Annotated in this window: 92 protein-coding genes and 4 tRNA genes (2 of these 96 running past the window's edge); 48 read left to right on the top strand and 48 right to left on the bottom strand. The window is 52.5% G+C overall.

The window, feature by feature from the left end; translation table 11 throughout:
- The 3 genes from AC6I7T_RS13370 to AC6I7T_RS13380 form a co-directional block, all read left to right on the top strand.
- Positions 1-329 carry the 3' portion of a hypothetical protein gene (locus AC6I7T_RS13370; protein ID WP_497793960.1) on the top strand. Its footprint begins 190 nt before the window's first position, so only the last 329 of its 519 coding nucleotides appear in the window; the start codon falls outside the window, past its left edge; its stop codon occupies positions 327-329.
- 197 nt (positions 330-526) lie between these two features.
- Complete coding sequence (locus AC6I7T_RS13375; protein WP_497793961.1) at positions 527-1,264, top strand: hypothetical protein; 738 nt, start codon at positions 527-529, stop codon at positions 1,262-1,264.
- A gap of 233 nt (positions 1,265-1,497) precedes the next feature.
- Positions 1,498-1,794, top strand: coding sequence for a hypothetical protein (locus AC6I7T_RS13380; RefSeq protein ID WP_497793962.1), 297 nt, complete (start codon positions 1,498-1,500; stop codon positions 1,792-1,794).
- A 302-nt stretch (positions 1,795-2,096) separates the two neighbouring features.
- Here the strand turns inward: AC6I7T_RS13380 and AC6I7T_RS13385 are convergent, their stop codons facing one another.
- From AC6I7T_RS13385 to AC6I7T_RS13480, 20 genes are all read right to left on the bottom strand, one after another.
- On the bottom strand, positions 2,097-2,522 hold the full coding sequence (locus AC6I7T_RS13385; RefSeq protein WP_497793963.1) for a hypothetical protein: 426 nt from the start codon (positions 2,520-2,522) through the stop codon (positions 2,097-2,099).
- The gene (locus AC6I7T_RS13390) at positions 2,519-4,555 is read right to left on the bottom strand and encodes a type IV secretory system conjugative DNA transfer family protein (RefSeq protein ID WP_497793965.1); all 2,037 of its coding nucleotides are present in this window, start codon (positions 4,553-4,555) and stop codon (positions 2,519-2,521) included. Before AC6I7T_RS13390 ends, AC6I7T_RS13385 begins: the two co-directional genes overlap by 4 nt.
- Before the next feature lie 16 nt (positions 4,556-4,571).
- On the bottom strand, positions 4,572-4,889 hold the full coding sequence (locus AC6I7T_RS13395) for a hypothetical protein (RefSeq protein ID WP_497793967.1): 318 nt from the start codon (positions 4,887-4,889) through the stop codon (positions 4,572-4,574).
- A 274-nt stretch (positions 4,890-5,163) separates the two neighbouring features.
- Positions 5,164-6,204 carry a hypothetical protein gene (locus AC6I7T_RS13400; protein WP_497793969.1) on the bottom strand — a complete coding sequence of 347 codons (1,041 nt, stop codon included), beginning with the start codon at positions 6,202-6,204 and terminating at the stop codon, positions 5,164-5,166.
- A 2-nt stretch (positions 6,205-6,206) separates the two neighbouring features.
- A complete protein-coding gene (locus AC6I7T_RS13405; RefSeq protein ID WP_497793971.1) occupies positions 6,207-7,256 on the bottom strand; it encodes a hypothetical protein in 1,050 nt (349 codons plus the stop codon).
- Positions 7,253-7,507 carry a hypothetical protein gene (locus tag AC6I7T_RS13410; RefSeq protein ID WP_497793973.1) on the bottom strand — a complete coding sequence of 85 codons (255 nt, stop codon included), beginning with the start codon at positions 7,505-7,507 and terminating at the stop codon, positions 7,253-7,255. Before AC6I7T_RS13410 ends, AC6I7T_RS13405 begins: the two co-directional genes overlap by 4 nt.
- Positions 7,508-7,509: 2 nt before the next feature.
- A complete protein-coding gene (locus AC6I7T_RS13415; RefSeq protein ID WP_497793974.1) occupies positions 7,510-7,812 on the bottom strand; it encodes a hypothetical protein in 303 nt (100 codons plus the stop codon).
- Between the two features lie 366 nt (positions 7,813-8,178).
- Positions 8,179-9,735 carry a glycosyl hydrolase family 28-related protein gene (locus AC6I7T_RS13420; protein WP_497793976.1) on the bottom strand — a complete coding sequence of 519 codons (1,557 nt, stop codon included), beginning with the start codon at positions 9,733-9,735 and terminating at the stop codon, positions 8,179-8,181.
- Positions 9,736-10,054: 319 nt separating this feature from the next.
- Positions 10,055-10,462 (bottom strand): single-stranded DNA-binding protein, encoded by a 408-nt coding sequence (locus AC6I7T_RS13425; protein WP_497793977.1) that lies wholly within the window; start codon positions 10,460-10,462, stop codon positions 10,055-10,057.
- Between the two features lie 759 nt (positions 10,463-11,221).
- Entirely contained in the window at positions 11,222-11,614 is a 393-nt protein-coding gene (locus AC6I7T_RS13430; protein WP_497793979.1) for a hypothetical protein, read from the bottom strand.
- A gap of 3 nt (positions 11,615-11,617) precedes the next feature.
- The gene (locus tag AC6I7T_RS13435) at positions 11,618-12,301 is read right to left on the bottom strand and encodes a VirB8/TrbF family protein (protein ID WP_497793980.1); all 684 of its coding nucleotides are present in this window, start codon (positions 12,299-12,301) and stop codon (positions 11,618-11,620) included.
- 3 nt (positions 12,302-12,304) lie between these two features.
- Positions 12,305-13,126: a type IV secretion system protein gene (locus tag AC6I7T_RS13440; protein ID WP_497793982.1), complete on the bottom strand. Its 822-nt coding sequence runs from the start codon at positions 13,124-13,126 to the stop codon at positions 12,305-12,307.
- Positions 13,127-13,129: 3 nt separating this feature from the next.
- On the bottom strand, positions 13,130-13,957 hold the full coding sequence (locus AC6I7T_RS13445) for a TrbJ/VirB5 family protein (RefSeq protein WP_497793984.1): 828 nt from the start codon (positions 13,955-13,957) through the stop codon (positions 13,130-13,132).
- A gap of 28 nt (positions 13,958-13,985) precedes the next feature.
- Entirely contained in the window at positions 13,986-14,177 is a 192-nt protein-coding gene (locus AC6I7T_RS13450) for a hypothetical protein (RefSeq protein WP_497793986.1), read from the bottom strand.
- Positions 14,177-15,409 carry a TraB/TrbI/VirB10 family type IV secretion system protein gene (locus AC6I7T_RS13455; protein WP_497793987.1) on the bottom strand — a complete coding sequence of 411 codons (1,233 nt, stop codon included), beginning with the start codon at positions 15,407-15,409 and terminating at the stop codon, positions 14,177-14,179. Before AC6I7T_RS13455 ends, AC6I7T_RS13450 begins: the two co-directional genes overlap by 1 nt.
- A gap of 8 nt (positions 15,410-15,417) precedes the next feature.
- The gene (locus AC6I7T_RS13460) at positions 15,418-16,170 is read right to left on the bottom strand and encodes a TrbG/VirB9 family P-type conjugative transfer protein (RefSeq protein ID WP_497793989.1); all 753 of its coding nucleotides are present in this window, start codon (positions 16,168-16,170) and stop codon (positions 15,418-15,420) included.
- Positions 16,167-18,641, bottom strand: coding sequence for a VirB4 family type IV secretion system protein (locus AC6I7T_RS13465; RefSeq protein ID WP_497793990.1), 2,475 nt, complete (start codon positions 18,639-18,641; stop codon positions 16,167-16,169). The genes AC6I7T_RS13460 and AC6I7T_RS13465 overlap by 4 nt, the downstream gene beginning before the upstream one ends.
- Complete coding sequence (locus AC6I7T_RS13470) at positions 18,628-18,939, bottom strand: VirB3 family type IV secretion system protein (protein ID WP_497793991.1); 312 nt, start codon at positions 18,937-18,939, stop codon at positions 18,628-18,630. The genes AC6I7T_RS13465 and AC6I7T_RS13470 overlap by 14 nt, the downstream gene beginning before the upstream one ends.
- Positions 18,940-18,993: 54 nt before the next feature.
- Positions 18,994-19,338 carry a TrbC/VirB2 family type IV secretion system protein gene (locus AC6I7T_RS13475; protein WP_497793992.1) on the bottom strand — a complete coding sequence of 115 codons (345 nt, stop codon included), beginning with the start codon at positions 19,336-19,338 and terminating at the stop codon, positions 18,994-18,996.
- Positions 19,339-19,644: 306 nt separating this feature from the next.
- A complete protein-coding gene (locus AC6I7T_RS13480) occupies positions 19,645-20,361 on the bottom strand; it encodes a DNA methyltransferase (protein WP_497793994.1) in 717 nt (238 codons plus the stop codon).
- Between the two features lie 934 nt (positions 20,362-21,295).
- On the opposite strand from AC6I7T_RS13480, the gene AC6I7T_RS13485 reads away from it, so the two are divergent.
- Complete coding sequence (locus AC6I7T_RS13485; protein WP_497793996.1) at positions 21,296-22,174, top strand: hypothetical protein; 879 nt, start codon at positions 21,296-21,298, stop codon at positions 22,172-22,174.
- A 286-nt stretch (positions 22,175-22,460) separates the two neighbouring features.
- On the opposite strand, the gene AC6I7T_RS13490 is transcribed toward AC6I7T_RS13485, so the two are convergent.
- Positions 22,461-23,474 carry an RES domain-containing protein gene (locus tag AC6I7T_RS13490; RefSeq protein WP_497793997.1) on the bottom strand — a complete coding sequence of 338 codons (1,014 nt, stop codon included), beginning with the start codon at positions 23,472-23,474 and terminating at the stop codon, positions 22,461-22,463.
- A 349-nt stretch (positions 23,475-23,823) separates the two neighbouring features.
- Here AC6I7T_RS13490 and AC6I7T_RS13495 point away from each other — a divergent pair, with 349 nt between their 5' ends.
- Both AC6I7T_RS13495 and AC6I7T_RS13500 read left to right on the top strand, forming a co-directional pair.
- Positions 23,824-24,084 carry a helix-turn-helix domain-containing protein gene (locus AC6I7T_RS13495; RefSeq protein WP_497793998.1) on the top strand — a complete coding sequence of 87 codons (261 nt, stop codon included), beginning with the start codon at positions 23,824-23,826 and terminating at the stop codon, positions 24,082-24,084.
- The gene (locus AC6I7T_RS13500; protein WP_497794000.1) at positions 24,081-25,256 is read left to right on the top strand and encodes a tyrosine-type recombinase/integrase; all 1,176 of its coding nucleotides are present in this window, start codon (positions 24,081-24,083) and stop codon (positions 25,254-25,256) included. Before AC6I7T_RS13495 ends, AC6I7T_RS13500 begins: the two co-directional genes overlap by 4 nt.
- A 76-nt stretch (positions 25,257-25,332) precedes the next feature.
- Here the strand turns inward: AC6I7T_RS13500 and AC6I7T_RS13505 are convergent.
- A tRNA-Ala gene (locus tag AC6I7T_RS13505) sits at positions 25,333-25,408 on the bottom strand.
- 157 nt (positions 25,409-25,565) lie between these two features.
- Between AC6I7T_RS13505 and AC6I7T_RS13510 the strand changes: the two genes are divergently transcribed.
- The 8 genes from AC6I7T_RS13510 (at position 25,566) to AC6I7T_RS13545 (ending at position 35,027) form a co-directional block, all read left to right on the top strand.
- Positions 25,566-26,234: a hypothetical protein gene (locus tag AC6I7T_RS13510; RefSeq protein WP_497794002.1), complete on the top strand. Its 669-nt coding sequence runs from the start codon at positions 25,566-25,568 to the stop codon at positions 26,232-26,234.
- Positions 26,235-26,485: 251 nt separating this feature from the next.
- Positions 26,486-27,187: a sigma-70 family RNA polymerase sigma factor gene (locus AC6I7T_RS13515; RefSeq protein WP_497794003.1), complete on the top strand. Its 702-nt coding sequence runs from the start codon at positions 26,486-26,488 to the stop codon at positions 27,185-27,187.
- Complete coding sequence (locus tag AC6I7T_RS13520) at positions 27,184-27,867, top strand: anti-sigma factor family protein (protein ID WP_497794004.1); 684 nt, start codon at positions 27,184-27,186, stop codon at positions 27,865-27,867. The genes AC6I7T_RS13515 and AC6I7T_RS13520 overlap by 4 nt, the downstream gene beginning before the upstream one ends.
- A gap of 311 nt (positions 27,868-28,178) precedes the next feature.
- Positions 28,179-29,975, top strand: a complete 1,797-nt coding sequence (locus AC6I7T_RS13525; RefSeq protein ID WP_497794006.1) for a tetratricopeptide repeat protein — start codon at positions 28,179-28,181, stop codon at positions 29,973-29,975.
- 152 nt (positions 29,976-30,127) lie between these two features.
- Positions 30,128-30,907, top strand: coding sequence for a ribonuclease III (rnc, locus tag AC6I7T_RS13530; RefSeq protein ID WP_497794007.1), 780 nt, complete (start codon positions 30,128-30,130; stop codon positions 30,905-30,907).
- Positions 30,904-31,737, top strand: coding sequence for a signal peptidase I (gene lepB, locus AC6I7T_RS13535; protein WP_497794009.1), 834 nt, complete (start codon positions 30,904-30,906; stop codon positions 31,735-31,737). Before rnc ends, lepB (AC6I7T_RS13535) begins: the two co-directional genes overlap by 4 nt.
- Positions 31,738-31,755: 18 nt before the next feature.
- Complete coding sequence (gene lepB / locus AC6I7T_RS13540) at positions 31,756-32,556, top strand: signal peptidase I (protein WP_497794011.1); 801 nt, start codon at positions 31,756-31,758, stop codon at positions 32,554-32,556.
- A 2-nt stretch (positions 32,557-32,558) separates the two neighbouring features.
- The gene (locus tag AC6I7T_RS13545) at positions 32,559-35,027 is read left to right on the top strand and encodes an AsmA family protein (protein ID WP_497794013.1); all 2,469 of its coding nucleotides are present in this window, start codon (positions 32,559-32,561) and stop codon (positions 35,025-35,027) included.
- A gap of 116 nt (positions 35,028-35,143) precedes the next feature.
- Here the strand turns inward: AC6I7T_RS13545 and AC6I7T_RS13550 are convergent, their stop codons facing one another.
- The 3 genes from AC6I7T_RS13550 to AC6I7T_RS13560 all read right to left on the bottom strand — a co-directional run bounded on the left by AC6I7T_RS13550 (position 35,144) and on the right by AC6I7T_RS13560 (position 41,416).
- Complete coding sequence (locus AC6I7T_RS13550) at positions 35,144-37,636, bottom strand: beta-galactosidase (protein ID WP_497794014.1); 2,493 nt, start codon at positions 37,634-37,636, stop codon at positions 35,144-35,146.
- Between the two features lie 181 nt (positions 37,637-37,817).
- The gene (locus AC6I7T_RS13555; protein ID WP_497794015.1) at positions 37,818-38,447 is read right to left on the bottom strand and encodes a response regulator; all 630 of its coding nucleotides are present in this window, start codon (positions 38,445-38,447) and stop codon (positions 37,818-37,820) included.
- On the bottom strand, positions 38,444-41,416 hold the full coding sequence (locus AC6I7T_RS13560; protein ID WP_497794016.1) for a sensor histidine kinase: 2,973 nt from the start codon (positions 41,414-41,416) through the stop codon (positions 38,444-38,446). Before AC6I7T_RS13560 ends, AC6I7T_RS13555 begins: the two co-directional genes overlap by 4 nt.
- A 337-nt stretch (positions 41,417-41,753) precedes the next feature.
- On the opposite strand from AC6I7T_RS13560, the gene AC6I7T_RS13565 reads away from it, so the two are divergent.
- The gene (locus AC6I7T_RS13565; protein WP_497794017.1) at positions 41,754-45,035 is read left to right on the top strand and encodes a TonB-dependent receptor; all 3,282 of its coding nucleotides are present in this window, start codon (positions 41,754-41,756) and stop codon (positions 45,033-45,035) included.
- A gap of 102 nt (positions 45,036-45,137) precedes the next feature.
- On the opposite strand, the gene AC6I7T_RS13570 is transcribed toward AC6I7T_RS13565, so the two are convergent.
- Both AC6I7T_RS13570 and rlmB read right to left on the bottom strand, forming a co-directional pair.
- Entirely contained in the window at positions 45,138-47,018 is a 1,881-nt protein-coding gene (locus AC6I7T_RS13570; protein ID WP_497794018.1) for a M1 aminopeptidase family protein, read from the bottom strand.
- Positions 47,018-47,809 (bottom strand): 23S rRNA (guanosine(2251)-2'-O)-methyltransferase RlmB, encoded by a 792-nt coding sequence (gene rlmB, locus AC6I7T_RS13575; RefSeq protein WP_497794019.1) that lies wholly within the window; start codon positions 47,807-47,809, stop codon positions 47,018-47,020. The genes AC6I7T_RS13570 and rlmB overlap by 1 nt, the downstream gene beginning before the upstream one ends.
- Before the next feature lie 98 nt (positions 47,810-47,907).
- Between rlmB and AC6I7T_RS13580 the strand changes: the two genes are divergently transcribed.
- The 5 genes from AC6I7T_RS13580 to AC6I7T_RS13600 all read left to right on the top strand — a co-directional run bounded on the left by AC6I7T_RS13580 (position 47,908) and on the right by AC6I7T_RS13600 (position 52,580).
- Positions 47,908-48,555 carry an RNA polymerase sigma factor gene (locus AC6I7T_RS13580; RefSeq protein WP_497794020.1) on the top strand — a complete coding sequence of 216 codons (648 nt, stop codon included), beginning with the start codon at positions 47,908-47,910 and terminating at the stop codon, positions 48,553-48,555.
- Positions 48,552-48,926: a hypothetical protein gene (locus tag AC6I7T_RS13585; protein WP_497794021.1), complete on the top strand. Its 375-nt coding sequence runs from the start codon at positions 48,552-48,554 to the stop codon at positions 48,924-48,926. The genes AC6I7T_RS13580 and AC6I7T_RS13585 overlap by 4 nt, the downstream gene beginning before the upstream one ends.
- A gap of 54 nt (positions 48,927-48,980) precedes the next feature.
- On the top strand, positions 48,981-49,526 hold the full coding sequence (locus AC6I7T_RS13590; RefSeq protein ID WP_497794022.1) for a zinc ribbon domain-containing protein: 546 nt from the start codon (positions 48,981-48,983) through the stop codon (positions 49,524-49,526).
- A 57-nt stretch (positions 49,527-49,583) separates the two neighbouring features.
- Positions 49,584-50,420: a LytR/AlgR family response regulator transcription factor gene (locus tag AC6I7T_RS13595; RefSeq protein WP_497794604.1), complete on the top strand. Its 837-nt coding sequence runs from the start codon at positions 49,584-49,586 to the stop codon at positions 50,418-50,420.
- A 471-nt stretch (positions 50,421-50,891) separates the two neighbouring features.
- Positions 50,892-52,580: a methyl-accepting chemotaxis protein gene (locus AC6I7T_RS13600; protein ID WP_497794023.1), complete on the top strand. Its 1,689-nt coding sequence runs from the start codon at positions 50,892-50,894 to the stop codon at positions 52,578-52,580.
- Positions 52,581-52,653: 73 nt separating this feature from the next.
- Here the strand turns inward: AC6I7T_RS13600 and AC6I7T_RS13605 are convergent, their stop codons facing one another.
- Positions 52,654-53,757 (bottom strand): DUF4932 domain-containing protein, encoded by a 1,104-nt coding sequence (locus tag AC6I7T_RS13605; protein WP_497794024.1) that lies wholly within the window; start codon positions 53,755-53,757, stop codon positions 52,654-52,656.
- A gap of 253 nt (positions 53,758-54,010) precedes the next feature.
- Between AC6I7T_RS13605 and AC6I7T_RS13610 the strand changes: the two genes are divergently transcribed.
- Positions 54,011-55,246: a GGDEF domain-containing protein gene (locus AC6I7T_RS13610; RefSeq protein WP_497794025.1), complete on the top strand. Its 1,236-nt coding sequence runs from the start codon at positions 54,011-54,013 to the stop codon at positions 55,244-55,246.
- On the opposite strand, the gene AC6I7T_RS13615 is transcribed toward AC6I7T_RS13610, so the two are convergent.
- From AC6I7T_RS13615 to purS, 3 genes are all read right to left on the bottom strand, one after another.
- Positions 55,243-56,022: a ferredoxin--NADP reductase gene (locus AC6I7T_RS13615; RefSeq protein WP_497794026.1), complete on the bottom strand. Its 780-nt coding sequence runs from the start codon at positions 56,020-56,022 to the stop codon at positions 55,243-55,245. The genes AC6I7T_RS13610 and AC6I7T_RS13615 overlap by 4 nt on opposite strands.
- A gap of 77 nt (positions 56,023-56,099) precedes the next feature.
- The gene (gene glmS / locus AC6I7T_RS13620) at positions 56,100-57,983 is read right to left on the bottom strand and encodes a glutamine--fructose-6-phosphate transaminase (isomerizing) (RefSeq protein ID WP_497794605.1); all 1,884 of its coding nucleotides are present in this window, start codon (positions 57,981-57,983) and stop codon (positions 56,100-56,102) included.
- A gap of 275 nt (positions 57,984-58,258) precedes the next feature.
- A complete protein-coding gene (purS, locus tag AC6I7T_RS13625) occupies positions 58,259-58,504 on the bottom strand; it encodes a phosphoribosylformylglycinamidine synthase subunit PurS (RefSeq protein WP_497794027.1) in 246 nt (81 codons plus the stop codon).
- 88 nt (positions 58,505-58,592) lie between these two features.
- Here purS and AC6I7T_RS13630 point away from each other — a divergent pair, with 88 nt between their 5' ends.
- A complete protein-coding gene (locus tag AC6I7T_RS13630) occupies positions 58,593-59,153 on the top strand; it encodes an inorganic diphosphatase (protein WP_497794028.1) in 561 nt (186 codons plus the stop codon).
- Between the two features lie 9 nt (positions 59,154-59,162).
- Here the strand turns inward: AC6I7T_RS13630 and AC6I7T_RS13635 are convergent, their stop codons facing one another.
- Positions 59,163-60,512, bottom strand: coding sequence for an APC family permease (locus AC6I7T_RS13635; protein ID WP_497794029.1), 1,350 nt, complete (start codon positions 60,510-60,512; stop codon positions 59,163-59,165).
- A 156-nt stretch (positions 60,513-60,668) separates the two neighbouring features.
- Positions 60,669-61,676, bottom strand: a complete 1,008-nt coding sequence (locus AC6I7T_RS13640; protein WP_497794030.1) for a hypothetical protein — start codon at positions 61,674-61,676, stop codon at positions 60,669-60,671.
- A 199-nt stretch (positions 61,677-61,875) separates the two neighbouring features.
- On the opposite strand from AC6I7T_RS13640, the gene AC6I7T_RS13645 reads away from it, so the two are divergent.
- The 9 genes from AC6I7T_RS13645 to AC6I7T_RS13685 all read left to right on the top strand — a co-directional run bounded on the left by AC6I7T_RS13645 (position 61,876) and on the right by AC6I7T_RS13685 (position 71,919).
- Positions 61,876-61,968: transfer RNA gene (locus AC6I7T_RS13645), tRNA-Ser, on the top strand.
- A 265-nt stretch (positions 61,969-62,233) separates the two neighbouring features.
- A complete protein-coding gene (locus AC6I7T_RS13650) occupies positions 62,234-62,932 on the top strand; it encodes a vWA domain-containing protein (RefSeq protein WP_497794031.1) in 699 nt (232 codons plus the stop codon).
- Positions 62,933-62,934: 2 nt separating this feature from the next.
- Positions 62,935-63,711, top strand: a complete 777-nt coding sequence (locus AC6I7T_RS13655) for a PP2C family serine/threonine-protein phosphatase (protein WP_497794032.1) — start codon at positions 62,935-62,937, stop codon at positions 63,709-63,711.
- A complete protein-coding gene (locus tag AC6I7T_RS13660) occupies positions 63,708-65,945 on the top strand; it encodes a protein kinase domain-containing protein (protein WP_497794034.1) in 2,238 nt (745 codons plus the stop codon). Before AC6I7T_RS13655 ends, AC6I7T_RS13660 begins: the two co-directional genes overlap by 4 nt.
- A gap of 368 nt (positions 65,946-66,313) precedes the next feature.
- The gene (locus AC6I7T_RS13665) at positions 66,314-66,955 is read left to right on the top strand and encodes an IS630 family transposase (protein WP_497788089.1); all 642 of its coding nucleotides are present in this window, start codon (positions 66,314-66,316) and stop codon (positions 66,953-66,955) included.
- 373 nt (positions 66,956-67,328) lie between these two features.
- On the top strand, positions 67,329-68,465 hold the full coding sequence (hemE, locus tag AC6I7T_RS13670) for a uroporphyrinogen decarboxylase (protein ID WP_497794035.1): 1,137 nt from the start codon (positions 67,329-67,331) through the stop codon (positions 68,463-68,465).
- Positions 68,458-69,381, top strand: coding sequence for a ferrochelatase (gene hemH, locus AC6I7T_RS13675; RefSeq protein ID WP_497794036.1), 924 nt, complete (start codon positions 68,458-68,460; stop codon positions 69,379-69,381). The genes hemE and hemH overlap by 8 nt, the downstream gene beginning before the upstream one ends.
- Positions 69,382-69,722: 341 nt before the next feature.
- Positions 69,723-71,324: a GH39 family glycosyl hydrolase gene (locus tag AC6I7T_RS13680; protein WP_497794037.1), complete on the top strand. Its 1,602-nt coding sequence runs from the start codon at positions 69,723-69,725 to the stop codon at positions 71,322-71,324.
- Positions 71,325-71,382: 58 nt separating this feature from the next.
- The gene (locus tag AC6I7T_RS13685) at positions 71,383-71,919 is read left to right on the top strand and encodes a flavin reductase family protein (RefSeq protein WP_497794038.1); all 537 of its coding nucleotides are present in this window, start codon (positions 71,383-71,385) and stop codon (positions 71,917-71,919) included.
- A 57-nt stretch (positions 71,920-71,976) separates the two neighbouring features.
- Here the strand turns inward: AC6I7T_RS13685 and AC6I7T_RS13690 are convergent, their stop codons facing one another.
- The gene (locus tag AC6I7T_RS13690; protein ID WP_497794039.1) at positions 71,977-72,171 is read right to left on the bottom strand and encodes a hypothetical protein; all 195 of its coding nucleotides are present in this window, start codon (positions 72,169-72,171) and stop codon (positions 71,977-71,979) included.
- A 154-nt stretch (positions 72,172-72,325) separates the two neighbouring features.
- Here AC6I7T_RS13690 and AC6I7T_RS13695 point away from each other — a divergent pair, with 154 nt between their 5' ends.
- The 3 genes from AC6I7T_RS13695 (at position 72,326) to AC6I7T_RS13705 (ending at position 76,258) form a co-directional block, all read left to right on the top strand.
- Entirely contained in the window at positions 72,326-74,512 is a 2,187-nt protein-coding gene (locus AC6I7T_RS13695; RefSeq protein ID WP_497794040.1) for a choice-of-anchor Z repeating domain-containing protein, read from the top strand.
- Between the two features lie 142 nt (positions 74,513-74,654).
- Positions 74,655-75,413 (top strand): MBL fold metallo-hydrolase, encoded by a 759-nt coding sequence (locus tag AC6I7T_RS13700; RefSeq protein WP_497794041.1) that lies wholly within the window; start codon positions 74,655-74,657, stop codon positions 75,411-75,413.
- A gap of 47 nt (positions 75,414-75,460) precedes the next feature.
- Positions 75,461-76,258, top strand: coding sequence for a hypothetical protein (locus AC6I7T_RS13705; protein WP_497794042.1), 798 nt, complete (start codon positions 75,461-75,463; stop codon positions 76,256-76,258).
- A gap of 94 nt (positions 76,259-76,352) precedes the next feature.
- Here the strand turns inward: AC6I7T_RS13705 and AC6I7T_RS13710 are convergent, their stop codons facing one another.
- The 4 genes from AC6I7T_RS13710 to AC6I7T_RS13725 form a co-directional block, all read right to left on the bottom strand.
- On the bottom strand, positions 76,353-76,994 hold the full coding sequence (locus AC6I7T_RS13710; protein WP_497794043.1) for a DUF2238 domain-containing protein: 642 nt from the start codon (positions 76,992-76,994) through the stop codon (positions 76,353-76,355).
- A gap of 152 nt (positions 76,995-77,146) precedes the next feature.
- Positions 77,147-79,549 (bottom strand): ABC transporter permease, encoded by a 2,403-nt coding sequence (locus tag AC6I7T_RS13715; RefSeq protein WP_497794044.1) that lies wholly within the window; start codon positions 79,547-79,549, stop codon positions 77,147-77,149.
- A gap of 364 nt (positions 79,550-79,913) precedes the next feature.
- Complete coding sequence (locus tag AC6I7T_RS13720; RefSeq protein ID WP_497794045.1) at positions 79,914-80,774, bottom strand: hypothetical protein; 861 nt, start codon at positions 80,772-80,774, stop codon at positions 79,914-79,916.
- 545 nt (positions 80,775-81,319) lie between these two features.
- On the bottom strand, positions 81,320-82,972 hold the full coding sequence (locus tag AC6I7T_RS13725; RefSeq protein ID WP_497794046.1) for a rhamnogalacturonidase: 1,653 nt from the start codon (positions 82,970-82,972) through the stop codon (positions 81,320-81,322).
- A 248-nt stretch (positions 82,973-83,220) separates the two neighbouring features.
- Between AC6I7T_RS13725 and argG the strand changes: the two genes are divergently transcribed.
- From argG to AC6I7T_RS13740, 3 genes are all read left to right on the top strand, one after another.
- Positions 83,221-84,567 carry an argininosuccinate synthase gene (gene argG, locus AC6I7T_RS13730; protein ID WP_497794047.1) on the top strand — a complete coding sequence of 449 codons (1,347 nt, stop codon included), beginning with the start codon at positions 83,221-83,223 and terminating at the stop codon, positions 84,565-84,567.
- Positions 84,568-84,691: 124 nt separating this feature from the next.
- Entirely contained in the window at positions 84,692-84,946 is a 255-nt protein-coding gene (locus tag AC6I7T_RS13735) for a hypothetical protein (RefSeq protein ID WP_497794048.1), read from the top strand.
- Positions 84,946-86,133 carry a glutathionylspermidine synthase family protein gene (locus AC6I7T_RS13740; protein ID WP_497794049.1) on the top strand — a complete coding sequence of 396 codons (1,188 nt, stop codon included), beginning with the start codon at positions 84,946-84,948 and terminating at the stop codon, positions 86,131-86,133. Before AC6I7T_RS13735 ends, AC6I7T_RS13740 begins: the two co-directional genes overlap by 1 nt.
- Positions 86,134-86,655: 522 nt before the next feature.
- Here the strand turns inward: AC6I7T_RS13740 and AC6I7T_RS13745 are convergent.
- The gene (locus tag AC6I7T_RS13745; protein ID WP_497794050.1) at positions 86,656-89,013 is read right to left on the bottom strand and encodes an OPT family oligopeptide transporter; all 2,358 of its coding nucleotides are present in this window, start codon (positions 89,011-89,013) and stop codon (positions 86,656-86,658) included.
- A gap of 333 nt (positions 89,014-89,346) precedes the next feature.
- Between AC6I7T_RS13745 and AC6I7T_RS13750 the strand changes: the two genes are divergently transcribed.
- Both AC6I7T_RS13750 and AC6I7T_RS13755 read left to right on the top strand, forming a co-directional pair.
- Positions 89,347-90,147: a ComF family protein gene (locus tag AC6I7T_RS13750; RefSeq protein ID WP_497794051.1), complete on the top strand. Its 801-nt coding sequence runs from the start codon at positions 89,347-89,349 to the stop codon at positions 90,145-90,147.
- A gap of 76 nt (positions 90,148-90,223) precedes the next feature.
- Positions 90,224-90,838, top strand: coding sequence for an HNH endonuclease (locus AC6I7T_RS13755; protein ID WP_497794052.1), 615 nt, complete (start codon positions 90,224-90,226; stop codon positions 90,836-90,838).
- 254 nt (positions 90,839-91,092) lie between these two features.
- Here AC6I7T_RS13755 and AC6I7T_RS13760 read toward each other — a convergent pair whose 3' ends face one another.
- Positions 91,093-91,995 carry a hypothetical protein gene (locus AC6I7T_RS13760; protein WP_497794053.1) on the bottom strand — a complete coding sequence of 301 codons (903 nt, stop codon included), beginning with the start codon at positions 91,993-91,995 and terminating at the stop codon, positions 91,093-91,095.
- Between the two features lie 186 nt (positions 91,996-92,181).
- Between AC6I7T_RS13760 and AC6I7T_RS13765 the strand changes: the two genes are divergently transcribed.
- Both AC6I7T_RS13765 and AC6I7T_RS13770 read left to right on the top strand, forming a co-directional pair.
- Positions 92,182-94,332, top strand: coding sequence for a dipeptidyl-peptidase 5 (locus tag AC6I7T_RS13765; RefSeq protein ID WP_497794054.1), 2,151 nt, complete (start codon positions 92,182-92,184; stop codon positions 94,330-94,332).
- A 5-nt stretch (positions 94,333-94,337) separates the two neighbouring features.
- Complete coding sequence (locus AC6I7T_RS13770; RefSeq protein ID WP_497794055.1) at positions 94,338-94,898, top strand: regulatory protein RecX; 561 nt, start codon at positions 94,338-94,340, stop codon at positions 94,896-94,898.
- Positions 94,899-95,083: 185 nt separating this feature from the next.
- On the opposite strand, the gene AC6I7T_RS13775 is transcribed toward AC6I7T_RS13770, so the two are convergent.
- The 3 genes from AC6I7T_RS13775 to AC6I7T_RS13785 all read right to left on the bottom strand — a co-directional run bounded on the left by AC6I7T_RS13775 (position 95,084) and on the right by AC6I7T_RS13785 (position 101,281).
- On the bottom strand, positions 95,084-98,452 hold the full coding sequence (locus tag AC6I7T_RS13775) for a TonB-dependent receptor (protein ID WP_497794056.1): 3,369 nt from the start codon (positions 98,450-98,452) through the stop codon (positions 95,084-95,086).
- Between the two features lie 453 nt (positions 98,453-98,905).
- Entirely contained in the window at positions 98,906-99,547 is a 642-nt protein-coding gene (locus AC6I7T_RS13780) for an IS630 family transposase (protein ID WP_497788089.1), read from the bottom strand.
- A 594-nt stretch (positions 99,548-100,141) separates the two neighbouring features.
- Positions 100,142-101,281 carry a hypothetical protein gene (locus AC6I7T_RS13785; RefSeq protein WP_497794057.1) on the bottom strand — a complete coding sequence of 380 codons (1,140 nt, stop codon included), beginning with the start codon at positions 101,279-101,281 and terminating at the stop codon, positions 100,142-100,144.
- 180 nt (positions 101,282-101,461) lie between these two features.
- Here AC6I7T_RS13785 and alaS point away from each other — a divergent pair, with 180 nt between their 5' ends.
- From alaS to AC6I7T_RS13820, 7 genes are all read left to right on the top strand, one after another.
- Positions 101,462-104,155 carry an alanine--tRNA ligase gene (gene alaS / locus AC6I7T_RS13790; protein ID WP_497794058.1) on the top strand — a complete coding sequence of 898 codons (2,694 nt, stop codon included), beginning with the start codon at positions 101,462-101,464 and terminating at the stop codon, positions 104,153-104,155.
- A 168-nt stretch (positions 104,156-104,323) separates the two neighbouring features.
- Positions 104,324-106,696, top strand: a complete 2,373-nt coding sequence (locus AC6I7T_RS13795) for an N-acetylmuramoyl-L-alanine amidase (protein WP_497794059.1) — start codon at positions 104,324-104,326, stop codon at positions 106,694-106,696.
- A 96-nt stretch (positions 106,697-106,792) separates the two neighbouring features.
- The gene (locus tag AC6I7T_RS13800; RefSeq protein ID WP_497794060.1) at positions 106,793-107,944 is read left to right on the top strand and encodes a DUF6599 family protein; all 1,152 of its coding nucleotides are present in this window, start codon (positions 106,793-106,795) and stop codon (positions 107,942-107,944) included.
- A gap of 414 nt (positions 107,945-108,358) precedes the next feature.
- A tRNA-Thr gene (locus AC6I7T_RS13805) sits at positions 108,359-108,434 on the top strand.
- Positions 108,435-108,651: 217 nt separating this feature from the next.
- Positions 108,652-109,590 carry a helix-turn-helix domain-containing protein gene (locus AC6I7T_RS13810; RefSeq protein WP_497794061.1) on the top strand — a complete coding sequence of 313 codons (939 nt, stop codon included), beginning with the start codon at positions 108,652-108,654 and terminating at the stop codon, positions 109,588-109,590.
- Positions 109,591-109,824: 234 nt separating this feature from the next.
- Entirely contained in the window at positions 109,825-111,042 is a 1,218-nt protein-coding gene (locus AC6I7T_RS13815) for an MFS transporter (RefSeq protein ID WP_497794063.1), read from the top strand.
- Positions 111,043-111,122: 80 nt separating this feature from the next.
- A complete protein-coding gene (locus tag AC6I7T_RS13820; RefSeq protein WP_497794064.1) occupies positions 111,123-112,742 on the top strand; it encodes a rhamnogalacturonan acetylesterase in 1,620 nt (539 codons plus the stop codon).
- A 28-nt stretch (positions 112,743-112,770) separates the two neighbouring features.
- Here the strand turns inward: AC6I7T_RS13820 and AC6I7T_RS13825 are convergent, their stop codons facing one another.
- The 5 genes from AC6I7T_RS13825 to AC6I7T_RS13845 form a co-directional block, all read right to left on the bottom strand.
- Complete coding sequence (locus AC6I7T_RS13825) at positions 112,771-113,211, bottom strand: nucleoside triphosphate pyrophosphohydrolase family protein (RefSeq protein WP_497794065.1); 441 nt, start codon at positions 113,209-113,211, stop codon at positions 112,771-112,773.
- 222 nt (positions 113,212-113,433) lie between these two features.
- Positions 113,434-113,510, bottom strand: a tRNA-Arg gene (locus AC6I7T_RS13830).
- 36 nt (positions 113,511-113,546) lie between these two features.
- Positions 113,547-114,098: a hypothetical protein gene (locus AC6I7T_RS13835; RefSeq protein WP_497794066.1), complete on the bottom strand. Its 552-nt coding sequence runs from the start codon at positions 114,096-114,098 to the stop codon at positions 113,547-113,549.
- Complete coding sequence (locus AC6I7T_RS13840) at positions 114,098-115,126, bottom strand: YheT family hydrolase (RefSeq protein WP_497794067.1); 1,029 nt, start codon at positions 115,124-115,126, stop codon at positions 114,098-114,100. The genes AC6I7T_RS13835 and AC6I7T_RS13840 overlap by 1 nt, the downstream gene beginning before the upstream one ends.
- Positions 115,123-115,343 carry the 3' end of a DUF72 domain-containing protein gene (locus AC6I7T_RS13845; protein WP_497794068.1) on the bottom strand. 526 nt of this gene lie beyond the right edge of the window, so only the last 221 of its 747 coding nucleotides appear in the window; its start codon lies off the right edge, out of view; its stop codon occupies positions 115,123-115,125. Before AC6I7T_RS13845 ends, AC6I7T_RS13840 begins: the two co-directional genes overlap by 4 nt.

A 115,343-nucleotide genomic window follows, 5' to 3' on the forward strand; every position in this document is an offset into this window, starting at 1 on the left:
ATTTCGACGGAGATGGACTTGCTGACTATGCCATCTTGGTCGTTCAGATCAAAACCAAGAAGCAAGGTATTGCGGTGTTCCTCAGCTCACGACATCAAGTCGTGATTCTCGGGGCAGGTGTGCCCGTACAGTACGGGGCGGAACGCAGCGATAACTTGAATTTCGACAGATGGCGCGTGACTGGGACCAACCCTTTCGATAAATCTAGTTCAATCGAAGTACCTCCCAGCTTCCACGGTGACGCGATATTTGTCGAGAAATTGGAAAGCGCGAGCGGCATGTTCTATTGGAAATTGGGGCAGTTCATGTGGCTCCAGCAAGGGGATTGAGGTCAGATCTACCTCTATGACACACTTCGCCGCTTGTGCAAAGAGCATTGTTTTTCCACGATCTCGTTTGACCGGCAAAGAACGTGACTCCGAATCAGGAAACGACTACTTCGGAGCGAGATACTACACAGGCTTGATGGGAAGATTCCTAAGCCCAGACGATGGAACGGGAGAGCGGCTCCAAAAACCCTCAGAGTTTGAACCGATATTCTTACGTTTTTAATAATCCATTGATCCTGGTAGATCCCACAGGATATTCAACGCACACGGCTGTAAATGGAGATGTATTAGCTGTCTATGCAGACGGGGATTTCAACGTCTACAAGCATGGCGACATAGATGCCCGAGGGGATTGGGATGGATCAAAGCTTGATGCTACTGATCCACAAACAACCCCAACCGGAAGGACACAACACTGGGATGAATTTGCCAAAATCGGCAAGGACGGCAGGGGCATCGACGGAACAGCCGCTCGGAATGCACACATACACTTTGGCGTGAACATAGATCAACAAATCAGAGAGTTCAACGCAATTGCAGACGCAGAGGATCTTATTGAAGTAGCAATTCAATCTCGAAATGGCGGTTCTCTGGACATAAAGACAACCTCACCGTTAGCTAATTACGGGCACGCAACAGGTTATCTACTTAATGGGTATTATGTCACGATGGAGTCCGCAGGAAACTACTTGGCAAGACTAAATGCTATGACGTCAGCTCGGGCGGGTAAACACATTTCTCCCGAGTTTGCGCAGAAGCTGTTTGGAGCATATCAAGCAGGCGGCGGTGGACTTAAGGGTCTTTGGGCAGTACAAAAAACGTACAAAACCGGAAATGCTGCGCCTGGAACCCAGGCGCCTTATTGGGGCGAGACGGAATATTCGGGGCGGATGCAACAAAAAGGAATCACTGAAGGGGCAAGGATGCGCAGATGAAAAGCTCCTTCAGGACCGTTCTGATATTTGTAATGGCACTTCTGCTTTGCTGGCTTGTGCTACTGCCGCTTGGAAGGACGGGATTCCACAACTGGATTGCTTCCAGCAGCTTTGGCCAGATAACGATAACGCTTGCGAATGGCTCGAAACTGTACGTTGTTCGAGAATCATGGGGACGCCACACCGACGAAATCTCAATCCGCCGGGATTCTGATGGTTGCAGAGCGAGTGATATGAAAACTGATTATGTTGACGTTGAACAGAACGGAGACGTACTGGTTTATCTCGTGACGGGAAATGGCTTGTTGATCTATAGCGATCCCCCTCCTAATACAATTCGCGAGCCTTCGACCCCTTGGTCTTCAAATAGACCGACAATTCTTGCCACAAAACAGCCAACATGGATCGAAATGGTACAACATCCAGAGCAGAACAACGTCGTTACGGTGCATGTTCCCCTGAACGAGATGTGCTTGATCAATTTATTTCGCTATGAGAACAGCCTTCGTGACAGACCGAAAGAGCCGTAGACACTACGATTCAAGGCTATGCATGCGTGAGATTTTCATTTTGAGATCACGGAGGCGGTTACAGTGCCCAAGGGGACTCTTACAATGCTTATCGGCACTTGCACATATCAGTACTCTTTTCGTGAGTGTTTTATACCGACAAAGAATTTGATCAAGAATCCGGCTCAGATCGAACGGCAGGAAAGCTCTTAAAAAAGCGATTCGAACCCTCAGCAAAAGGCTTGCGGCACTTGAAGGGGAAATTGCTGAGGATCGGAACTCATGTGGTTTTACAAGTAAGACAGAGAGTGAAATCATGAGCTTTAGACTACAGATCCAGGCATACCAAGAAGTGCTATCGAGAACACGATGGCCTGATCTGCGGTGAGCATCTTGCGCTCGACCAGGTCACTCATCTTGAAGTTCCTGGAGGTAAGCTTGCGAATCGTCATCAACGGGTGTGGATGCACTATCGGCGGAATGGCAGCAGCGAGACGGCTTCCATCTGGAAGACGAAGGTTCATGATTGGAGAATCAGCGTCGAGCTTCTTGCCGAATCTATTCGCGATCACCTCCAGAGCTGTCTGGAGCGTTCCCTCTTCAAACCGAAGTTCCGGACACAACTGAATGCGGCCATCCTGTTCCTTCCACACCGGGCCGTCAGGATTCACCATGATCTCCGATATGTCTTCTGCTTCGAGCAAAGGCGCAATGGGTTTGAGAAATGGAATAATCACTTCGAAGCTCATGAGGTTATTCTCCGTGGATCAAAACCAATCTTTTCCTGATCAAACCAGGTCATGTTCTTGGGCAGGAAATCTGGCTTCAGATAGCAGTAGGTCGGTGGCAGAGGGCTGATGCCGTCGAAGGCGACTACAACTGATTGAGCATTCTTGAGATCGAAGAAGACCTTCTCTTCAAACAGTGGCTCCTTATGCTTCTGATATTGCTTCGAAGCAGAAACGGAACCTTTACTCGATGAGGTGCGCCCCGAGAGCCAGCCTACATTGGCATTCGTGCTGGACTCGGAAACGGTGTAGCTGATGCGTGTGCGGTCCGCCTTACCGCATAGTTCAGATGCATAGCGGGCAGTTTCAGGATCGGAAGTTGTCAGAAAGATCTTCGTCCGGAACGCCTGCAGCAGAGTCTTCACACCTTCATTCGGTTGCGCTTCGACCAGACTGGAAACGCTTTGAGATGAAACAATCGGAATACAGAGAGGCTGTCTCGATAAGGAAAGGAAGCGCTCATCTCCGGTGGGGTTATCGCCACCCACAGTCGCGAAGTTCTGATACTCATCACAAATGAAGACTGTTGCGCGAAAATGTCTCTCAGGCTCCTGATCCATCTTCGGGATACGTAGCAACACGGCCCGCTGATAATCAATCTTCATCATAGTACCGATGATCCTGGCAAGTGCAGGGTTCAGAGCTACCGGGAAATTGAGCCCCACGACAGAACCCATTTCAATCAGATCATCGAATGGCAGCAGTACTCTCCCTTTCGGGTCTGAAGAACACGGCTTTCCCTCATAGAGTTCCTTGGGTGGACAGAAGACGCGGCGCACATCCGGATCGGTCTCGAAAAGCGAGAGAAAGACGATCACGCCCTGCACAATCGATGTCTTGACCTCGGAGCGGAAGAATTTCCAATGCTCCCAGTACCAATACTCGACGCTATCGAAGCGGTCACGCTCTTCCTGATGGTATGGCTTACGTGTATAGACATAGAATTCGGCAGATGTCTTCCGAATCAACAGCCGCTCCAGTTGCTGAGTCCACACGGCGAGGTACTGACCAGCATCTTCGCGCCATTCGAATCCAAGAGAAGACAGGAGCGATTCGTATTGGCGATAGTCCTCTTTTTCTAGGCCGACGTATTGAACCTGGCTGAAACGCGATCCGACCTCGATCAGCATCTCTTCAAGTTTTCCGGCACTGGCTACGGTGCGGAAAATATCTGCCATCGTGAGATATCCATCGCGGATGCGATGCAGCATGATCACATACCTGACCAAATCTGTGTAGGATTGCTGCCAAAACGGCTCCTTCCCGCGTCCCCAGATGGAAGTAATGATAGAAGCTATATTGAATGCCTGGGCATATGGATCGAGAGAATTATTTAACGGGTTGTAGCGGATGTCGCCATAGAGCGAGACCTCGATATAGTCCTGATCCCTGCCGCACCATTTCAAAATGCGCTCCACTTGGCGGCAGAGATCACCTTTCACTTCCAACACGATTCCAGAGAGTTTTCGAAAGGGATCCTTCGCGCAGTAGGCAAATAGCTGCTGCATTGCCGGGAGGATAAGTCCGTGAGTCTTGAAGGAACCGATGGCGCCAAAGCAGGCGATACCGGTATAGAGTCCCTTCTCCGGAATCTCCAGCCAGTTCGGAAAGGCGCTAGGGTTTGGAACTAGTTGATGGTGGAGTTCCCCAACGATCAGAGATAAAGAATTGCGCGTCCGCGGATCGGGATATGGAGGCAGCATGCCTGCAGTCAGTTCCATATCCTTTCTATATAGGTGGACGTACATCAGCGAAAACAACATAGAGAGGATCAGGAATGGAACTGTATAGAGAAACAGATCGTGACTCCAAACCAGCCCATTAAAGATCTGCGGACGTTCCAGAGCAATCAACCGCAGCAGCGGATCAGAGTCATTGATCGGATAGCTAGCGTTGAGAACTATACCGAAAGCTAAGCTAAACCCCAGCGATAAGAGAAAACGATATTCGACCGGCGGACGAATCAACTTTTGCAGCAGTGTAGAGTGGAGCATTGGCTCAAAGCCTCCTTCACGAATGAACAGATGTGGCACCAAAGGATGATTCCGATTTCGGGCCCGTATCTGCTGCAGACTTGCTCGATGGTGGAGCAGATTTTGATCCGGCGGTAGTCCGAGTAGGCGCTGCTGCGGGATGGGCTTTGTATTTCTGGAAGTCTTCTTCCTGCGCAATGGCGAAGCGCAGGAGCTCATTGACGACATACTGAGTTTCATTGTTCGACCACTCCGCCATAAGCGCGATATCATCGGCGATTGCCTGGTCGATGGTGGATTGAAGCTTGGCGCGTGGTACTTTGCTTGCGCCGTGGACTAGTTTCATTCTGTTCATACCATCTCCTGTGCGTAGTCTTGCGATCCTTGATCTCTCTGCATCGAATCGAGTCAAGATCATGCACCGATCCTGATAAGATCCGCTGAACATCTTGTTGGGATCAGGACAGTATCAGGTCGAGATACTTTCTCAATCCTTCACAGTGCCGAGGCGGGAGCGACCAGCGCGGCGGAGCCGACGCGGCAGCCACGAAGTGGCGGGGTCGCTCCCGCCTCGGCCACACACTTCTCCCTAACCCCATACAGTTGCGCATCTAGTTGTCATTGCATGGTTAAGCTTCTGTCTCATGTGTCTCCTCGCGTGGTTGCTGTAGTGTCCCTTTACCTTCCTCCTCTACACGGCTACGCCGCAATGCAGATACCGGATAGCTGTACGGAAGAATTACTGTCGAGAACCTCACGCGCATGGAGGTCTGAAGAAACCGCTGCCGGATTTTCTCTTCCGTAGTGACGCCTAGCTTCCATGCCGCGTAGATTGCCTGGTGTTCCAGCGTGGAGTAGATCCCCTCCCCATCGCGCATGATCGTCAGGTCCTCGGCAGATACTCCGCGCCCGCCTGCTTCCGATTGCTGGCGGACTACGAGGAACCGCAGGAAGTGATTGACTCCCAGAGGCGTCAGGGGAGTGACACCGTGGACCCAATTGTCGGGAAGGAATCGCTGGAAGGCTGCTCTGGCACGAGCAGAGTTACTCTCCGAATCGGCGATGAAAATCAATTCGAATTGCACGAGAGCGACAAACAAAGGTTGATATTGTCTGAGATACCGTTCGAAACGAGTAGCGGTCATCTGCCCTTCGTCAAAGAAGGTGAAGCTTGGGGTACCTGTCTTCGAAAGAAGTATTGGGAACCCATCAGGGAAGTACATCAGGCGTCCGGCATAGCTTCTGGGCAAAAGCTCAGAGCGGACGCCACACTGAGTTGTGAAGAAATCCACCTTACTGGTTTCGGTTTCGAGCACATGCACATCGAGGTGAGCGAGCAGGAAATCGAGGATCATCAGCCGGGATTTGATGTAGAGGTCGCCCTTGATCCGCCGGTTCTGCGAGTCAGGACGGCCCAGCGCTTCATAGACCGGCTTGGCTACCAGATGATAAACATGCCGTCCCTGACCGCATTCGATGATTCGCACGTGTTGCAGACGGAGAGCTTTTTCGAGAAACCGGGAAGCCGCTGCTCCACTGTTATTCCGGATGAACTGACTGAATTGCCGCCGAAGGAAATAACCTGTGTGCACGGCAACCAAGTAGAGGAAGGAGGCTTCACGCTCCAGATAGCCGACCGCCTCCAGCGAAGAAATCGGATCATAGTCCACGGCTATAACTCCAGAATCTTTTCCATCAGGTGATGGTCATGCTCAATTTGTGCTGTCAGGGTGGCGCGATCGGAGGCAGACGCATATGCCCGGAAGCCTGCCTGCGCCTTGGCGCGCAGGTGACCGGGCCGGTATGCGGCGGTCAAAACTTCGATGTCTTCGTGACCGGTACGCGAGCCCTGGTCGATCTCCTGTTCCGGCTCACGAGGCAGGTCATATTCAATTCTCGCGTCCGGGATCTGGATTTTTCCATCAACAAAAGGCAGCTCAAACTTCCCGGCTATCTCCTGCTTAATCTCAGCCATCTCGCGTTTGGGATCGGCCTTGCGTGCCTGATAGATCGCCTTCTGCACCTCGGCTTTCAGCTCGAAGTCGAGCTTGACGCGTAGATTACTGCCACCGCTCTTTTCGATTCTCTCTGCTTCCTTCCGATAGGCACGATAGATTTGCGAGTCATGTTCCGCCTCGCGCGGCTTGACGAGACCGGCATATAGTCTCTGGTCTTTCGGCAAATCGCCTTCGTCGAGAAGCAGTCGTCGGCCTTCCTTGGTTAGGGTGACGACCTCAACACGCTCAATCGTGCGCCTGCGTCCATCGCGGCGCAGATTAACATGTGCCGTTTCGACAAGACCTTTATCCCGCAAATAGCGCAGATCATTTTCCAGAGGGCGGGCCTTACCGTTGTACAGCACTTCGCGAAGATCCGATGTGCGGACAACGCGGAAGCGGCCCGCCTCGCGGAGAATCTGTCTCTCCTCGGGCCGCAATTGTGGACCGGTATCAGGAGAGACCGTTCGTGCCGGACGCCGTGGGTCGGGCGAAGGCACGGGACGGCGACGGTCATGCGTAATGTCCCTGGCTTGTTCCGTACTCTTGGATTTCCGCGGAGGCCGCGTCCAGTGGTAATCCGCGACACGCTCGACCAGAGATTTCAGGCGATGAAGAATAGGATTGTCGGGAAGCTTGCGTATGACCGTGTGTTCATCACTTCCTCCGGCATTCACATCTTCACTGCGACGTCGCGGCAGATCGTCAGGAATATCCAGCTTCATTCCTTCCCTCCACTCATCTCGCGATCCGAAGGAGCAGGCGAGAGATCGATAACTAGCTGAGTCGGCTTGGCGTTAGTGCCAGAACGAACTGCCTCCTCATCCACCTTTGGCTTCTGACCTACGACACGACGAACGTCGTAGTCGTCCGGCTTGGTGAAACGGTTCACCTGCTTCTCTGCTGCTTCGCGCAGCTTGCGGACTCGCGTAACGAGATCGGATGTCCGCTCCAGATACTGTTCTTCGCCCTGCATGACTACTCCTCCTCTTTGCCAAAGCGGGCAAGGATTTCCTCCGACAATTCATTTTGCCCGGTCTGTATTTCCTGATCGAGATGTCTGAGTTTGCGGCCTGTATCGCGCAGGAAGAACTTCCGTTCAATCCAGATAGTCAGTCCGAGGATGTTAACGAAGAGCAAAACGCAATAAAGCGCGATGCTCTTCAAATAGATGTGAAGAATAAGACTGCGCCAGGGAGTGAGGAAGCGCAGTTCGTTACTCAGCCAGAAGCCGAGTGCCAGGAAGATAAGCGTAGCTACAAAGACCGCGTTCGCGATCATCGGTATTCTTTCCTGTGCTCTTAAAGAGAATTCCCAGAAAGGTAAATGAAATGGATAGTTATCCTCGCCTTCTCTACAGGAGTGTGCGGCGTCTCCAATTGAGCACATGTGCTGTAATGCATGCATACATCGAGTCATCGCAGCATTGGGTCCACCTACAATAAATACAAGCCGACTGTAACGGAGATGTCCAGTCGGCTTTCAATTCAACTCGGACGTTTTTCTTCTGCAACGAAAGAGCAAAAGTACGAGTCCAAACAGACAAACCAGAAACCATCTAACAAGTGAATTCTACTCAACATTAATAGGCTTAAGTATTTAAACTTATCTCCGACTCTTCTCAGTTCGTATATTTCGAATAGAGGTTTAGACGGCCTTAACGATGATATTTGCAGTACCGTCGGGATTCAGGCGTTCGACACGCCCCACAGCCATTCGATATTGATCGAATGTAGGGTTTGCTAGCGCCTGACCGGAAATAAAATCAGCGTCTTGTTTAGGGATAATATAGTCTCCAACTTCAGCACCTCTGACATTTACTGGAACGCGACCGGCAAATGCTACGCGATCTACTTTCTGACGAGCCGCTTCCAGATTCATTGACCACTCATGGTCCTTTTCGCTACCAGCAATACTACAAGTAGGACCCCACACGTCTCCGCCAACATATGCGGGATCCGTAGATTTCACAACGAAAGAAATAGCTTGAGACCACCGATTGGTTAACTTCCCACTGGAGTCGATTCCACAGATATCCCCTTTGGCAATATTAAAGTCTCCACTTTTCACCATGTATTCCGCATAATCAGAACCACTGGCGTTGATACTGCCGGCAGCACTAATTGACCTAGAGGTTGTATTACAGGCAGCAATTTGTAGTTTGGCATCAGACCCATTCCAAGTTGTTATGGACGTATCCCCACCACCAGCAGTTTGAAAGAATATGCCAGAAACATTCTGAACTCGTAGGGCATTGGCACTGGAATTGGCATTAATGTCGACTTGATAGGATGGAGTGTTCTGTCCAAAACCAATTGCATTGCTCTCATAATTGAGTGGGGTGAAAGAATTATTTTCAAAAACACCTGTTACTGTCGCAGAATTTGCTATTGAAATCGGAGAACTGCTTACCCCTAAAAAATTATTGCAGAAATTGAATTGAGTGCCAGATCCGACAACATTGATTGCAGCAACTGTCATGGCCTCCATATCACAGTAATTAACACCCACGGTCCTGTTGTCGTTACCATCGATGTAAACACCATTGCTACAATCTTCCAGTACACATTGTGACACCTGGGTTGTTAGACATTCTTTTAAGAATATTGCTCCATTACCTCGACAACTATGGATGCTATTATTGCTAATCCATGTTGAAGTTACGGCATTCTCTGAGTCTAGTCCCTCTAAATGTATTCCATCGAATCGGTTAGTTGTAATTTCGTTGAATTGAAAGAACGAATAGCCAAGACGTTGAATTCCAATTCCATGGCCAAAACTATTTGCGATTCTGCAATTTGTGATTCGCATATAGCTTCCGGCATACCATTTAATTAATGATCCAATATTGTCAAATGATGTCTCCAGGTTATCAGTGGAACCATCCCAATTCCCCAGAATCTGAAGATTGCGAAGTTCACAGCCGTTACCGCCACCCCAGGCAATATTGCCATTTCCACTATTAATAAATAGAGAAGCATTAGAGTTGGAGCCTGATAGTAGGATTGTTGCAGAATATCGGCTTTCTCCAAAAATACATTTCCCTTGAATATTAATACCTCCTTGCACGCTATACGTACCCGCAGGGATATAAACTGAGTTCGACGCAGACAATGCATTGTTTAAGGCTGCTGTATCGTCGGTGATTCCGTCACCTACGGCCCCATAGTCTTGGATACTTACGAAATAATTTGTTGTGGACATAGCGCTCCTCCTCTGGAATAGGAATTTCAATAACTCGATGATATCTGGATCACCCTTACGATAAAGATAGAATTCTAATATGCACAGACAGGGTGCATATGAAACAGGTTTTTGTTGCTACAAATGCAATTGGTAACCTTCTCTCTCTAAACCAGCCGTTTCCGAATCCCCTGATTCAGCACATAGAGTGAGTACCTCATAGGATTCCTGCGTGAGCGCTTCTACGTCTTGCAGCTCAACTTTTATCGAGGAGACAATGGAATCTGACCGGTTTTTCGAAGCGTGTAATCACAGGGCACCTCCTGGGGAGGACCGCCGCTCACGCGGCGTCCTCCTCTGTGATCGGCTCAGCATCGAGGTTCTCGCCCGCTTTGGGCTGCGCCAGCTTTTTGACGATGCTGGCGCGTACCTCCCAACCGCGACGCTTAACCGTTGTCTTCTTCTTGCCGCTGCTCACTTCGGAATCGAACTCAGAGCTGCGCAGTTCGCCTTCCACCTCCACGTAATCGCCTTTCTTCAGGCTCTTCGCGTAGTCGGCAGGTTTGCCAAAGGCGACGATGCGGTGCCACTCGGTATGGTTCACCCATTCTCTCGACTGCTTGTCTTTGTAGCCGGACTTGGTTGCGAGCGACAGAACCACGAAGGTCCGCTGCTGTCTGGTTGCGAAGGTCTGAGCGTCCTTACCGAGGAAGCCCTTCAGAGTGATCTTGTTTTCGTAGAGTGCCATTGTTTTTCTCCTGGTTTGTATTTGCCCGGATGTCACTCGGGACACTCTTGCGCGAAGCGACGCGAGGGGCCCTGCTCCCAAGGCCGAAGGCGTGTCTTTCTGTGGAGGCTCCGAAGAAAAATTTCGTCTGTTCTTTGGGCGGGATTTTTCTTTGGAAACCCAGACCCGAAGGGCGACCGAAGGGAGAAGCAGAAGGCCGAGTGCCGCAGAATCGGGGTCCCCAGACCGTGGTCTTTGCGGTCTGGGGTGATGTGGCGCAGGATTAGCACCGAAGCGAGTGACCGAGTGATAGCTGGGTAAATACGGGGAGAAATGGCTCTCTACGGAAACTCCCCTCTGAAGGTCATACCCGTACAAGGACGCAATCGTAACCAGACAGCAGCGGATCTTACGCTGTCGATCCTTGGATCTGGCTAGCGGCAGGCAGTCATTGGGTGAACCATACGTTCCGGGTGGCACCGCACCGTCGGCTTTCTCCTGCTGTGCGGAGAACCTTGGCTCAGGCGGCAAAGTGGAGGTGGAAGGCGAACTGCACTGTTCTGACTCCGAATCGGCGGCAAGGAGAAGACTTCCTCCGATCTTCGGTTGGGAGGTAGACGCCAGCATCTTCTGAACGTGCAGCCATCTCCTCATGAGAGCCTCCGTCCCGAGACGATCTCGTGGACTGCCGCAATACGTTCTCCGATCCACTGCATCACTGGAACCGCCATGGAATTGCCCAGGGCTCGCTGGTTCGACTCGGCATCTGGAGGAAAGTTCTCACGCTTTGTCTCCGAATCTCGCTTCCCGTTTGCTGCGGCAGAGAGTCTCAAGCGATGAAAGGATATGAGCCATACTTGTATTGCGGCCGTACAGGACCATATCCACGTAGCGAACAGGAGCAAGATCTCCTGCCCGATCCACAAGCAGGATCGGAAGAGATACCCCCTCCGACAGAAACCGGTGAACCAGCCTTCCTGCCGGATCACCTTGCTGCATATGAATCACGACACCGCAGACTAGTGCTGTGTCTTTCCCGCGCGCAAGATCGAGCGCATCTTTGCCGGACTGCACAGCGACGACGTCGTAGGGATGAAGGCGCAGAGCATACGCTGTTGCCGACAGCATGTCCCGGTCGGGACAGTAGAGAAGTATGGGACGCTTTGCATGCATGGATTAACTCCCGAATGCCTGATCTTCGTGAACGTAAGTGATGACAAGTCCCAGCGGATTTGTCAGGAGCATCTGATTGGGGACCTCGTCGCGGAAGCTGTAAACGATGTTGGCGATCCAGCGCTCACGTCTCTCTTCCTGCTGATCCCCTGGCGTGCGAAACACCTTCTGGAATTCGATATGAGCGCGATAGGGAGCCTGTCGCAGGTCTTCGAGCACCACGGCCTTGATCTCGATCTCCACATTGGGCGAGCCAGGATCCAGTAAAAAGCTCTCAAGTGTCTTTTGCTTGTTGACACGCGAGAGCGTGATGCCCTGCAGTTCATCAGAGAAGAAGTTCAAGGATTCGGCAAAATCTCGCTGCAGAGTGCCGTGGTTGCGTCCGTAGTAGAGCGTTGCCCAGCGGGCCAAGTAATATTTGCTGACACGCTCTATGGGAATCTTCGAGAAGTCGGCATAGCTTACAACCTGCCCACGGCCCGCATCGCTGACAGAGATGATCAGGGGCTTCAGACGCAATGCCGCAGTCTCCGCCCGGTAAAAGAGAATCAGCAGAGCAATCGAGACGACGGACAAGACAAGGATTGAGATCTTGAGATAAGTATTCGTAACAACCGGCTCAGCATATAGCTCCAGAAACTTTTGTCCGGCTTCGGTAATTGGCATTGAGGTGTTCTGGTCGGTCATGGTTTATCTCCCTTTGAGATCGACCCAGGTTCCTGTCCGGCCACTGAGGATCGAGGCTGTAAGCTCCGGTATTTTGTGCAATCCATATCCGCAGACAAACAACGTTATGAGTAGGGCCGGGAGCAGAGTGATGATGTTCGAAAGGCTGATAGTGCCTATCACCTTGAACATTCCAATCAGGACCTTCGAGAAAATGAAAATGAAGGCAGAGGCTACAACCTGATAGAAGCTGAAACCGATAAAGGCTTTCAGCCAGCCCCAGAACAGCCAATCGAGTTTCGGCACAATGAACCAGGGAATGAAAATCGGGCCGAGGAGCACGCAAACAGCAGCGCCCACATAGCCGTAAGCAATGACAGCGAAGACGAAGGCTTGCATAATCGCCAGGGCAAGATAGGCGATGAAATAGACCGTCTCCTCCTGCAAGCTGAATATGCCGGGAGGCGAGCCAAGCTGTTCTTCTGCACCTGTAATGGCATCGACGATCTGCTGCGCGTTGTCAGCCTGAATCTGCGATGAAAGATGGACCGCTTCCTGGGTGATGAGCTCGCTGAAGCTTAAATCGACGCCGGGGATCGGAGAGGAGTAATAGGTCAGCATTCCGAGACCGAAAGAGATCATCAGCATCAGATCAGCGAAGTTGGCGAAGTGAAATCCGCCGTGTCCTTGTGAAGCAGACAGGGCGGACTTTACTCCGAACCAGACAAGCAAAATCAAAACCAGCCCACGAAAGATATCGAGACCAGTGGCCTGGATGGCATGACTATTGGCAGTCAGCAAGTCCGTTATTGCCTGCGAAAGAAAGGTGAGAGGATTCTGTTGCACAGATTACCTCCCACTCGGACTAAGGGGAATGGACTGGATGGCATTCGTAATGCCTCCAGTCACCTGCTGAATAACATTTGGGAAATTCTGCTGAAAGTAGATCGCCTGATTGATCAGCCGGTTGCGCTCGTCGAGTCTCTCCTTGGCATCAAGCGCCTGCTGCGCAGCAGCGGCGGAAAGGATCTGGTTCGTATCCTGCTGCGAATGAATCTGGAGCAACGTCGCAGTGTTGATCTTACCGAGCAGAGCATTTTCGGTCTGTTGATTGGGATTGGTCGAATATGTATCCGACTCTAGGTTCGCCAGCTTCTGAGCGAAGGCCTGCGAATCGGAACGAATGGCTCCCAGGGTCGAGAGGGTAGCTGTAACAGTAGCTTGGCCTAATTCGGAACTGGAATATTGATTCTTGATGGCTGCCTGGGTATTGGCATCCTGCGCGGACAAGGCACTGTCGGGGTAGCTCTGGACCTGAATCACTGCATTGTTATAAGCACGCGAGGCGTTCGCAGCAGACCCGAGATCAAGCGCATCCACCCAGGCTTGAGTGTTGCCATAGGTATTCGGCGTCGAGTAGTTGTTCCATTGCGAGAACTCTGACCTGTAGCGTGCCGCGAGATCCTGCGGCATTTTCGACATCTGGTAGGCGAGGTTATAAGCAGCGATCACCTGATCGCGTGTCTGAATGGCAGTCGTGTACATCTGCTGTAATTCGTGATATTCACGAACGGCATTTGCATAGTTCGTCGAATCAAACACCGCCCACTGCGCATGCGCCGAAGGCGCGAGCAGGGCGAGCACAAGTACGGTAGAAAAGAACAGCCCTTTCTGCACAAAACCTCCGTTTGGTAAGCACCGCGCGTCAGCGCAGGTGCGAATTGTCTTTCGTCACGATCTGCCCGGCGGCAGTGCGTACACGATCACGATTTGCTGCCGAAAATGCAGCCGTGTTCTGTACGCCGTAGTGATAAGGCGATGGCTTCGGCGGCGGCGAAGGGGAGGCGCAGCCAACCATGAGCAAGCCGCATAGAAGAGCACAACTGCGCGCATGCATCACATCACCCCCGGCATGTCGTGGTTTTCATAAGCGGGCAGCAACAGGTCCTGTGTCAGATACACCTTGACGCGATGCCCCTCGCGAATCGTGTTTGTGGAAGGGATATTGATGAAGCGATCAAGGATGTTGGAGCTCGATTGCGACAGGCTCGATGCCACGCCCTGGCGATAGGCGTCCGAGCCGCTCTCGTTGTATCCACTGTTGGTGGTCGATTCCGCAGCTCCCGCAATGATTCCCAGCGCAATCGATGCGCCGAAGATCTGCAGATAATGGTTGTTGACCTTGTCTTTCAATCCCGTTGCGCCTGCCTGATCGAGACCGTGAAACTGGTCAAGATCGACGGTATAGCTGTCCGGCATAAGCAAGCGATGGAAGGTGACGGCAAGGCGCTTTTGGCCGAAGCCGGAGACCTTCTGCACGTCGCCCAGGATGAAGGTGCCCTCCGGGATCAGCACATGCTGGCGGTCCTGGCTGTAAACCGGGTTGGTCACCATCACCTTCACCGGCCCGGCGAACCCTCCATCGAGACGGTTGACCAGGGCAGTATCGATGGTTGTGCCTTCAAAGAGCACATAGGGCTGGCCATGAGCCGCGTTGATGTTGACCTCTGCCGTCCGCTTTTGGCCGTTATTGGCAACAGCGATCTGCGCAGCAGGAGCATGCTGCGGCAAGTCCGCAGGACGTGCTGTTGTTACCTCCGCCGCAGAATCGTCTGTCACAGATTGCCGGGAAGCATTGGAACTTGCAGAGGAGAAGGAGACGAGATTCGAAGCAAAGCGAGACCGAAAGGCCAGATCCCGCTCTGCATCTGCTACTGGATCGCGCTTCGGCTCAGGGGCGGGTGACTGCGTAGCAGGAGCCGAGCCACTGGCCGATAGCAGCGATACGCTATTGCCAGCCGTTGCATCGCTATTCTTCTGCCGCTGAGCAGCCTGTTGAGCTTCTCTCTGCTCTGCATTCAGGTTCTGCTCAAGTTCGGCAATCTTGCGTGCATTGGCGTCGGATGCGACTGTTGCAGCCCCACTCGCGGGAGGAGGCACATTAACAGCTCTGGGGTGGTTCTTCGAGAAGAGCACGGCCAGGAGAATGATCATGGCAAGACCTGCGATGACATACCCTTGTGCCTGCTTCGGGACCACGCCTTCGGGCAGGTTGCGCCGGTCGCGAATCGCGGGATTCGATGCCGTGGCTTTTCCTTCTACTTGTTGAGTCGCTTTTTCTTCCGGCATCGGCTCACCTATTGCCCTTTCCGCTCGAAGGTGAGCCGATGTTTGCCGATTTCGAGATAACCTTTGTCTACGATCTTCGGGATGACATAGGTCGAGTCCTTCAACTGATAATTGATGAGATCAGGCTTTCCATCCTTCACTTCGTAGACAGAAAACTTCTCCGATGCCGTTGACTTGATGTAGGTGAAGCGGTCGTCGTGATAGATCGCCTCTACATCGAAGGGGCTCTCATTGTGGAAGCTGTAATCGAATTTCAGCGCTTGTGTGGGATAGTCGGCATGGAACTGTTCAATGGCGGCAGCGGCGCGGTTTTGCGCGAGTTGCGCCTGGGCATGCGCAGCGTCCACTTCGCTGGCCAGGACGAGTTTTGCCGTCCCGGTCGCGGCGGCAAACGAGGATGAGTCGGACGGCTCGATTACGACCTTGAGGTCGGGATCGGCTGTCTCGACTTCATCGAGCGTAAAGGAGTAGACAGTTCCTTTATCGGTGATCAGGTTAACGTTGGAGTGGATGCCTTCCTTTGCCGGATGCAGAAAGCAGTAATTGCCGACAGTGTCGATAATCCAGAAGTCTTTATCGCCTGTAGCAACTTCCAGAATCTTCTCTGTAGACGGCAACTGGATCAGCGTGGTGTAGCGCATCTTTGCGCGCACACTCACGATGTCGTTGGCGTGATATTTGACGATGCGGGCCGATTGCTGACCGTGAGCCACGGTCGCAACCAGGCCGAGCACCAGCGGCAAGATGGGGGAGCGGTTCATTGTGTCACCTCATGAAATGCGGGGTTGGGATAGTCCTGGGCCAGATGCAGGAGCCCCTGCTCAGGCCCGTAGCGAGCGAAATATTCCCGGCGACGGATGTTGTCGCGGGGCGTATTGGTAGCCATCCAGTAGCTCAGTGGATCAACTTCAAGGCGCAGTTTCTTGGCATACTGAGGCTGTTTGAATAGCAGGTCACGTTTGGGAACCAACGACTCCAGCAGATCGAGATCCGTGTCGTTTAGCTGGAATGTTTCGGCATATAACTTCCGGTCGATGCCCGGATTGGCGAGAAATAGCCTGGTCGGACAAGACTCGTTGACCAGTTGCAGCATCTCTGAATTGGCCAGCTCCATCATTGACTGCGTGGCCAGAATCATGGCTGCGTGGAGCTTGCGCCACGTCTTCTCCGCGCGGGTAACCCAATCGCGGATGATCCGTCTCTTAAAAAAGATCCAGGCTTCATCGATGAGAAAAACCTTGAAGGTCGACAAGTTTCCGGGCTTTTCGATCTCGGAAGCCGCACGTTGCAGGAGATAGAACAGCATCGGCTCCAGAACATCCGGGTACGTGTCCCAACCATCGAAATTGAAGGTCTGGAAACGCGAGAACCTGAGCGTATCTTCGACGTTGTCGAAGAGATAGCCGAACTGTCCTGCTTGCGTCCATCGATGCAGACGTTCGCCCAATGGCCCGAGGATCGATGCGAAATTCGATAGCGTGCGAATTTCCGCCGGGAGTTTATAGGCCCGCTCAATCGCGGCAAATAATGCTTTCTCATCCTCCGTTGTCAGTTCGTAACGGCCACCAGCCTCGATCAGTACCCGCAGAAACAGATAGAGAAAATTCACGTTCTCGTGCGAAGGCTCAAGAGAGAAGGGATTGATGCTGAAGCCTGGATTCTTCAGGCCGACATTGAGATACGTTCCGCCAAAGGCTCGCGTCAGCATTTCATAGCTGGCGCCGAGATCGAAGATGAACGTCAGCGGGCTGTACTTCTGAAGCGATTGAACGATGAAATTTGCGGTAAACGACTTACCGGAGCCGGTTGCGCCGAGCAGCAACGTATGTGCTACATCCCCGTAGTGCAGGTTCAGGAAGTAGGGCGTGCCGTGCGTCGATTCAAAGACTGCCAGATACTCTTTATCGAGCTGGGGGTTCCACTTTAAACCGGCATCGACGTTAAACAGAAACGAAAGGTCGACATAGTTCGAATTCAATGCCCACTGCCTGCGAAGATTGAACTGTCTGTTCCCCGGCACTGTGGCAAAGAATGCATTCAGCAGGTTGTAGCGTTCCTCGTACAGGAGGCCGTCATGTTGCGTAAAGAGTTTCTGGAGTTCGGTGACGCCATGTTCAACCTTTGTGGGTTCCTCGTCATAGATCACGACGGAGAGCGTGAACTCACCGAAGGATTTGCCCTCCATGCCCAACACGGTAAGCGCAGCGCCCAATTCGGCAACCGCAGCTTCTTTCGAATCGTCTACCAGCTCATCACGCGGGCCGGTGTTCTGCCGGTCCTGCAAATTGGAAACGAAACTGGTCTTTGAGTTGTGGTGATGTCTGCGCCGTTTGGCGATTTCCTTGCGCGCTCTCAGGTTATCGACTGGATGCCATTCTGTAACAACGTGGAAGTTCGCCTGAATATCGAACAGCCCTTGCAACAGCAAGGGTCGCGTCTCGAAGGGAAGCTCTTTCAACGTCAGGACACGCACATAGTCGTCATCCAGACGCAGATAGCCGCGATGGGCTTCGAGCTCCGAATCGCACACCTGCCAGTCAAGATGACGGCTTCCGCGCAATTTGCTATCGCGGATCTTGGAGGGGCAGAAGTTTACGAGGCGCCGCAGGATGCGGAATGCCTCCTCTGCCCCTAGCAGCTCGACCTTCGTGAGGTCGCTGAGCTGCCCAATCACACTCTGTATCTTCTGTTGCAACCGTATACGATCGCGCTCGATCTGCTCATAGAGCAGCGTGCGTTCCCTGTTCCCCGCGAAAAGCGCGCGCAAGTCCCGCAGGGACGAGCCTGGCTGCTTTGGCAACTGTGACAGAGCGTGCAGCAACCCGGCTTTCTGGTAGTGGCCGTCGATCATGACAACCCAGAAGATTTCTATGCTGTACAGCCTGTCTGCTTTGGACTCAAGGAATGAGGTGCGCTGTTCGACTGCGGCTCGGACAAGCGGATTCGTATACTCGGCGTGAGGAATTGCAGGCCGGTTGTGCTTAAACAAAATCTGATAGAGCCGTGTGCGCCCGTCTAAAGAACGGAAAGCAGCTTCGAGCCGCTTCACGGCATAGTCCCGTCCAGCGTGATCGAGGCTTTCGTAATCGATGCCACCGATCTTGAAGACTGCTCCGAGATCGCCCGACTTGGTTAGGAAGGCTCGTTCGTCCCAGAAACCGTACAGATTGATCTGCGCGGGAAATGAGCCTGCTTCCTTCCAGTCCTTCGTGATGTTGCTAACCTTGAACATCGTGTTTCCTTATAGTGATTTCCGCCGGCTCCCACTTCAGCGGGTCATACCGTCTACGGAACTTTCCCGAGTTGAAGAGCACGCGCAGAATCTCGACATCGTGCTTCGTGGCAATACGCGCGGCAATGACACCGATGACAAACAGCGCTATGCCACCCACCAGCGAGTGCATCACAGAGAACACAGCGCCACCGGAGATGAGCGCGACAAAGAACAACCTGCGCTCCGCGCCGAGGATAGTCAGCGGGCGGTTCATCGCCTTGAAAGCCTTGTTCTGTCGTGAATCGCCCGCAGCCATCGCGGCACCTCCTTTCAGTCTTTTGTTCGTTAAGTACTTACAAGTACGGCCTGGCTACGACGTCCCCAAGCCGGGAAAAAGCCAGGACATGAAGTTCACCGCACCAATTGCCATGCCAACGCCGAAGATGATTCCAGCGAGTACGCGTTTGGATTGACCCTCGCCATAGGCAAACATCAGGCCACCGACAACGATGGCGACCAGAGAAAGCCCGGTAGCGATGGTGCCGGTGAAGGCAGTCCGGAGGACGGTCACCGCGTTGTCCCATGGATCGCTGCCCGTGCTCTGCGCGTATGCAGGCAGGGCCGCAAGAAACATAAGAGACAAGATCCTCAGCTTCCGGACGTGTTCGAACCAGTGCCGGAAACGTAGGGATCGAATGGAAATGGAGAGTTGCATGCGCTCCTTTCATCTGCTGTTCCGGCGAGTGGAAGCTCCCGGTTACAACGTCATGGAGCGAAGGTAAAGCTGCTTTTCAGGGGGGACTGATGCTGTTCTTGCAGGTCGTAGTGCAATTTTGTCATCACAGAGAAGAGACAATCTGTGGCTGAGTTTTCACAGTGGTTCTATCGCGCCGCGCAGGCGCAAAGCATGGCATTCCAACCATGTCAGGAAAGGGGTTGCGGGCACGACGCGGGTCAAGGTAGCGAAAACTACCATTCAGGAGCATGCTCGCCTTGATGCGCGGCGGGCACGCACAGAAAATTAGAGAGGGTTGGAATGCCTACGAAACGAGAGCCGCTTCGCAGCGACCCTCGCTCTTACACGCTCCATTCGCTCCTGGGCTGTGTAGTAATAGTTTCTGTCCAGCTCAATTCCGATATACTTACGGCCTGTCAGAAATGCAGCAGCACAGGTGCTGGCGCTCCCACAAAATGCATCAAGAACAATGTCTCCAGCCAACGAATACGTGCGAATCACCGGAACTAGAGACATCACTGCTTTCTGCGTGGGATGAAGCTTGTTTCCTGTATAACGAAGCCGTTGCACATCTGACAGTGGACTTCCCATCATGGATGGACGGCCTTTCGCCAGCAGATATGCCTGCTCATGCTGGTACTTGAGAAAATCCGTTGCCCTGGTTGTATACGATTTGCGAAAGATCATATGTCCAACTGGACGAAACCCAGCTTCGCGCCATGCTTCGAGAAACTTTTCTGCCCGTGGCCAGCCGTAGAAGCAAAGCATCAGGCGATTGTCCTTCAGTACCCGGAATGCCGCTTTCATTGCAGGCTTGAGCCAGTTGGCATTCGTATCGTTTTGTAAGCTACGTCCAGTCCGGTCGCGAAAGTTCACCAGGTATGGAGGATCGGTCAGAATGAAGTCGACACTCTCTGCAGACATCTGACGCATGATTTCTATGCAGTCGCCGTGAAGAATTGTGTCGGTAAAGTTACTCTGCTGCTGGATAGTAGTTGTCATCGCTCGAATCTCCTTTGGCCCCGAAGTCTCTGAAGTCGCTCGGGACACACCGGGCGAAGCCATGCGAGGGTTCCGCCTCCTAAGACAAGCGGGTGCTTTTTCGGAAGGTTCGGAAAATCTTTTTGCGTACTCTGCACAAAAGATTTTTTGAAAGCCGAAATCCGGAGGGCGTTCGCTTAGGCGAACGAAGCAGAGCACGCGCAGACGCAAGGCGGCGGAAATGACCCGAAGCAGTGTCCGAGCGACGCGCAGAGAGAAGGGACCAATGTTGAGAAGTGGCTTTGCTTATACAGCAGTTGACAGCGCGCTTTAGATTGTCTGACGTTCACCTATTGACATTCAGGGATAGATGACGTCTGCGTTTGTGGGTACGTATCTTCGATGACCGAGAGTGCCGCATGCCCTGGAAGCTATGGGACAGATCCACAATCTTTGGTGCCTAAAGAATAGCTGACTTAGTGACCTCCTGCCGCATAAACTCAGATGCAATGAGATAGAGAAACTGCAACGGTTGACCACTCACGAACTGTTGGACACAAGACCCGACCTTCCCACTCACGATTTTGTCGTAGTGATGAGGGCGGTAGCGGGTAAATCGTGCCAAGATAAAACATCATGGCATAGATGGATAATATCTCTGGGAGAATGAACGAATGCTCCGCAGTCGGCGCCAGATAGACGTAGTGCCGTCGATAGAGCTTCGTTGTAGCAACCGTCGTCCAAATTAGCCAATTTATGGGCTCAATCACCGAAGCGGGGCTGTCGGTTGGGGAGCTTTTGGATATGGATTTGAGCCACTTGCTCAAAGCGTAGCAGCGGACATCATTGAAAAGCGTCGTTGCAGACGACAGCTCGAAAAAGCCCTGCGAGTCTGGTCTCATTCAATAGTCTTTGAGAAATCTCCTCCCCACGTCCTAATTTCCGGACGTGGTTCATGACGTTTTCAGCGACAATGGGAGCGGAGGGGACCTTGAACAACAATCACAGCTATGAAGAGATTCGTGGAGCGGCACTAGATTTGCTGGCAGATCGAGAAAAAAGCAATTATGACATCAGCCAATACCAACATCTGATGATTGGAGTGGCCGAAGTTTTCTTGCGCAGAGAGCAGTTGCAGCCCCAGCAGAACCACTTCATGGGTGGCACGAATGCGAGCCTTTCCGATGTCGACAAGGAAATCTTTCTCGAAGTGTTCTGGGGTCTCTTTCGAGAAGGCGTCATCACCCTTGGGATGAACCAATCTAATCGAGAGTTCCCGTTTTTCAGAGTCAGCGCTTTCGGTAAACGTATCTTGGCGAACCAAGACACGTACTTCTTTCACGATGTATCCGGTTATGAGGCGCTGATTCAGAAAGAGGTGCCACAGATCGACGCTGTAACTATCGTCTATCTCAAGGAAGCAATGCAGGCATTTCGCGCGGGCGCGATCCTGGCTTCAACCGTCATGTTGGGGGTTGCGACAGAGCATACCTTTTTGCTGTTGCTCGAAACAGCAGCCGCTAATACAGCTTGGGGCACGAAATTCGCGAAGGCGAACAGCGAACGCATGATTCTTCCGAAGATCAATCGCTTCAAGGCTGTGCTGGATGGCAATCTAGCAGAGTTGACCGCACCGATTCGCGAAGACTTGGACACTCACTTCACCGGGATACTTTCGATCATTCGCAACTTTCGGAATCAGTCGGGACATCCATCCGGTGAGATCATCAGTCGCGAGCAGTGCTATGTGCTTTTGCAACTCTTTGTGCCGTACGCAAAGAAGCTGTATCAGCTAAAGGAGTTTTTCGTCGTGACCCCTTTGAAGGGAGACTAGTCGTCCGGGCGAGAATACAAGAGCTATAGCAAACGACCAGAATTTGGGAGCCGAGATGAAGGCATATCTGGATGCGGAGCTTCGCAAGCTAGCAATCCGGCCCCCCATCGGATCATAGACTGATTCACGCACAATGGAGATGTAAGCAAGACAACCGGCCAATAAGCTGAGCCATGCCGCCCGGGGAATCGCCGGCGAGTGCCAGCATGCGGTGTCGGTCATTTGCGCGTAGGCAAACATGTAACCAATGGCTACTACAGCTCTAGTTAGATCCTCCTCTCAGATATCAGAGAATCGGAGCTTTGGGAAGAGACTCCAGTGTCTTCTTAAGCGAGCTATAGTCCATCAATCCCCACACGAGAGGCTCCGTTAATTCGAAAGCTTTCTTAAGCCGCTGGCTATACCCGGTCTGTGGGCCTGCGTCGTGCGTTGCAGGAAAGACGTAGTTCGCACTCTCATTCACCGCATCGGAGCTGGGTATGAAGAGAGTCGAAAAGTAACGAATGCCATCACACTCATTTTCGCTCATGATCCATTGCAGGATCATTTGCGGGATGATGTATTCGTGAACGAACGGAGAACCATCGTGCCGAGCTTTTATGGAGGAGGCAGCGATTAGAGGCCAGCATGTTGCATAGTCAATGACGAACTGTTCTAGGCGAGGATTTGCGCCCATGGAACGCATAGAACTGCCAAAGGCAACTTGCGCCAGCGCCGATGGTCGAAACCCGAAATCGAGAATCTTGATCGTATTGAGGATGCCGAACTCCGCCACCGAAACGTCAGGCACATCGGACCATTTGATTCGGCATTCTTGTCGACAAAGCTCTATTGAGCCGCCCAGGTACAGACATGGAAATCCTGGAATACCATAACGGTGTTGACCGACTCTATGGCGAGACTCAAACGGAGCATGAAAGAGATGCTCTTTCGAGATGCACTTTCCATCAGTATTTCTCATCCGGTAGAGTCTTCCCACTTTACTGGGGCCAACGTCGCGCGTGATCAGCATTTGCAAGCGTGGATAAACAAAAGTGATCGCTTGCAGAACTTCTCCGTATGCAGTGCTGGGCCTGCCACCTAGATAAACTTGGATCGCATTTTCAATCCAGTCGGAGATATGGCGAATGTCACTCTCTGCCGCCTGAATGCGTGCACAGAGGTGACAGCGGGGGTCTAAGGCTTTGACTGCCAGGATATAAGCCTCAAAGAGACCATGGAGATAGCGTTTCAAATCTTCATCGTCTCGCTCACGCGGGAGCTGCATCGCCGTACTTTCAAAGAATTGCTGGATATCCATCGCAGAGATTTTAGCAATTTGATGTCCCGCCAAGTTAGTCGAAACAGATTCAAAACATGGACCAGGATGCCGCTGTTCTGGTGTCCCAAGCACAATTGAAGGCAACGATCGAGAGTACCACAGGGTCTGCTAATTTCATTCTCGACCTGCGGTGGCATGATTCTGGGGAAAACCTCCTTTGCTCTGGAATCCGGCGTTCGTGAACGGCCACTGTCTCATTTTCTATGAAAAAAATGCACTACGTTCTCCATCTGTGTCATCAGTGAGTCCAGGAATCCCAGGCTAAAGTTGCCTCTATCCCAGGCAGAGATCATCGATCTCGCCTGGCACGTTCGGATGGAGGTCAACCTTGCATCCTGCCACATCTATTTCCGCGAACACTTTCGAGCCCTTTGTCGATGCAGGACGCGCTGCACTGTTTCTGTCCATGCCAAGAACGACTCTGTTGGGTCTGGCCAGAGCAGGCAAGATTCCGGCACACGGCATACCGGGCAAAGGCCGCAAAAAGAGCTGGAGATTCAGGATTTCCGAACTCGATCTCTGGATGCAGACAGAGGTAACATCGGGTAGCGATCAGGGCCTTTCACCAGAAAGGAAGAACTTTCGATGAAAAGGCCAAGATATCAAATTGGGTCCCTTTACCTGGAACCTCGCAAGAATGGCCCCGACGTTTGGGTCTACCGATGGCGTGAAGCCGATGGAGCAGGCAAGCGGAAACTGCGGAAGGAAATCGTGGGCACCGTTCGCGAACTTCCGGCACAGGCCGATGCGCAACGCGCAGCGGAGAAGCTTCGCATCAACATCAACCGCCAGGCGCTTTCGCAAGGTAGACCCGCTCCGACGATTGCCGGACTTGTCGAGCACTATCGAACAACCGAACTGCCCATGGATACGCATGAGGACAAAACAAAAGGCACAAAGATGGGATACATCAGTGCTCTAAAAAACCACATCGTGCCGCGCTGGGGCAGCTATCCACTTCAGCGTGTAACAGCTATTGAGGTTGAAGACTGGTTCAAGACTCTCAAACTGGCACCGGGAAGCAAGGCGAAGATCCGGAACGTCTTCAGCATGATCTTCCGCCATGCCATCCGGTGGAATTGGCTCGGCCAGGATGAAAACCCGATCCGCATGGTTCGAGTGAGCACCAGACGCAGGAAAACGCCGGTTCGCCTCACTGCCGAGGAGTTCCGCTTGCTTTTTGCGGTTCTGCCCGAGCGGGAACGGTGTGTCGGAACCATTTGTGCAACCACGGGGCTTCGCATCAGCGAAGTTCTGGGACTCAAATGGGAGGACATCGATTTCCTGCAAAAGACAGCAAACGTCCTGCGTTCCTATGTCGATGGCTGTGTGGGACATTGCAAGACGGAAGTCTCGCAGCAGCCGGTTCCGCTCGATGCACTCACCATCGAAGAGCTACTGCGCTGGCGTTCGAATTGCCTGTACGGTGCTCCGGAAGACTGGGTCTTCGCCAGCCCGGTACGCTTTGGCAAGGTACCGGTATGGCCGGACAGCCTGCGCAGCAAAATCCTGCAACCGGCTGCCCGGAAGGCAGGCATCACGAAACGGATCGGCTGGCATACCTTCCGGCACACTTATAGCTCTTTGCTGGCAGAGATCGGTAATGATGTGCGGGTAGTACAGGAACTGATGCGGCATGCCCGGTTGAGCACGACGATGGAGGTTTATACGCATGCGGGCATGGAAAACAAGCGGATTGCGCAGAGTAGAGCGGTCGATGTCCTGTTCAACCGCAAGGCGCAGACGGAGGCGGTACAGTGAACAGGTGTGTTCCCGTACTGTTCCCAGTCAATTTGAATTTGTTCCTGGATTTCGCTTGTAAGCGACTGAATAGATTTGGTGGACCTGGTCGGGATCGAACCGACGACCTCTTCCATGCCATGGAAGCGCGCTCCCAGCTGCGCCACAGGCCCACATGAAGGTGTGCTTTCGTTATTGTCGATGACGAGAGTAATTTCGTCAAATCCGCCCGAGGCACAAAACGCATTCAGATGAGGAAAACTCACAGAATGTTGCCCACACATCCCGCAAGGTGCAACCTCGGAAGATACTCCCTGCATCGAGATGAGCATGAGAGATGGTAGCGAAAGTAAATCTTTAGCCCGACGCCTCACGTTGGGATTTTTGATGTTCCTCAGTTTGTGGTTGCTCACGGCGGTGTTGATGCCCGCTCAAACTTCCCAATCGCCTCCGGGAGCCACACCCGCCAAAACAACAATCGATACCCAGCCGGTTCAAATTTCGGCAGCCACACTCCGGCAAACGGTTCTCTCTGTCAACGTGGACAAGTGGAAGGCTCCGAAAGAGGTCAAAAGCGTAGCGCAGGACGATATAAGTTCCATCCTCAACGATCTGACCTCGATCCTGCCCGGCTTGCTACAAACGGCCCAGGCCTCCCCCGGTTCCTTCAAACCTGCTTTTGAGGTGTACCGGAATATCAATGCCGTATACGACGTCGTCTTGAGGGTCTCCCAGGCTGCTGTATTTACCGGAGCGACGGAGGACGCCGCCAAGCTGCAATCAGCTTTGGCCGATCTGTCCAGGACTCGTAACGGACTGAGCAATGCTCTGGCAATGGCCAGCGACCAGAGAGATACGGAATTAGCCCAGCTCCGTACCCGGGTGCAACCTCAGGCAACAGGCAATAACGGACAAGCCTCTGGACCCAAAAAAGTTGTCGTCGACGATGGGCCACAGAAGTCCTCTTCCCGCAAAAACAAATCCAGCAAACCCCAATAACTGGCAGCAGTCGTTCACATTCCAGCCCCTCCTGTCGATTTTCCTCAAAATCAGGGAACCTAGCAGCGGTGAGCCGTGTCTATAGAAGAAGCAGATTGTTGAAGACTCGGCCCTCCCAGCGAAGGTTAAGTTACTGATTTGATGAGATCAAAGAACAACTTGTCGGACCAGTTTGGGAGATGGAGTTTCGTTCCTGCGTTTTTGGGTGGTGAAGACATGCATCTTGCTGTTATCGTGGAGGGTCATCTCTAGTGCAAGCAGGATCTGCAGTGGGCAATCTGGCGAGTGCCATCGGAGTCAGGCCGGAGGAAGCGGCCCTCATAGCTGAGCTACAAGCCGGCTCTGAGGAAGCTTTTGGCTGGTTAATTTCCGTCTTTCACCAACCTATCTATTCGCTGGTCGCACGGACCATTCAAGATCCGGCAGATGCGGCTGATCTAACGCAGGAAATCTTCATCAAGGTTTTCCGTGGAATTCGCAATTTCCACGGGGAAGCCAGTTTGAAGACCTGGATCTACCGTATTGCCCTTCATGAGGCCTCGAACCAGCGTCGCTGGTGGTCGAGACATAAAAAACAAGAAATCACAATAGAGGCAGATGCGGACGAGTCTAGCTATGAAGGGCAGCCGCTATGCCTGAAAGATACGTTAGTCGATCATCAGGAATCTCCCTTTGACCAGGCAGCACGCAGCGAAATGCGGGCACGGGTCGAGGAAGCCTTGCGCGATGTTCCGGAACCTTTCCGTTCGACTGTCATCTTGCGTGATATCGAAGGGTTCGCCTACGAGGAACTAGCCGAGATTTTGGGCTGCAACCTGGGAACCGTGAAATCACGGCTCATGCGGGGAAGAGCCCACCTGAAGAATCGGCTGGCAAGCTTTGCCCAGTCTGCCACCAAACGACCAGCGGGTACTGTGTCCGTTACAGTGCGCGCGGCGGAGGAGGCGCGATGAGACCCTGCTCGACAGTGCGCTCACAATTTTCCGAGTACCTAGATGGCCGCATAAGCGGAGCTGCCATGCAGAAGCTGGCGCTCCATCTTGATCAATGCTCCGAGTGCCACACAGAACTTGAGCGTTGGAAGCAGATGCAGGCGGCCCTGACAGAACTAGGCCCCATGAAAGCTCCTAAGGATCTGGCTCTTCGGTTACGAGTTGCGATCTCACAGGAGAAAACAAAGACTACGCGTAGCGAAGCTGCTCGCTGGAAGCTTTATTGGCAAAACACCATTGCTCCATTGGCGCTCCAGGCCTCGGCCGGATTTGCCAGTGCAGTCCTGCTTCTTGGGACAGTCACGCTAATGGTAGGGATGTTTGCTAAACCGGAGCCTCTGGCTGCCGAGGATGAGCCCATAGGGAACGCCTCAACCCCGCGTTTCCTGTATTCAGCTCAACTCCCCGGAGGAGAAGAGGTCATCGGCCAGAAAGAAAATCCGGTAGTTGTCGAGGCCTATATCAATGGAGATGGCCGCGTTTACGATTACCAGATCGTATCTGGTCCGACCGATGCCCGGACAAGATCGCAGCTTGAGAACCTCTTGCTTTTCAGTGTTTTCGAGCCAGCGCGCTTCTTTGGGGCACCAGTTCGCGGATTGGCTGTGATGTCCTTTGCGGGAGTTTCTGTTCGCGGTTAGCAGAAACCTTTCTCCCCAATCGACGCGCTTCATATAGACTCAATTGCAGCTCTTAAACCGTTTTCTTCCCCTGTCTTGTGTACAGGCGAATGTTTGAGACAGGTATTTTGGCTTATCTGCAAACATTTGATTTCAAAGGGGAAAATGGAAACGGCATACCCGGACGTCCATAGTGTTCCTTCGCTATGGAGGGTAGGTTCTATTCCGAGCAGCTATTCCCTCACCCCTCCATGGGTGCTTCGGAAGCTTTAAAGCTTCGGGAAATAGCTGCCGAAGTTCGAATCTTTCCTGTCGTCCCCAAGAGAATGCATATGCGGTTGTCGCGTCGTTTTTCGCTCGTCGTTTTATTCGTGGCGTTTGGATCAGGGACTTCGTTCCTGGCATCAGCGCAGCAGGAGCAGTCTGCCTCGGACCCAACGTCGGCCACGGTAAGGTCCTCGTCCTCTGCTTCTCAAACCTCTTCGGCAGGAAAAGCTGCCAAGGGAGAGAGCCGTACCGCTCAGATACCGACTCCACCTCCGCCACAGAAGCCGCCGGCTCTGGTCGATCCAGCTGGCCCGGCCATCAGCCTGCAAACAAGCGAAACGCTCTTTGACGTTGCTGTTGCCCTGAATTCCTGTGGTTACGACGAAGGGCTGGATCGCTCCGATCCTATTCGTCAGCGTATCCGCAATCTGGTAAATCAGGCTCTTCTGGCTTCAGAAAACGCTCGGGACGATCACGACAAGCTCTGCACGTTTATTGCTCAGCATCGGCTGATGGGGCCGGAGCGCGACCTGGCGCAGTACATCTCACTGGCTCTCTATGTGACTCCGCCACCCGACCTGGCTTTGAGCGTCGAGATGAGCGAGATGCCGCCGGAAGCTACGCAGGTTAGCGACATCCTGCCATTGTTGAAGTCTTTCGTGAAAGACATCGATCTTCACGGGATCTGGGTAACCAACCGCCGGACCTACGATGAGTTGATCAATACGCTGCACGATCCGCTGACCAAGATGATCGTGTCGACCAACGCGTATCTCAAGATGCCTGCCAGCACCTATGACGGCCGCCGCTTCCTTGTCGTTCTGGAACCGCTTCTCTCGCCTGGACAGGTCAACGCCCGTATCTACGGAACGGACTACGTTGTAGTCGCCTCTCCCTCCAATGGGACGATTCCGATGACGGATGTACGCCACACCTACCTGCATTACGAAATCGAACCGTTGCTCTACTCTCGCGCTACGGCCATGGACCGATTGCTTCCCTTCCTCAAAGTTGTCAGGGAGGCTCCACTGGATTTCACTTACCGTAGTGACATCGTCTCGCTGGTCATCGAGTGCTTAATCAAGTCAGTAGAAGCGCGCACAATGGATACCGGAGTCCCCGTATATAAGGCACCGGAGAACATCCGCCGCGCCGACCTCGAACGAGTAGACAAAGAACGCAATGCCTACCAGCAGAAGGTGGATGCGATTCGAGAACAGGCTGTGAAGAAGAGCATGGCGCAGGGCTTCGTGCTTACACAGTACTTCTATGACCGCCTTATTCCCTTCGAGCACGCTCCCGAAAGCTTGAAAGAGAGTGTCGGAGAGATGGTGTACGGTATGGACATCAGCTCGGAGATGCACAGGGCTCGCGAGGTCGAATTCGTCAAAACACCTCAATCCGACGTTATCCGCAGGGTACCTCGACAGTTACGGGGGCTCGATCTGGCGGAGGTGAAGCTCAGTACCGGAGATCTTACCGGCGCAGCCGAGCTGGCACGAAAAGCACTGGAAGACCACACGCCTGACACGGCCTGGGCTAATTTTATTCTGGCCAGAGTTGCAGTCTTTTCCGGCAAAGCCGAAGACGCCATGCAAGCTTTTCAGGAAACATTACGTCTTAGCCAGGATCCACGTATGCTGGCTTGGTCTCATATTTACCTGGGAAGAATTCACGATCTGAGTGAAGAACGAGAAGAGGCTGTAGCTGAGTACAAAGCCGCTCTCTCCGTAAGAGATGGACAGCCGGATACAAAACGGGCAGCGGAACAGGGTCTGAAGAAGCCATATAGCATTCCGAATCAAGCGTCGCATCAGCAACCAAACGGGGAAAAGCAGGCCGAACCAGCTGCGAAGCCTTAAATCAGTTGCTATCCTCTAAGAAAGAGGATGGCTTTCAGAGGCCAGAGCAGATCTCCAATCGGGTAAAGCCCCAAGCCGCAAAGCCAGTCTCAGTGGCCCAGAGCAAATCAGGAGATTTGCTCTGAAGTCCATATGGGACAAGAGGGATCAAAGTGGCAGAAATAGCAGAACTGGAGACAACGATTGAACATACGTTCAAGAGTCGTGAGCTCCTGGTGCGAGCTCTGACGCATAGCTCTCTCGCCTATGAACAGACGACCCGGAACGAGACTCCCACCGAAGACAGCGCCGATAACGAGCAGATGGAATTCCTCGGAGATGCCGTCGTAGGCCTGCTGGTGGCCGAGCACCTCTACTCCCGCCATCCCGAGCTCAAGGAAGGCCCCTTAACTCGCTTGCGGGCTCATCTGGTAAGCAGAAAGCACCTGGGACAAGTCGCCCTCAAGATAGATCTGGGAAGTTTTCTTCGCCTTGGAAAGGGAGAAGAACGGAGTGGTGGACGAAAGAAGTCTGCCTTGCTTGCCAATGGAATTGAAGCTGTAATCGGGGCTCTTTATCTGGATGGAGGACTTCCGGCAGCTAGATCGTTTGTAGAAAAGTTCGTCCTTGAACCCTACCTGGAGGATTTGGAGCAGCAACTCGTTGAGAAAGGTGTTCTCGAGGACCACAAGTCCGCCTTACAGGAGTTCCTGCAAGCCCAGAAAAGTGGAACCCCGGAATACGTTGTACGCGGAGAGAGTGGTCCTGACCATCGCAAGCGCTTCCTGGTGGAAGTACGTCTGGCCACTGGAGGACAACGGAGTAAAGCTCTAGCCCGAGGCATTGGCGCAACCAAAAAGAAAGCAGAACAGGAAGCAGCCCGGCGGGCTTTTCAAAAGCTGCAGGAATCCACCCAGCTGCAAGACGCTGCGCAGGAGAATTCCGCCTCTTGACTGAGTTAACGTCTACAGCTCCGGTTCCCCCAAGCGGCTCTTCCGAGCAGGGTGTGGCGCCCTCTGTCCCCGATCCGGCGGTCTCACACCATGGAATGCACCTGATATTCCCGACTTTTCTGGAAGCCGGTGCTTCTCTTCTGAAGATCACGGTCGTTGCACTGTTTATTTTGACGTTCCTGATGCAGCCCTTCCGGATTCCCTCCGAGAGCATGGAACGGACCCTGCTGGTGGGGGACTTTCTGCTGGTCAACAAGGTGACCCACGCCCCTTCCGGTATATGGCACAGATTATTGCCCTATCGGGATGTGCAGAGAGGGGATATCGTGGTCTTCCATTTCCCTCTGGATCCGGCTCAACCTTTGGTTAAGCGAGTCGTAGGACTCCCCGGTGACCACATTCGCATGCAAGGTGGCACTCTATACGTCAACGGTCAGGCATTGTCCGAACCCTATGTTGTCTTTGAGGGCAATTATCCCGATCCCGTCCGAGACGTATTCCCTTCCCCCGTGTATTCCGACCCCGGCGTTGATCCGCAATGGTGGAAGGAAATGAAGCAGCTGGTCAGTAATGGGGAACTTCTGGTCCCGAAAAACCAGTACTTTGTACTGGGAGACAACCGCAATCACAGCCGCGATAGCCGTTATTGGGGTTTTGTGCCAAGAAAAAACATGATGGGACGGCCATTCCTGATCTACTTCTCTCTTAGGGAACCTTCTACGACCGACGTACAAGCCTCGTCGAATGATAGACTCGGACACGACAGTGGTCGAACGAGTGTGATTCAAAATTTCGCACGATGGGACCGTATGTTCCATGTTGTACGCTGAGGACCAATTACTGACCGTATGAAAAAGACGCTTACAGAACCGGCGGAAGCATCGGAAGAGACATCAGTACATCCCAAACGGGGACACGACGACGAAACTACGCTGGAAGCCTTTGCCTCCATCTGCGGAGTGCTGGTAATCGGGCTGTTTGTCCTGACCTTCATCGTGCAGAACTTTGAGATCCCGTCTTCGTCGATGGAGAAGACGCTTCTGATCGGCGATCACGTAGTAGTCGATCGCACGACTCTGGCGCCGCCCTCAAAATGGTTCCCGCTAACACGCTACCGGGATGTGAAGCGCGGCGACATCATCGTCTTCTTCAAACCCGGAGAACCGGATCTCTATCTGGTGAAGCGGGTCATCGGTGTTCCGGGCGATCACATCCACCTCCGCAACGGTATTGTTTACTTGAATGGCGTGGCGCAGAACGAGCCCCAGGCAGCCAAACCAACTGACCAGGATTACTTCCCGTACCGCGACGATTTTCCAGCAGTACGCCCCAGTGAGTCGGGAGATGTAACGGCCCGCTGGTCCCTGAACCTGCCAACGCATATCGAGGGCGACGATCTTGTTGTCCCTGCAGGAAACTACTTCGCAATGGGAGATAACAGAACGGTCAGCCTGGATAGCCGCTATTGGGGATTTGTGCCCCGCGCTAACATTGTGGGCCGACCGCTAGTAGTCTACTGGTCCTTTATTACCCCCGAGAATCAACTGGAGAAGACCAGCTTGGCCGAGCGGGCGAGTTTCGTTGGGCATATTATGCTGCATTTCTTCGATCAGACTCGCTGGCGGCGGACCATGCACCTGGTACGTTGAGAATGAGTCCTGAAAGCAGGGGATTACCCCGTCCAAAGCTGAAACATTGGCTGATATTGTCGGTAGTTGTTCTTTTAGTTGCAGCCGTCGTGCTGCCTCCGCTGATCAATATCGGCCGTTACCAACGCCGTATTGCCAATAGTCTGAGTGCCGGTATCGGCAGGCCTGTTCACTTTTCAGAAGTTGAGTTACGCCTGCTGCCGCGCCCGGGTTTCGAACTCTCCGATTTCCGGATTGAAGACGATCCAGCCTTCAGTAACGAGCCACTGCTACGTGCACCCAGTGTTGTAGCTTATGTCCGGCTGTTTTCTCTGTGGCGTGGACGCCTGGACATCGACCGCATCAGCCTCGATGAAGCGAATCTGAATATCGTCCGGATTCCGGATGGACGCCTGAATCTAGGTATCCTGCTGTTGAAGGCCTCGCAAACTGCGGCTACTCCTACCGGGGAGCACCACATTACAGTAGGTCCACGCTTTCCTTATATTTCAGCCTCAAATTCACGTATCAACTTCAAGGACGGAATCGATAAGCTTCCCTTCTCCTTCTTGAATGCAGATCTCTCCGTCTGGCTGGAACAACAGGACGAATGGCGCATGCGCTTTGAGGCGCAGCCGGTACGCACCGATCTCGATCTGGATCTGGCCGATACCGGAACCGTACGCCTGGAAGGAAGCTTCCGTCGTGCCTCTCAGCTCTATCAGGTCCCGCTGCAAATCCACGGCGAGTGGAGCAAGGCACAGATCGGCCAGTTTACGCGTCTGGTTCTGGGTAGGGATACAGGCTGGCGCGGTGCCATGACTCTGGAAACCACCATCACTGGAACGGGAGAACATGCGCAGATCGCGACCAGATTCAGGGGCAACGGGGTACACCGTACCGAGTTCGAGCCTGCCTCGCCTCTCGACTTCGATGCTTCCTGCACTGGACAGTATTTCCATACCCAGCACGCGTTGCGCGAGATTACCTGTAACTCACCCGTGGGCAAAGGACGCTTGCATCTGAGTGGCGGCATAGAAGGAATGTGGAATGCTCCCAAACCTTCGGCACATCTGGAAATGACTGCTATTCCTGCAGAAGCCACTATCGATCTTTTGCGCTCGACACGTAGCGATTTCGCTCCGGATCTCAAAGTAGCCGGTTCAATCAGCGGTCAGCTCGATTACGCTACACCGGAAGGTGCAGACCACGCAGAACTTCATGGCGGCCTTTCCGCTGAAGGATTGCAGTTTTCAGGCGGCAGCTTAAAAGAGCCCGTTTCTCTTCCAACGCTGACGTTATCAGCATCTTCCGCAACCATGCCCGACACAGGGCAAGAGGCTCCGGCGCTCTCTGTCTCCCCTTTTTCCCTGGAGATAGGAGAAGCACAGCCAGTCAAGATCGCAGGCCAGGTCACAGGTCAAGGCTTCAATTTGCTGATCAACGGACCAGCTAAGATCGATAAGCTGCTCGAATATTCGCAAGCCTTCGGCATTTCTAAGAGCTCTTTCTCGCCAAATATTCAGGGTGGCACGGCCAACTTGGCATTAGCGATTCATGGACCCTGGGTAGCACCAATGATCGATGTCGACCATCCGGTAGCGATAGATCTGGTAGACGGCTCTGTAAATCTGAAGGGTTCGCGACTGACAGCTCCGTTCCTTGCCAATCCGCTGGAAATCACTCAGGCAAAGGCCATCTTTGACGGAGATCATGTCTCCTGGCAACAAGCTGAAGTCGAATACGGCAGCTTACACGCCACAGGCGGACTCGCTTATACCTTCCCTTGCAGAACAGCTGAATGCCAGATAAATTTCCAACTGCATTTTGCATCTCTTGAAGCTGAAACTGCACAAGCAACCCTTCTGGGTGCGAAGCGCCGCGGAACGCTGATCAAGGAACTGCTTGGCCGCTTCGAAAAGAATCGTGCTCCATGGCCCCAGATGGAAGGTGCTATCGAAGCACAAACCTTCACCATGGATCGGCTAGCTTTGCACGATGCTCATGCGGAAGTGGCTATCGACGGCGACACCATTACAGTGAAGTCTCTGGATGCGCGTTCTCTGGGAGGGGATCTGCATCTCTCGGGAACGGTAAAGACAGATGGAGATAAGCCGCAATACTCACTACAGGCTAACTTCACACATGCCAATCCAGCCGAAGCAGGTGAGATCTTTCATCAAAAGTGGGGAACCGGACAGGTCAATTTTAGGACCAAACTCGACTTACACGGATTTACGGAAGACGAGTTGGCAGCCTCTGCAACAGGCGATTGTCAATGGGAATGGCTGAAGGGAAGCTTCCTTCTCGATGGAGCCTCAACCGGGCTCAACCGCTTCGATCGCTGGGAATCCAAGGGGACAATCGACAAGGGAGCCCTGACATTGACTCAAGCAAGTATCAAACGCGGAAAACAGTCGCAGCAACTCTCCGGAAATATTCAACTTTCCGGAGCTCCAAAGTTTGCGCTTACTCCCGCAAAGGGTCGTTAGCTAAGAGTACAGTTACAAATAGTGATATAAAACTTCAGGGCACAGCTTCGGCTGTGCCCTAAGGTTTTGTATCTCAGAAAATACAATTTGGCTTGAATCTGTGATTCCTCGCGTTCCTACCTGCCAAGCTCGACAAGAGCATCTTTACCTGAGCTATATCTCATCGTTACCTGATACTCGGGTATAGCTTCGACCGAATCTAGAGCAAGGAAGCCATTCGCTCCGGCAGCATGCAACTGATTCGATTTCTCCAGATACATCGGAAAGTCCTTCGGCAAAGGAAGAATGCTTAAGGTAAACGATGCCTTCTGGGAAATTAAACCTCCGGATACCTGCTTCATTCCTGTTTCCCATGAAAGACCATTCCAGAAATCATCATTGAGTAATTCGCCCTCGCGATACAAGCGAGCCACATCGCCCTGGTAGCAAATACGCAGGAAAACATTACTCACATTTGGATTTATCTTCTGTGAATCGACAGTGAGCTTCCACTGAGCGGCAGAGGATTTGAAATCGGCATCCTCTGGAGCAAGTACGGGCCGTTCCTTACGCCAACTCAACTCCCGGCCCAAGACCCAGGGAGAACGGGCGCTAGCCTTATGCTCTTGAGCTATGGCAACTCGAACACGCATTGGAGCAACAGCCGTAACGGTTTCCTTGAAGAAGGAACCAGCCTTTTCTGTCGAAGTTATACCTTGAAACGTACCGATCTTGAACTTTGGATCTCCTTCGTGAAAAAAGTGGATATTTTCCCCTTCCGCATAAAGTTGACCATCAAAACGAATCGCTGCCTTTGGCGTTCCAACCACCCACAAGTTCTCTGCCTGTTGCTTCGAAAGAAGAATTAAATGAACAGTCTGCCCCTCCGCGCGCAATGTAATAGCACCGGAAGCAGAATCGGAAGCAACCGCTCGCATTCCATCGCTCACCCGCTCCTGACTAACCTCACCTTCCGTGGAGAGCTTGAAATTACCCTGTTCAAATCGAAATTCAGGAGTGACACCCCGAATAGCAAAGAAGAAATAGAACTTCTCACCGTTACGTTCGACCCTCGATATAAGCTGTGCCGTGCTGTAGCGAAGTATTGCAGGGCCAAGAGAGAGATTAACCGGCCATATCCCATAGGCTCCCGAGGGAAGATCAATCGGCTTTTCCGGTACTTGAATGTTTTTGTGAGGTAGCTTGACCACGATGGAAAGCCCTGTTCGACGGGGCATCTCCGCGCCGCGCACATAGTTATTCAAAAAGAGATAACCGGATTTGCTATCTGTACGGAGCGCCACTCGCGGCACAGAGAAATCCTCGGGACTCGACGGAATTCGCTCCGGGGCATAAGAAGACATAGGCGCCAACTGCTCGCCAAATTCATTCAGGAAGTAATGAATCAGCTTTAGAGATTTGAGTGATTCCTTCTCTGTCCCATCGGGGCTAAGCGGTGCCTGAAAGTCATATGACTTAACGGGCACATCCGTCGGATACCCGGTACGCTGCGACTCCTGAAGAGTAATCGCGCCTCCATCGGGATTCCTGCCACCATGAAACATGTAGTAGCCGAGCAAGTTAGCACCGCTGCCCAGCATTACCGGAATCATGGCAGCAATATCGTCAGCCTCCACTACTGGCCGCCGAAAATATGTATCCTGTATCCCCCCGCCAACTTCTGCTGTAAGAAATGGCGTGCCCTGATAAACGGAAGAATCGCTCTGGCCTGCGCCTCCAATGGCACCCATACTCCCTGCTGCACGATTCGCAAAGCGAAATGCATAAACGTCAGCGGGAGGATTCTTTTTCGGCGATGCGTCCCATGGCGCATCCGGATAACCGCCGTACACAGGAAGCACGGCATCAAGAGGAACTACCGCGCGATCCCAACCGGTGACGGTGTAGATAGGAACATCCATTCCCTCCTCAATTGCCATCTGCTTCAACTTACGAATATGGTTCGCGCCACGGTCCGGCTCTCCATTACGAAATTCATTTTCGAGTTGTATGCCGATAACCGGTCCTCCATCTTTCCAATAGAGTCCTCGAAGCTCTTTACCGATCTCGGCATAGAACCGGCGCACCTCTTCAAGATAGACAGGATCGTTCTTGCGCACCTCACCTTTTGCCAGCACCCAGTCTGGCATACCGCCGTTACGCACTTCTCCATGCGCCCAGGGGCCAATTCTCGGATACAGATAAACACCGTGCTTTGCACAGAGCTCAGCAAAGTGGCGCAAGTCCTTATTGCCCTTCCAATCAAAAGCACCTTCCGTTTGCTCATGGTGAATCCAGATCACATAAGTAGCAATGACCTGCACTCCCGCAGCTTTCATCTTGAGAATGGAACTCTCCCACTGAAACTCCGGCAGGCGTGAGTAGTGCAATTCCCCCATAACCGGAATCCAAGGCTTTCCATCCATGGTCAAGTACTGCGAATTGACAGAAAGCACATGTCCCTGGGGATTTTTATCTGCTCCTAACTTAGCGGCAACTGGGCGGACGGAGGGAGGAGGAACGGTGGCATCAATCGTTACAAGATTTTGAGCCGTCAAAACTGGAACACCCAGCCAAAGAAGAAAAGAAACGCATGCAACTACTGAAACCGGAGATAACCGCAAAGCCACGAGACACCCCACTCCTGCAAATCTTATCTCTGCTCTGCGATAAGCCCCAAAAGAGCATTTTGGTGTAGACCATTCACAATGACCCCAACACTCTATCGCTGTATACGCGAGCCTATTGGGACTATAGAGAAGGGGAAGAGCAGTGGAATCCTACGAAAGTCGGATTATCGACAAATATCTCTCACAAGTGCTCCAGACCACGTTTAAGGGCTTCAACAACTGCCTGGGTTCTATCACTCACGTCCAACCGCATCAAGATCACGCTGACATGCGATTTGACCGTAGCTTCCTTGATGTTCAAGCACTCAGCTATCTCTCGATTGCTTTTGCCTGCCACCATCAGAGCGAGAACCTCTCGCTCGCGGGAACTTAGCTCCGAGTTAGGCACCCTCGAAGCCAGCGCATGAGTAACCGGCGGAGGAAGAAAGCGGTTGCCGTTATGCACTCGAAGCACTGCATTCACGAGAGCTTCGTGCGGCATTCCCTTAATCAGATAACCCATTGCCCCGGCTTGCAATGCCTGATGAATATCTTCATCGCCCTCGTAGGTAGTCAGGACGATAATTTTGGCATCAGGTGATTTTGCCCGAATCTGACGGATCGCAGTGACACCATTCTGATCCGGCAAGCGTAGATCCATCAAAGTAATATCCGGAGTGCTTTCTCCAAATAGCCGTAAAGCCTCGGCTGCTGTTCCAGCCTGACCCACAACCGCCATCTGTCCCTGTGCCTGAAGAATAGCTGCAATGCCAACCCGCATGATCGGATGATCATCCACAATAAGGACCCGAATTAATTTCTCACCGCTCATACGATTCTTCCCTTCTTAAGCACTGAATCCAGTTTTGATCGACGCATTCGCAATTCGACTCGTGTACCTTGTTGCAAAACGGAATGGATCTGAAAGCTTCCGCCAATCTTTTGCATCCGCTCTCTCATTCCCATCAGGCCAAAGTGTCCACCCGCTCTGCCGTTGTTTTCAGAGGGCGAAAAACCACAGCCCCTGTCCTCAACACATAGTAAGAGCTCTTTCCCCTGCAGAGAACTGCTGATGTGAATCTCCTCGGAGCGGGAATGCGTCCCGGCATTTGCCACTGCCTCCCGCACAACCATAAGCAGCTCATGTGCAATCGATGCAGGTACTTTCTCTTCCGTCTCCGGGCATTCGCAAGAAACGGAAATGCCAAAGGCACGCGAGGCCTGTACTGCAATTCCATTCAAGGCATGATGCAGATCAACGGGCGATTCCTGGTCTCGACGAAGATTCCATACCGCATTTCTCGCCTCGTTGATCGTGGTAACAATCTGCTCTCTGGCTTGCGTCAAGAGATCTGTCGCAATCGAGGAACTCCCAGGCTTAAGACTTGCGATCGCCTCAAGCAGCGCAGAGATTCCAGTACACCCCTGAATCACGGTATCGTGCATCTCTCTTGCCAGACGGCTGCGCTCTTCCAATACAGCGGCAAATCCTTTCTGTATTCGACGAAGGCGCATCCGATAGATCGTCCACGTCGCAGCAGCCAACAACAGGAAACACAGTGTCAGAAACCACGAGGTTCTGTAGAAAAACTGAGCTTTCAGAATTTCGACGCTAGTTTCCGTGCTCAACTCCGGATGACCGACATCGAATACTGCAACACGAAAGCGATATCGCCCTGCAGGCAAATTCGTGTAAGTAGCTGTATTTGACGAGCCGGAGAAGATCCACCCTTTGTCGAAATTTTCAAGCTGATAGCGAAATCGTGTTCCATCTTGCGAGCCGAGAAAAACTGGCGCGAATGAAAAGACTAAGCGAGCAGCTCCCGCTGGGATTTTCATCTCTCCAGAGGCAGGAAGCTCATGTCCATCTTGCATGATGCTGACAATCTTCAATTTTGGGATAGCCGAGCTTCGGTTCTCCCGTATCGCTACACGCGCAGCACCTTTACTTGTGGGGAACCACACACTGTTGTCGATTGCCAGATATCCGGAGGGCTGTCTTCCGCCGTAAAGCTGCGCTCCATCTGCGCCGTACGGCATCTTGAAAATGGTGATACCAAGCGGACGATCCGAAGAAGGAAAAGCTCCATCCATCTCTTGCTCCGGAATGGAAGAGATGGAATCAGGCCCGGTTATCCAGAAGCGTCCATTTCGATCCTGGAGAATCTGATAAATACTATTGGCCGCCAGTCCTTGAGTGGTAGTGTACTGTTCAATAAGGCCATTGCGATAACGATAAAGACCATGGTCGCGAGTCCCAAACCAGAGCGTTCCCCGTCGATCCTCCATGATCGACCATACCTTCTCATGCTGAAGTGTGTGAGTCGCAGCATCTTGAACGAAACTATTGACGTGCCAGTGACTAATCCCCTTCTCCGTGCCTATCCATATGCCATGATTTCTGTCTTCGCATAAGCTGCGGGTACTAAAGTAGGCAAGCCCTTGATTCACGTCGTACTTGTATACAGTGCCTCCAGCAATTCGGCTAACGCCCTCATCCGCTGCTATCCAGACATCTCCGTTAGCCGCCTCAAGAAAGGCGCGAATGAAATTGTTCGTCAGCTGTTTCGGTGCCGCATAATGTACGACGCGTTTGCCTGCAAGGTGATATGCGCCACTCCCATCGGTACCAATCCAGAGCGAGCCATCTCGGGCACGGAAGAGATTTCGAACAGAGATATTTCCGAGTTGAGGGAAGCTCAAGCGCTGGGCGGCATTGTTATGGATTCGATAAACATCTTGAGCAACCATCCAGATGTTGCCGGAAGTATCGCCGGAAATGGTGCCAAAATCCGAATCGCCCCCTCCCGGCAAGGGAACCATGCTTACCGGTGTTTCTTCAAGGCGGACAAGCCCGTTCTGAGTTCCAAGCCAAATACGATGAGCACTATCTTCGTAGATGGATAAAACTGTATTGCTCGGTAAAAGTCCCTCTCGATCTATTCGGGTAAAGACGCCATTCCTGTAACTCCATAGCCCGGACCCGATCGTTCCTATCCAAAGGGTCCCGTCACTGGTCTGCCGCAAAGTCCGAACAGTTGCGTGAATTTCCGGAACCGCTTGGAACCGCCCATCTTTGTCATGGAGTAGACCACTGACGGTGCCAATCCACATCTCGTTTTCTTGAGTCTGAAGAATGGTCTTGATCTTGTTCTGGCTGTAGGTGCCCGGCAAGGAATAGTCGTGCTGAAGTCCGTTGCTCTGCAGATCGAAGAGTTTGGCTCCGCCCACCCACAGATGATGCTCTTTGTCTTCGTAGATAGAGTGAATCGGCAGAGGCCCGGGAAGAGGGCTATCCACCCGTCGGATCTTCTTGCCTACTACTTGAAAGAGCCCGTTATCCGTTCCTACCCAAACACGACCTGCGACATCTTCCGTCACACTACGGACAAATCCATTGGTCAAACCTTCTGCCGTGGAAAACACCTGCATGCTTCCTGCGTGAATATGAACGAGTCCTCCGCCTTCGGTCCCTGCCCACAGGCTGCCGTCACGTGAAGTGAGTAGGCAAAAGATGCTGTTGTCAGGAAGGCTTCGTCCGCTCTTGTCGCGAAAGGCCTGAAAATGAGCACCATCAAACGAAACAAGCCCGCCCGTTGTACCAATCCATAGATAACCTTCCCGATCTTCTGTAAGGGCTTGGATGATGTTCTCCGGCAAGCCATCCTGAGATCGCCATAGATTGCGTGTGTACTGTGGAGAGAAGGAAGCTACAGCACCATGCGCAAGCGCCACGAACAGCTGCCCAACAACAAGCAAACAGACGGCGGACCGGATGGCTCTACTTATGCTGAAGTTCATCGGTAAATTCAACTCGGTGTGAATTATAGAACCGGATGCTCCGGGTCCCTTCATTCGGATTCGTTGTAGATTCTGATGCTCCAGGCTATTCTCTCCACCATTTGCCTGCAAGACAAAGCAGAAAGAATCTGCACGATCAGCGCCTTCACAGAAAAAGATTACCAATCATACTTTCGACGGATTCGCGTCATGTTATCGGAAGCTTACTATCCACCGCGAGTGAGAGATGGACTCACAAGGCCAGTGCCGCGAGGTTCTGGAGAAAGAGCTGCCTCCCGCACGGAAATTGGAGAGGCATTCTACTGGCAGGCCATGCCAGCTTCTTACGGAGGAAGATATGCCGAAGCGCCGACGAATCTTGGAAGTAATCGTTTTCATTATTTCCATACTTATAGTTTCCCCTACCGGCTTCGCTCAAAATACCAGTGCCAGCCTTACCGGAGTAATTTCCGACACCAGCAATGCAGCCATTCCTGGCGCACGCGTTACAGTACAGAATGACGAAACAAACCTTACACAAACTGCGGAGTCCAACGCCGAGGGCGTTTATTCGATAAAGCAATTACCTCCCGGTCCCTACCATATGAAGATCGAGCACGCTGGATTCCGCACCGCAGTGCAATCGGGAATCATCCTGACGGTAAATCAATCTGCCACACTTAACATCAAGCTTGAGCTGGGCGATGTAAAAGAAGTGGTAACCGTCACGGCAAATGCGGAATTGCTGAATACAACCTCTGCGGAACTTAGCACCATCGTCAATCAATACGCTGTAACTCAATTGCCCTTAAATGGCCGCGATCCCTCAAACCTTGTCTTTCTCGCCCCGGGAGTGACAAACGTCTTGAACTCCAACGGAGCACTACAAGCAGGCTTCTCCTTCCCAACAGAAACCGGAGGCTCAGCCAATGGCGGGCGCCAGGGAAGCACATATTATCTGCTCGATGGCGTTCCCAACATGGATAACTATCTGCTTCTCACAGCTCCCTTTCCGAATGCAGATGCCACACAGGAGTTTCGCGTTATTACAAACAACTTCGATGCGCGTTACGGTTTCTCCCCGGGCGCAGTAGTCAGCATCGAAACCAAATCAGGAACCAACGCTTACCACGGTGGCGCTTTTGAGTTCCTTCGCAATCAGGAGCTAAACGCAAAGAACTGGTTCTCTCATGCAGTAGATCCCCTGAAACGTAACCAATTCGGAGCTTATGGCGGCGGCCCGATTCAGAAAGATAAGTTCTTCTTCTTTGTGAATTATCAGGGAACCCGGGCAAGCAGTGCTTCCAGCGCCAACTCAACATATACACCGACTACGGCGATGTTGAACGGCGACTTCAGTGGAGTCTCATCGCCCCTAAAGGCGCCCTTCACAACCATTAATGGAAAGCCCAACCAAATAAATCCCAATCTCTACAGCCCTGCGGCAGTAGCAATAACCAAGACTGCTTTACCGCTTGGACAAGGATCGGACGGCAAAGTCAATTATTCAGGAGCCAAGACGATCAATCACTATGACGAAGGAACTGGTAGATTGGATTACATTCTGAATGAGCAGCACAGATTCAATTTACGTAGCTTCGTCAATTACTTTTCGCAGCCTTCGGGTAGCGTAAAGGGCAACATCCTCTCGGTGCTGAACCTCAGTCCCTGGTCAATGGTCATGGGGGAACACATGGAGTACTACAACGAAGTACTCAATCACACCTGGACCATCAATCCCTCAACGGTAAACGTCCTTTCGGCGTTCTGGACACAGATGTCGGCACATAGCAGCGCTGCTGTTCAAGACAGCGGCGGACAGAATGTTTGTCTCTCTCGCTATATCGAAGTGACAGAACTTCCAGGCCAATGCTTTATCGAAGGACTCAACGTCAGCGGTGCCTTCCAAACTGCATGGACAGAACCCTCGCAAGAGGTTCGCACAACTTACGGCCTCTACGATACATTTACGAAAACTATCGGCAAACATACGCTTTCGTTTGGTGCCAATCTTCAACATCAATTCGCAGAGGAATACACCCAATACCCAACCCAGCCAATCGTCCAGTTCTGGGGGAACTACACAGGAAACGGATTGGCGGATTTCTTGATGGGGTATGCGGCCTCCTATACACAGGGAGCCGGAGAGATTGCAAGCGTAGCAGGATGGCAGCCAGGTCTTTTCGCTCAAGACCAATTCAAGCTACGCCCTAACTTCACCATCACAGCCGGTCTTCGTTGGGATCCTAATATTCCTCCAACCTCGGCAGGCGGACGTGGCGCGGCTTTCGTTCCAGGACAGCAGAGCACGTTGTATCCTAACGCTCCAACGGGACTGGTATTTCCGGGAGATCGCGGAGTATCGAGTGGTCTTATGCCCACTTCATACGGCTATTGGGAGCCACGAGTTGGCATTGCATGGCAGCCGCAATTCCTGCCGCGCACCTCGTTCCACGCTGGATTCGGAATGTTTACTTCTCCACTGATGTATTCGATGTATAACCATTCCGCTGATATCAGCCCCTTCAGCCCTACTTACACCTTCTACGGTGGCACTTCCACGCCAATCCCCTTCGATCACCCATGGCAAGGCTTCTGCTCAAGTTGCACAAGCCCCTTTCCGCCATTCGCATCGGTTAGCACAAAGCCTGCCTCCACGACCGCCTTCAGCACTCCCGTCACGGTTCCGGCAATCTTCTCTAACAACTTCCGCCTGGGAATGACGCAGAGCTGGAATGCTTCTGTGGATCAGGAACTGGGCTACAACATGGCGGCTCATCTGGCATACGTTGGAAGCGAGTCGTATCACCAGTCAACCATTATCGATCAGAATCCTGGCATCTACGCGAAGGGTGGGGCTCGCTCACTCTATTCCAATTTCAGCAACATTCTGACCGATTACAGCAACACAACTGCCAGCTATCACGCACTACAACTCTCGATCGAGAAGCATTTTTCGCATGGCCTTCAATTCCAGTCAAACCTGACCTGGTCCAAGGTGCTCGATGTTGCTTCCTCGGGAAACATCACCTTCGGAACAAATCAGTTGCCGAATCCCTTCGATCTTCGCTGGAATCGGGGCATCTCTGCTCTGAACGTTCCCCTGGTTTGGGTGAGTAACCTGATCTATACAACACCAAGCCTACGCGGACGAAACAGTCTCATGAAGAATGTGCTCGGAGGGTGGGAGATTAGTGCGATCATTACCTCCCAATCAGGTTCGCCCTTTGGCATCAACTCAGGAACCGACAACTCTAAATCGCTGCAAGGTAACGCCGATCGCGCTGACTACGTTCAAGGACAATCTCTTTACACACACAAGGGGAGTAAATCGGAATGGCTGAATAAGTATTTCAACACGGCAGCATTTACGACCAATGCTCCAGGCACCTTCGGGAATACCGGGAAGAATATCTTTAAAGGACCAGCAGTCAATACAACGGATATGGGGCTGATCAAGAACTGGAAGTTTGTAGAAAGCTATCAGCTGCAATTTCGTTGGGAGATGTTCAACGCCTTCAACCATCCAAGCTTCGGAACTCCGGGTGGCACAGTAGGCTGGAGTAACTATGGAAAGATCCAGAGTGTTGGAGCTATTCCACCCCGAGTCATGCAAGCCGGCTTGAAATTCAGCTTCTAACAAGTAAATTGGCCTGATTCTCATATGCGAATCAGGCCAATTTATTCCAACACTTCTGTTACAAGCCTTTGTTATCAGCTATGGGCCGTTGAACTCCTGTTCTTATTTTTCTGTAGAAGTCTGTCCCACCTGACGTACATGGATGCTGGCTTGAACCTCAGGAACAGTTCCATCATTCACCTGCACCTCAGTCGGCCTTCCCTGAACTACGATCCGATGAATCATCTTCTCGTGCTCAGGAATAACGATCCGCTCAGTTATCGAAGCTTTTTGAGAACGCACTGTTACCGGAACCTCCGCAGAAGCCCATCCGTCATTCGCAATATCAATTGCCGTCAAATAAGAATCGGCAGCCGAAGTCGTATCGGTATAGACAGCCGTTATGGAAAGATCGGGTATGCCTCGATCCCGATAAACCCAATCATCGAAAAACCAGCGCAGATCTTTTCGTTTGGAACTACGCTCCAGCAGTTTTTCAAAGTATTCGGGTGTCGTGTCGTCTGAAGCACGGTATGCGTGTAAGGCTGCAATCAGAGCATCCTCCCCCGCAATGTCCCGCAGCATCCATAGAACGTATGCCGCCTTTTCCCGGTAATACACGGGAGTGCTGGCCGCTAGGAGAGGTTGTCCAGAACCATCTTGTGGCGAAGCAGGCTCTACTAAAGCAAGAGCACGACGAGATGATTGGAGTGCCGCTAAGGCATCGTCTCTGCCCTTTTGTTGCTCTGTCCACAAGAGATCGATGAAATGTGCAACACCCTCATCCAGCCATTGCCTTTGAGAATGGAACCAGGAGTGTGCGAGCAGGTGAGCAACACCAGTAGTCAGCAGCTCCGGCGATGTTTGCGCCACAGGTATCAACAACACCGATCCAATTTCCGCAGCCGCATCGTCCGCTTCAGGAAGATCGATTATCGTCACCGGTTCGGTCGGAGCTCCACCAAGCCACTGTTTCAATAAGGGAGCCACTATCGTAGAGGCCGTGGCAAAGGCCGGAGCATTCACAGAGTCGTCAGGCCGGCTATATACATTGAGATAAGTTGACTTATGTTCCTCTCGAGTAGCCACGAACAACGACGGAACGGCAAATCCAATCGGAGACTCGTCGAGTTGAAAAGTTGCTATCTGAGGAATATCCGGAGTAGCCGGAGCCGATGGCACCGTGACAGGAAGAACCTTTCCGTTTACTACCGCAATATTCGGAGGAGCGTCCAGATACTCGACCGATACCTTTGCCGAGATACGCGAGGAAGAGGCACGAAGTTTCTGCTCCCCGATCATGTCGAATAGCTTCGATCCATCCCCCAGGAACACGGGAACGGAGCTCACGGGGTACCAGACAACATTTCCGAAACCGCGCACACCTACAAAGTCGGAAGCAACACGATCCCAGTCCGAACGGCTCGCGACATCGTCAGGCATGTGTGCAGATTCGAATCTGCGGTGGCTGGCTTCGATTTTTCCGCTGTAGATCACATCCAGTTGAAGCTCATTGCCGACCGGAAGAGGCTCGGATAAAGAGACCACAGCCTCATGCAGCAGGCCGGTATGATCGACATCGCTCTTTACGTCTGCAACCTGATAGGGAATCTGTTTTCCCTGAGACCGAATGCTCTCCCAGTTCAGGTTGGAAGAAATCTGCAGAGGGAGATGCACCAAGGGAGCAGTTCCCTCATTCCGCACTGTTACAAGTGCTCTTACGGCGAGTTCCTCTTCAGCCGGACGCAAGCGGATATCAAGGGTGTAGGCACTATAGGCCACAGCCTTCCTTTCCGCATCGGTAACAGCAACAGGAACAGCCTTCGAACCGGGCGTAGCAGTCACCTGCTCGGAGGAAGAATCCTGGGAACGAGAAAAGACCACTTTGGACTTATCTTGCCCGGAAGTTGGAGAAGCAGGCTTCCCGGCATCTGTGTTTTGCGCTACCGAAATCGAACTGACTGCTGCGAGCAAGATGCTACCGGCGACCAGAAAACTACGCATTAAGATCCGAGGCCTTTCTGCTTTTTGGGTTTGCTGGAAGAAGCTGGAACATTCTCGTTACGACCCTTGGTACGACGCTGGCGAAATGCCTCGTACAGCACAACAGCTCCGGCGGCCGAAACATTTAGGGATGAAACTCCCCCGGCCATGGGAATCCTCAGCAGGTGATCGCAGGTGCGGCGGACCAAGTCATGCAATCCAGCTCCCTCACGTCCCAGAACAAGGAGGCAATTGGAAGTAAAGTCGAATTGGTCATAATCCATCGAGCCGCGCTCGTCGAGGCCGATGACCCAGACATTGTTCTTCTTCATCTCCTCCAAAGCACGAACCAGGTTTACTACCCGGGCAATTCGAATATGTTCCGCTGCCCCCGCCGAAGCCTTGACGGCTACCGGGCTTAACGGAGCCGAGCGGCGTTCGGTCAACAATACCCCGTCAACGCCAGCTCCATCGGCAGTACGCAATAAGGCACCCAGATTTTGAGGATCTTCAACTCCGTCGAGGGCCAGCAGCAATCGACTCGCCTCTGTGGGCTCCAGAAGATCTTCAAGATCCAGAAATTCCTGTGGCCGCACAATCGCAACAACTCCCTGATGGCTGGCAGTTCGCGCCAATTGGGTCAAATGATCTCTGGGCTCGACACGAAGTCTGACCCCGGCCTGCTTGCAGGCTGCCACAATACGTTCCAAACGCTGGTCCTGGCGCTCACGGGCGACACAGACATGATCGAAGCGCCTTTTCCCGGCGCGAAGGGCCTCTTCGACAGGGTGGAGGCCATAGAGAATTTCCATGGATAAAGTCTATCGTGCCCCTGGAAATCGGACTCAAAGCCGAATTCTTTGTTTGAGATCCGAAATGGAATCGTTGACAATACAAAAGGAGCTACAGTTTGCGCGACTTTTCACCAACGGCATACGTCTACGGGATCATGGAACAGGTACGCGCAATCATCTCCGAGCAAGCTAAGCAAGAAAATGTGCTGGTCGCCGAGGGCTTGAAGCGCCAGGACCCGGATTTGCTCGATGCTCTGATTGTCCGCTACCAGCATCGTCTGCTGCGTTACCTGCTTTACCTCACCAGCAATCGCGAATCTGCTGAAGACCTCTTCCAGGAGACCTGGATGAGGGTATTGGTCCGGGGTGCACAATTTAATGGGCAATCCCGCTTCGATACCTGGCTGTTCACTATCGCGCGCAACCTGGTGATCGATCAAAAGCGCAAGAAAACGATGGTTCATCTCGAAGACTTGTGCGATCCCGAAGAAGACGAACGTCAGCTCGACGTGGCCTCAAACGATCCGACACCCTTCGACTGCTGCAGTAATCAGGAAGATCGGGAGCATATTGCTACGGCATTGCTCCAACTGGATGCTCTCCATCGCGAAGTTTTGGTGCTCCGTTTTCATGAGGAGCTCTCGCTGGAGGAAATTGCCAAGGTAACCAGCGCGCCGCTATCCACTGTAAAATCAAGGCTTTACCGCGGACTGGCAGCGCTAAAATCAAAAATGACTACACAGCTTCATTTGGAGGATCGATGAACCAGATCGACCTACAAGAGAAAGCTCAGCAAGATTCGGGCCTGCTCTCCATTTTGACCGGAATGAACGCCTCGGCCGGACAAACTGCCGCTATGAAGGCGCGCCGAAGCGTGATGAGTAATTTGCTGACCATGAAACAACAGCAATCAGCAAACCGACGCAACAGAGCCTTGATTCTCGCAGTCTTCATTGCATTGCTCCTGACGGTGACTCCCGCAATATGGAATGCGGTTGACGAAATTCAGGGCGAGGACCCTATCGGAGACCTGTCTAGCCAGTTAACATTGCTGGGAATTGTCTTGGTTCCTGCAGCGCTGGCAGCAATGTTCGCCGGCTGGAGACACAACCGCCGAATTTCACCTCGGTGGTGACAACTTCTAAATTTTGGGGTCGGTCTGGCATTCTAGACGTGTGCCAGGATGCATATGAGTGATCTAGATCAATTCAGAGAACGACAGGGCCTCTCCCTGTATGAAGATGTCCGGCTGATCCCTCGCTGGTCTGTAGTCCTGGCGGTAGCCGCCTTTGTGGCCATGCAGTACGTGTACTGGGTGGTTGTCCCCCAGACGAAGCATCATCCCGGGCCGCCCATTGGATTCCGTATTTATTTTTCGCTCTCCTGGAGCACGATCTGCGCGCTTTACTTTCTGACGATCGGTTACGTCACGAAAGACGCTCCGAGGCGTGCCATGAGCACTCGCTTCTGGATCATGATTTGTTTGCTCATGCCGGGCGGCCCTGGAGCTGTACTGTATTTCCTGCTTCGCCAGCCAATCACTTCACAGTGCCCGATGTGCCGGATAGATGTCTTCAGCGACTACAACTTCTGCCCCCAATGTAACTACCAGCTGGCGCCTGTTTGCGGCAGATGCTATAGGGGTGTCCGGATAACGGATCTATATTGTGTCCGTTGCGGCCATCATCTGGCCGAAGACAATACTCCCGCCCGGCTGCACGCCTTCAAAGAATAATCCTGAGGCAGATTGACCAGGTATTTTCCCGATCCCTATACTCAATGCTTGGGATCTATGGCCATTACGGCGCTAATCATCGACGATGAACAACTCGCTCGTGACGAGTTGCAATATCTTCTCGACAGCACCGGCGATGTCAGAGTACTCGCCCAGGGTGGCAATGGCATCGAAGCCGTTGATTTGATCGAAGAGCACCATCCCGATCTGGTCTTTCTCGATGTGCAGATGCCCGGCTTGGATGGTTTCGCTGTTCTCAAAAAACTCATCGAGCGGCACTCGCCCGATCCGATGCCGCAGATCATCTTTGCAACGGCTTTCGATCAGTATGCTGTAAAAGCCTTCGATGTAAACGCGATTGATTACCTCCTTAAGCCTTTTGACCGCTCCCGTGTTCTGCAGGCTCTGGACCGTGCACGTCTGCGCATTCAGGAACAGCATCAGCAGGAAGAGGAACCTTTGCAGCCCTTCCGGAAGCCGTTGGACTTCGACGGAGATCCGCGTTTCCATGCGCTGATGCGCCTAATCGAGCAGCAACAGGTTCCCACGCGTCCTCAGACGGCGAAAATTGTTCTCCAGGCACAAAGCAGACTCTTGCTCGTGGATCAAAAAGATATCTGTTTTGCCGCCATCGATGAGGGAGTAATCTCGGTTGTTACGCCCACGCTGGAGGGCCAGTCGAAATGCAGAACGCTCGAAGAGCTGCTTGAACTCCTGGACCCTACGCTCTTCTGGCGCGCTCATCGTTCCTACGTGGTAAATATCAACCACATCAAGGAAGTAGTTCCCTGGTTCAAATCCAGCTACCAGCTGCGAATGGACGATAAGCAGCAAACCGAGATCCCGGTTAGTAGAGCGCAGACCCGCCGCTTAAGGGAACTATTTAAGCTCTAGATACGATCTATTCTCCTCCCTAAATAGGGACCTACTTAGCCCATAGGTGGAGAATCAGCCCTGCATCTCTTCCCATAGATAAAAGACGGAACCGGAAGATATTAAGGGCTGCCGGTCCCTTTATGGAACTGCCATGCGACCATTAGTTTCCAACTATCTACACCGAAGACGAAATACTCTTCCAGATAACCCCAGACTTTCTAGGTACTTTTTCTGATTCAGCATTAGAGAGTTATTAGGTCTTGCCGATAGCTCATTTAGTGCATTTTTGTTTTGGCATAGTCCATCGAGAAGCCGTGAGTGTGGCCATTCCTTCAGCCCCATTTTGTCATCATGGACAAAACGGGCCCCCTTCCGACGGAATGACACATGCCGACTTTGGTTCATGGACGACAGCCAAACATGAAATGCTCCAGACGGTGCATATTCCTTCCCCCAGCACCCAACACATACCCATAAAGGGGGATAGGGTTGAACTTCCTTCAGCACCTCACCATCCGTCGTAAGTTAGTTGTTTCTTTCGGAATCGTCTGTGCACTCTGTTCAGCTATCGCGATACTGAGTGCAGTGATGCTTACCAGCATCAGCAGTGCGACTTTGGAAATCAACAATAAGTGGCTTCCGGGAGTAAAAACGCTCGATGCCATGCATAGCCAGCACTCGATCATGAGACGGTCAGTAATCGACTATGCGCTTTGCGAAGACAGTCAATGCAAAAGCACCTTCAAAGAAAAGCTTCAAACAGCGCAACGCTCACTACATGACGGCTTTGAACAATTTCAGAAACTAATAACCACTCCCGAAGAGAAAGAGTTGCTGACACATCTCGATCAGCTTGTACAGACCGATCAAACGGAAATGTATAAGGTTATTTCATTGGTCGATGCAGGCGATACGGAACAGGCACGTAAGGAAATCTTTGGACAAAGTAAAGATACTTATGATGCAGCTTACACCACTGGCGACGAAGTAATTGCCATGTACAACAAAGGGGCAGGAGATGCCACGACTCACGCAATCAGTCTTGCATTCTCTTCCCGTACGGTAATTCTGATCTGCTTCGTAATCGTACTTGCAGCAGGGTTTCTAGCTACCACTCTTTTGGAAAAGCTAATTGCAAAGCCTCTGGTGCAAGCTTCGATGCTACTGAAAAGGCTTTCAGAGAAAGACCTCAGCCAAACGCTTGAATTCGATTCCCGCGATGAGGTTGGTGGAATGGCAGAGTCCTTGAACACTACCATTCACAGTATCCGGGAGATTCTCGAAAGGCTTACCTCGGGTTCCGAGCAGCTGGCGAAATCAGCAGAGTCGATCTCTTCTATGGCGACACAATCGACTCAGAACTCAAAAACCCTTATGGACCATGTGCAGCAATCTGCTGCAGCAATACAAGAAATGGCATCTGTAGCCAGCGATATTGCCAGAAACACTGAGCAAGCAGCAACATCCAGCCGCCAATCCTCCGAGCGTGCAGCAACGGGAGAAAAATCAGTAGAAAATGTCGTCATCAGTATGGAAGAACTCTCCGGGAGGTCGGCGGAAAGCATTCAAGCGATGCACCAACTCGATGCTCAAAGCGATGAAATCGGAAATATCGTCGGAGTAATTCGGGATATCGCCGAACAGACGAATCTCCTGGCCCTCAATGCTGCTATCGAATCAGCTCGCGCTGGAGAACATGGTCGAGGATTTGCCGTCGTAGCAGGAGAAGTACGAAGACTCGCAGAACGCACAAGAGAATCAACAGAAGAGATCACCCGAATTGTAAGCACCATGCAGAGCAAGACAAAGGATGCAGTGACTTCCAGCGAAGCCGCAAATACCTTTGTACATAAAGCCTTAAGCCAGATAAAGGAAGCAGGCCAGGCACTTCGGGAGATTGTTGAAAGTGCAAAATCAGCGGAACAAATGGTAGCACTGGCAGCTACAGCTACAACAGAACAGCAAAGCGTAGCCGGAGAAATAAGTAAGAGTATTTCGATCATTTCCCAAATGGCATCGGAATCTGCATCCGCTTCCGAAAACGATTTGAAGGAATGCTCTCAACTGACGAACTTCGCTAGCAGTCTGAAGGACACTGTTATGGAATTCACGCTGGGGTCGAATCAGGGCCGGGACTCCGGCAGACTGCTCTCTGCTGCAACAGGCAAGTTGTACTAAGGTAGTGGAAGTCGGAGATCCAGCCAACAACGGTAAGTGTGGCCATTCTTTGGCGGAATGGCCACACCCTTGGTTATTGCACTTGCAGATTGGCCAGCTTCGAAAGAAGAACAGGATAATAGTCTGCAAAGGTGGGATACTTCTTTCGCTCCGCCGCATACTCCCGCAAAGCAGTAAGTATGTCTGGGGTCAGTACCGCGCCCCGGCTTACTTCTTTATCCAGAACTTTCTTCCCACTCTCAGGACTATCCTGGTAGGCGAGATAAGTTGTTACGCCCCTGACGACACTCTCATTCAGACACTCTTCCCAATCTCCGCAGACTCCTTTCTGCTGAGCTACTTTCATGAGCGATATCAAGCGGGAAGATTTAGCAACGCTATCTGCATACCGCGTTGCTAATGGGTTCACGAAGGAATGACTGAACTCATGCCGCTGCATATACGTCAAATAGGACTTGCTTCCAAAGAAAACCTGATCATCCTTCAACGAGTGAGTTCCAAGGATTGCGTACACATACTTCTCACCTTTTGAGCCTTCGATAATTGGCCCGTATCCAACTGGACCATAGAGAGGGACTAGAAGCATGCTATAGCTCGTGTAGTGCACACCGTAGAAGTCTTCCAGCTCCGAAATGTAATCGCGGTCCAGGTTGATTGCAAAATTCTCGACAGCTCCGGCATAAAAGCTGCGATGCTTTTCGAAAAACGCAGAGAAGTGTGACTCCGCATTAAACGTACGAAGTTCAGTAGCAAGCTTTTGTAACTGACCGGCTCCGCCACACCGCTCGAGCAACATGGAGTTGGTTCGCAGTCCGGTGCGCGGGCGCAGATTCTCATCCAGATACAGCATGCTTAACGAAGGCCAGGAATGGCTGCACCCAGCCTTACTCATATCGGCAATCATCCGAAGGGCAGCATGCTGTTTATAGGGTGCAAAATATGCATCCACTTCGCGACGATAGGCAAAGTCGTCTTTGATAATGAGAGGCTCTTCCGGATCTCGGAACTCACTCAGGTACTGAACGACAGAGATCAATTCCACTCGCGGATCAATCGCTACCTGAATCGAATTGACCTTTTTCTGAACACTCTCTGGCAACAAATTCGCAGCCAGCGCAGACACAGAGAGGCAGACAAGTGCTCCAAAACACAAACTCCGAATCGTCCTACGCTTCACCGTTATATTCCTTTGTCTGTTACATATATACCCGATACGCGGAAGAAGCTTTCTTCGTTCCCTCCGGGGATGGGGGCGTGGCCGGCAGCCACCCGTAACTAATGTAACTTTTGCGAGGTGACAGAAGAGGGATAGATACTATCCTTGTTGCTTTTCTTGCGACAACTTTGGGATACATCACAATCAGATGTTTACAAGTCTTCTGACGGCAGACTCGGTTCTGGTTGATAATTAGAACATCACTCAGGAAAATATGTCGTCCGCACCTGTACCCGTTTTCGATATCGATATCGAGAGCGTTCTTCGGAGTTTTGACTCCCGGGGATTCCCGTATTTTCGTCTCCCCAACGAGCTTGAAGAACGTTTCGAGGAATCGCGCTGTTCAAAGCGGATCTCTCATTTCATGTTTACGGGGACGATCGGACTTTGCCTGTACGACGCCTTTTTAGGCATCGACTACTATTGCGAGCCTCACCTGTTTCATACAAGTTTGGCGGTACGGCTCGCTTTTGTTACCCCGATCGGAATCCTGCTGCTACTACTGCTTCGCTTTGCAGGGCGACATTTTCGCGAAGCCACATTCGTAATCTTCACTCTTCCTGCCTCCTTCGGAGTTTTGTATCTCTACCATACGACTCCGGAACTGGTCGCACATGGACAAGCCGCTCTCATTCTCTTCATGCTTTATTCCAACCTGATGGTGAGATCCAGCTTTCCTTATGCATGCTGTGCTACAGCCATATGCGTGGTGGGAGACACAGGTTTCCTGTTTACGACTCCGGAGATTTTCTTTCGTGAAATTGTCCTGTCAGGAAGCCTTGTGGGTTGCACAGCCATTGTTTCGCTGTTGAGCAACTACCACATGGAAAAGGAAGAACGGATTAGCTATTTGAGATATCTGCTCAGCGAACAGCAGAAGCTGGAGTTGGTACGCATCTCATCGCTCGATGCACTGACAGGAATTCTCAACCGCCGCGCCTTTGAAGCCAGATTCCGAGACATATGGGAAGAGGCATTGGAGAAGAGACAGCCAGTTTCGCTGCTGATGATGGACCTCGACCACTTCAAATGGCACAACGACCGCCATGGGCATCTTCACGGTGATGAAATCCTACAAACCGTGGCGCAGAAGATTCGCGAAACGGCATCGGACGATTGTGGCGTAGTTGCGCGTTACGGAGGAGAAGAGTTTATTGTCGTCCTGCCCGATTGCCTCCTGATGGATGCTCTATCCACCGGTGAGACTTTGCGGGAAGCAATACAAACAATCTCACTTACACCGGGAAGTGACGGAACGCAACGCCACATAACCATCAGTATCGGAGCTGCAACAGCATACCCTGTGTACGGAAGACCATCTTCGGAACTTATCAATGCGGCAGACGATGCCCTCTATCAGGCAAAGGCGAGCGGAAGGAATTGTGTCTGGCCACAGATCACAGAACTAGAGGTTGCCGAAAGCTGTTTCCAACAACCTCTGAATTCTTAGTCGTAGCGTTCAAAGATAACTTGCTTCTTGTGCCAGCCTAGTTCCACCAGCCGATCGCGGGTGGCAGAGACCATGTTGTTCAACCCGCAGATGTATGTGTGGATATCGAATACAGGCAGCTCACCCGCCGCTGCAGCTGGTACAGGTGGTTTTGTCGCCGCACGTTCCTTTGCAATCTTGGAGACATACTCCTGCACATATCCGCGATTGCCCTGCCAGTCTTCCTTCGCACGACTAAGTGAGTAGATGTAGTGAAAGTTCTTGTGCTCGGCTGCTATCTTCTCGAAGTAGTCACGGTAATAGATTTCGGTTTCATACCGGGTACCGTAGACAACCCAAAAATCCTTGCCCTCGCTGCGGTCCTCTCCCGACTCAGGAAAAAGCCATTGTGTAAAACCGCGCATCGGAGCAACGCCGGTACCGGTTGCGACAAAGATCGCATCCGTTAGCGGCTGGCGAAGTACGAAGAGTCCATGCGGGCCGTGGACTTTCACCGTCTGCCCCAGTTCAAGATCGCAGAGGAAATTCGAGAAGAAGCCACCCTCTACACGGTTGATGCACAGGTCAAAGCGGTTTCCGTTTGCACTTGAAGCTAAAGAATAGGCCCGAGTCTGCAGCTTGCCATTCGGATCCTCTGCCACCGCAGATACAAACTGTCCGGGGCTGAAGGAAAACTCATCGAGTTCCTCAACAACGAACTCGAGGTGGAAACACTGCGCAGACTCGGAAAGGCAGAGCTTGCGATCAAGGCGTGCGGTTAAAAGCTGACGTGCCAATATATGAACCTACTTCAATGAAATTGAGCGTGCTCAGTATGGACACGTGCCCTTGCAATTTGCAAGACCCCATACCACTATTCGACAGTAACAGATTTTGCGAGGTTTCGAGGCTGATCGACATCGCACCCACGACGCACCGCAATATAGTACGCGAGCAGCTGCAGAGGCACAATTTCAATGACCGGCAGCAACATCTCCGGAGCCGCCGGGATGTACAACACATGCTCTACAAGGTCCTTAATCTGTTCGTCTCCTTCGACGGCCACGGCAATCACTCGTCCGGAACGTGCGGTGACCTCCTGGATATTGGAGAGTGTCTTCTCATACCGTAGGCAGGAATCGGGATCGTTTACGTCCTTGGTTGCCAGAACCACGACAGGAAGCGTCTCGTCGATCAGTGCATTTGGCCCATGCTTCATCTCTCCTGCCGGATAGCCCTCGGCATGGATATACGAGATCTCTTTCAGCTTCAGAGCACCTTCCAGAGCAATGGGATAGTGAATACCACGCCCCAGGAAGAGGAAATCTCTGGCTGAAGCAAAGCTCTTAGCCAGCTGCTCGCATTCCTGGCTGCGCAATCGCAGAGTCTCTTCAATCTTGCCGGGAACCCTGCTCAGGGCCTCAACCAATTCCAAGGAACGCTTGTTGTCGATCACGCCACGATGCTGTGCAAGATGCATGGCAAAGAGGAAGAGCGCCGTAAGCTGAGAGGTAAAGGCCTTGGTGGAGGCCACTCCGATCTCAGGACCGGCATGCGTGTAGATCGTTCCCTGGGATTCACGGGCAACCATAGCTCCGACGACATTGCAGATGGCAATCGTCTTTGAACCCAGGCTGATCATCTCGCGTTGAGCTGCCAGCGTGTCGGCCGTTTCACCAGACTGCGTAATCAGCATGCCGATGGCCTTAGGATCTGCGATCGGATCGCGATAACGGAATTCGCTGGCATAGTCCACGTCCACGGGAACACGGGCCAGATGCTCGATCATGTATTTTCCAACCAGCGCAGCGTGCCAACTGGTTCCACAGGCAGCGATATTGATGCTGGAAGCGTGAGTGAACTCCTCGGCCGTGATCTGCATTTCGTCCAGGAAGACCTTCCCACTATCTAAGGACATGCGTCCTAATGTGGTATCGCGGATGGCGCGGGGCTGCTCCCAAACCTCTTTCAGCATGAAGTGCTTGTAGCCGCCCTTCTCTGCCTGAATCGGGTCCCACTGAATGCGATTCACCTGTCTTTGGACCGGCTTGCCCTGAAAATCCATCAACCGGACACCATCCGGCTTTAATACCGCCAGGTCTCCATCTGCCAGGAAGTAGAGATTGCGAGTGTGGTGCAGGATGCCTGGTACATCGGAGGCAACGAAAAACTCATTCTCGCCTAAACCAATAACGACTGGTGGGCCACTGCGAGCAGCAATAATCGTGTCGGGCTCGTCGGCAGAGATTACGCCAAGCGCAAAGGCTCCGGTAAGGCGGCTGACGGCATGACGCACCGCCTCTTCCAACGAAAGCTGCTGTCCATTGCCGGATTTTGTCTTGAACTCCTCTTCGATGAGGTGAGCAATGATCTCCGTATCCGTCTCGGTCACGAAGACATGTCCCTTTGCCGAGAGTTCGCGCTTCAGATCGAGATAGTTTTCAACGATGCCGTTGTGTACAACGACCAGGCGGCCAGTGCAATCCCGATGAGGGTGGGCATTTTCTTCCGTTGGACGGCCGTGAGTAGCCCAACGAGTGTGTCCGATTCCATAACTGCCGTGGAGCGGATGCTGATGGATGACTTCTTCGAGGTTACGAAGCTTACCGGGAGCGCGACGAAGATCGAGAGTGGAATTGCCATCTCCTCCGACGGCAATTCCTGCCGAATCATACCCGCGATACTCCAGGCGACGCAGTCCTTCGATAATGACTGAAACAACTTCCTTGTTACCGACGTATCCAACAATGCCACACATGTGAGCCATTGTAAGGGCAATACTCACAAACGATCAGGATTCTGTAATGAGGAATTCTGTTCACAAATGGCCGAGATTAAACGATATACGTACGATCAAAAAAGCGTCCGAATGGGGCTCAAAAGATCAACACGTGTTCATGACGAGACTAGCTCGCACACAGCCGCGAACAACCAATCGTGTTGGCTCCAGAGAAAATTTGCGAAAGGGAATTCGAAGAGAGGCGCTTAACGAAACCTGTAGAAATTGGCGTAGCGCCCTTCTTCAGGAAGCAACTAATCTTCCAACCGATATTCAAATTCTTCAATAACGGGGTTGGTCAGCACTTCACGGGCAATCCGTTCTACCTCGGTTTTTGCCTTGGCCGGATCGACGGAGTCTTCCAGAGTAAGGACAAAGTATTTGCCCTGGCGGACGTCTTCGATACCCGAGAACTGCATTTTCTTTAAAGCATTGTGGATTGTCTGACCTTGAGGGTCGAGGACAGTCCGTTTGAGCGTAACATAAATGTGGGCCTTCACGTGGCCGATTATAACCTCTAGTAGCCCCAAATCCCCAGCTCCAGGTCACACCTGAAGCTTCACGCTACATTCACTAGGATAGGTAGAAATGGTCAATTACCTTGAATTGCCGGTCGGAGAGAAGACGCCGGAGGTCATTAACGCTGTTATTGAAATCCCTTTCGAAGGGATCAGTAAGTACGAATACGATAAGAAGTTGCACGTTTTTAAGCTGGATCGGAACCTGTATTCTCCGGTTCATTATCCGGGCGACTATGGATTTATCCCATCGACCTTGAGCGACGATGGAGACCCGCTGGATGTACTCGTGCTCGTCGACACGCCAAGTTTTCCTGGCTGCCTTCAGGAAGTTCGTCCCGTTGGCCTGCTGGAAATGCTCGACCAGGGTGTTCTGGACGAGAAGGTACTGGCGGTTGGTAAAAACAATCCTCGTTACCGGGATGTTTGGAATTATTCGGATATCTATCCCCACCTGCTGCGTGAAATCACGCATTTCTTCTCTATCTACAAGGATCTGGAAGGCAAGAGGGTCGAGATCAAAGGTTGGCACGATGCAGCCTATGCTCGCGACAAAGTAACTGTTTGCGCCAAGAAATTTGAAGAGAGTAAAGAACAAAAAAACAGGATGCTCGAAGCTGAAGTGAAGTAGTTTCCTCCCTCAATCAGCATCCGTTACATTCGCCGTGGGCGCGAAAATACCGCGCCCCCAAAGGCTTACCAGATATCCGATCGGGCCAACACCGGCAACAAGCAGGGCGAAAACCGGAGCAGGCAGATGAGCCAGCTGTTCGTTCCTCGCAGCGTACAAGGCATAGCCAATCAGCATCGCTGGCCCGATTCCTAAGGAACAGGCCAGAGCAAGACCTCCAGCCTGGAAGGGCCTGGCAAGCGCAGGTTCGCGCAGACGCAGAACAATCAGAGCGACAAATTCCAGTAGAAGACTTCCCCCATACAAAATCAGGTCAATGGAAATCAGCCGCTCAAAGCTGAAATTCAGAGCTCCAGCCCAAGCCACGCCACAGGCCAGAACTGAAACCCAGGGAACGCCATTGCGATTTCTCCAGGTAAAGCAGCGGGGCAGCATTCCATCTTCCGCCATCGCCAAAGGTAAACGCGTGTAAGAGAGCATCAGGGCATTGAACATTCCAAAACCATTGATCGCCCCACCTAAAACCACTCCCCAGGCTAACAGCGGACCACCTAGCGTTCTGGCCGCATCCGTCCAGGACCCCGTTGAGAAGCTGGAAACAGAGATGCCACCCACAGCTACCGCCGCTAGGGGCAGCAGGTAGCTGACCGCCACCAGGCAAGCACTCGCAATCATGGCCCGCAGATAATTCCGCTGTGGGTTATCTACCTCTCCGGCAACAGTTGTGGCATTGTCCCATCCCATGTAATTCCAAAGAGCCACCAGAACCGCCGTTGAAAGAGCTGCTTCTCCAGGCGGTTGATGCCACATCACCGCAGGATGCGTCGTCCAGCCTCGCCAAAAGCCCAGGAAGATCAATAGGACAAAAGGAGAGAGCAGCACGCAGAACAAGCCGATAGAACCTTCTCCAACCGCCGGAGCACCTCGCAGATTCCACAGGCAACAGAAAACCACTACCAGAAGAGACCACAAGTAGGCTTTTGGACCCAGCGTCAATGCAGGAGAAAGCTTTCCCAAATAGCTGACAAATATCGCCGGATAAATGGCCATATCGAAGATGCTGGCCGCCAGGGAGAGCCACGCTTCCTGATAACCCCAGAAGGGACCCATCGCTCTGCGCACCCACACGTAAAAGCCGCCCTCGGCAGGCAGAGCACTGGAGAGTTCCCCAATCATCAACGCAACGGGAAGGCTCCACAAAAACGGAAGAACCAGGAGAATGACAATCGCGCGCGCATAACCCGCACCGCCTAGAATGTCCTCGATGCCATACGGACCACCGGAAACCATGAAGTAGGTTGCGGCGATCAATGGCAATAGACGTAGCTTGCGAGGCCTCCCCAGGCACAGCGATTTCATATTTGCGAATGTAACGAAAAATTAACCCGCAGAGAGAAAAAGATTGCGGCCTCGATTTATTCCGTTGTCAGACGGAAAAAACCGAGACCGCAAAGCGAATAACACAATCAGCAGGCATTGTTATCTGCCCCATGGATTCTCCTCTCCAGGAGAACTTTAGGCGGGTCGCCGGAGATTCCTCACCCGCCCCGGAAAGCCCTCCAGATTCTCGGCAGAAGTGGGCTGGCCGCGATCTCTTGTCCGGCACGCCCGCTGGACATCGCCGAAGACCGCGATCCGGTCATCATCGTACTGCTCGCCCATATCCAAATTTTCGGGCTGGCCAACTTCATACCGGACCCGGCCTTTGTTTCCTTCCAGAATCAGTTCAGCCTCCCCGGCACGCGAAGCCGCACGCACGGTGACCAATGCGCCACCTGGAGGAAGCACGCTGGAAAAGTACCTGGCGGCCTCTGTTTCCAGCCCCAATTCGGTTAAAAGATCGCGGAAAGAACCGACTTCATAGCTGTAGGCATGATCGCTCCAACCCGATGCAGAAGTGCCACCGGACGGCACCGTCGTCTGTAGGGGCAAGTGTCCCGCTCCGGTTCCGTAGTCGATGGCGTCCTCGGGTATGCCCTCGGCCCTGCTCATCTTCACATCCTTGGAAACGAAGATATCTTTCACCCTCTGCCACCACGCCCGATGCTCCTCAGGCTGGGGACCTGATCGCGGTATTTCGGTGCCGATAGGTGTGGCGAGTCTGTCGTTGGCGGTATTGGACGATTCGGATGTCTCGGGTGAACTGCGGTGCCGGCGAGGAATATCCGATCCGGGGATCGGACCAGGCCGCCCAGGCCCTGTTGTAGTAGTCCCTCCGCCAGTTGAGAGTCCTGCGGGGGTAACTGCATTGGTTCCTGAGGCAGAGCCTGCCGCCCCGGATCCGACACCGGTTACGCCCGGTCCTTCATAGGCGCCTTGATGGTCGCGAACAAGATCTTGCGTTTCATCTTCACTGACTCTACTGGGGAACCAGCTCTCTTCTTCCAGACTGCGAAAGGCAGCTCCAATTTCCGATGGAGCAAAACCTGCTTCCCGCAGCTCTTCAAGAGCACGATAAGCATCTGCCCTATGGGTAAATAATCCAACAACAATCTGATTCGATTTTTTCATCTCAAGCGTCATATGCTCTCCAATCCTGTTGGAGTCTTGTCTGAATTGCCTTTCTAACTACGGCAAGGAGCGAAGTAGGTGAAACATGCATTCTTCCGCGCACAGAGCAATGCGATGCAGGCATTTCGCGATAGATTTCCGGCTCAAATGAGAATCTGGTAGAGAAGTCCCTCGCCAAAGCAAAGATTCCTATATAATCCGAGCAGAAGCCGGAGAGATGGCCGAGTGGCTGAAGGCGGCGGTTTGCTAAACCGTTATAGGGTCAAAAGCTCTATCGGGGGTTCGAATCCCCCTCTCTCCGCCAGAATCTTCTATCAACCCTCCTAAAAACCCCACTCTTCCTCTTACGCTTGATTAAGTTTTTGGATTGCTTCAATTTCTGTGCAACATATCCGATCCAAACGCCAAATTTCCTACAAAGAACAATCGGTCAGTGGAAAGTCCGGCCGTGCTATCGTGTTTTCCAAAGCTTCTCCATTTGCTGAGTTAGGTCCTATTTGGCTGAGGCAAAATACCTCGCTCAAGCTGGGGTTAGCGCAAAGAAACCTGAAGTGGAGGTCAATAGTTCTATGGCTGACGACCGTTATGTAAGGTTGGAACAATCCATTCAACTCGCACATCCGCAGTTGATGCATTGTGCATGCCTGCTGGTACTCGACTGCTCCGGATCCATGGAGGGAGAGAAGATCCAGGCACTCAATGAGGGATTGAAGCTCTTCAAAAGAGAACTGGACAGCGATCCAGATGCCCGTAAAAAGGTCGATGTCGCCGTAGTTGCCTTCGGTGAGAACGTAGCAACCCTGGATTTTGAGACCGCAGAAAACTTTATTCCACCTATCTTGATGGCCGACGGAGCTACCCCCATGGGCACCGCCCTCAACAAAGCCATGGATATGGTCGAGGAACGCAAGGCAGCCTACCGGAAGAACGGAACCGACTATCTTCGTCCTTGGATCTTCTTGATCACGGATGGTGAACCGACAGACATGAGCCGAGGAGATTCGTTGTGGACCCAGGTCTGCGACCGAGTTCATGCAGGAGAAAAAGATGGAAAGTTCTCCTTCTTTGCCGTAGCAGTAGAGCCTGCAAATCTCAGCGTCCTGGCACAGATCGCCCCACCGACACGCCCTCCGCTTCAGCTCAAGGGATACTCCTTCCAGAAGATGTTCCTCTGGCTTTCACGCAGCCAGCAGAGAGTCTCTACCTCCAGAAGCGGCCAGCAATTGACTCTAGAAGCCCCTACATCGTGGGCTAACGTAGTGGTCTGATTATGGTGCTACGCAATCGCAATTTCCTCGCCGCCTCTGTGGCCGGTCCGTCACATTTGCGCAAAGGGATACCTTGCCAGGACGCCTTCGAGATCGGCTATGCAGGGGAAGACGGGGAGGTCCTTGTCGCTGCTGTTGCCGACGGATTAGGCAGTGCAAGCCTCAGCGACACAGGTGCGAAAATCGCGACCAGCATCGCCGTGCGCTGTCTTCTGGAAGCATTCGATACTCCTCCACCCGAAGAAGACGGAACTGCCGATGCACTTTTACGCCGTGCCTTCCGCCTGACACGGAAGGGATTAGCGGAAGAAGCTACGACTCTCGGCTGCACTATCCAGGACCTGGCAACAACGCTGATGCTTGGTTATTGGCACAGCAACGAATTCCGGGGTATTCACATCGGCGACGGGGCCATTGTTCTCGCTATGGAAGAAGGCTTCCACTTGTACTCTGTCGAAGAGAATCAGGAGTACGCCAACGAAGTCTATCCGCTTACTGCGAACGATTGGGAAGAGCATCTTAGAACTCCCGGAGCGGTTACCGGGGTCAAAGGCTTTGCCATGTTTACCGACGGATGCCAACGTGCCGCCCTCTCAAAGAAAGAAAACCAGTACACGCCCTTTCCAGGTTTTCTAGGCCCTCTTTTTGAGTACACGCGCGAGCTTGAATCCTCGGAGGCGCAGAGCGAAACACTCGCACGACTGCTGCAATCCGCCAAACTGACCAGCAACAGCGATGATGACAAAACTCTGGTTCTGGCAGCCGAGGCTGCGAAGTGACCACTGTCTACACATGGAAGGGGGAGGCTCTTGAACTTGGTGAACAGCTTGGCTCTCCCGGAGGAGAAGGAACGACCTTCCGGCTCATACGAGATTCATCGCTCTGCGCAAAGATCTATCACGCACAGACGAATCCAGAAAAGAGAAACGAACTCCGCCGCAAACTGGAGGTAATGATCTCTGCTCCTCCTGCCGACCCCACGCTGAAGCAGTACAAGGTCCACTCCTTTGCCTGGCCGCAACAACTTCTCTTTTCCGATCAAATGCGGCAGAGCTTCTGCGGATTTGTCATGCCTGTTCTGGACCTAAAGCGGTGCGTTCCAGCCTCTGCCTATATCGACTTCACTGGACGAAGAGCCAGTTGGACAGGCAGCTGGGAACATCTGCTGGCAGCAGCAAGGAACTTTGCCTCCGTCATCGAAGCGCTGCATAGGAAGCAGCACGTCATCGGAGACATCAATGACAAAAACATCTTTATCGGCAATCGCGGATTCGTCTCTCTCATCGACTGCGATTCTTTTCAGATAAGAAAACCGTCGACGGGAGAGATCTTTCGCTGCAACGTAGGCGTGGATGAATATCAGCCGCCTGAATATACCTCTACGGGAGCGACAATCGAAACAGACCTGTTTGCCATGGCAATCTTGATTTTCCGGTTGCTAATGCAAGGGACGCATCCGTATGCAGCCCGAGGGTCTGCCGTAGAACATGCCAGCAGCTCACGCGACAAGATACTGATTGGCAAATTCCCCTATCAAACGGCAGAGAAAAATATCGAGCCGCCCCCGCACGCACTACCGTTCGAGGTGCTACCTCACTTCCTGCGCCAGCTCTTTCTACGCTGCTTTCGTGAAGGCAACAGAGATCCTCATGCTCGACCCTCCGCCACCGAGTGGAAAGAAGTCCTCGATGAGGAACGAAGAAATCTACGCAGGTGCAAGAAACAAAACCTGCATGTCTACACGAAAGAGCTGAAACAGTGCCCATGGTGCCGACAGATCGGGCAAGGAAAGGACGATCCCTTTCCTGAAGCACAAATTCCTGTCGCAAATGAGAGTCGATGGTGGCAGCCGTTGCGCCATGCTGCTCCTCAAAGTGGCGGCACGAATACGCCACCACAGCTCAAAGTCGATCGTGTGCAGACGCGCTTCCACAACGTGCCTCCAGGTCAACTACTGCAGGGCAATATTCAAATCAGTAATGTAGGAGGCGGGGTACTTGAAGGCAAACTGACAACCTCTGCACCCTGGATTGCTCTGAGCACAAAAGCTCTTGATCCTTCCCGACATCGCCAGGAGATCGGTTTTCGCGTTAGCACCGTGAATTGGGTCTGCGGAATGCAGGATCAAGCCACCATAACTATCACTACGAATGGCGGCACAGAACAGATACCGATACAGGTTTCCATTGAAAATCCGGCGCCAGTGCGAAAGCGTCTACAAACACATGTAATTTTGCCTTCGACGCTATTCTTCACGCTCTGCAGTATCCTTGTTGCTGCAGCGCTTACTCCTCGAACAGGATTTCTTTTCTCTCTCGGCATCTGCCTATTAGCACTACTCCTCTCCGGAGTACGCGGTCTGATCCGCAAACATGCATTACAGTCAGTGATATGTCTCTTACTGGCACTGTACCTAGCTACATTCCTCTATAGCGAACTCCAGCACCAGTCGATTGAAAATCCGGCTGCGCTCAGTGCCATCTTCTCTGCAGTTGGCATGTTTTTTGCATTGTATTCGGCGCTTATGCTGCTTGAGAAAAAGCTGCTCACCTTTATGGCCCGTCGCTATCGGTGGCAAACTGCGCTGATAATTTTCGTCACTGCTTTAACTCTGGCTGGGGCAGCCCTCCTCCCGGTACAAACTCAGACCGCGCAACAGCTTCCAGCTCCAAAGCCAACTTTGGATGGATCGCCACATCTCTCCTTGTGCCAAAGAATCTCGGCCAATTGCAACTGCAAGCTGAAGAGCACCTTCCGCCGTGGAGATTCTGTCTACCTCCTCTTAACGGGCTCCGGCGGAATGAAGACCACCGGGTATATCGATATTCCCAGCGAAGGACGACATGCAATTGTCTTTGGCGCTCCGCATAAGCAAGGGACAGAGAGCTGCACTACAGCCAGTTATCGTCTCAGCCCGGAAATGAAATCGGGAATCTACTCCGGACAACTGCAAATAACCGACAGGCAGGGAGAAAAAAGCACAGCGGCATTCAGCTTTTCTGTAACCCGCTAGAGCATTTTTCGAATTAGTGTAGACTGAGCATGGCGAAACTCAGCGACAAGCAAAGCAATGGCGAAAGCCTACGAAGATGATCTGCGACGTAAGTTCCTAGCAGCCTATGATGATGGGAATGGGACGCTGGAGGAATTGGCAGAGCTATTTGGAGTAAGTGTAGGTTGGGCGAAGAAGGTTTCCAGCCAGCGGAAGCATAGTGGTCAAGCCGAGCGAGTTGTTCATCGTCCCGGGAGAAAACCACACGTCGGAGCCAGAGAGCAAAAGCAGGTAATAGCGTGGGTGGAAGCGGAGCCGGATTTAACGTTGGCTGAAGTGCAAGCAAAGTTGCACAATGAAGCAAGCGTGGAACTGAGCTTGGGGCGGATTTGGTTTCTACTTCGGAAACTGGGTTTACGGCTGAAAAAAAGTCGCTCTATGCCAGTGAACGCGATACCGAAGCGAACCGCCAGCGACGCCAAGAATTTGTCGCCAAGATCCAGGCGACAAGTCTGGAACGGCTGATCTTCCTTGACGAGAGTGGTGTGACAACTTCGATGACGAGGCGTTATGCCCGTTGCCTCGGAGGCACTCGTATACACGAATCTACTCCTGGAGGACAATGGAAAATCATGACCATCCTGGGAGCAATGAGTTTTCGTGGCATGGTAGCAACGATGACCATCGAAGCCGCTACCGATGCGGAGATATTCCTAGCCTATGTCGAACACATACTCTGTCCGGCACTGACAGCTGGCGATGTGGTGGTAATGGACAACTTGAGTTCCCATAAGGTCAACGGCGTACGGAGGCTGATCGAGGCCGCTGGAGCAGAATTGCTATACCTGCCGCCTTACTCGCCCGATCTGAATCCGATCGAAAAGGCTTGGGCTAAGCTCAAACAACTGCTTCGGGCTGCCAAAGCTAGAACCAGAGAATCCCTTGAGCAAGCTATAGCCGACGCTCTCAAGCTTATTTCCCCTGATAATGCTCAGGCTTGGTTCCGTCTCTGTATAAATGGTCTACACTAATTCGAAAAATGCTCTAGAGTATTTCCTGAAAGATGTAGACCAAAGCAATAGAAGTTGGCGCGGCTTTGCGCAAAAAAAAGCCGCTCTGCACCCTACTTGGAAAGCTCACAGTACTTCGGGAAATGCTTTAACCGAACTGCCGTCTGCAGTTCGGTGCACAAAACCTTGGGCATTGAGATCCGGAATCCCCAACCGCATCTTTTATCTGCGATTCGTTTCTTGATTGCTACTTCGTCGCACATCGAAACATCCAATAGCTGTTCTCAGAATTGACTTTAATTTTCAGAATTGACTGATTTTGCATCACAGACGATGCAAGACACGGGAGAGAATAGTAATCTCGTCTTCGGTACAGGAGAGAGAGCGCGAGGCAATGCGGCCTCGCCAATTGCACTTTATGCACGAGAAATCATCGGAATTTGGCTTGAACGTGAATCCCCATCCATCCGCAGCTCCCGATCAGGATCTATTGAGCGGAACGCGCTTTGTACGCGCCTGCTTACGCCGCCCCGTCGATCGCCCCCCTGTATGGTTTCTCCGGCAGGCCGGACGCTACATGCAGGAATATCGAGATGTCCGAAAGCACCACTCGCTGATCGACATATGCAAACGTCCGGAACTGGCAGCCGAAGTCACCATTACGGCGGCTGAAAAACTGGACGTCGATGCCGCCATCATCTTTGCCGATCTGCTATTGCCCTTCCAGCCGATGGGTGTGGATTTTGAGTTTCAGGCTGGCGAAGGACCGGTAGTTCATCACCCTGTGCGCACAGCCGAAGATGTCGAAAGGCTCCGCACCGATCGAGCCGGAGAATTGAGCTATGTCTCCGAAGCCATCGCCAAAGTCGCCGCACATTTCCGCGAACGCATCGGCATCATCGGCTTCTGCGGTGCACCTTATACATTGGCCAGTTACATGATTGAAGGCGGCAGCTCGCGTAATTACATCCACACCAAGAGCATGATGTATCGCGATCCGGAGACTTGGAAGCGGTTGCTGGAGAAGCTGGTCAAGGTCCTGGTCGAATACTGCTCTCAGCAGGTCGAAGCCGGCGCGGATGTTATCCAGATCTTCGATAGCTGGGTGGGATCGCTTAGCGTTCAGGACTATCGCGACTTCGTCCTGCCTACTACCAAGACGCTGATACGCGCCGTGCAAGAGCTTGGGGTCCCGGTCATCTACTTCGGAGTCGATACGGCCAGCCTTTTACCGGCAATGAGGGAAACCGGAGCAGATGTGCTCGGCCTCGATTGGCGTGTACCACTAGACGAAGCCTGGAGAGGTCTCGATTACGCCTGTGCCGTACAGGGAAATCTCGACCCCATCACTCTCTTTGCCGACCAGGAATTGCTGGCCACAAGAGTAAAGCAGATCCTGGCAGAGGCAGGAAATCGCCCCGGACATATCTTCAACCTCGGACACGGAATCGTGCCTGGAACCCCGGTGGAAAACGTCCAGGCTGTGGTGCGCTTCGTGCGACAGTTTTCTACGGGAACCCAACATGGCTAAGACTGCAATTCTCTTACTGGCTCATGGAACTCCGGAAAGTCTCGACGACATTCCGGAGTATCTTCGCAACATCACCGGAGGACGCCCTTTACCCGAATCCGCGGTTGCGGAAATTCGCCACCGTTATTCTTTAATTCCACCCAGCCCGCTAACAGCTATCACAATGGAACAGGGTCGGCTTCTGGCCGAACGGATCGGAATGCCGGTTTACGTCGGAATGCGTAACTGGAAACCTTACATTGCCGACGTCGTCAATCAAATGCGTGCAGACGGAGTTACCTCGATGGTTGCTATCTGTCTGGCTCCGCAAAACTCCCGCACCAGTGTTGGCCTGTACAAACGCGCGCTGGAATCGGCTGCGGAGGGTATGAAGATCCATTTTGTAGAGCAATGGGCAAATCATCCGTTACTCTCCGATGCCTTTGCAGCCCGTCTAAAGCCTCTTTGGGAGAAGCTTTCGCTGGAGACAGGCAAATCCGTACCGGTGCTTTTCACCGCTCATAGCGTTCCTTGCCGCACTATCCAAACGCAGGCGGGAAGCGATTCGGAGCCCGATCCTTATCCGCAGGAGGCAAAGTGCACGGCCACTCTGGTCGCCGAACGAATCCCTGAATTGAAGCAGTGGTTCTTTGCCTTCCAAAGCCAGGGAATGTCCGGAGGTCCATGGATTGGGCCGACAGTAGAAGAGACGCTGAATGCCATCGCCCAGGAAGGCCACACGGCTGTGGTCCTGCAGACGATCGGCTTTCTATGCGATCACGTCGAGATCCTCTACGACATCGATATCCTCTTCCGTGAACATGCTTCCAAACTTGGCATAAGACTTGAACGCCCAGAATCGCTAAATACTTCGCCTCTACTTACGGAGGCATTAGCCGACTTAGCACAAAAGGGACTCACAGCTCTGGAAACTTAGTCGGGTCATGAAGTTCTTCGATTTGGCGTCGGGCACAAACAGCTTGGGATATGACTTTGGTTGTGCGAAGCAGATGGCTGAAGTCATGTCTGCATATTTATTGCTCTAACAACAATCTCACTTGTTCTGCCAGTTCCGCTCTACCGCAAGCTTCTTCCCGGAAGAGGGCCTTGATCCTAGCCACAAGAAAGCTTCCCTCCTCGAACCTTGGCAAGTTCACGCCTATCCGGGTAATCGCCGAAGACCATCCTTCTCAATTTTCTCCAAAGATTGCCCACACACTCTATACTGGGTGCTTCAAAAGAAAACCCATGCTCGCCCTCGCAAACGGAGAATGCAGGATGCTTAATTTGGCTATAAAAGTAAATCGGTTTACTTTAATACTTTCATTACTTTTTTCGGCGGCAATCTGGCCGTCGCTCTCCCTTGCACAAGTTTCCACCCGCGAGATCGTCGCGGATGTATCCAAAGTGGAAGGACCACACAGCCAAGTACCGCTCATGGTTGTCGGAGCCGGACGTGCAAATGAAGGATTGCGTGCCGACTGGCAGGAGCAATTGGCGGATGTACAGCAGAACATCGGCTTCCGCTATATCCGTATGCACGGCCTTCTGCATGACGATATGGGGGTATACAGCGAAGATGCCAATGGACATCCGATGTATAACTTCCAATACATCGATGCCCTCTATGACGCACTCCTGCGCATGAAGATCCGTCCATTTGTCGAAATAGGATTCATGCCTGCAAGACTGGCGAGCGGGAGTGAAACCATCTTCTGGTGGAAAGGAAATACCACTCCGCCCAAGGATGCCGATAAGTGGGCGGGCTTAATTCGAGCCCTCATGGCACACTGGCGCGAACGCTATGGAGCAGAAGAAATCCGCAACTGGTATTACGAAGTCTGGAACGAGCCTGACCTCACCGGTTTCTTCCATGGAACACTCGATCAGTACTTAAGCCTCTACAAGACAACGGCCCTGGCCCTTAAGAAGGAATGCCCCGAGTGCCGCGTCGGGGGCCCTGGCTCCGCAATGCCCTTCCGCTACGAGCAGGAATTCGTAAAGTACTGCGCAGAGAACCACCTCCCTGTCGACTTCGTTTCCTCACATGCCTATGGAGTAAAGCAAGGCTATCTCGATGAAAACGGCAACGCGGGAACCATTCTCGATCCTTCACCGGACGCGGTGAGCGGACGTATGCAGAAGTCCCGCGAACTGCTTCAGCACTCCGCGCTTCCTAAGCTCGAACTGCACTTCACGGAATGGAGCTCCTCCTATACGCCAGCCGACTACTTGCACGATCAATACCACGAAGCAAGCTTTATGCTGGATAAGATCAAACGGGCCACACCGTACGTCGATTCCATGTCGTATTGGACCTTCACCGATATCTTCGAAGAAGCCGGACCGCGTTTTACGCCCTTTCATGGCGGGTTTGGACTTATCAACTACCAGGGAATCCGCAAGCCATCATTCTATGCCTACGAGTATCTGGGCCGCCTCGGAGAGAAGGACATCGCCAGCTCCGATCCGCAGTCATGGATAACCAAGAGCAATAACGGCCAGGTACAGCTTCTTCTGTGGGATTACTCGCCCCAGGTACCGCCGGAGGGACAGAACAACCAGACATATTACAAGCAGAACCAGCCGGCAAAAGACAAAGGGAAAATACACATTGGATTGAATCATCTGCCCAATGGACGCTATGCCCGGCAGGTATTTCATATTGGATATGCGGTAAACGACGCTTATACCGATTACCTGGCTATGGGAGCTCCGTCGCAGTTAACACCCGCGCAAGTACGCTTCCTGAAAGAGAAGGACAATGGCGCACCGTCGTTGCAAGACATTGTCGAGATCAAAAATGGCGAGTTCACCGATGACATGCAGATCAAAGCCAACGATGTTTATCTGATCTTGTTAACGAAGCTCTCCGATTGAATTCGCACAACAGGAGACCGATAATAACTCTTCCCCACATCCTTTTTACGGAGATGTTATGGGAATGAAAGAGCTGCCATTATCCAAGGTCTACCAGTTACTGGAACCCGGGCCCGTTGTGCTGCTGACAACAGCGCACAAGGGCCGGGCCAACATCATGACCATGTCCTGGCACATGATGGTTGAATTCACTCCACCGCTGGTTGCTTGTATTGTCAGTAATGCAGGTTATAGCTTTTCCGCATTGCGAGCGACCAAAGAATGCGTAATCGCGGTCCCGACGGTAAAGCTGGCTGCCAAAGTTGTAAAGGTTGGTAATTGCTCAGGAGAAGACGTTGAGAAATTCACCACTTTTAAACTGACGCCGATGGCAGCGCATTGCGTCTCAGCACCTTTAGTTCAAGAATGCTTCGCAAATCTCGAATGCCGCGTGATCGATACACGCCTGGTAAACTCTTACAACCTTTTCGTACTGGAAGTCGTCAAAGCCTGGATCGATCCGGCGCAGAAGAACCCAAAAACAATCCATCATCACGGATATGGCAAATTTACAGTCGATGGCCGCATGATAAGCCTTAAATCAAAAATGCCGTAGCCCACCACACCAGTATTCTGTATTACTTAGAGCATTTCTTGCACGCGCGCACATATGTCAGACGCCTTGGCGCTTCAATTTACATCCATGCAGGAAATACTCCGGCTCCTCTTCTGATGCACACATCACCGCTTCACTCTCTGGAATATTCAAAATAAGTACTGTTAGAAGTTTTTCTTCTTGCGGCCCCACACAAAAGACAAAAACAGGAGATAATTCAGCCCAGAGAGTAAGTCCCTCTGGAAGAATCAAGCATTCCCCGCTTCATCCTTGCAAGGAGGTCTTCTGTGATCCTTAACTCCGGATATATCTCAAGACACATGGCTATCTGAAATTACAGGCGATTCTTGTCATGATGCCTGAACAGTTAGAGACGCATATAGTGCTCACCCCCTTGGAGTCAACTATGCTAACCCGGCGTTCTGTACTGCAGAATTGCTTCATCAAAAATTTGGCTTTTCGCATCCTTCCACTTTTACTCGTTCTTGCGATTTTTCCGCCTTTCAGCTCTGCCAGGATAAACATCCAAATCGCCGCGCCAACGCACAGAGTCGCCATCGGTAACACTCTTCAGTTTGAGGCCAGGATTGAGGGGCATAGCTCCGGTACAGTTATCTGGAGTGTTCCTTCCGGCTCCGGAACCATCTCTTCCAGTGGTCTCTATACCGCTCCGGCCGCGCTTCCTGCCACCAGACATATAAAGATCGTCGCAAGTCTGCAGACGGACAGCAGCATAGCAACATCCACCATCATCGAAGTTATTTCACTGCCTGCAATCGCAAATACCCAACCTTCGCAACTGCCGATGGGCATGAATAATCCCATCATGGTCGTCGGCAAGGGATTCGTTCCAGGAACTGTAATTGTCATGAACGGGACCGAGGTCAAGACGACGTTCTTATCTCCAACTCGCTTATTTGTGCAATTGAGTGCAGAACCTGGCGTTGCATCGCCGATTACTCTGATAGCGAAAAACCCGCTATCCGGCGGTTCCAGTACAGTCTATTCTCTGCCCCTGTACGCGCCTACAGAAAACATAGCAACAATCGGCAGAACACCCATGCTGGCTATTTCTTCGGATTTTCTTGGTTTTTCACAGGAATGGGGAGATTCGGAAGGCATACTTGGCTGGCAGGCGCAGGGAACAAACTATATCTTTCGCAAGTTGCTCAGTAACTTGATGGATAGCCCTAGTTCTCCCTTTCTGATTCGTGTTGGCGGAGGGTCCACCGATGGCTCGTCCACACCCTTCACCGTTCAGGCATTCAACGAACTGCATGCCGCCATACCGGGTGTTCATTTCACGATGGGCGTAATCCTGGGCGGCTCGCTTTCGGCAACACCAACCGCGGCGGTGGCACAAGCTAAGTCTTATTACACAAATACGACACCAGGGGTACTCTCTGCCTTTGAGATAGGGAATGAAACCGATAACTACCAATACCAATCACTTCCTGGAGGAGGGCAGAACAAAGGCTACACCTTCGATATCTACAACGCTCAATACTCCCTATGGACAGCGAACATCCTACAGAATGTCTCCTCCAGAGTGAAGTTCAACGGACCATCCTGGGCCTTGTTGCGAACGTTGATTAACAACTCCTTCTGGAGTGGCTTCACTCCCGAGCCTCCTGGCTATCTGGAGATCTTTGTCGCCAGGCAGAGAACGAATACCTCTATCATCACTCATCACTTTTACTCGGGATCGACATTGACCTATTCCCCTACAGATCTCTTGGGAACAGGAGCACTGCAATATATCCAAGGAAACACGACAACTCCCGTCTACTGGGTTCCCGGGATTTATCGTTACGCCGCACGCCTCGCTCATCAGAATGGTATGAATTTCCGCATCAATGAAATGAACTCGGTCTGGGCAGGCGGTGCTCCAGGAACCAGCGACTCTTTTGCCTCCTCACTCTGGGCCGTAGATGCGATGTTCGAATTTGCCGATGTGGGAGTTGACGGAGTGAATTGGCATGGAGCCAGCGGTACACCCAGAGTTGTCACTCCCGGCGCAACCTGCTCTTCCGGCGCAAAGGCGCCCTGCATCACCAGGCCGTATTACGCCCCATTTACCTTCGCCTATGCTCGCACAGGCCCTAACGGGAATTATGTCTACACACTCAATAGCGTCAATCCGCTCTATTACGGCTTGTATTTCTTCCATCTTGCAGTCCCGAATGGATCGCGGCTTTTGCCCATCAACCTGCGTTCTCCAAATCACATCAAGATCTGGGCGACAAAAGATCCAAGTGGAGTGATACGGGTTGCCGTCGTAAACAAAGATACGCAATTCTCCGGCACAGTCTCGATCCAGATACCGGGAGCTCGGAGGGCAAAGGCACTTCTACTTGCCGATAGTCACGGATACACAGGAACGGTCTACTTCCCTTCCGATACAGCAACCATTGGAACTACCGGGATCACCATCGCCGGACAAACATTCGATGGCAGTACAGACGGAACTATTCAGGGAACGCAAACTGTCGGCGACATCCAAGCAAGACGCGGCGTTTTCAACTTGAGCATTCAGCCAGGAACAGCAGTGCTTATGGTTGTCGAACCGAGACCTCAAGATTCCGACGACTAAGGCATTCATAAACCTACGAGCAAAGATATCGTCAGCTTTCGTTGGAGGGAGCTACTCCGCACCATCGCTGACGAGTATACAGACATGCAGAAAATGCCCGACAGCTCTAGACCGGCTACAACAACTGCGCCATAGTAGAGCTATGCAGATCACGGAGCATTGCTATGCGGTTATGGGACTTGGATACGTACAGCCCTGGTGCGTCAATGCAGGATTTGTTGTAGGCAGAGAAACAACGCTAGTGGTCGATACGGGTGGAAACGCATTCGCGGCTCAGACGATTCATGGGTATGCCACCACAGCGAGACAGAGCAATAAGTTAATAGTCATTAACACTGAGAAGCATTTCGACCATATCGGAGGTAACGGCTACTTCCGCGAATTGGGCATCGACATATGGGGACATATGGAACTGTCGCGAACAGCCGATGAGTTTCAGGCGGAGATTGCCGAATTCAACGATGCAATCCCGAATCCGATACGACGAAGTCGCAACGAAGCACAAGTCTTCTTCTATCAAAGTAAACCGGAAAGCCCGAATCGTCGGATCCATAACGATACAAGCCTCGATCTTGGCGAGCTGCGCGTTGAGATACTTCTGACTCCTGGGCATACTCCAACAAACCTCTCCGTCTGGGTTCCGGAGGATGAAGTTCTATATACAGGTGACTGTCTGATTCGCGGCTACCTCCCCAATCTTGACGCAGGAGGCGTGGAAGATTGGCATCTGTGGCTTCAATCGCTGAAGCGAATTGAAAGGCTCAAGCCTAGAATCATCGTCACCGGACACGGCCCGGTCTCACGAGGCGAAGAGGTCTCTACGGCTATCGATTCCGTCTACAAAATTCTGACCGAATCGATCGAGCGAGGAGTATCGCCGACCAAATACCACCAGGAATAAGGATCACAAACACGCAATCCTCAACTCTCCGGATATATCATTCCGGTATGCCCGCCTCTCGATCATTTTCTCGCTTCGTCGTCCTGGCAGGAGCGGTAGTATTGCTCCCCTTCTTCCTATTAGCTCAAAGCTTGGCAGCGGGACTGGAACAACATCAGTACGAGGGAAATCTCGGCGAAACTCGCATCGGAATGACAATCCTCAGAGATGGAAATCGAATCGAAGGTGGACATTATTTCTACCAAAAATTTCTCCAGGATATTGCGCTCACGGGGAGCTTCGAAAATGGTGAAGTAGTGCTGAAAGAACAGGGAGGCTCCTTTCGTCTCCACTTCGTGGGTAATGGAAGCGAGAAGAATCAGCCGCTAGACTTCAACAACAGCATTGGGATGAACGGAACCTGGACCAGCAGCGATGGAAAACGCAACTATCCTGTCGCGCTACAAGGCACCACAATTCGCGCGGTTACCCAAGCCTCTCGTTATGCAGACGTAACCACAGAATCCGATGCTGCATTTGAAATGAGAGTGCAGTCACTCTTCCGCGCCGTCCTAAACGGCAACAAAACCGAGGCAGCTAAATTCATCAGCTATCCGCTTAGCGCTAACTTGCCAAATGGAAAGAGACTGAAGCTCAAGACTCCGGCAGAGGTGATCGCCGCCTGGGATCAGCTCTTTACTCCGGCCATGATGCTCGCATGGAAAAAGGATCTCCCGCATGACATGTTTGTTCATAACGGCATGGCCATGTTAGGAAACGGAGAGGCCTGGTTCGACGCTAAGGGACTCTCTGCACTTAACGTACTGCCGCCGGCAAAAGACAAACAGGCATCCCAGGCCAAATGAGATCACGCAACTTTACCTCTTTGCAGTCACCTAAATATTGCAGTACCAATGTCCGAGAACATCTCGTTTATGAAGTCGCGGCATCCCATCGGCTCTAGTCTCTGCGATCTAAAGCTACGATCTCCCGATCATGTACCCGTGACAACGACAACTGAGCCATAGCTGCACCGATCAGGGCGCAGAACATATCACTCTGCGTATCGAAGGGGTCACCTTGGGTGGCCAGAAAAGCATCTGCGCTGCTTCCTTCCATCAAGGCGACTGCCCATTCCAGCAATTCGTAGCAGGCACTGATCGCCATGCAAATACACATGACCAGAAACACCCGCCACCAATCCCCCACAACAATGCGCTTACGAATCAGCACTTCACGCGCGATGATCGCCGGAACAAATCCTTGGGCCAGATGTCCTACCTTGTCGTAGTCATTCCTCTGAAGGTGAAAATACTCCCGCATCCAGTCAAAGAGCGGAACATGCTCATAGGTGTAGTGAGCCCCCACCAGCAGGATGCATATGTGCAAAGCAATAAGCACATACGCCAAGCGGGTCAGAGGAAACCGCTTATAGCTTGCAATCAACAGAGGTACGGCGATGAATGCAGGAAAGGATTCCAACCACCAGGTCATCCGGTCCGCAGCACCTATCCAGGACCATATCAGAACGATGCCAACGGCAAGCGAAAGTCCAAGAGGCCAAGACCGGTCCCGCGCAGGATAATGATCAGCTTGCTTCATAAGTAGTCTTCCTCTTTTACACCAACTGGCACAAAAAGGAATACCACTATCTTCAGAACCCGGGGTGGTCTCTTGTAACCGCAGCAGCGGACTTTCAAGAACGAACCGCAATCCATTCACGCATCGTCCAAAGATGACCTATATTATTTTCTCTATTCCCAGTGAAGCGCTTCCAGTGGATCAGTTTTGGCTGCACGCTGTGCAGGAATCACGCATGCCAGAATGGCGACACCAAGCATGACGAGGCTCACCGTAACATACATTGCGGGATTCAGCGGTCCAACGCCGTAGAGCTTGCTAGCAATGAGCCGGGTAGCAGCGACAGCACCAGCCAATCCGAATCCAATGCCTGCCAAGATCGTTTTCAGACCATTCTTCAATACAGCAGAGAATATGTTCGCAGGGCGGGCCCCCAAGGCAAGACGGATACCAAACTCGTCTCGCTGTTGAAGCACCGAATAAGAAATAAGTCCATACACTCCTGTGATTGACAGCAGTAAGGCCAAAGCTCCAAAACAACTCATCAGGACAGCCATCGTTCTCTGCGAGCCGACAGATTCGGTTAGGACCTGATCCATACTGACAAACTTACTCATAGGCTGGTTAGGATCAAGGCTGAGAACTTGCTTCCGGATGTCATTGGCCAAAGCCGATGACATCGCATCCGTTCGGATGATCAACTGCATCTCCGGGCGTTGATACTGCGTGTGGGGGAAATAAATCAGCGGTACTACAGGTTCTATCTCGCCCAAGAGGTTGAACTCCCGGATGTCCTCGACGACTCCGACAATTTCCCAGTTCTGTTTATATGCCTCAAGGTGTTTTCCTAGAGGATTTTGGTTAGGCCAGTATTTGCGCGCAAACGATTGGTTGACGATTATCACGCCGGGAGTGTCGGCCCGATCTGCGTTCGTGAATTCTCGTCCAGCCCGGAACGGTGTTGCCATGAGGCGAAAGTAGTCAGGACTAATCACCTGAATAAACTCGATTAACCGCTGACCGGAAGGCGCAACACGACCGGGGATATCGAAATAGGTCCCTGAATGAGGGCCTCGCATGGGGAGAGAAGAGGCCACGGCTACAGTCTCTATCCCTGGCAAAGTTTGAACCCGCTTCGTTAAGTTCTCAAAGAAAAGGGTTCGATTGGTTGTGTTGCCAGATAGCTGAATACGAGTTGCATAGACATGCCGGGGATGGAAGCCCGGATCGATTGCCAGAAGGTGCGTGAAAGTTTTAGTCATTAACCCCGCACCTATCGTCAGGATAAAGGCCAGGGCAATTTCAGTAATTACAATCGTCCGCTGTATCCGTCGTGTGTGTTGACTGCAAGTGAGGCGCGATCCAGCTTCCAGCAAACCTTGATGAAGGTTTCGTCCATCACGTGAAATTGCCAGACAGACACCGAAGACAAGCGCGGTAAGAATTGCAGAGGCCAGCGTAAACAGAAGTACGCGAGTGTTTATTCCGATCTGCCCTCCGATGGGAGTGGATGCAGGAATAAGGCTTAGCAGAAAATGGAAGGAACCGTTTGCCAGAAGCAGACCTAAGCCGGCTCCCATCAATGTTAAGAGAAGACTCTCGGTAATGAACTGGCGAACCATTCGACTTTGTGTGGCACCCAATGCCAAACGCACACAAATTTCAGATCTGCGCTGGAGACTCCATACCAGCAGCAATCCGGCTACATTCATACAGGCGACCAGCAGGACACATATCACAACCGCCAACACAATCAGTAGCGAGGGCTTTATCTCTCCGAATAATACGGAGCTCAGGCTTCGAGAGGTCCAGCTGACACCTTCATATTCGCGGTAGTCCCGGGACATCGATGCTGCAATTTGCGCGAGATCCTGTTGCGCCTGGGAAAGGGTAATGTTCGGCTTCAGTCGTGCAATAACTTCATATCCGCCCGAGTCCCGTCTTGCACGTGCAGCTTGCTGTTCGTCCAAAAGCGTGAATGCATCTACCTGAGGGAAACGAGGCGGAGCATGGAAGCGGAAGTCTTTCGGAAGCACTCCAACAACCGTGGCCGGATGCAGATCCAGATGAATTGTTTTGCCGACAATTGCAGGATCGCCATTGAAGCGGTTTTGCCAAAGGTTATAGTCGAGCAGCACTACGGTATTGCGCTGAGTGTCTTCCGGAGTGAAAAGCCGCCCTTGCAGAGGTGAGATACCAAGCACCTTCCAAAAATCCGAAGAGACGGCAAAGCTATTGATTTGCTCCGGATCTCCTGCTCCGGTGAGATTGGCGGTGCCTCGCTGAAAGGCAGCCATGGCTTCGAAGCTACGGCTGCGTTGCTTCAGGTCTAGATAGGTGGGAACACTCAGGTTCAAAAGACCGTCGGTCCGGCTACGCATAGTTTCGTAAACCTGCACCAGACGATCCGGCTGCCGATAAGGCAGAGGCGTAAGCAGAATGGCATTGATTACGCTGAACACAGCTGTGTTTGCTCCGATTCCCAGAGCCAACGTAACGATCACAGCCAATGCAAAACCCGGGTTTCTGCGCAACTGACGCAAACTATGGCGAAAATCCTGAACGACAGATACCATCGCAGTCTCCTGGAGACACCTTCCGCATATTAGTGCACGTCTTGTACCACCTTCTTGTTTCCGGCAACCAGCATATTTGTTCCTTAATATTTTGCAGGCGCAAGCCTTTCCAAGGAATATGTGTCCACTATCGAAAATCGCTGCTCAAAAATGAACAGCGATAGTAGCTCGACAGAGTATCTCGCCTGCAGACGCCTGAACGTCAGCCTGTGACAAGGAGAGACTGGAATTGTAATTACGGCTGCAAAAAACAAAATCCTGGAAGCTATGGGTTCTATGAACGTAGCATCTCACAGGTATCCGTGTTTCTTACGATATGCGATGCTCTTCATCCAGAGAAGAGACCCCAAAGCAGCAGACAAACTCACCGAAGCCCGAGTTTCTGCTGATGTTTATTCTTGATCTTGTACATTTTGGTGTTGATTGATCCCGAAAATACTGCGACATAAAACTCTCCATTCGGAGCGGCATCCTTGACTGCTTTTACATCGGAGAGGTTAAAGTCCGCCAGCAAATACCCGCATTGATTTTCTGCTCCATAGGCATTCGCCCATTTTTCTGTCTTAGGGAACGTTTGAACTGACTCCTTAACAACCTTTCCTGAGGGATCCGAAAGGAGAACCACACGGGTTACAGAGACGCAACCATCAGTTACTTTTTCGCCCACGTACCCGTGTGCTGCAATCGTAACAACGTTCTCCCTGTCCTCTTCTGTAGGAGTGAACGTCTTAAACTCCTTACGAGCTCTAGCCACCTGCGCTGCAATCATTGCTTCAGGCATGGTGATTACGATGTAGGGAACAGCGGCTCCTTGTGCAGCCATCAGTCCAGCGTCGGAGATATAAACCGAGTGATCGCCTCCATGGCCGGCCAAGGCAGCCTGAAACTCTTGCTCGGACAAGTATTCGATATTTGGTTTTCTGGCAGGAACCACCGCTTCGGCCTCATGGGCAGGTGCCACAGCATTGAGTGCTTCACCAGGAGCCAGTTCGAAATATTGCGAAACATTATCCAAGGATATAGGAGCGCAGGTCTCCAGATGCTTACCGTCGGGAAACTCTATGGTGTAACTTGCAAGAGTGTTCAGCTTCTCCATCGCACTAAGTGCTTCTGGGTTCATTCCATTGATAACCGACTGGGGAATATTAATTTTAGGATTCGATTTCACAGCGACAATCTTTCCTGTTTTCCCTGCATATTCCCGATTCATGGTGAAGCTCTTCATCTCGCAGACTCCCACGCGTTCGAGGACAACCTGCTTGTTCAGTAGCTGGCTGGGGGATTGGATTCTATCTTCTCCAAGAAGAGGCAATGTCACGCCTGATAGGAGGAGGCACAACAGGAGGATGGTATGATCGCATCTCATCAAGACAACATATCGAGCAAAAGGGAGATAACATTAATATGTACATTTTCTGCACACCGTGTATCTTTGATAAGATTGGCGGAAGTAAGATGTAATTTTTGTTCAAGGTATTTTCAGTCTCTACCATTATTACGCCACCACCTATAGAAGTAGACTCCGGAGTTTCACATTTAGAGGAAGTAGAATAAGCGAAGTAAAATGGCAGAACTCATGGTTGAGCTTGTTTTGTCGCTTTGTTTAAGGGCTGGCCTTCAAGTCAGCCGTTCGAGTTTTCTACATCTGCAGGCAGCAAACGAAGAATAAGAAGGAATCGGCGCAGGAAGGAGGCGGTTTCTGACCGCCATCCCTTCGCACTTGTTCCTCTTTGCCATGCTCCAATGACAAGGTAGGGAATCGAGCACCGGCTATAGAAGCTTGCTATCAACAGTGGCTAATGTTGTGTCTTTCGTGGCGCGCGACCAGCCCACGCGAAGGTCTGAGACATTATGCAAAGAGAAATTGCCTTGCGGCGGCGCTGTAATCGCAAAGAAATCGGCGCGATGCACATCATCAAGACAGAAGGCTGGGCGCGGGTCCGGATTTGCGGGAGCAATCTCTACGTGCGACATCTCCAGATTACGGAGGTGGCGGATAAAAAAGGCATTCGAAGGAGTCGGCCCGAATTGGAGCAGTTCGGGATAGGCATTCTCCAGCTCCGGCACCTGGAGGGTATGCCAGTCGGGCATCGGCTTTGTATCGGCTCCCCATTTAACGCGCATAACTTTGGGCAGTCCTTCATGTCCGAAATAGCAATTTGCCAGCTTCACGTCTTCAATCAAATTCTCGGGAATGCCGGAAAGGACTGAAGCTGTCGAGGCTGCTGAGTTATAGCTGACCAGATTCGAGATCAGGATGCGCCGCAAAGTGCCGGGGCGCAACGTTTCCTTTGGATTGCGATTGCGGCGATTCAGGCGCAGGAACAACGGCGCATCGATGATATCGCGCATCGTGTTGCCGGTTATGGCGATGTCTTCAAGATATGCGCCGTCGGAGGTTTCCAGTGCAATCCCCTTGCACCCCTCAATCACATTGCCGGTGATCGTGATGTTACGAAAGCCTCCATTGGATTCTGTTCCGCACTTGATGCGACCATTGGAGGGGACAGGTGTATCTGCCGAAAACCTCTTCCACGTACCTGCAACCACGCTGCCTAATTCATAGCAGCCAGTTACATAGTTATTTGCAATTGTTACGTTTTCCGTTGGCCGGGCATAGCCTAGAGCATAACTGGACTTGGGGCAGATGGCATCGTCCCAGGGAGAGTTCACCGTACAGTTCGAAACCCGGACATTGCGGCAGCAATCAATGTCGAAGCCATCGCGGTCGGTATCGATCAACAGGTTAGCCAGAGTCAGGTTATCGACGCCGGTCGCTAACAGCGCAAAATGCCCGCCCTTCAGCAGGCTGAAATCGCGGAGAAGAACGTTGCGGCAATTCTTGAGCGCAAAGGTCTTGTTGCCTACACCGGGCTGCTCGGCTACAAAAGTTTCGTATCCGCCGCGAACCTCGCCCTTTATCCCATGAGAGAGCCCCTTCCCGAAGATCAGGCCGGGACCGAAGACGGCAAAATCGCGCTGATTTTCCGCATAGAAGAGCGAATTACGCCAGTGATTGTGCCCGTAGTCCTGATAGGGGGTCCAAGGATCGTTGGGTTCTGCCGGATCGTAGGTGCCGCCGTTGTATCCGGTGGCGTCTCCCGGCTTCGGAGAATCTGCAGCCTGAATGGTGCAGCCACGCTCCAGGTAGAGATCGACCTTCGACTTCAGCCGGATAGTGAAACAGAGGTATGTGCCCGCCGGAAAGACCAGCGTGCCCCCACCCTTTGCAGCTATCTCTTCGATTGCCTTATTGATGGCAGGCGTGTCTACGGTCTTGCCGTCACCCTTGGCACCGAAATTGCGGACGTTGTAGACAGCCTCAATCGGCTGCGGATCGGATGGGGTTTCAGCTAGTGAAACATGTCCCACCGTGGCGGTAAGGGCAAGAGGAGAAAGCTTTAGAAGGTCGCGACGTTGCATTTCGGTAGAAGGATAGCGCAGCCAAGCTTGGCTAGGAAGCCAGCAGCTAAATCTCGTCCCAACAGGAAAGATCCCGGGTGCTTTCTCTTCACGCTGCGGGATAGCGTGATGCAGCAGCAAAGGTGGCCAAACCAGGAGTTTCAATATCGGAAACCGAACAAGACTCAGCAGATGGGATCTGTCACGTAAAATAAGACACGACACCTCGCAGCGAATTTGCTGAATCTTTGTTAGGGGATCGCATCACCATGTCCAATATCCTGCAACATCTTCCGGCTGGTCAGAAGGTCGGAATCGCATTTTCCGGGGGCCTTGATACAAGCGCCGCTATTCACTGGATGAAGCTGAAGGGTGCGCTGCCCTATGCCTACACCGCCAATCTGGGACAGCCCGATGAGTCCGACTACGATGCAATCCCGCGTAAAGCTCTGGAATACGGTGCCGAAAAGGCTCGTCTGATCGACTGCCGCACACAGCTGGTGCGTGAGGGCATCGCTGCCCTGCAGAGTGGAGCATTCCACATTACGACGGCAGGTGTGGCCTACTTCAACACCACTCCGATCGGCCGTGCCGTAACCGGGACCATGCTGGTCACAGCCATGAAGGAAGACGACGTCAGCATCTGGGGAGACGGCAGCACCTTCAAGGGTAACGACATCGAGCGCTTCTATCGCTATGGGCTGTTGGTGAATCCGGATCTGAGAGTCTATAAGCCCTGGTTGGACGAGCAATTCATCGACGAACTCGGCGGCCGCGCCGAGATGTCGGCTTTCATGCAGAAATCGGGCTTCGAGTACAAGATGTCGGCGGAGAAGGCCTATTCTACGGACTCCAACATCCTGGGTGCTACTCACGAAGCAAAAGACCTGGAACACCTGGACAGCAGCATAAAGATTGTGGTCCCGATCATGGGTGTCGCCTCCTGGCGTGACGATGTTGAGGTAAAGCGCGAAGAGGTTACCGTCCGCTTTGAAGAGGGCTGGCCGGTAGCGCTGAACGGGAAGGAGTTCCCCGATCCGGTGGAACTGATGCTGGAAGCCAATCGCATCGGCGGACGCCACGGTCTGGGCATGAGCGATCAGATTGAGAACCGCATCATTGAAGCCAAGAGCCGCGGAATCTATGAAGCTCCGGGAATGGCTCTCCTATACATTGCCTACGAGCGTCTGATCACAGGTATTCACAACGAGGACACCATCGAGCAGTACCGCGAAAACGGCCGCAAGCTCGGGCGTCTGCTCTATCAAGGACGCTGGTTCGACTCGCAAGCCATCATGCTCCGCGAAAGCGCTCAGCGCTGGGTAGCCAAGCCGATTACCGGCGAGGTCACGCTGGAGCTACGCCGTGGAAACGATTATTCGATTCTTAACACTATTTCTCCAAATCTGACCTTCAAGCCGGAACGCCTGACGATGGAAAAGGGCGAGTCGTCGTTCTCTCCGCTGGACCGCATCGGCCAGCTTACAATGAGAAACCTCGATATCACCGATACTAGGGAGAAGCTGCTGACCTACGCTCAAACTGGTTTACTAACCTTGAGCACGGGTACAACAATGCCTCAGCTGAAAAGCGGCGGCGAAGAAAAGAAAAAGTAACTGAGACAGATAGAAGCATCGGGGGGACGCTCCAAACGGGGCGTCTCCGGAAGATAAACCGCTAACCACACTCCCCCCTTAAAAAAGCTCCAAGCCGGAGCTATCTTTAGACAACGAGTCATTCATGCGTAAGTCACGGGAAGTACCTCTTACCCTTCTTGCAGCTGTTGCTTTTTCTATGACTGCCTGCAATCAGGAGACGCGGAATTGCGTCGATAACCAAAACCGCATCCTGCCCGACTCCCGATGCCAATCCGGAGGCGGCGGTGCTCACTTCATTTATGGCGGTTCCAGCGGCGGCCGTGTTGGCGACGCCGTAGTTGGTGGCAGCAGCGTATCGCGTGGCGGCTTTGGTGCGCACGGAAGCGGGGGAGAATAATGCGCCGTTGGACAATGAACCCACGCTCCGATTGGCAGTCCCGTGTCGCAAAGGTTGGATTGACGTATCACACACTTGCCGACGGCTCTCCCTACTGGGACGAGAGCGCCTATTGGGAGTTCTCAGCAAAAGAGATCGATCGACTCGAGGCGGCTACTGCAGAGATTCAGCGTTTGGCACTCGCAGCCGGAGAAGCAATTCTCGATCAGAATCGTTTGACGCAGATGGGAATTCCGAAATCTGCCCCAGCAGCAGTCCGCACGGCCTGGAACGGCGAGCCCCCTGCTCTGTATGGACGGCTGGATCTGGCCTATGACGGTAACACCATTAAGCTGCTGGAATACAATGCCGACACCCCGACAGGATTAGTCGAAGCGGCAGTAGCTCAGTGGTATTGGCTACAAGAGTGCTTCCCCGATGCAGACCAGTTCAACTCGCTGCACGAGAAGCTAGTGGCGAAATGGAAGGATCTGAAGGACTACATCTCCAGCCCGGTTTACTTTGCCGATACTGGCACAGATGAAGACTGGATGACCGTCACCTACTTGCAAGATACCGCGCAGCAGGCAGGTTTGAAGGCGCGCCATCTCCGGATGCACGAGATTGGCTGGGATGCAAAGCACGAGTGCTTTGTCGATCTCGAAAACCGCCGCATAGAGACACTTTTCAAGCTCTATCCCTGGGAGTGGCTTCTGGATGAGCGTTTCGGAGCAAATGCGCTGTCAACGCTGCCTCCGTCCGCTGCACTGAAAGAGTACGGGCCACGCAACGACAGGCGAAGATGGGGATCGATGCTGTGGATTGAACCCATCTGGAAGATGATGTGGTCGAACAAGGCTCTGCTGGCTATCCTGTGGGAGCTAAATCCGGGCCACGAATTGCTCTTACCTGCTTATCTCGATGGTCCGCACAATCTCCGCAGCTACGTCCGCAAGCCACTGCTAGGAAGAGAAGGCTCCGGCGTCACGGTCGTTCACGATGGGACGGTAATTGAGGGAGCGCTGGTCAATGACACAGCACAGCGCTACGTCTATCAGGAACTCGCCCCAATGGCCAAGGCGAATGGCAAGACTGCAGTGTTTGGTACGTGGCTTGTCGATGGAGAACCGGCAGGAATGGGTGTCAGAGAATCGTCTGGCCCGGTTACGAACAATACCAGCTGCTTCGTACCGCATCTGTTCCGATAGGCAAGGGCAGAAAGGTAGTATCCATCTGACGTGTGAAAAAGACAGGGATAGATGGGGGAACTTACCGGGTGGGGAATAACTCAGTAGTTTGTCGCGGTAGCAGATCCAAAATTCATAGAGGAAGAATAGGTGCTGCTGCCGCGACCGGAAGTTATGAGAACCAAGACAAGTACAACAATTACTCAATACGACCGACCGGCGTATTTATACGCTCCTGCTATTGAGGCCTTTACCGTACAAAGACGGCTTTAGCTCCGCCCCCGCTTTTGTTTTTGTAGCGCAGGAGGTTGATCTGAGGAAGCTCCGAACCGACGCTTTCTAATGAGTAGAGAATATGTCTTCTGGATCAAATTCCCTATAGCTCTTTCGTGTCATGGATACACAACGGTAGTGGAAGATGATCCAGCAGTTGAGCGGGAATAAGCCGTATTCAGAGTCATTTCCCTATTTGCGGATATACAAACAAAGAGCCCCACACCATTTCGGCAGTGTGGGGCTCTTCTTATTATTCGGCTAACTTCCTTACTTATTGAGAGGTTTTCTCGCAAAGTAATAAAGGGAGAAGGCCAACAAGGCGAACATAAACACCGATACGCCCTGGTTATATAGGAAGGTATGCGGGAATTGCGCGATGTTCATCTTGCCGGTTGCAGCCTCATAGAGCTTTAGAGCTACACCGAGGAGGCCGACGATACCGCCGGCAGCGATGAGTCCGCTAGCATAGAGCGATCCCGGGCTAATTTCGCTTTCCGAATCGGCCACATCTCCGCCCGCTTTCTCGACAGCACGATCAACCATCCAGCGCATCAAACCGCCGACAAAGATCGCCAGGGTGGTTGCAATCGAAAGATACGCGCCCACGGCAAACGATAATGAGCGAATTCCTAGCAGCTCTACCGCAATGACAAGGAAGACGCCCAGCGATACCAACCCCCAAGGGAGTTTGCGGCTCAAGATGCCGTTGATTACCGTGGCCATCAGGCGGGCTTGTGGGGCAGCTGCCTTTTCACTTCCGATGCCCTGAATCCACTGCACCTCAATCTGGTGCGTGGAGGTGTTGTACAGATATTTGCCGTCAGCCAATTCTGCCGAACCGAGCGCATTCAGGACCACATACTCTTCGGCATGATGCATGGTGGAAGTCTTGTCCGCATGAACAACCGGGAACTGGGCTGGTAGCTTGGCGTCTTTCTGCGGAACGACACCGGAATGGGAGACGCTGAGATCCCAGGTACGAGGAGCGTCACGAAACTCTTGCAAGCCCTTGTTCATGCCGTTGAGAGTCGCCCCAATCGCCACAGTGGAAACACAGACTCCGATCATCAGGGCAACCTGCTGCTTCCAGGGCGTGGACCCTACCAGGAAACCGGTTTTCAAGTCCTGCGAGGTATCGCCCGCATTGGCAGCAGCGATACACACTGTTCCACCGATCGTGATGGCCAGAGCGCCAAAAGCAGGAGCGGTCCATCCCTTTACCAGGAAGATGGCGGAGGTCGCCATTAACGTGGCAATCGTCATACCGGAGATTGGGTTCGCAGAACTGCCGATCAAGCCAACGATTCGCGACGAAACCGTCACAAAAAGGAAACCGAAGACAATGATCAGGAGAGAGGCGGCGACATTCGCCAACCATCCCACCTGGGCTCCAGGTACCGGCTTGAACTGCAGGAAGATGAACATCAGGATGCCGAGCAGGATCGATCCGCCGACAACGACACCCATAGAGAGATCGTTCTCAGTGCGAATGGGCTCCGTCTTCGGCCCATTGCTCTTGCGGATGTTCTGCATTCCCGTCTTCAGCGCACTGACGATCGTTGGGAGGGTGCGGGTCAACGTGATCAAACCGGAGGCAGCAACAGCGCCAGCACCCATGGGGCGAATATAGGAAGCCCAGAGCTGGCTGGGGGTCATGTCCTTGATGGGGATTGTGCCCGGATAAAGAGGCCCAGGAAGATGAGAACCGAAGAAATAAATCATCGGCATTAGAACCAGCCAGGAGAAGACACCCCCGGCAAAGAGAACCCCAGCAACTCGTGCTCCGATGATGTAGCCGACTCCCAGATATTCTGGCGTCGCATCCGCGCGAATTGCAGCTCCCTTGAGCCATTTCGGCTGGTAATCCGGAGTGCCCGGCCAGGCAGCAAAGAGATTCTCATTCTGGAAGAAGGTGTAGAGGCCTCCTAATCCCAACCCCAGGAATACACGGCTGGCAAAGGAACCGCCACGCTCGCCAGCCAGCAAAACATCGGCGCAGGCAGTGCCTTCTGGATAGGTCAGGTTCCCATGCTCCTCGACAATCAGCTGTCGTCGTAGAGGAATCATGAAGAGCACGCCGATCCAGCCGCCAAGCAACGCCAGAATGAAGATTCTTGAGTATTCGAGGTCGAAACCCAGGAAGATTAGCGCCGGAAGGGTAAAAATCACACCTGCGGCAATCGACTGGCCGGCATTTCCGGTCGTCTGGACGATGTTATTTTCTAGAATTGAGGCTCGGCCCAATGCCCGCAACACGCTAATGGAAAGAACCGAGATAGGAATAGAAGCTGCTACAGTCAGGCCAGCCCTAAGGCCTACATACACCGTTACCGCGCCAAATAAGATTCCGAAGATAGAGCCGAGCAGAATAGCCCGTACCGTAAACTCAGGCCTTGTCTCATTGGGCGAGACAAAAGGTTGAACAGCTTGAGGTGTTTCTTGCACTACTGCCTCCAAAGAAACAGCCCGATCAGCAGGCTGCGACGAATCCCAGTGAAAATGCCACGAAGCGACGAGTTTACCAGCGTAAGAGGGGTGAAACATAGTGCATAGCGCACGGCAGTGACGCATTTGGGCTATACAACCGGACACCCATCCGTTTGTCGGGCGGATGTCAGACCTCATCTTTTCCTCTCCGATAGCACCCCAAAAGGGGTGGGTCGGTGTTCTGGAATGAGAGGGTGGCCCCCCTCGATTGTGACTACCGGGGCCAATCCAATGTGAAAAATCCGTTATTTCCTCCCATTTTGAGCGTCACGAGGTAAATACCCAAGGAAAAGCCGGTGAAAGAAGTGAGAACTTGCGCTTATACTTGGAAACAATGGCAGAGTGGCATGAGGCTTCTCTCGCTTACTTGTGAGGTGCGTCTTCCGCGGTGATCATTCTTCGCTGACGTTCGACGTTCCACCATCGGAGACTTCAGCATGGCGTGCTGTTGTTCGCGTGCTGCGAAGTCCGTTGGACGATCTTTCTTGTGCCTTAGTACCCTCACCCTGCCGCGTCTGCGGTAACCCTCTTCTTGAGTTCTCTCTCGTCCCGGTCTGTGCTTCCTGCTGGCAAAAACTCATCCCTCAAAGTGGTAATCTGTGCGTTCTCTGCCGCGAGAATCTAGGATTCGACCAATATCAGGGAGGGAAACCTTCGATTGAGCTGGTTCTCTGCCGGACCTGCCGGATGGCGCCTCCGCCTTTCCGCCGGGTATTCAGCTACGGAGCATACGAGAACGAGTTCCGTGCACTCGTCCACTTGTTCAAGTACCACGGTTTGAGCGGATTGGGAGGCCCCTTAGGGAAGTTGCTTGCCCAAGCGCTTCTTCCACTTGCGGAGGAAGCACCGCAGGAAATGCTCGTAATTCCGGTGCCTCTGGCCAGGGAAAAGGAACGAATGCGTGGCTACAACCAGGCTGCGCTGTTGGCCCGCTCCACGGTAAAAGCTCTTGCTGTGCAGCAACCGCAGAGGAAGCTCAGCATGGCTGCGGACTTGCTCCAAAGGAGCCGCGCCACGGAAAGCCAGGCACGGCTCACACCTCACCAACGCCGCCGCAATTTGCGCGGCGCTTTTTTTGCTCCGAATCCGGAACGGCTTCAGGGCAAAGCAGTACTGCTCATTGACGACGTTTACACCACCGGGGCCACGGTTCGGGAATGTACCCGCACACTTTTGGCTTCCGGTGCGGCCTCTGTCTGGGTGGGCACGCTAACCCGCGACCAGAAAGAGGGCATCGCCTTTTGGCAGGAGAAACAGGGGGATATTCCGTGACGATATTTGCCCGCTTCTGTCGTGACTTTTTCGAGTTCAGGGTAGTAATGAACCGGGATTTCTTCTTGGGGGAGAGATGTCATTTGGGAAGGCTATGATCCACGCTCGCAAGCAAAAGTCGCTCGCCAAATATGCAGCGAGTATTCCGGAGGAGCCACGCGTCTCCACCGGCCAGGCTATGCAGACGCCCGTTTTAGTGCTGAATGCGTCTTATGAGCCGATCAATATCTGCGGGGCACGCCGCGCGCTCGTTTTGGTTCTAAAGGGAGTTGCAAAAACAGAGGAAGAGCAAGGGGCAACGCTGCATGCGGCACGCGTTCGCATGCCTATGCCTTCGGTGATTCGTCTGCTGGAATATCGCAGGATTCCTCACCAGACAAGGGCACTTTCGCGGAAGAACATCCTGTTGCGTGACCGGAACACCTGCCAATATTGCGGCGTTATATTGCCCGCATCCGAGCTTACGCTGGACCATGTCCTGCCACGTTCCCGGGGAGGTACGTCGTCTTGGGAAAACCTGGTGGCCTGCTGCCATAGCTGTAACCGACGCAAGGGAAATCGCCTGCTCAGCGAAATGACGGACATGAAGCTGCTGCGCGAACCGCGGCCATTCTCATTGCATACCAGCCGTCACATCATGCGAATGATTGGACATAGCGATGCTCGCTGGCGGAAGTATCTGTATTACTAAAGCAGCTAAGAACCGGGTGGCGGGGGCCATGGCCCCCAAAGCTAAAAGGCGGGTGGCGCGGCTTCGCCGCCGAGCATAACTACTTTGCTTTCTCCGACTTTTGCTTCTCTGCCCCTATAGAGCCAGTTCATCAGGCGCAACATCCTCAAGAAGGCTTCATTGTTTGTCCCGGTGGCGGAACCACGCTACCCGGTTCTTAGCTTGGGGCGTAGCCCGCTACCCCCTTTTAGCTGGGCGACCATCCGTCGCCTCCCTCACTTCTTTTGCTGTTGTGGCTGTTGCTGCTGCTGTCCATCTGGTGCGTTTTGAACCTCTTCCCCGTTGAACAGGATGCGTACCGACGACTTGAACTGTTTATAGTCCGTGTACTTTACGACCTCCCGGATGTGCACATCCTCACCCATATTGCCGGGACCACCGGAAAAGTGAAGAATTCCCTCTCCCTTGGTATAAACCGGGAACCAGTACTTTCCATCCACCTGCTGGCGATAGGTAATAAACGGAGGAGATAGATCTTCGTGGCCCCTGCGCAGGTCGTCCGGTACGTTCTTTCCGTTCGTAACGACTATTTGCAAATCTTGCGCGTCCACCCAAATGCGGCCTTGGAAGTAACGTTTGTTCTTCTCGATCACCTTGGGGCCGACCTCGAAGACATAGGAGTCCACATCGTCGATCTTCTGCTTACCAACGTAGTTGACAGCGTATTGACCGACATCCTGAGTTGTCAGAACAAACGGAAGACGTTGCTGGATGTCTTGAAAGTCCGCCGGACTCATCGAGATACGCTGCAGAGAACTCTCCGGGGCAAAAACTACTCTTTCATCGCGCCTTCCGGTGCGGTCGAAGGTAACATCGTCTACCTGCTGATATTCCCCGTCGACCTTGTCGTCCATCAAAGTCTGAACCTTAACGCTCCGACGATAGGTGTAGTTGTCCAGAGCAGCCCGGAATTCAGCTTCCTTGGAGGTAAAGCGGCGAATGATCTCATCGACGGGAACGGAAGGAGGGGTTGTATCCAGAGGCCCGAAACCGGAATCCATGGGCATGGCCGTATACGTAACCTGATCATTGGCGTGCTTCTTGTCCTTATCCTTCCCGGCGAAGGCCGTTCCCACCAGAACAAGAATCAGCATGCTCGTTAGCCATATCTTTTTCACCAGTACATTCTCCCAACGTCCTTGCACAATTTGATCCTCAAGAATTAGACGGACGACCGCTCGAAAGCGTCGGTTTTCTTCCGTCAACCTCTCAGGGAAGTCTGTTCCCTTTCAACAAACATGTAAACTTGGTCTTCCCCCGCTACATTTTGCAGCCTACCTGCACAATACGGGATAGAGGAGACGATGTTCGCACGCCGCTTTGCTTTCTTGCTTGCTTTTCTTGGTGCTGTTAGCGCCATTGGTTCCACCGCTCAGACCCGCCGTCCCATGACCTTCGAGGATCTGATGAAAATGCGGAGGTTAGGAGACACCACCGTCTCCCCGGATGGCCACTGGATCCTCTTTTCGGCCACCGATGTCGATCTCGACAAGAACTCTCGGACAGCGCGTCTCTGGATTATCCCCACGGCCGGAGGCGAAGCCCGTATTCTCGACTCTTTTGCCGGGGACAATCGCGCTAGATTTTCTCCTGACGGCAAGCAGATTCTCTTCCAAAGCTCCCGCGAGGGAAATCAGCAGATATACATTGCGCCGTTTAACTCGGAAGCAGGCACAATCGGAGAGCCCCGTAAGCTGACCTCCATCAGCACGGAAGCCGATGGGGCAATGTGGTCAACCGACGGTAAACAGATCCTGTTTACCTCCTCCGTATACCCGGACTGCCCGGCAGGTCCGAATCAGGATGCGTGTAATAGTCAGCACGACAAAGATAAAGCGGCCGGCAAGGTCAAAGCACAGATCTTCTCCCACTTGCTCTATCGCCACTGGAACGCCTTCACAGGGGAAAAGCGCAGCCATCTTTTCCTGATCTCCATCGATGGTGGACAGGTTCGCGACCTCACCCCGGGTGATATACACGACGTTCCACCTTTCTCACTGGGAGGAGCAGACGCGTACGCCTTCTCGCCTGACGGCAAAGAGATAGCCTTCACCGAAAATCTGGACGAAGTTCCAGCTATCAGCACCAATGCCGATATCTTCACGCTCCGCCTGGATGATCCAAGTGCAAAACCTGTAAAGATCAGCTCCGCACCGGGAGGAGACTTTACCCCGGCCTATTCGCCCGATGGCAAATACATCGCCTATCGTTCCCAGCTTCGCGCAGGTTATGAAAGCGACCGCTTCCGTTTGATGCTCTATGACCGCGCCTCCAAGCAAACGAAAGAACTTCTGCCGCAGCTCGATCGCTGGGTAGATGAGTTCGATTGGGCTCCCGATTCCAAAACCATCTATTTCACCTTTGGTGATCATGGAGAGGCTCCGCTTGCTTCCGTGTCAATCGATGGCTCTCAATTGACAAAGCTCGCAATTGCAGGAGAATACGGAGATCCGCATATTACGAATGACGGGAAACTGATCGTCGCAACCAAGATGACGGTACGCACTCCCGGAGAAATCTATGTTTTGGATACGCAGCAGATCAAGGAAGCGGAACCAGCCACTGCCCCCAAGAACTCTCCAAAGCTTGGAACTGCGGAAGCGGCGGTCCCACATATCCTGGCAGAGAAACAGCTAACCCATCTGAACGATGCTTTGCTTGGCCAGTTGGATCTTCCCGCGATGGAAAGCTTCACTTTCACCTCAGTGGGAAAGACCCCGGTACAAGGTTTCCTGATTAAACCTCCAGCCTTCGATGCTTCGAAAAAGTATCCGGTAAAGTTCCTTATTCACGGCGGGCCGCAAGGTAATTGGGGAGATGCATGGAGCTACCGCTGGAACGCAGAATATTTCGCCGCTAACGGCTATGTCGTTGTCATGATCAACCCGCGTGGATCGACCGGATATGGACAGGTCTTCACCGATGGTGTTAACGGAGACTGGGGTGGAAAGCCCTTCCAGGATTTAATGCGCGGCCTGGACTACGCCGAGCAGCACTACAGCTTTATCGATAAGGATCGCGAGTGCTCCTTGGGAGCCAGCTACGGCGGATACATGGCCAACTGGATCCTGGGGCATACCAACCGGTTCAAGTGCATCGTCTCCCACGATGGAATGTTCAACCCCGACTCGGCCTTTGGATCGACCGAAGAGCTATGGTTCAATCAGTGGGAATTCACGGGAACTCCGTGGGGAAATCCTAAGAACTTCCAGAAGTGGTCGCCGATGCGTTCTGCACCAAATTTCAAAACTCCGACATTGGTCATTCACGGACAACTGGATTATCGTCTCGATGTATCTGAGGGATACCAGCTCTTTACGGCACTGCAGTTACAGCATGTTCCATCAAAGATGCTGTACTTCCCCGATGAAGGACACTGGGTCTTGAAACCTCAGAACTCGCAGTTATGGAATAAGACCGTAAGTGACTGGGTCGATCAGTGGACGAAGAAATAGGAACTATGCCATTTTCACGCCAACCCAAAAAGCGCGCGCCTCTCGATGAGGCCGCGCTTTATGAATTTGCGGTCGTAACGCTCGGTCGCAGGATGAGAACTGTAGCGGAGCTCAAGCGGTTGATGCAGAGCCGTGTTGAGCAAGGCTCTGAAGGCACAGCCAAAATCGATGCCGTGCTGGTTCGTTTAAAAGAACAGCATTATCTCGATGACAGCGCCTTTGCCAGCTATTACGCTCGCCTTCGCCAGGAAAACGAGAAGTTCGGCAAGCGCCGGGTGCAGCAGGACCTGATTGCCAAAGGAGTCAACAAAGAACTTGTAGCTCAGACATTAGAGGCAGCATACGAAAATACCAGCGAAGAAGAATTAGCTCGCAAGCATCTGGAACGAAAGGGCATTCGTAAACCTACCAACGACAAGGAGACAGCACGTATTCTCCGACGTTTAGTCCGGGCCGGTTTCTCTCCGACTGTGATTTACAAAGTGTTGCGCAATTGGGATGTAAGCGAAGAAACCCTATCGGTGCTGGATACGATCGAAGAAGATTCGCAGCCCGATCAGGAATAACAGAACGTACTTCTAATTGACCCAGTTCTGGCTACACCATTCGTTTCCCCCAAGAGTGTAGGCCACAAGCCCAAAGAGGCTGGCGAGACTTCCCAGAAAACCAAGGAGCCCCAGTACATCTGCTTTGATGTATTGGGGCTCCGCTCTTCACCCACCTAAAAATCCCCAGTATTGCGGGAAATACTTTAGAACTGATAGCGCAGCACAACCTCAAAGATACGAGGATCACGCGCGCTAGTAACTTGGCCGAAGTTCGATTTACCTAAGACCGAGCCGATTGCGTTGAAGTTAGTGTGGTTAAAGACGTTGAAGGATTCGCCGCGGAACTGGAGTGAATGCTCGCCGACGAGCGGAAAATCCTTATAGATGGCCATGTCAAAGACAACCAGCCCGGGACCGGTGATGGCGCCGATAGGTGCATTGCCATAGTAACCAGCTTTGGGGGATGCAAACGCCGAGGCGTTAAACCAGGCGGATGCGGTCTTGGGTCCGGTGATTTTCTGGCCGGTAACAAGGTCGGGATGTACCGCCAAACCTTGATTAGAGATACTGAGGGTCGGATCCGTGGCAGTGCCAGTACGCAAGGTCGTAATGTCGGAATAACGCCAGCCGCCCAGTAGAGTCCGCTTCAGCATATTGCCATTCTTGAAAAACGGCAGTTTGTACATAAGTGTGGCTGAGGCGGTGTGACGGTAATCGTATCCTGGCGTGTTGCCATAGTAGCGCGACGGATTATAGGGATCGATCACGTTGAACGTGGTCGCACTGGTGTAGTTCGACAGATTGTGCGACCAAGTGTAAGCCAATGTGAAATAAACAGAATTGCTGACAGGATGCTTCAAGCTAGCCTCAAAGGCATTCCAATTCAGTCCCTGTCGAGTGGCAAACGTTGTGATTGAGGAATATCCCTGGTAGGGAGCGTAGTAATAAGGAGTGATTTTGTCGCTATTGATAGCCGGATTAAAATCGTAATTTCCATAGTGCGCCGGCTGATTATAGTTCCAATTTCCCACAAGGTGCCGGATTTGGCTGGATGCACCCGTTACCGAAACCAGCCAGTTGTGACCAAGATCGCCTTCGAATGAGAGATTGAAGGAGTGAACCTGAGTAGCCTGAATCTGTGGATCAGCACCATTGAGAGTCTGAATGGTAGCGCTCTTAGCTTTACCTGAGGTCGTTGCCTGGCCGAATGTCACGCCGGTCAGATTTGTCGATGAAAGGTAAGGCGGATTTGAAACACAGCTGAACGAACAATCCTGGTTGGTAAATATACGGGTATAGTTGAGGCCGTAGCCACCACGAACGGAATAGCGTCCATTGCCCAAGACATCCCAGGCGAAGCCGACGTTCGGGCCGAAATACCAGTTGTGATTATTGAAGAAGTTATCGGAAACACCATTCACACCATTCGTGATAAGTCCATTGGTACCGTTATAGCCGGTGGATGTAATCACGCCTGTTGTGTTGATGGTGGGCGCCTGGGAAGACGAATAGGCACTGGCCTGGAACGAAGTGACCTCACCTGTGGACGGATGCGGCAGTGGTAAATGAGTCACGCGAACGCCAGCCGTTACAATGACATTCTTGAGCAACTTGTAACGATCTTCAACGTAGGGCGAAATAACGGTAGCATGCACCGGAATACGCCGTTGATTACTAACCTGCGTGAAGGTTGCAGCATAGCCGAGCATGAAATCGGCAAGTCCACTGCCGGACGAAGAGCCGGTAAAGGTCCACTGGCCATTTGTTGCCGTGCCCACGTTCTGCCGCTTGGTATTAAACATGATGTTGATGCCACCCTGGATCAAATGCCTCCCATGCTGCCAGCTGATGTCATCCGCAACCATATCGTCGAGGTCGGCGGCATGTTTGAGCGGACGTGCGGCTGGAACGCCTTGCGGCGACATATTATTGGTGCCTGAGATTGTGACAAGGGGAATACGGTTCGAGAGATAGCCCGCATAAGGCATAGTCGACGAGTAGCCGGAAAGTGAGCTCACATCGTAGACGCCCTTCAGGTCGAGATCGAGATCGAAGATATTTGAAGTCAGGCTCAGCGTGTTAACGATGTCATTGGTGAGCATGGAAGTGAGCGAGAGCCCCATGACCTTGTTGTGCGTGTAGTCTTCCTCCCAATTCACGTCGAAGACTTCGCCGCTGTTGGCGCTATTAAACGAGTTCTGACGGTAATCCTGATACTCGTCGAGAAACTCGCCTGTAAGGTGGTGATTGGGTGTGATGTAGTGATCAACTTTAATTTCGTCATCACGCTGATCGATGACCATCGGCTTGTTATTGATATAGTTGGCGCTGGAACCTGTCTTCGAGTAATTCGGCTTGGGATATAGAGCGTTCAGATAGGCCACGGCGCTTGCGTTGAGAGCCGATGAGATGTTGTAGTAACCGTTGCTGTCTTGAGGGAAATCCTTACCTGTAGCAGGATTCTTGATTTCGTTCGTAAATCTGCCCGAGCGCTGCAAATCTGTCGGAGTGTTTCCTGTCAGGGTATTTTGCGAGTGGATGATAGCCCACTGCTCATTCCAAAAAAAGTGAGTCTTGTCGCGGTTGGTATTGTAGAGCTTAGGAATATACAGTGGTCCGCCGAGGTTATAGCCAAAGAGATTCTGCTTAAGAGTCGGCACATATGTGCTGAAGTAATTGCGTGCATTCAGCGCATCGTTGCGCAGATATTCCCAGGCTCGACCATGGAACTGGCTGGTACCGGCGCGGGTCTGCAACAAAACGACCGAAGCGCCGAGAAAACCGTAGCGAACGCTATAGCTGTTTTGCAGAACGCGAACTTCTTCGAGAGAATCCGGGTTAGGCATGATGGTGGTTTGCCCCATATTCCCCGTGTTTTCGTTCCAGATCCCATCCAGATAATAGACGGTCGTATTCGAGAGTGAACCGTTGATCGAGATGACGTTGTTCGTGGAGCGTCCGCCGGTACCGAGAGAAGTTCCTGCGCTAGTATTCTGCACTCCGGGCATGACCACAGAGAGGGCTTGGTAATTGCGCCCGTTAAGCGGCAGGGTTTCTACTTGAGAACCCGAAACATCATTGGAGACTTCTGGCGTAGCAAGTTCCACTTGAGCCGCTGTAGCCGTAACCAGGACCTGAGACTGCACATCGCCCGCCCGCAATATGGCGTTTACCGTTGTCGTCGTTGCTGGATGGAGCGTCATATCTTGTACGCTGAAGGTGGCAAAGCCAGGCGAGGTGACAGTCACAGTGTAAGTGCCCACCGGCAACGACGGAAAATCATAAGCTCCGCTCTGGTTCGTCGTACGAACGATTTGGGCTTTTGTGCCTTCATTTGTTGCTGTTACTTTGGCATTCGGTACGACTGCTCCGGTTGAATCTGTAACAGTTCCAGTTATTGCGGCGCTGCTGGATACCTGAGCGTGTAATGCTACGGACAGATTAAGGAAAAGAACAAAGAACGCGAAAAGCGGCAAAATCCGATAAAGGATATTCCGCTCTGTTCTGACAATAGAATCGGCAAACCGGTCGTGTAATCCACAGCCGTTTTGCGCAGCTCTTGCATGCGGCATTTGCATTCCTCCTCAAGTGAGTGGACCGCTTAATCGAACGATCGATTCCTAAATCAACTTTGCGGTATGAGTTTTGTTGAGGGTATTTTCCCTAAGGCCTCCCCAAATGATTCCCAGAAAATGTGGAAGCAACGCTACTTCTTCCGAAATAATTTTGTCAATAGGAATTATGCCAATAGAGAATTTTTAGTCGCGGTCGTTATTACAGAAGGTCAGATAACTCTCTTTAAAGCATTTTCGCTTTTAGTATGGCCCGGCGGAATTCAGTGCAGGATGGCCATTCTTTCCACCCCAACACTCCAACTGCTGGCTGAAATGATTCACCTATCTGACACAACAAACGCCCTACCGAACTCAGCCAGGAAGAAACTTCGTATCCAACAATGCGGGTCTGGATCCACTCCGGTCCAGATTCGAGATAGAAGGAGTGTGGATATTAGAGCATTTTTCGAATTAGTGTAGACCATTTATACAGAGACGGAACCAAGCCTGAGCATTATCAGGGGAAATAAGCTTGAGAGCGTCGGCTATAGCTTGCTCAAGGGATTCTCTGGTTCTAGCTTTGGCAGCCCGAAGCAGTTGTTTGAGCTTAGCCCAAGCCTTTTCGATCGGATTCAGATCGGGCGAGTAAGGCGGCAGGTATAGCAATTCTGCTCCAGCGGCCTCGATCAGCCTCCGTACGCCGTTGACCTTATGGGAACTCAAGTTGTCCATTACCACCACATCGCCAGCTGTCAGTGCCGGACAGAGTATGTGTTCGACATAGGCTAGGAATATCTCCGCATCGGTAGCGGCTTCGATGGTCATCGTTGCTACCATGCCACGAAAACTCATTGCTCCCAGGATGGTCATGATTTTCCATTGTCCTCCAGGAGTAGATTCGTGTATACGAGTGCCTCCGAGGCAACGGGCATAACGCCTCGTCATCGAAGTTGTCACACCACTCTCGTCAAGGAAGATCAGCCGTTCCAGACTTGTCGCCTGGATCTTGGCGACAAATTCTTGGCGTCGCTGGCGGTTCGCTTCGGTATCGCGTTCACTGGCATAGAGCGACTTTTTTTCAGCCGTAAACCCAGTTTCCGAAGTAGAAACCAAATCCGCCCCAAGCTCAGTTCCACGCTTGCTTCATTGTGCAACTTTGCTTGCACTTCAGCCAACGTTAAATCCGGCTCCGCTTCCACCCACGCTATTACCTGCTTTTGCTCTCTGGCTCCGACGTGTGGTTTTCTCCCGGGACGATGAACAACTCGCTCGGCTTGACCACTATGCTTCCGCTGGCTGGAAACCTTCTTCGCCCAACCTACACTTACTCCAAATAGCTCTGCCAATTCCTCCAGCGTCCCATTCCCATCATCATAGGCTGCTAGGAACTTACGTCGCAGATCATCTTCGTAGGCTTTCGCCATTGCTTTGCTTGTCGCTGAGTTTCGCCATGCTCAGTCTACACTAATTCGAAAAATGCTCTAGATCAGGCTAAGAAACGAATGAAGTCTCAGATTATGGATCGTGCCCGGAGGGATAAGGCGAAACAAACTACGATAACGGGGAGTTTCCGGTGAGCTAACTTTTAAATCACTGGAGACTTACAGAAAATACTCGACAAGATATCGGAGGTTATAGCTAACGGAAGTGAGTACACACATTCACTTTATTCAGGAGTCTACGCGGCCGCGCAGACTCCTGATTTTTCTAGTTCAATCTCTCATTTGCCCAAGCGAGCGTCTGAGTAATTCCCCGATTCATAAAATCGGTAGCTTTGTCCTGTGTCCAGGTTGAATTCCAGGATTCAAACCCACCCGGAAGAATTACTTCTTTCTGACCAAGAGCCATTAGCTGTCCGGTAGCGATGTAGATTCCGCGAGACTCGTAAAAACCGATCTCCAGGTTGTCACCTTTAGCGTCTCCCTGAGGATTCCGCAGATCTGCGATGTGCATTCCCAGATGAGCAATAGCTGCAGGTACCATCTTGAACTTGTCCTTGTCCATTGTTGCCGTAATTGCCAAACCATCCGGAGAAGTGGTTGCAGCTTTCTCCGATTCGTTGCTGCGAACCTCGTTGGGGCGAACAAAGGAAATCACGACTCCGTTAGGCTCATTCTCCTTGCCAAAAGCCTCAACCGCCTGCGTCTGCAGCATGGCAGGAGTACTGCCAGCTGGATATGCAGCTGCCGCCTTCCGTGCTGTCTCAAGAGCATTTCCGCTATCCGTTGGAGCCGGAGATTCCTTATCGATAGCCGCTTTGCTGAAGTCGATCTCTTCCGGTTTCACATCTGTGACCGAAGCGATCACTAGACGAACGTTGTAGCGGTTCATATTGCCAAATCCGACGACACCTGTGATCTGACCTTTGTCATCGCGCAGAATTCCCGTTTTCTCGCTGACATCGAGGCGTCCTGTCAGGGTGGCATTCACTGTATAGCGAACGCATCCTAAGCAAATGGCCTTGCCCTTATAAGGTGTCGAGAGAAGGGTATCGAAGGTCTTGAAGTCCTTGTCCTTGGTCAACTGCACTGGCGTACGGTTCACGGCAGGTACAGCATTGGGATTGTTCTGGCTCAGCTTAAGGGTAACGGTCGCAGCCGGACCGGACTTAACCTTGCTTCCTTCCGGATAGCTAAGCCAAATGGCCGCTGCTCCGGAGGTGCATTTGTAGTCCTGCAGCTGGAACTGATCAAAACCGGCAATCACCTGGCCCTTGATCCGGACCATTTTGCCGTCGAGCCCTGCAGGATGAGAAAGGACGTCACAGATTGTGGTATCCGTGACCTGAGCAAAGGATGGTGCTGCGCAAACGAAAAGAACAAATATTGCAGCCAACAGACGTCGCATTACAATCTCCCGAGAAGATAAGACTTGCTTTCGTTATCGCTTTTTGGGGCGCGAAAGCTTTGTATACCACCCCGCAGGCAGAAAAACCATGGCTTTGTACCATATCAAAACCCAAAGGCCGTGAGGAATTAACCAACATCGCTGCACCTGCCGGGCAACTCCGATACACTGGAATTCGCTATGCAATACCGCTCCGGATCTGAAATTCGCGAACTTTTTTTGCGCTTCTTTGAGACGAAGGGTCACCGTCGCGTGCACTCTTCTTCCTTGGTCCCCGCCAACGATCCCACTCTGCTGTTCACCAACGCAGGCATGAACCAGTTCAAGGATGTCTTCCTTGGCGCGGAGCACCGCGATTACTCGCGGGCTACGACCTCGCAGAAGTGCGTTCGCGCTGGCGGAAAGCACAATGACTTGGAGAACGTCGGCTTCACCCGCCGTCACCATACCTTCTTCGAGATGCTCGGCAATTTCAGTTTTGGCGATTACTTCAAGAAGGAGGTCATCGGCTTTGCCTGGGAGCTGATCACCTCGCCGGAATGGCTTGCGATTCCCAAGGACAAGCTCTACGTCACCATCTTTAAAGGGGAAAACGGTGTTCCTCGCGACGAAGAAGCCTATAACTTCTGGCTCCAGCAAGGAGTACCGGCCGAACGCATCTTCGAATTCGGCATGAAGGACAACTTCTGGCAGATGGGCGAAACCGGACCTTGCGGCCCCTGCTCGGAGATCTTCTACGACATGGGCCTCGACGCCTCCGAAACCGGCGCAGACAAGCCTTTCGGAGAAGACGACGCTCGTTACGTCGAGATCTGGAATCTCGTCTTTATGCAGTTTGACCGTAGCGCCGATGGCGTCCTGACCCCGCTTCCCAAGCCCTCTATCGATACCGGAGCTGGCCTGGAGCGCTTGTCCGCCGTGCTGCAAGGTAAGATTTCGAACTTCGAAACAGACCTCTTTACGCCGCTCATCTCTCGCGCGAGTGAATTGACCGACACCAAATATCAGGATGGCAAAGCACCGTCAGATGCCAGCCTGCGCATCATCGCCGACCATGCCCGTGCTGCTACCTTCCTGATCTCCGATGGAGTGCTTCCGGCGAATGAGGGCCGAGGCTATGTGCTGCGTAAAATTCTTCGTCGCGGTATCCGCCACGGACGCCTGCTCGGGCAGGAAAAGCCCTTCATGTGCCAGATGGTCTATGCCGTTCGCGATGAAATGAAGGCAGCTTATCCTGAGCTGGTCGATTCCGCCGATCGAGTTGCCAAGGTCGTTGAGGCAGAAGAGCGGCAGTTCGAGCATGTGCTCAAGATTGGGTTGGGCAAACTCGATGAAGACTTCCAACCGCTGATCGGAAAGAAGGATTCGGTCTACTCCGGAGAGAAGGCCTTCCATCTATATGAGACTTACGGCCTGCCACTCGATTTCATGATGGACGCTGCCCGAGACCAGGGCATTCAGTTCGATCTCGATGGCTTTGAGAAAGCCCGCTCCGAAGAGCAATCCCGCGCTCGCGCTTCCTGGAAGGGTGGTTCACAAAAGACCGCCAGCCCTGTCTTCCGTGATCTGCCAAAAACGGCATTTGAGGGCTATCGTCAACTCGCCTCCACAGGATGTGAAATTCTTGCCATCGTTAAAGACGGTGTCGGTGTACAGGCCGCGGCTCCCGGCGAGCAAGTTGAGATCGTGCTCGATCACACCTCGTTCTATGCCGACTCAGGTGGCCAGATCGGCGATACCGGCTTGTTCTATACCGACGATCAGAATGCTGTTGTTGCCGAAATTACTGGCTGCGTCGCACCAGTCCAGGGAGTTCGCGCACATAAGGCAATCCTCAAGCTGCCTGTAAAGCTCGGAGATCGCGTAAATACCGTTGTCGATGCGGATCGTCGTAACGCGACACGCAGAAACCACACCGGTACACACCTATTGCATGCAGCCTTGCGCGAAGTGTTGGGCACCCACGTAAAGCAGGCAGGATCGCTCGTCGAACCGGGTCGCCTTCGCTTTGACTTTTCGCACTTCACCTCTGTTGCCGATGAAGAGCTTCAGGACATCGAAGACATCGTTAATAAGCAGGTACTTGCAGACACAAAGGTTCAGACAATCGAAGATGTTCCTATCGATGTGGCCGTAAACGAGTACCACGCTATGGCTCTCTTCGGTGAAAAGTACGGAGAGAAGGTTCGCGTCATCAAGATCGGCGACTTTTCGACCGAACTCTGCGGAGGAATCCATACTTCGGCAACAGGCGAGATTGGCTTGATCAAGCTGGTCAGCGAGTCCAGTGTTTCTTCCGGGGTACGGCGTGTAGAGGCCCTTTCCGGTCTTGGAGCTCTTAACGAATTCCGTCGTGGATTCGAAGTAGCGCAGATTGCCGCACAAGTTGCTCCTGCAGCAGAGGCTACACCAGCAGAGGCCCTGCGTCTCAAGCTGGCAGCTCAGGAAGACGAGCTGAAAAAACTTCGTCGCGAACTCGATGAAGCACGCATGAAGTCCGCAGCTTCTCAGCTCTCATCCGCTACGGATCGGGCTGTTGAAGTTAAGGGCATCAAAGTCCTAACGCATCGCGCCGACTCACTGGATCGTGGTCAGTTACGCACCTTAGTTGACAATCTGCGGCAAAAGCTCGGATCGGGTGTCGTAATCCTGGGCTCTGCTCAAGAGGAAGGCAAGGTAGCACTGATCGCCGGAGTGACAAAGGATCTTACCGGGAAAGTGCAGGCTGGCAAGATCGTCGGAGCTGTTGCAAAGCTCGTCGGCGGTTCCGGCGGCGGCAAGCCGGATATGGCTGAAGCTGGCGGGAAAGATGCCAGCAAGCTGGATAGCGCATTATCCTCGGCACCAGAAATTGTGGGCAGCTTTATCAGTTAATTCCATTCGAAACAGGAACACAGGCAATTTCGCTGTGTTCCTGTTTAAAACCCTCGAACATTTTCCGCAAGGAACCCAGTCTCTTACCCTCTCCTTCTGTGTTTCTGCCGCTTTCTCAATCCTGGCACCTTATAATGAAAGTGTCTTTGGCGCTTGGCGTCCCTAATTATGTTTTCTGTCGTCCGCTCTCAAGGGTGCTTACTTGCGCCTGTCGCAGCCATTTTGCTCACAGCATTGATGGCGTTCTATGCGCCTTCTCCCGCGATGGCTAGAACGAGTGCCCGGCAGGCTGCGCTCACCCCTTTCGATCGTGCACAGAGACAACGCGAAGCGCTGGAAGGCCGCCCGGAACAGCAACGCACACGCAGCGATTACAATCGCGTCCTGAACGCCTATCGGGCGATTTACCATAGCGATCCCTCCGCAGCTAAGGCCGATGCCAGCATCGCCGCCGTCGCAGAACTTCTGGCGGAGGAAGGACGAATCTTCGAAGACGAAAAGGCGCTGCACGACGCAATTGGGCAATACGAGTTTCTCCGCAAGGAATATCCTCACAGCCGATTGCGTGCCAGTGCACTTCTGACCGAAGGCGCTATTTACTATCGCGACTTGGGAGACAGGGATACTGCGAAATCTACCTTTCAACAATTCTTGCAGACGTATCCCAAGCATCCTCTTGCCGATCAGGCTCGGCAATCGTTGAAACAGATCCGGAAGGATGAGCTGGCCGACAAGCGCAAGGGCAAAACCTCCCAGACGAAGGAAGCAAAGAACCCTGCTCCTGCTCCAGCCCGGGCACCACAGTCCAGTTCCTCGGCCACGACGAAAGGCGCAGCTGCACCACTGACTCCTCCTCGTGATGAGGCAAAACCTCAGCCCGTTCAGGAGACAGCCGAAGCTCGTCCTTCTACACATCAGGAGCCGGCGGCAAGCCAGGACACATCACTGGAAACGCCGCCACCACGTCATGGCCAGCTGCCACTGGTCACGGGACTACGGCACTGGTCCACCTCCGTCTATACCCGGGTCGCCATCGATCTGGATGCGGAGGTGAAATACGAAGCCGCACGTGTTCCGAATCCCGATCGCATCTACTTCGATCTGCATGGCGTAAAGCTTGCTCCGGAACTTGTAGGCAAAGCCATCATGGTCACAGACGATGGCTTCCTGAAGAGAATTCGGGCAGCCCAGTTTTCCAACGACATCACGAGAGTTGTTCTCGATGTCAGTAATGTCAGTGACTACTCCGCATTTCTTCTGCCCAATCCCTATCGTCTGATCATCGATATTCACGGCTCCAAACCAGGAGCACCGACGATGCAGCAGGTAGAGAAGGAGCCAGCTCCTCCTACTACCGAACCGGCAACGCCGCCTCCGACGCAGCAGGCTCAGGCTCAAAGCAAGGCAGCCCAGACACCCGCACCGCAAGCACCAGCGAAGCAGGCGAACCCGAAGAATTCCAACACTCCTTCGACGGCCAAGTCGAATCCATCGACAACAAGCGGAACTGCGCAAAGTGCTTCGTCATTGAAGGAAGTTGCATCTCTGGGGAACCAGCCGAATCGGTTGAAAGCAACGAAGAAGCCTACCTCAGAACCTATCGCCGCATCAGTGGCAGGAACGACTCCGGCATCGAATGCTCCGACAGCATCTTCAACGCCGGATAACGCTGCTTCCTCCGACTCTGATAATTCGAAGATGCCCTCTGGCACGAAGAAATCGAAGAAGAAACGCGGCGGCGGAACAGATGCTACGACACCGCCCCCGTCGATTCATGAAGCCGCACCCACTGCCTCCGGAGAACGCTCACTGGTTCGCGCTCTGGGACTGAAGATCGGCAAGATCGTTGTCGATGCAGGCCATGGCGGGCACGATTCCGGCACTCTAGGACCTGAGGGCATCCAGGAGAAGGATGTTGTTCTAGACGTCGCTTTGCGCGTCGGTAAATTATTGAATCAGCAGCTGGGCGCGGAGGTCATTTATACCCGCGACGATGACACTTTCATACCGCTGGAAACACGCACGGCAATTGCCAACAAAGCTCAAGCCGACCTCTTTCTTTCGATCCATGCAAACTCCAGTCGAGACTCCTCGGCTCGCGGAGTAGAAACCTACTATTTGAACTTCACAGCTTCTCCTGACGCTTTGGAAGTAGCAGCAAGAGAGAATGCCGTCAGCCAGCAATCAGTCCATCAACTCTCGGATCTGGTCAAGAAGATCACGCTAAAGGACAAGATTGAAGAATCTCGTGAATTCGCTACGGATGTACAGGCAGGGCTCTATGGAGGGCTGCAAAAGGGGAATCCTGGATTGCGAGATCGAGGCGTAAAGAAGGCACCTTTTGTCGTCCTGATTGGCGCAAATATGCCCTCGATCCTGGCAGAGATCTCCTTCCTTACCAATCCGGATGACGCCCGCGAACTTCGCGACCCCAACTACCGTCAGCGAATCGCGGAATCGATCTATCACGGGGTATCAAAATACGTCAGCGGGTTGAGCGGCGTGAAGGTAGCGCAAACCAACAGCCGTAACGGCGATTGAAGCATTTGCCGGAGATGCCGTGAGCACTCCAATGATCACTAGGCTTTACACGAACGGCTCTGGCCAGCACTGAACGGTGATAGGCTGATTCGCAGGATGGGAAATCTCCATAGTCTTCGTTTCTTCCGTCGTGTGAGCCAGGTAGCCGCTTTCGCCTTGTTGTGTTCAGGCGCATGCTTCGTGCTGGCCGCCGCTCCAACGGACAAAGCTTCAACACCAGTTGCATTCTTGCCTGCTGATTTTGCCGGTTGGCAACTTGCAGGTCCGGCAACCAATACTACCGATCCTGGAACGGTAGATCCGACCAGCGCCACTGTCCTGAAAGAATGCGGGATGTCGGATGCCAGCTCCGGAAGCTACACACGCGACAATACAAAACTTGCAGTCCGTGCTCTCCGTTTTCCGGATGTGACCGGCGCCTACTGCGCCTATACCTTTTATCGCCATTCGGGTTGGCCCAAAGAGGACATCGGACGAGGCGGCTCCTCGGCTAACAACCGGGTCCTTTTCTGGACAGGAGAAATTGTCGTCGACGCCAATTTCGACCATGTAACCGCCATGTCCGCCGCCGAATTGAGAGAACTGGCCAAGGCTCTTCCCGAAGCCAAAGGAAATGCAGCTCAACCACCCACGCTGCCCAGCTACCTGCCGCAGGCCGGATTGGAAGCTCAAAGCACTCACTATGCACTGGGTCCGGATGGTTATACCCGCAGCGGCGGAGTTCTGCCGCCCGCACTGGTGGATTTTACCCGGGGAGCTGAAACCCTGACCGCCTCCTATCAGCTTCATGGACAGGAAGGACAGCTGACGATCATCAGCTATCCGACACCACAGCTCGCTGGCGAACGGGAACGCGCCATAGAAACATTCTTAAAGGCCGGGAATAGCCCCCAGGCGGCTTGGCCGCAGCCTCTGATAGATAGCAGGCCGGATTCACTCCTGGTGCGCCGCTCCGGGCCATACGTCGCCGTTACCAGCGGATATCTTTCACCCGACGACGCTCATCGCTTGCTCGGCTCCATCAACTATCAGGCAGAAGTCACCTGGAACCAGAGCACTACCAGCGAGGTCACGAAAACTGCACGACTCCTGTTGGGAATCTTTGCCCTGGTAGCCATCCTGGGAGGAACAGCCTTGCTGCTTGGAATCTTTTTCGGTGGAGGCCGTGCTCTCTATCGTCGCTTACGAGGAAAACCAGTTTCTACGATGGAAGAAATCGAGTTTATTCGTCTGAACCTAAGGAAATAACAGCGCCGAAATGGTGCCCCAAAAACAAGGCAATACTCCCGCTAAAGCCCAGAAAACAAGGGAGCTTTCAGAACACTAAAAGAAAAGAAAAGGCGAAGGAATTACCCCCCGTATCAACTGGTCCTTCCATTGTAAGCTGTTGAAAATAAATCTCTTATATGTTCTCGGATTTTACCTTGACACCCCGAATAGGCGACCATAGTATTTCGCCAGAAAGTTCTGATGGCTTTGCCTCCGTTGGAACTATTCTCCCTAACGAAAAGGCCGCCCTGTTGCCGGGTGGCCTTTTCACTTTCTACTGGAAATAGTGCGACCTACAGGCAAAGCCCCTAAATCTCTTTGTCTCAGACCGTTACTTCGCTTCGCAGAGCGCTTTACGGCTCGCGTCGGCAACGATACAATCGACGAGTGCAGGCCGACGTAGCTCAGTTGGTAGAGCAGCTGATTCGTAATCAGCAGGTCATCGGTTCAAGTCCGATCGTCGGCTCCAGCCTCATTTTTCCCTCGTAAAAATTTCCTACGAAAAACGAAATTTCGACCTTTTTTCTCACTGCAATCCTGTATTTCTCGGAAGTCGTGCAGAAATAACACTATTTCGGACGAGTTATCCACTACTTTTTTTCTAAACCTATTGATCACCGAGGCACCCGGTGCGCATAATCTGCTCAGCCATGAGGAGTAAAGCGGCTTTTCCCGAGCACACGACTGTGACCCGATACTGCCGTCACGATGTCCTCAGAATTCTTGGTCTCCACGCCAAGCAGTTGCGCGCGTGGGAGAGAGCCGGGCTCATTTCTGTAGCAGAGAGCTATGGATTTCAGGATCTTGTGCAGTTGAGGAAGCTTCGTGACTTGCGCGCAATGCGCCTGTCGGCTTCCAGTATTCGCGATTCGATTCTCGCCATGCGTGCCGTTTCAGGCATGGTCAATCCACTTCTAGAAGCAGGTACTGTTCGTGCTGGTGGAAGGCTGGCCTTCCGCCACTCTGGAGCGATGATGGACCCCGTCCGGCGGCAATTTCTCCTGGATTTCGAATCCAGCTCAGGCCCACGTCTTGCAGCAGTCACTGACACGTTGAGCAATCAAGCTGCACGCGAGTCTCAGGTGCAGTCGCTTTTCTTCTCTGCCATACAGGCAGAAGAGAGCAACAACTTCCGGGAAGCCACCAGTCTCTATGAGCGCATCCTGGAGATTGTTCCGACTCATGCTCCGGCATGCATCAATCTCGGTACGATTCATTACAACCAGCGCCATTTCGCTGTAGCCGAATCGCTCTATCGCAGAGCAACCGAGGCCGATTCCGAATATTCCCTGGCATTCTTCGATCTTGGCAATGCCTTGGACGAGCTTCAACGCCTGCCGGAAGCCATCACTGCTTACCAGACAGCGCTCAAACTCTCGCCCAACTACGCAGATGCGCACTACAACCTGGCTTTGGCCTGGGAACGTAGCGGAGAACGGCGCAGAGCACTGGCTCACTGGAAGGCCTACCTCCATATTGACGGTTCAGGTCCTTGGGCCGATCACGCACGGTGCCAGGTTCACAAGATCCTGGAGCGGGAAAAACTCGCCATCGTCTATCGGAACAACAAGCCGGTTTCCAGCAATTCGAAAGCGGAGATCCAGTTACAAGTTCTGCCGCGATAGTCGTCGTTCCATTAATCCTTTGGCCGCGATCTCTTCGTGGCCTTTCGCGTTTTTAGCGCAACACCTCGATTAAAACGCTTTAGTATTTCGATAAACAGACTATCCAGAACGACGACTCCTTGGCGAAATCTCAATATCTGTTCCCATTTGGAAATGGATATCGGCTTCCGGAGTAGTCGTTGTGGACTTCCAATGTCTTTTCTGCAACTGTTCTAAACTGGAAACTAGGGAATCATGTCAGTGCCTGGGCTTAGCTCCTCTACAACTCACGCTCTGCGCGGGAATCGCGCGGTGTTGCCTTTCTTGGGCCTGGTCTGCGGCATTGGAGTCTCCAATATCTACTACAACCAGCCGCTGCTGCTGGAAATCAGCAAGACCTTCAACACCACGCCAGCCCACACAGGCATGGTCGCGGTCGCGACCCAGATTGGCTATTCCATTGGACTGTTGTTCTTCGTTCCTCTGGGAGACGTGCTGGAACGCCGTGGATTGATGGAGAAGTTGTTCGCCTGCGTGGCACTCTCGTTAGGAGCTGCAGCTTTGGCTCCGAACCTTTGGATACTCGTAGCGGCAAGCGTCGCCATCGGACTCACTGCGGCGGTTACACACATTGCTGTGCCAATCGCACCCGATCTGGCAGAAGACTCGCAACGCGGAACTGCAATCGGAATCGTGATGACCGGCCTCTTGCTTGGCATCCTCCTTGCCCGGGCATTCTCCGGAGGGCTGGCCACATGGATGGGCTGGAGAGCCGTTTTTGCCATCGCCGCGGGTGTCAATGCGATCTTCGTCGTGCTGCTTCGCAGAATCCTGCCGCGCTTGGAACCGGCAAATCCCCTGCCATACCTCAGCGCGCTACGCTCTCTCTACTCCATCTTCCGGCAGTACTCCGTGCTCCGCGAAGCCTCAATTCAATCGGCCTTGCTCTTTGCTTCCTTCATCGGCTTCTGGACAACATTGGCCTTTCTGCTCGGCACTCCTCACTTCCATCTGGGGCCGGGGGTTGCCGGTATGTTTGGGGTAATCGGAGCAACGGGTGCAGCTATTGCCCCGTTCGCGGGAAAGCTCTCCGACAGGTACGGCTCAAGACGTGTGATCTCCCTGGGAATTGCTTTGGTTATCTTTGCCTGGACGGTGCTGTGGGCCGGACGCAATCATTTAGCAGGCCTGATCCTGGGCTGCATTCTGCTCGATATGGGGGCACAATGCAATCAAATCGCGAATCAAACGAGAGTCTTTGGCCTGGAACCCGGAGCTAGATCGCGGTTGAACACAATCTACATGACCATCTACTTCCTGGGAGCATCGCTTGGCTCTTATGCTTCCACCGTTGCCTGGTCACACCATCATTGGGCTGGAGTTACCCTGCTGGGTTTCTTCTTCATCGGAGTTACAGGCGTAATTCATGCAGTAGGCGCCGCGACAAAGACCTTCTCTACGCGGTCGGTATAGATTTCATTGCTTCTGCCAGGAAGCACGTATATAAGGAATACCGAATCGAAAATTGATTCCTATTTGAAATACGAGATGGAATGATGAAGCTTCGAGTAGTTCTCTCTGCTCTGTTTGCGGCTTGCCTATGCTCTTCTGCTATCGCCCAAGGGAAAGATACTCAGCCGCAGGGTCCCATTCCGGCAAATCCTGCATTACCCACGATCTTCATTACCGGAGATTCCACAGCCAATAATCACGGAGATCCAACCGTACCGACGAAAGCAACGCTCGGCTGGGGAACTCCCTTTACGGAATTCTTCGATCTATCCAAAGTCAATGTAGTCAATGCGGCTCGAGCAGGACGCAGCAGCCGCACCTTTACGGCAGAAGGACTCTGGGACAAAGTCGCATCGCAGCTTAAGCCCGGAGATATCGTCCTGATTCAGTTCGGACATAACGATGGCGGACCTATCGACGACAAATCCCGAGCTCGCGGTTCATTGCCAGGGATTGGCGAAGAGACACGCGAAATCGATAATCCCGTCACAGGCAAGCACGAGATCGTACATACCTTTGGCTGGTACGTTCGCGAGTTCATTCGTCAGACAAGGGCAAAAGGAGCCACGCCTATTGTTCTTTCGCCTACACCCAACAACGTGTGGAATGCAGGTCATATAGACCGCGGTTTTGGACATTTCACCGAATGGGCGGAAGAAGCAGCGACAGCAGAACAACGCACTGATTTCGTCGACGTAAATGGCATCATTGCGGACGAGTACGAAAAGCTGGGACAGCAGAAGGTCTCCACCTTCTTTCCTGGAGATCATACCCACACAGGACCTGCCGGGGCAGAAGTAAACGCCACGTGCGTTGTAGCCGGATTGAAGTCTCTACTCGATATGCCGGTTACCCGATATTTGTCGCAGCGGGGGCGCGAAGTTATCTCCGAGACGGAGCGCTCGTTTCATTCCCCAAGCAATGCTGGCCTCTCTACACTCTGGATCACTGGAGATTCCACAGTACGGAATGGGAATAGCACGGGGAAACATGGGCTATGGGGTTGGGGAGATGAATTAGCACCTTATATTGCGCCGGCCAGAATGAATGTTGTTAATCGAGCAGTCGGAGGACTTAGCAGCCGCACTTACTACAATTTTTATTGGCCTAAGTTACTTTCTCTGATGAAGTCTGGTGACTTTATCTTGATACAGTTTGGCCATAACGATGCCGGTCCTATTGACGATGCGGTTCGTGCACGGGGCTCCCTGGCCGGAATCGGTAACGAAACGAAAGAGATTCAGAATCCGCATACGGGATTGCCAGAGACCGTCCACACCTATGGCTGGTATCTGGATAAGATGGTGACTGAAGCACGCACAAAAGGCGTTATACCTATCCTTTGCGCGCCTGTCCCACGCAATCGCTGGAAAGACGGCAAAATCATCAAAGAGCCTTATGTCGATTGGATGGCTCAAGTAGCGAAAACGAAAACCGTTCCCTTTCTTGATATCAATGCAGAGATCTCAGCGGAATATGAAAAGCTTGGCACCGACGCGGTAGACAAACTTTTCGGGGACAAAACAACGCACACAACAGAAGACGGAGCAAAACAAAATGCCCGCGCTGTTATCGCTGCCCTAAAAGGGCTACACCACGATCCGCTGGGAAAATTTCTTTCAGACGAATCGAAGCAAGTGAAGCCCTGGAAACAAAAATAACTTCATCTCGCCCATTGGTACGGCAGTGCTATTGATCACTGCCGTCCGGGGGAACGAGATTCCGAGATTTCAGTAAATGATCCATACTCGCCTGGATTGCTTCGCGAGGTGAGACTTCCAGAGCCACACAGAGTGCTCGCCAATACGCAGGATCGTGAGTCTCCAGTAGTACCTGCATCGCCTTTCTTACCGTGACAGGCTCAAGGGGAAAGGAAAGCAACTCGGCAAACATGACCGGCTCGAACATCGAAGCAATGTAGTAGGCGATATCGCCTAATCCACGAACGATTTCGTCATGATCGACGGCCGTGTGATCGCAGAGCTGCTTTTTCAACAGCGTCGCAACCTGACCGAGTTCGCTCACCAGTCCCAGGAATAAGTACTGCCCGCGTCCAGAATCAGGACAATCGTTATTTTTCCGGCAGAACTCGGCATATTGGATTGGCGTAATTACGGTCTTGTCGTCCATCACTTGCTCCTTACGGCCACAGAACACATGTATCCATGGTGGTGTTCTTTGGAGGCTAACAAAATTGATGCTCGATGCAAACTTCCGGACCAACAAAGTACGCCGGAGATCAACGAAGTTGGCATAAAGAGCAAAATGGGAAGAGAGTATACGAAATGTCAGTGAAGAAACTGTATCGGTTGGTATAGATAATTCTTGAATGCTGCTTGTGGTGGGAGTCCATGGTGGGCGAGGCGGGAATCGAACCCACAACCCCCGGCTTAGAAGGCCGGTGCTCTATCCAATTGAGCTACTCGCCCGCTCCTCAAGTATTTTATCTGAAATGCGCAGAGACTTCAGAACGAGATTCCCTCAGCGAGAATCGGAACCACCGCACGCAATCCATGTTCTAAAGATAACCGAGCATCGTCGTCTTGTGGGCCACAAGCGGCACAATACACTGTAATTCCGAAACCGGTTTGGCCTCTGGTCATCGCCTGCCGCACTACGAGATCCACACGCACCCGAGGAAGTTCGATCGCGCGGAGCTGACGGGATAGTTTGCGTACCCATCGCTCATGCCTCTCAAACGAGCTGAAGGACACTTTGTCCCGGGCAAGAACATCCACATAACAGGCCTTCCCGGACTTCAGATCCTCCGGTTTCGCCCCAATCTCATCCGGATCCATATTGACGGCAATCAGCGTCCAAACATCACATTTTGAGGTCCACAAGGGACCTCCAAGAACATTCAACTCTTTCAGTGCCCAGCCTAAAGCAGGAAAGCGCCGGACCTCCTCCAGTTCGTTGATTCTCTCGGGAGACTTCCGTAAATCGACAAGCCCTGACCACATGGCCTCGATCACCATAGCTCCCCCGCCAACCTCGACAGACCAATCTGCTTCCATTAAGAATCCGTTACCGACAGTAAAAAACCAAGCAAAACCTTCTCAGCCCAATAACCATCCGGGCCAGGAAGTGAGGATAGAAATGCGCAGTGTCCCCCGTGTGCCGTCTCGATCAAATGGACTGCCGAATTTGCTTTTAGAGTTGCACGGGTCTCCGGCAACATGCGAATAAAGGGATCGTCTGCAGATTGCAGTATCAGTGTCGGCACGGAAATCTGTCCAGCTACGCGAGCACTTGCTGCACGTGAGTAGTAGTCATCGGCTCCGGCAAAGCCGGAATAACGAGCAGTAATGTTTTCATCGAAATCCCGAATCGATCGAATCCGGCCAATCCCTTCTAGAGAATAGATCTGGGGAAACAAGCCTGCTTTCCGACGAAAGCGGTGCATGAGATGGCGCAGAAAATGCCATTCGTACACCCGGTTCCTCGGCTCATGGAGAGCATCTGCAGAAGCACCAAGATCCATAGCCGGGGAGACCCCAACAGCTGCTCTCAAGAATTCCGGAGCACTTCGGCCCAACTCTCCAGCAAGCTTCAAAACCAGATTGCCCCCCATGGAGTAGCCGACAAGAGCAATCTTCTTAAGCCCATACTCGCGTTGAAAGTGCTCCATAACGGCTCTCACATCTCCGGATAACGCCGAGTGGTAGAGCGTCGACGACAAATGATCGGTACCGCCACAGTTGCGCATGTTCATTCGCACAACATTGCAGCCAGCAACCCAGGCCCGCATCGTGTTTCCCAAAACATATTGCGAACGAGACGAGCCTTCCAGCCCGTGAATAAGGATCACTGTTAAGCGATCCCGGCGAACTGCCTTAGGCTGCCAATGACAGTGGCACAAGACGCGACTGCCGGTTTCGGTATCGACATCCACAAGCTGGGATTCAGTCTCCAGCAAAAATGGAGGGCGACGCAAAAAATTCCCCGCCAGGGTTTGAAGATGTCCATTGCGGAGCCCACGACGAGGTACAAACCCTTCTGCCCATGCCAGTGCCTGCTCCAGCACTTCCGCCCCTCTGCTCATGCTCCTTGTAGACTCCGTAAAAGTTTCACTGCGTTCTGAGCCCCCTCAGGCTGCTCTTCGTGTTTGAAATAGGCATAAACATTGCCGGACTGTGCAGCCCGCAAAAGCATATTCCCGATATCGCGTAGCTGAGTGGCAGTGTATCCACTCATGCGTAATCGATAGCAGCGAAAATCAGCGGTTGGTATATCCGGCACCTTGAGTTCGTCACTTTCTG

This window comes from Humiphilus diazotrophicus (genome assembly GCF_059726315.1).

Excerpts from the sequence above, each read along its gene's own strand:
- AC6I7T_RS13485 (WP_497793996.1), top strand. The coding sequence starts at position 21,296 with ATGACGTTTTCAGCGACAATGGGAGCGGAGGGGACCTTGAACAACAAT.
- hemE (WP_497794035.1), top strand. The coding sequence starts at position 67,329 with ATGCGGCCTCGCCAATTGCACTTTATGCACGAGAAATCATCGGAATTT.
- AC6I7T_RS13835 (WP_497794066.1), bottom strand. The coding sequence starts at position 114,098 with ATGGAAGCAGATTGGTCTGTCGAGGTTGGCGGGGGAGCTATGGTGATC.
- AC6I7T_RS13725 (WP_497794046.1), bottom strand. The coding sequence starts at position 82,972 with ATGCAACGTCGCGACCTTCTAAAGCTTTCTCCTCTTGCCCTTACCGCC.
- AC6I7T_RS13815 (WP_497794063.1), top strand. The coding sequence starts at position 109,825 with ATGTCAGTGCCTGGGCTTAGCTCCTCTACAACTCACGCTCTGCGCGGG.
- AC6I7T_RS13525 (WP_497794006.1), top strand. The coding sequence starts at position 28,179 with ATGCGGTTGTCGCGTCGTTTTTCGCTCGTCGTTTTATTCGTGGCGTTT.
- AC6I7T_RS13425 (WP_497793977.1), bottom strand. The coding sequence starts at position 10,462 with ATGGCACTCTACGAAAACAAGATCACTCTGAAGGGCTTCCTCGGTAAG.
- AC6I7T_RS13565 (WP_497794017.1), top strand. The coding sequence starts at position 41,754 with ATGCCGAAGCGCCGACGAATCTTGGAAGTAATCGTTTTCATTATTTCC.
- AC6I7T_RS13380 (WP_497793962.1), top strand. The coding sequence starts at position 1,498 with ATGAAAACTGATTATGTTGACGTTGAACAGAACGGAGACGTACTGGTT.
- AC6I7T_RS13480 (WP_497793994.1), bottom strand. The coding sequence starts at position 20,361 with ATGACAACTACTATCCAGCAGCAGAGTAACTTTACCGACACAATTCTT.
- glmS (WP_497794605.1), bottom strand. The coding sequence starts at position 57,983 with ATGTGTGGCATTGTTGGATACGTCGGTAACAAGGAAGTTGTTTCAGTC.
- AC6I7T_RS13590 (WP_497794022.1), top strand. The coding sequence starts at position 48,981 with ATGAGTGATCTAGATCAATTCAGAGAACGACAGGGCCTCTCCCTGTAT.
- lepB (WP_497794011.1), top strand. The coding sequence starts at position 31,756 with ATGAAAAAGACGCTTACAGAACCGGCGGAAGCATCGGAAGAGACATCA.
- AC6I7T_RS13450 (WP_497793986.1), bottom strand. The coding sequence starts at position 14,177 with ATGCATGCGCGCAGTTGTGCTCTTCTATGCGGCTTGCTCATGGTTGGC.
- AC6I7T_RS13820 (WP_497794064.1), top strand. The coding sequence starts at position 111,123 with ATGATGAAGCTTCGAGTAGTTCTCTCTGCTCTGTTTGCGGCTTGCCTA.
- AC6I7T_RS13700 (WP_497794041.1), top strand. The coding sequence starts at position 74,655 with ATGCAGATCACGGAGCATTGCTATGCGGTTATGGGACTTGGATACGTA.
- AC6I7T_RS13470 (WP_497793991.1), bottom strand. The coding sequence starts at position 18,939 with ATGGCTGCGGGCGATTCACGACAGAACAAGGCTTTCAAGGCGATGAAC.
- AC6I7T_RS13685 (WP_497794038.1), top strand. The coding sequence starts at position 71,383 with ATGGGAATGAAAGAGCTGCCATTATCCAAGGTCTACCAGTTACTGGAA.
- AC6I7T_RS13635 (WP_497794029.1), bottom strand. The coding sequence starts at position 60,512 with ATGAAATCGCTGTGCCTGGGGAGGCCTCGCAAGCTACGTCTATTGCCA.
- AC6I7T_RS13640 (WP_497794030.1), bottom strand. The coding sequence starts at position 61,676 with ATGACGCTTGAGATGAAAAAATCGAATCAGATTGTTGTTGGATTATTT.
- AC6I7T_RS13840 (WP_497794067.1), bottom strand. The coding sequence starts at position 115,126 with ATGAGCAGAGGGGCGGAAGTGCTGGAGCAGGCACTGGCATGGGCAGAA.
- AC6I7T_RS13710 (WP_497794043.1), bottom strand. The coding sequence starts at position 76,994 with ATGAAGCAAGCTGATCATTATCCTGCGCGGGACCGGTCTTGGCCTCTT.
- AC6I7T_RS13715 (WP_497794044.1), bottom strand. The coding sequence starts at position 79,549 with ATGGTATCTGTCGTTCAGGATTTTCGCCATAGTTTGCGTCAGTTGCGC.
- AC6I7T_RS13545 (WP_497794013.1), top strand. The coding sequence starts at position 32,559 with ATGAGTCCTGAAAGCAGGGGATTACCCCGTCCAAAGCTGAAACATTGG.
- AC6I7T_RS13395 (WP_497793967.1), bottom strand. The coding sequence starts at position 4,889 with ATGAACAGAATGAAACTAGTCCACGGCGCAAGCAAAGTACCACGCGCC.
- AC6I7T_RS13570 (WP_497794018.1), bottom strand. The coding sequence starts at position 47,018 with ATGCGTAGTTTTCTGGTCGCCGGTAGCATCTTGCTCGCAGCAGTCAGT.
- AC6I7T_RS13460 (WP_497793989.1), bottom strand. The coding sequence starts at position 16,170 with ATGAACCGCTCCCCCATCTTGCCGCTGGTGCTCGGCCTGGTTGCGACC.
- AC6I7T_RS13415 (WP_497793974.1), bottom strand. The coding sequence starts at position 7,812 with ATGATCGCGAACGCGGTCTTTGTAGCTACGCTTATCTTCCTGGCACTC.
- rlmB (WP_497794019.1), bottom strand. The coding sequence starts at position 47,809 with ATGGAAATTCTCTATGGCCTCCACCCTGTCGAAGAGGCCCTTCGCGCC.
- AC6I7T_RS13695 (WP_497794040.1), top strand. The coding sequence starts at position 72,326 with ATGCTAACCCGGCGTTCTGTACTGCAGAATTGCTTCATCAAAAATTTG.
- AC6I7T_RS13430 (WP_497793979.1), bottom strand. The coding sequence starts at position 11,614 with ATGCATGCAAAGCGTCCCATACTTCTCTACTGTCCCGACCGGGACATG.
- AC6I7T_RS13765 (WP_497794054.1), top strand. The coding sequence starts at position 92,182 with ATGTTCGCACGCCGCTTTGCTTTCTTGCTTGCTTTTCTTGGTGCTGTT.
- AC6I7T_RS13740 (WP_497794049.1), top strand. The coding sequence starts at position 84,946 with ATGCGCCGTTGGACAATGAACCCACGCTCCGATTGGCAGTCCCGTGTC.
- AC6I7T_RS13560 (WP_497794016.1), bottom strand. The coding sequence starts at position 41,416 with ATGAACTTCAGCATAAGTAGAGCCATCCGGTCCGCCGTCTGTTTGCTT.
- AC6I7T_RS13435 (WP_497793980.1), bottom strand. The coding sequence starts at position 12,301 with ATGACCGACCAGAACACCTCAATGCCAATTACCGAAGCCGGACAAAAG.
- AC6I7T_RS13775 (WP_497794056.1), bottom strand. The coding sequence starts at position 98,452 with ATGCCGCATGCAAGAGCTGCGCAAAACGGCTGTGGATTACACGACCGG.
- AC6I7T_RS13510 (WP_497794002.1), top strand. The coding sequence starts at position 25,566 with ATGAGAGATGGTAGCGAAAGTAAATCTTTAGCCCGACGCCTCACGTTG.
- AC6I7T_RS13410 (WP_497793973.1), bottom strand. The coding sequence starts at position 7,507 with ATGCAGGGCGAAGAACAGTATCTGGAGCGGACATCCGATCTCGTTACG.
- argG (WP_497794047.1), top strand. The coding sequence starts at position 83,221 with ATGTCCAATATCCTGCAACATCTTCCGGCTGGTCAGAAGGTCGGAATC.
- AC6I7T_RS13610 (WP_497794025.1), top strand. The coding sequence starts at position 54,011 with ATGTCGTCCGCACCTGTACCCGTTTTCGATATCGATATCGAGAGCGTT.
- AC6I7T_RS13595 (WP_497794604.1), top strand. The coding sequence starts at position 49,584 with ATGGCCATTACGGCGCTAATCATCGACGATGAACAACTCGCTCGTGAC.
- AC6I7T_RS13735 (WP_497794048.1), top strand. The coding sequence starts at position 84,692 with ATGCGTAAGTCACGGGAAGTACCTCTTACCCTTCTTGCAGCTGTTGCT.
- AC6I7T_RS13465 (WP_497793990.1), bottom strand. The coding sequence starts at position 18,641 with ATGTTCAAGGTTAGCAACATCACGAAGGACTGGAAGGAAGCAGGCTCA.
- AC6I7T_RS13555 (WP_497794015.1), bottom strand. The coding sequence starts at position 38,447 with ATGAGCGGTGAGAAATTAATTCGGGTCCTTATTGTGGATGATCATCCG.
- AC6I7T_RS13770 (WP_497794055.1), top strand. The coding sequence starts at position 94,338 with ATGCCATTTTCACGCCAACCCAAAAAGCGCGCGCCTCTCGATGAGGCC.
- AC6I7T_RS13650 (WP_497794031.1), top strand. The coding sequence starts at position 62,234 with ATGGCTGACGACCGTTATGTAAGGTTGGAACAATCCATTCAACTCGCA.
- AC6I7T_RS13585 (WP_497794021.1), top strand. The coding sequence starts at position 48,552 with ATGAACCAGATCGACCTACAAGAGAAAGCTCAGCAAGATTCGGGCCTG.
- AC6I7T_RS13825 (WP_497794065.1), bottom strand. The coding sequence starts at position 113,211 with ATGGACGACAAGACCGTAATTACGCCAATCCAATATGCCGAGTTCTGC.
- AC6I7T_RS13755 (WP_497794052.1), top strand. The coding sequence starts at position 90,224 with ATGTCATTTGGGAAGGCTATGATCCACGCTCGCAAGCAAAAGTCGCTC.
- AC6I7T_RS13420 (WP_497793976.1), bottom strand. The coding sequence starts at position 9,735 with ATGTCCACAACAAATTATTTCGTAAGTATCCAAGACTATGGGGCCGTA.
- AC6I7T_RS13655 (WP_497794032.1), top strand. The coding sequence starts at position 62,935 with ATGGTGCTACGCAATCGCAATTTCCTCGCCGCCTCTGTGGCCGGTCCG.
- AC6I7T_RS13405 (WP_497793971.1), bottom strand. The coding sequence starts at position 7,256 with ATGAAGCTGGATATTCCTGACGATCTGCCGCGACGTCGCAGTGAAGAT.
- AC6I7T_RS13500 (WP_497794000.1), top strand. The coding sequence starts at position 24,081 with ATGAAAAGGCCAAGATATCAAATTGGGTCCCTTTACCTGGAACCTCGC.
- AC6I7T_RS13680 (WP_497794037.1), top strand. The coding sequence starts at position 69,723 with ATGCTTAATTTGGCTATAAAAGTAAATCGGTTTACTTTAATACTTTCA.
- alaS (WP_497794058.1), top strand. The coding sequence starts at position 101,462 with ATGCAATACCGCTCCGGATCTGAAATTCGCGAACTTTTTTTGCGCTTC.
- AC6I7T_RS13720 (WP_497794045.1), bottom strand. The coding sequence starts at position 80,774 with ATGAAGAGCTTCACCATGAATCGGGAATATGCAGGGAAAACAGGAAAG.
- AC6I7T_RS13455 (WP_497793987.1), bottom strand. The coding sequence starts at position 15,409 with ATGCCGGAAGAAAAAGCGACTCAACAAGTAGAAGGAAAAGCCACGGCA.
- AC6I7T_RS13705 (WP_497794042.1), top strand. The coding sequence starts at position 75,461 with ATGCCCGCCTCTCGATCATTTTCTCGCTTCGTCGTCCTGGCAGGAGCG.
- hemH (WP_497794036.1), top strand. The coding sequence starts at position 68,458 with ATGGCTAAGACTGCAATTCTCTTACTGGCTCATGGAACTCCGGAAAGT.
- AC6I7T_RS13385 (WP_497793963.1), bottom strand. The coding sequence starts at position 2,522 with ATGAGCTTCGAAGTGATTATTCCATTTCTCAAACCCATTGCGCCTTTG.
- AC6I7T_RS13475 (WP_497793992.1), bottom strand. The coding sequence starts at position 19,338 with ATGCAACTCTCCATTTCCATTCGATCCCTACGTTTCCGGCACTGGTTC.
- AC6I7T_RS13490 (WP_497793997.1), bottom strand. The coding sequence starts at position 23,474 with ATGGATATCCAGCAATTCTTTGAAAGTACGGCGATGCAGCTCCCGCGT.
- AC6I7T_RS13630 (WP_497794028.1), top strand. The coding sequence starts at position 58,593 with ATGGTCAATTACCTTGAATTGCCGGTCGGAGAGAAGACGCCGGAGGTC.
- AC6I7T_RS13390 (WP_497793965.1), bottom strand. The coding sequence starts at position 4,555 with ATGCTCCACTCTACACTGCTGCAAAAGTTGATTCGTCCGCCGGTCGAA.
- AC6I7T_RS13785 (WP_497794057.1), bottom strand. The coding sequence starts at position 101,281 with ATGCGACGTCTGTTGGCTGCAATATTTGTTCTTTTCGTTTGCGCAGCA.
- AC6I7T_RS13520 (WP_497794004.1), top strand. The coding sequence starts at position 27,184 with ATGAGACCCTGCTCGACAGTGCGCTCACAATTTTCCGAGTACCTAGAT.
- AC6I7T_RS13800 (WP_497794060.1), top strand. The coding sequence starts at position 106,793 with ATGGGAAATCTCCATAGTCTTCGTTTCTTCCGTCGTGTGAGCCAGGTA.
- AC6I7T_RS13745 (WP_497794050.1), bottom strand. The coding sequence starts at position 89,013 with ATGAGGTCTGACATCCGCCCGACAAACGGATGGGTGTCCGGTTGTATA.
- AC6I7T_RS13795 (WP_497794059.1), top strand. The coding sequence starts at position 104,324 with ATGTTTTCTGTCGTCCGCTCTCAAGGGTGCTTACTTGCGCCTGTCGCA.